Origin of the sequence: Rahnella sp. Larv3_ips, assembly GCF_003697865.1 — a bacterium.
Lineage (GTDB): Bacteria > Pseudomonadota > Gammaproteobacteria > Enterobacterales > Enterobacteriaceae > Rahnella > Rahnella rivi.
In genome coordinates this window covers 101,682-217,024 of the sequence record NZ_MJIB01000003.1, presented here as the reverse complement: position 1 = coordinate 217,024, position 115,343 = coordinate 101,682, and the positions used below count along the sequence as shown (strand labels likewise).

Below are 115,343 nucleotides of genomic sequence, written 5' to 3'. Positions count from 1 at the left end.
ACGGCTAAACCCACCCGCTGGCCCTGTTCGTCGAGCAGCACGTAATCCACCCCCCAGGTATCGATGCCAATACCATCGAGCGGGACGCCGGAAGAATCCAGACGGTTCAGTCCTTCCAGAATGTGCTTTTCAAGGTCATCCAGATCCCAGGTATCGTGGCCGTCAACGTGCTTCAGAGTGTTAGGAAAACGGTGAATTTCTGTCAGCGTCAGCGTTGCGGCTGAATCGGGATCCTGGCGGGTAAACGTGGCCAGCATTACACGGCCGCTGGAGGCACCGAGGTCAATAGCGGCAAGATGGTGAGTTCTCATAGCGGCCATTCCTTGTTGAATATGCTGGCCAGTGTAGGGGAGGTGGGGCGGGGGCACCTTCCGGTGATTGCCACGGGTTTTAACCGGATGGCAGCATTAAAAAGGTAGATGCGAGGCAGATCACAGTTCAGCCCAAAGACCTGCGGACGGCGGTGATGAAAACGGCAGGTAACGCGAACACAGCGATTGTGATCCTCGCCGCAGATCTGCATCACCACCGGGGGAATCTTGAAAAAATGACCGTTTATGCCGTTTTTAGCGCCGCGGTTTGAAGGTAAGACGGCGTGGCACAAGGTAGGGTGGGTTCCCCGAAGCACATGAATGTCTAAACCGGAGGCGATCAATGACGCTACTGAAGGGTGATGATTATTTTGCGGCACCTGAGCTGACGGTGACCGTTGAGCGACGTCTTCCGCAAAGTGTATTCCCGGAGCACTACCACGATTTTCACGAGATTATGCTGGTGGAAAGCGGCTCCGGCGTGCACATCTTTAATGATAATCCCTATACGCTGACGGCCGGCACCGTGTGTTTTGTGCGCGCAAGCGATCACCATTTGTTTGAAAACGTGGAGAATCTGCGGCTCACCAACGTCCTTTTCCGTTCGCCAAAAGCATTCCGTTTTATTCAGGACGTCGGCCATTTCCTGCCACAGGAGCATCATTATCAGGCGCAGATCCACTGGCAACTCAGCCCGCACGTGGTCGTGCAGGTGCTGGAGTGTATTGCGCAGCTGGAAGCGCTGCCGGACAGCATTGAAATGGAGCATATCGCCACACGTGAAAGCCTGTTCCTGCAGTTGCTGATCCTGCTTTATCAGGATTGTTTCCAGCCACAATTGCGAGACACCTCTGAAAACAAAGTCAATCAACTGTTGCAATGGCTCCAGTCACATTACAGTGAAGAAGTTAACTGGACTGAAGCCGCAGACCGTTTTTCTCTGGCGCTGCGCACCCTGCACCGGCAGATGAAGCATTACACCGGCCTGACGCCACAACGGTATCTCAACCGTCTACGTTTGCTGGAGGCGCGCCGTCGTTTACATCACAGCGATCAGAGCATTACCGATATCGCCTATGCCTGCGGGTTCAGTGACAGTAACCATTTTTCGACGCAGTTCCGTCGGGAATTTTCGGTGTCGCCAAAACTCATGCGTGACCAGTTACGTTAAGCGGCACCTCTCGCGGCCTCAGGAATTATCTGCCTGAGCCGCCTCGTTTATTTTGTGGTCAAACGGGTTGAGATTGCTGCTATGTCGCTGAAACTGAATAAAAATGATTTCTTTCTGACCGGAATGAATTCCGTCGTGGTGGCAGAGCGCCATCCTCAGGCGGATTTTCCCAGTCACGACCACGATTTTGACGAGCTGGTGATTGTCTGGCGCGGCAATGGTGTCCACATCTGGAACGATATCCCTTATCCCATCACCTGCGGCGATCTGTTTTATATCAACGCCAAAGACCGACACAGCTATGAATCCGTCAATATGCTGGCCCTGGATAACGTGTTGTATTGCCGCGAGCGTTTCGGGCTGGCGGCCGACTGGGCGCACCTGTTGCCCGGCGAAAGTGTCAGTCAGGAACAGCGTTACTGGCGGCTGAGTACGCTGGGCATGTCGGTGCTGCGCGATAAAGTCGATGAGCTGGCGAAAGAGTGCATGAAATCTGAGGCGCTGTCGGTGCAACTCAGTGAGGCTTTGCTTATGCAGCTGGCGCTGTTGCTGCTGCGTTTTCGTCATCAGCCCGACAGTGGCGTGCTGCCTGATGCCCATCAGCTGGATTTATTGCTGATGGCGCTGCGGGCAGGTATTTCAGCCCCTTTCCATCTGGAAACGTTTTGCCGTCAGCATCAGCTCAATCCCCGCGCTCTGCGCGCTTTGTTCAAGCAGCATACCGGCATGAGTGTGACCCATTACCTGCGCCAGTTGCGGATTTGCCGGGCGATGAGTTTGCTGCGTTATGGCAACATGGCGATAAGCGATGTGGCTGCGGAATGCGGCTTTGATGACAGTAATTACTTTTCGGTGGTGTTTAACCGCGCCTGTGGCGTTTCGCCGCGTGATTACCGGCAACGCTTTACCGGCCATGCAGTCAAATCGCCAGAAGGGGAATACGCCGAGGTAAACCGCCTCTGAGGGCAGGTGATAAGCATGTTAAAACAATAAATTAGGATGGCGTGCCGGTGAGGCGTTCAGGGTTTAATGGCGGGATGATCAGCAGAGGTTTGGCAGGTGTATCGTGCTATAGGATTATCTTTATGTTTCATTTTTTTCTGAAACTCTGAAAAGCATTCTGAGTCATGGAACAATACGAACTGAAATGAAAATCACCTCTCTCCAGACATTAATTAGAATAAAGCGATGATTTACTTTTCAATGGTCCTCTTTTATCTGCTGCGGATATGAATGGTTATGCATTAAAGATGAATGCCTGCCCAAAGGTGATAAATTTGAGTGGGCAGACAATCAAAGGGATAACATTAATAACAATAAGCGTATTGTTATTAATGTTACTTTCAGGCCATTTTCTCTTCACTCAACGTCTGCTGCTCTTCAGTTACTTCCCAGGCATAAAGTATTTTATTGCGGCCACTGTTTTTGGCGTTATACAGCGAGACATCAGCCTGACTGAGAGCATTATTAAAATCTCCCTCTTCCAGCGCGGCCAGCCCTGCGCTCACCGTGACATGCGTGGACACCTCGGCGTTAAACAGATGCGGAATATTCAGACCCAGCACTTTATTTTGGATCCGCTCGGCCATGCGGATGGCGTGTTCCTGTTTAACGTTAGACATCAGCACGAGAAACTCTTCCCCGCCGTAGCGGACGACCACATCGCGCGAACGCACGGCGTCGCGAATGGCTGCGGAGACCCTGACCAGCGCCTGATCGCCCATGCTGTGGCCGTAATTGTCGTTGTAAGCTTTAAAGTGATCGATATCGAGCAGCATCACATAATGACCCGAGGCCTGACTCAGCAGGCCCTCCAGCTTATTCTGTAACCCGCGGCGGTTGTACAGGCCGGTCAGTGGATCAAGCATACTGAGATCGCTGAATTTTTCCCTTTCGCTGTACAGGTTTGACAGCATCCGGCGGGTAAACTCATCGCTGCGCCGCAGCATCAGATGGTGCAGCCACAACCCAATCAGCGGCAGGGAGACGGAAAACATGATGCGGCCGATGTGCTGAAAATCATCTAAAAAGACCACGCACAGAGTGGAAGGTACCGCGTGGAGGCAAAAAGCGAGAAAATTATCAGACAGCGCAATGGCGCTGATAAAGAAAATACTGAGTAAACTCACCAGAAGGTAGTTTTTATCTAAATGCCCGACTTCTTCAAACCGCAAAGCAATTAACCACGCCCACAGTAATCCGATAATGACAGAGCACATATTCAAATGGGCAGAGTAATTTTTCTTTGTGAAAAAAGAAAATACTAAACCTGCACAGCAGAGTACAAAGATCAGAACCAGCGGGAAAGGAGTGGAAACCGCATTATCCGGCGGATCAACCATAGAAAATAGCGCAGTAGCACTATTTAAAAAAAAGAATAGCAACATAACCAGTCGATGTTTGCTTTTTAGCAACTCATCATAGGAATGAGATATCATCAAATTCACTCTATTTATTGTGTTTGTTGTCTGAATAGATAAAGAATCTTATCGCCCAATGCCGTTAATAAAATCCTTACAGGCAGGCCAATGGTTTTAATGCGTAATTATTAGATTTCTATGAATATATTTTTCATGCGTATTTTTAAGGCGTTAAAACTAGCACTTTTGTACGCAGGTGTCACCTCGCCAGGGGCGTGCGCAGCAAATAGATGGTAAATGAGAAAAAATCCTATATGATATTGGTTCTCATTATCATTGTTTGGAGCAGGGTTATGATAGCGGCGATTGTCATGGCATGTGGGATCTGGGCGGTTGTGTGGGTGCTGGGTAAACGTCTGACCAGCGGCTGGGGCGTTTTATTGCCTTGTGCACTGATGCCGTTGCTGGCGATGGCACATATGACGCTCGATCAGCTCCGCGTACTGGTCGTGGTCGCGATGCTGGTTACGCTGGTGATGCTTTTTCACCGGACATTGCGCCATTACATGTTGTTACCCTCATTTATGGCACTGGCGGGTGGTCTGGCCGCGGTGACGCTGAATTTTAGTCTATAGTCATAAGTGATTGTTATAAAAAAGGAACGAAAAGAGATGAAAAGCAGGAAACACAGTAAAGCCGCAGGGATTTTTTATTTTTTAAAAGCGAGAGAGTTAATGCAGGAAGGAAAAACCGGAGAACAGAATCATGTGGTGCGAAGAGAGGGACTTGAACCCTCACGTCCGTAAGAACACTAACACCTGAAGCTAGCGCGTCTACCAATTCCGCCACCTTCGCACAGATGAATTCTGCTTACTGCTTGATTTATATCACCGGTTTGGTGCGAAGGGAGGGACTCGAACCCTCACATCCGAAGGACACTAACACCTGAAGCTAGCGCGTCTACCAATTCCGCCACCATCGCGTACCGTGCCGTGCAATATAAATCTTGTGATTGTATTGGTGCGAAGGGAGGGACTCGAACCCTCACATCCAAAGGACACTAACACCTGAAGCTAGCGCGTCTACCAATTCCGCCACCATCGCGTTCCAATTGATTACTGTGGTGACGCATTCATCAGAATGTCATCAGCAAGTAACACAACCACGGGGGCGAATTCTAGAGATTTTCCCACAGCCGTCAACAGTTATTTCCCCCATTGTGGACGTTTGATGTAAAAAACAGCATATCCGCAGTGAATAGATGAAGAGGTAACATTATCGTCAGGTTAATTGATGTTTTATTCAGCAATACCTGAGGATAACGGCCTGTGAACTGAATGCCGCCCAGGCTATGAAAACAGTGAGATAAGCCAGTCCAGCAGCGCGCGGATCCTCGGTGCCAGAAAGCGTCCGGGCGGGTACATTATGTACAGCGGCATCGGCGGTGGCGGGTACTCCGGCAGCACCTCAATCAGCGTTCCCTGCGCCAGTTCCTGTGCAATGGCCAGTTTCGAAGCCTGAATCAGTCCAAACCCTGCTTTTGCCGCCGCCACGTAGGCATCGGCACCGCTGACGGTCAGGGTGGCGGGGAGCATAATTTTTTCGGTATTGCCGCCAACCCTGAACTCGAGATGCGTTTCTGCCCGCTGATGGGCAAAAAAATAGCCAACCGCCTGATGTGATTGCAGATCGGCCAGCGTCTGAGGTGTGCCGCGTAACGCGAGATAGGCCGGTGAAGCGCAGGTCAGTTGCACCAGATCGGTGAGATGACGCGATTGCAGATTGTCATCTTCCGACGGCCAGGCGCGCAGAACGCAGTCCACGCCCTGATCCAGCAGATTGATGGCATTATCGTTAGCGCTGAGGATCAGGTTGATCTGTGGATACCGTTGATAAAATTCACTCAGCGCCGGGATCACCCGTTCGCGTGCCAGCGAGTGCGGCATATCGATGCGCACAATGCCCGAGGGCTGATTTTTGTGATGGGCGAATAACGTATCGGTTTCTTCCAGAGCGGCCAGTAAATGCAGGCAGCGCTGATAATAAATTTTCCCTTCGTCGGTAATTTTCACCTGACGGGTGGTGCGTAAAAACAGCCGGACGCCGAGCCGCTGCTCCAGCCGTTTGAGCGTGGTGCTGACGGTGGCGCGGGGGATGTCGAGGTCTTCCGCCGCGCGGCTGAAACTTTCCAGCTCTGCAATACGGATGAAAATTTTCATAGCCTGAATCTGATCCATATCACTCCCGGCGATGGCTGGTGGCTTTCTATTGTTCGTGAATTCTGAACAGTGTTGCACGTTTACGCGGATTTATCTTTTCCGGCACAACAACCACACTTCATTTCGTCACTCCCCCATTCATGTCAGAAGGAAAGTCAGATGAAACAACGTCAGCTTGGAAAAAATGGCCCGCTGGTCTCCGCGCTCGGTTTAGGTTGCATGGGTATGAGCGATTTTTACACCACCGGTCAGGACGAAAAAGCGTCGCTGGCAACGCTTGAACGGGCGCTCGAACTCGGCGTGACCCTGTTAGATACCGCCGATATGTACGGGCCGCATACCAACGAGGAGTTGCTCGGCCGCTTTCTGAAAGGCCGTCGCGAGAACGTCTTTCTGGCCACCAAATTCGGCATTGTGCGTGATGCTTCCAATCCGCAGGCGCGCGGCACAAACGGCCATCCCGACTACGTGCGTCAATCCGTGGAAGGCAGCCTGAAACGTCTGGGAACCGATGTTATCGATCTCTATTATCAGCACCGCCCCGATCCTGCCGTGCCGGTAGAAGAGACGATAGGCGCGCTGGCGGATCTGGTGCGTGAGGGCAAGATCCGTTATATCGGCCTGAGCGAAGCGTCGGTGAGCATTCTGGAACGTGCGCACAGCGTTCATCCGATCACGGCGCTGCAAACGGAGTATTCGCTGTGGTCGCGGGATGTGGAGGCAGATATTTTACCAGCGTGTGAACGGCTGGGTATTGGATTTGTGCCGTACAGCCCGCTGGGGCGAGGTTTTCTGACCGGTCAAATCCGTTCTATTGACGATCTGGATGCAGACGATTACCGTCGCGACAGCCCGCGTTTTCAGGGGGAGAACTTCGCGAAGAATCTGCAACTGGCGGAGAGAATTGCTGAGCTGGCGCAGGAAAAAGGGGTAAAACCGTCGCAGCTGGCGCTGGCCTGGGTATTGTCGCGTGGCGACAACATGGTGCCGATCCCTGGCACCAAACATCGTCATTATCTTGAGGAAAACATCGCCGCGCTTGATGTCTCCCTGAGTGAAGCCGAAATCGCGGCGATCGAAGCAGTATTTCCTTTCCGCGCCGCAGCAGGCGAACGCTACAACGCAGAAATGATGCGCATCCTCAGTGTCTGACTGATTAACGTCTTTTCTTTTTCGAATCGCGCGGCGCACGGCCACGAACGGCTTTATACACTTTGAAGCGGCCGTTTTGGGCCAGCACTTCATGGCTGCCGAAAGCATCATCAAGCAGCGCGGCATAAGGCAGGAAGGCGTTAGCCACAATGCGCAGTTCGCCGCCGATATTCAGATGGCTGATTGCGCCACGGATCAGCTGCTCAGACGCATGCAGGCTGGTTTGCAGCCCTTCATGGAACGGCGGATTGGAAATGATCATATCGAAACGGCCATCAATGTCTGAATAGACGTTGCTGGCAATCACTTCGCCGTCCAGTCCGTTGGCGGCAAGCGTGGCGCGGCTGGCTTCGATAGCGGCTGCGCTCACATCGCTGAGCGTGATTTTCATCTTCGGCGAGTAAGTCGCCAGAACAGAGGCCAGAACGCCTGAACCGCAGGCGATATCCAGAACTTTGCCTTTCACCGGCTCTTCAAACGTGTTGATCAACAGCAGGCTTCCGCTGTCCAGACCTTCACGGCTGAATACGCCCGGCAGGGTTTTGATGGTCACTTCTTCGACCATGTATTCATCCCACCAGCCGTCAGCATCAAATTCAGGCTGTTTTTCCAGACGGCCATGATACAAACCACAGCGGCGGGCGCTGTCGATTTTGCTCAGTTCACACAGTCCTTCCAGCGTGGTTTCCGCGCTGCGCACGCCGCTGCGGTTTTCGCCGATGACAAACACGTCGATGCCAACCGGCATCTGCGACAGCAGATTAAACAGCTGGAATTTGGCTTCGAGTTTGCTCTTAGGCCAGTAATAAATCAGCACATCGCAAGGGGCGATAAGATCTGCGTCGGCGAGTAAACCGAACTGTACGTTGTCGCCCAGCGCTTTGCTGAGCATCTGCCCGTGGTGATACATATTGGTGTGGACGCGGACTTCTTCGGCGTCAATTTCAGCAGGCAGGCTGTCTTGTAAGTCGCCGGCGAACAGGACGCGGCGGCCTTCAAATTCTTCGCTATGGCGCAGTATGACTTCACTGGCCGGAGTTAATGCAGACATCAGGATAAGGCTCCTCAGGGTTTGGCCCGCGATTATATACTCTTCGTCCCTGATTGAGTAATCGAGCTTTATTGGCGCATGTTCCGTGTGTTTGCTAGCATAGCCGGGCTTTTCGCACTTCAACGGGCAGGGATCAGGCATGGCATCCAGAAGAGATACGTTGTTACAACAACTGGGGATCACCCAGTGGACGCTGCGTCGGCCTGCGGTTTTACAGGGCGAAGTCGCCGTCAGCCTGCCTGCAGACACCCAATTACTGATTGTCGCAGACGTTCCGCCGGCTGAAGATGATCCGCTGGTGTGCGATGTTCTGCGCAGCCTGGCGCTGACCGGACAGCAGGTTTACCGCCTGACGCCGGAACAGGTGACGATGTTACCTGAAGATACCCGCTGCAACGTCTGGCGACTGGGGGTAAACGAACCTCTGCCGCTCTCCGGTACGCAGTTATCCAGCCCGGCTCTGGCCGAGCTTTATCAAGATGCCGGCGCCAAACGCGCGCTGTGGCAGCAGATTTGTGAAAATGAACCCGATTTCTATCCTGACGCCCGCTGATCTTCCCCGCGCATTCCAGATCGAACAGGCCAGCCATGCTTTTCCGTGGACTGAAAATACGCTTGCCAGCAATCAGGGCGAGCGCTATCTGAACCTTAAAATCATGCAGGGTGAAGTGATGGCCGGTTTCGCCATCACTCAAATCGTCCTCGACGAAGCGACGCTGTTCAACATCGCCATCGATCCGGCTTTTCAGCGCCAGGGCTTAGGCCGCACGTTGCTGGAAGAGGTCATACAACAGCTTGAGCAGAAAGACGTTTTCACCCTCTGGCTGGAAGTGCGTGCTTCTAACGCCAAAGCCATTGCGCTGTATGAAAGCCTTGGCTTTAACGAACTCTCTATTCGCCGCAACTACTATCCTGCCGCCCAGGGGCGCGAAGATGCCATTATGATGGCGCTGCCGCTGGGATAGAGCACAAAAAAACCATTGATTGCCCATCCCGACTAAATCAGTGAAAATAGCCGGCTATAACTTTTATTACCGCTTTGCCTGACGTCTCCTTCTGACGTGATGTGAAATCCTATGCAGGGCGGACCAACCGCAGAAACGTGAAAAACATGTCTCCAAGTGAATACGCCCTTGAAGTGGCTAAGCGCCGCACATTTGCCATCATCTCTCACCCCGATGCCGGTAAAACCACCATTACTGAAAAAGTTCTGTTATTCGGAAACGCGATTCAGACAGCAGGTACGGTAAAAGGCCGTGGCTCGAACAATCACGCCAAATCCGACTGGATGGAAATGGAAAAACAACGTGGTATCTCCATCACCACGTCCGTGATGCAGTTTCCGTATAAAGAGTGTCTGGTTAACCTGCTCGACACCCCGGGGCACGAAGACTTCTCCGAAGATACTTACCGTACCCTGACCGCCGTCGACTGCTGTCTGATGGTGATCGACGCCGCAAAAGGCGTCGAGGATCGTACCCGTAAGCTGATGGAAGTTACCCGTCTGCGTGATACGCCGATCCTGACCTTCATGAACAAACTCGATCGTGATATCCGTGATCCGATGGAAGTCATGGACGAAGTGGAACGTGAGCTGAAAATCGCCTGTTCACCGATTACCTGGCCGATTGGCTGCGGTAAATTGTTCAAGGGCGTTTACCACCTCTACAAAGATGAAGTCTATCTGTACCAGACCGGTAAAGGTCACACCATTCAGGAAGTCCGCACGGTCAAAGGGTTGAATAACCCAGAGCTGGACGCCGCCGTCGGTGAAGAACTGGCGAAGCAATTGCGTGAAGAGCTGGAGCTGGTGCAGGGCGCATCGCATGAATTCGATCACGAAGCGTTTCTGACCGGTGAACTGACGCCGGTATTCTTCGGTACCGCGCTGGGTAACTTCGGCGTTGACCACATGCTTGACGGTCTGGTGGACTGGGCGCCTGCGCCAATGCCACGTAATACCGACGTGCGTGAAGTGAAAGCCGACGATGAAAAATTCACCGGTTTCGTGTTTAAAATTCAGGCCAATATGGATCCTAAACACCGCGACCGCGTGGCGTTTATGCGTGTGGTTTCCGGGCGGTACGAAAAAGGCATGAAACTGCGGCAGGTGCGTACTGGCAAAGACGTGGTGATCTCCGATGCGTTGACCTTCATGGCCGGTGACCGTTCGCATGTGGAAGAGGCCTACCCGGGTGACATCATCGGGCTGCACAACCACGGCACCATTCAGATAGGCGACACCTTTACTCAGGGTGAGAACATGAAGTTCACCGGCATTCCTAACTTTGCCCCTGAAATGTTCCGCCGTATCCGCCTGCGTGATCCGCTGAAACAGAAACAGCTGCTTAAAGGGCTGGTTCAGCTGTCAGAAGAAGGCGCTGTTCAGGTCTTCCGCCCTATTGCCAATAACGATTTGATCGTCGGTGCGGTAGGTGTTCTGCAGTTTGAAGTGGTCGTGGCGCGCCTGAAAAGCGAATACAACGTGGAAGCGATTTATGAATCGGTCAACGTGAGCACCGCCCGCTGGGTCGAATGTGACGACGTGAAGAAATTCGAAGAATTCAAGCGTAAGAACGAAACCAACCTGGCGCTCGATGGCGGTGATAACTTAGCTTATATTGCGCCTACTATGGTTAACCTGAATCTGGCTTCTGAGCGATATCCTGAAGTGAAATTCCGCAAAACCCGCGAGCATTAATTCCTGATTGCGTGGTTTACAACCTGAAGACGGCCATTGCGCCGTCTTTTTTTTGCCCTTTTTTGGCTGAGCGTCACATTTCCTTTCATTCCCGTTTGTGTATTTTTTCATCTTCCCACCCTGAATTCGCCCATAATTTCTTCGAAATCTTAAGACTTGTCTGCATTCGGCCCCGTAATTGGCGATCGCTCTACTCTTTTGGACATTCTTGACTATATTAAATGTGTGTTCACGAAACAGTGGCGTAAAGCACTGCTTAAAAGTGACGAAGCAGAGTGTTATATCGAAAGGCGATGAAAAGCCCGAATAAAACGACGTACTCTGCTACAAAGGAAGTAAATACAGCAGCAATACAATTTGTTAGAAGGCGTCACCAAAAATGTGGCGTACCGGGTCCAGGCTTAGGGCTCATAAACTGAAAGGAATAAATCGATGAAAAATTCTAAATTTGCCTATTCAATGATGGCCGTTGTTCTGGGTACCGCACTGATGAGCGGTAGCGCACTGGCTGCAAGCACCACTGATAGCGCAGGTGCAAAAATCGATAGCTCCATGAAGAAAGTTGATAACTACATGGGCGATAGCGCCATCACAGCAAAAGTGAAAAGTGCACTGGTGGATGATAAAGCCATCAAAAGCACCGACATCTCTGTTACCACCAATTCTGGTGTGGTTACGCTGAGCGGCTTTGTGGCTTCCCAGTCAGAAGCTGAACAAGCTGTTGCCGCAGCCACCAAAGTTGAAGGCGTGAAATCTGTCAGCGACAAATTGCACACTAAAGACAAAAGCGAACAAAGCGTGAAAGGTTACGCCGGTGACTCTGCTACCACGGCTTCAGTAAAAGCCAAACTGCTGGCAGACGACATCGTTCCTTCACGTAACGTCAAAGTAGAAACCACCGAAGGCGTTGTTCAGCTTTCCGGTTCAGTAAAAGACCAGGCACAGTCTGACCGTGCTGAAAGCGTTGCGAAAACCGTTGATGGCGTGAAAAGCGTTAAAAACGACCTGAAAGTTGCACCATAATTTTCGCGAAACGTGTGTCGTATGAAGCAGTAAACGGCGTCCGCTCACGGGCAGGGCGCCGGATTTGAATAACATATAATGATATACCGTACCTCCTGCCCATTGTCCGGCACTGAAGGCTTACGCAATAGCGATGTGAACATTTATTTGAAAAATAAGCGTTAGTTTTTGCTAACACTTCCATTTTTCCGACTATCTTTATTAGGTAAGTGATGATTTTTATCTCCGGTATTTGCCGGCTAATAAAGTGTCACCAAGACAAATGTTACACCGAGACTTCAGACCGGAAGTAGGAGTGTCACCTTTTTAAACTGGCAAAGTGAATATATAGGGTAAGGAGAAGCTTATGTTTCGTTGGGGCATTATTTTTCTGATCATCGCGTTGATCGCAGCAGCACTGGGTTTTGGTGGTTTGGCTGGTACAGCTGCCTGGGCTGCAAAAATCGTATTCGTAGTGGGTATCATTCTGTTCCTGATCAGCTTGTTTACCGGTCGTAAACGACTCTGACAATATAACGTTATGAAATCATAACGTTAACAGAAGTCCCTCGTAAGACACCGCATCGCCCTCTTATCTGAACACATTGCCTGACCGCAGTGTTTTCAGAAAAGGGGGCGATGTTTTTTATGTTATGACCCTTCTGATTTATGTGATCCGTTAACAGTAAGTAACGATTTTATCCTCACATCCTGGTAAGAAACTCACCGAAACTGATAAGACGAGGTATGCTCAGAAATGAAGCCTGCCCGTAAAGGCTAATTGTGTGAGGATAATGCGTTGGGATACAGAATACCTGTCACGCTGGGGAATATAGAACCGCTGGCATATAAACCCTACCGGCCGGGCAAGATAGCCCTGGTGTGCGAGGGGGGAGGGCAGAGAGGCATTTTTACCGCCGGTGTGCTGGATGAATTTCAGCGGGCGAATTTCAATCCCTTCGATTTGTACCTCGGAACCTCTGCCGGCGCGCAAAACCTTTCCGCCTTCGTGTGCGGACAACCGGGTTACGCCAGAAGAGTCATTACCCGCTACACCACCAGCCCTGACTTCTTCAATCCGCTGCGCTTTGTGCGCGGCGGGCATCTTATCGATCTCGACTGGCTGGTCGATGAAACCGCAAAAAACATGCCGCTGGCGATGGAAAGTGCGGAAAAGCTGCTGATCGATGGCCGCGAATTTCTGATGTGCGCCTGCCGCAGCGACGATTACACGGCCAGTTATTTTTCACCGACGCGTGAGAACTGGTTACCGGTGATCAAAGCCTCCAGCGCCATACCCGGTTTTTATCGTATGGGCGTGGATCTGGACGGCATCAGCTATCAGGACGGCGGCATCAGCGACGCTATTCCGGTGGAAGAAGCTTACCGTCGTGGGGCAGATACCATCGTGGTGATCCGCACGGTGCCTTCGGCGATGTTCTACACGCCGCAATGGATGAAGCGTATGGAGCAATGGCTGAGCGAAAGCAGCCTGCAACAACTGGTGCGCATGATGCAGCATCACGAAAACAGCTATCACCGTATTCAGCAGTTCATTGAAAACCCACCGGGCGACGTGCGGATTTTCGAAATCTTCCCGCCGAAACCGCTGGCCAGCCACGCGCTCGGCAGCCGTTTACCTGCTCTCAATCAGGATTATCATCTCGGGCGTCGCTGTGGCCGGTATTTCCTGTCGGCAGCCGCACACTGGCTGTTGCCGCGTGAAAATGAGCGGCCTTATCCGCAGATTATTCCGCGGGCGACACGGCCTCAGCGCGTGGTGGTGCCGGAGAATGAGCCAGAAAACGTGACGCCGCTGGCGGCGGCCGTCAGCACGGTCGAACAAATCGTGCTTGATCCCGCTGTGCTCACCGATATGGTGGCCGATGGTGGCGTCGTGCGTCCGGCGGCTTTTCAGGACAGTACGCCGGCAGAAATCCGCCCGCAAAGCGTCCCGTCTGAGATGCGGTCAGCGGACATTTATCCTGCCAGTGAAGGCGACAAGCTGTGAGTGTTCACTTCGTTGATACGCACTGCCATTTCGATTTCCCGCCGTTCAGCGGTGCTGAGGCTGAAAGCCTGCATCTGGCACAACAGAGTGGCGTGCGGGACATCATCGTGCCCGCCGTTACCGCCGATCGTTTCCACGGTATTCTCTCGCTGGCAAAAAAATTCCCTCAGCTTTATGCCGCGCTCGGTCTGCATCCTCTGTATATCGCGCAGCATACAGACGACGATCTGGCGTTGCTGGATACCCTGCTCAGCCAGCGCGATCCGCGCGTGGTGGCCGTCGGGGAAATCGGGCTGGATCTGTTTATGGAAACGCCGATGTTTGAGCAACAACAGCGTTTGCTGAAGGCGCAGTTCGCCCTGGCAAAGCGTGAGTCGCTGCCGGTGATCCTGCATTCACGGCGCAGTCACGATCAGCTGGCGGCCATGTTGCGGCAGGCAAAACTTCCGGCGACCGGTGTGGTACATGGTTTTGCAGGCAGCCTTTCTCAGGCGCAGGCGTTTATCAGACTGGGTTTCGCCATTGGCGTTGGCGGTACCATCAGCTATGCGCGTGCGCAGAAAACCCGTCAGGTGATGGCGCAGTTACCACTTTCCTCATTGTTGCTGGAAACGGATGCGCCGGATATGCCGTTGCAGGGTTTTCAGGGCCAGCCAAATCGCCCGGAACGCGCCGCCGCAGTGTTTGATGTGCTGTGTGAGTTACGCCCGGAACGCCCCGAAGATATCGCCGCCGCGCTGCTTGCGAATACCCGCCGGGTGTTTAATCTTCCTTCTGACTGATGTTCACGTTCATCGTTTTGTGATTTAAATAACATTAATTTCTCGTCAAATTCCCTATTAACATGCCGATCGTGATGTTTTGTAAGTTTTGTTTCCTCTTTAAATGTTATTATTATAACATCACCGGCAAGATTACCGGTCGGTGATCCCCGCGTGTCTGCCCGAACTCCGTTTGTCATGAATCGGGTATACACTCTTATATGGGCCGAATACTGAGCATAACGCCGGGTAAATGTGATTCAGATCTCATTTCACCAAGCAACGTTGCAAACGGTTTTCATTTTGTGTGAAATACTGCACACAGGAACCTGATGTGACGTGTTCAAATAGTCACAACGAATTGGCGTCTGCCAATCCAAGCGCGGTGAGAAGGATCTCAGTTGCCACGTAAGCCAGATACAGCGCTTACGCACGCTATCTTCAAGGAACCAAGTCCGCTCGCCAACCGTGCAGAATTCTTCTGCGGCGTTACCCGCCGAAAGGAATTCATGACTGTATGCTCAGTTCTGGCTGGTCGCTGGAATTGAAAATTGTTGGAGAGTTATATGACCGATTTAACCGCCGCAGCACAACGTGCGCTGAACCTGATGGATTTAACCACCCTGAACGAAGACGACACCGATGCAAAAGTGATCGCGCTTTGTCATCAGGCAAAAAGCCCGGCAGGTAACACCGCTGCTGTGTGCATTTACCCTCGTTTTATCCCGATTGCCCGTAAAACCCTGCGCGAGCAAGGTACGCCGGACATCCGTATCGCAACCGTGACCAACTTCCCGCACGGAAACGACGATCTTGAGATTGCGCTGGCCGAAACCCGTGCCGCTATCGCTTACGGCGCAGATGAAGTTGACGTGGTCTTCCCGTACCGCGCGCTGATGGCTGGTAATGAGCAGGTTGGTTTTGAAATGGTGAAACAGTGCAAAGAAGCCTGTGCCGCTGCCAATGTCCTGCTGAAAGTGATCATCGAAACCGGTGAACTGAAACAAGACGCGCTGATCCGTAAAGCGTCTGAAATCGCTATCAAAGCGGGTGCTGATTTCATCAAAACCTCTACCGGTAAAGTGCCGGAAAACGCCACGCTGCACAGCGCAGAGCTGATGATGACTGTGATCGCTGAAATGGGCGTCGGCAAAGACGTCGGTTTCAAACCTGCCGGTGGCGTTAAAACCGCTGAAGATGCCGCGCAGTATCTGGCGCTGGTCGATCGCCTGCTGGGCCGCGAATGGGCTGACTCACGTCATTTCCGTTTCGGTGCATCCAGCCTGCTGGCAAGCCTGCTGACCACTCTGGGTCACGCCGGTCAGAAAGCCACCAGCAGCTATTGATCACCGGGGCACCGCCCAGGCGGTGCGCATCTGTCGGGGCGTTGCCATGCAGCGCCCGCACAATCAGCGTCCAGATTCTGGCGTTCAGCTCAGGCAGGGGGATACCTTGTTTCTCGCACAAGAAATTATTCGTAAAAAACGTGATGGCCATCCTTTAAGTGACGAAGAAATTCGTTTCTTTGTGAACGGTATTCGCGACAGTCAGGTTTCAGAAGGTCAGATCGCCGCACTGGCAATGACTATTTATTTCAACGACATGACCATGAATGAGCGCGTGTCGCTGACCATGGCGATGCGTGATTCCGGTACCGTACTTAACTGGAAAAGCCTGAACCTGAACGGCCCGATCGTGGATAAACATTCCACCGGTGGCGTGGGTGACGTGACTTCCCTGATGCTCGGCCCGATGGTGGCGGCGTGCGGAGGTTATGTTCCGATGATTTCAGGCCGTGGCCTCGGTCATACCGGCGGCACGCTCGATAAACTCGAAGCCATTCCGGGTTTTGATATTTTCCCGGACGACAGCCGTTTTCGCAGCATTATTCAGGACGTTGGCGTAGCGATCATCGGCCAGACCAGCTCGCTGGCACCGGCGGATAAACGCTTCTATGCCACCCGTGATATCACCGCGACCGTTGATTCCATACCGCTTATCACCGCGTCAATCCTCGCCAAAAAACTGGCTGAAGGTCTGGACGCGCTGGTCATGGATGTCAAAGTGGGTTCCGGCGCATTTATGCCGACCTATCAGCTGTCCGAAGACTTGGCTCAGTCGATTGCCGATGTGGCGAACGGCGCAGGCTGCAAAACCACCGCGTTGCTGACGGACATGAACCAGGTGCTGGCCTCCAGCGCCGGTAACGCCGTTGAAGTGCGCGAAGCCGTGCGCTTCCTGACCGGTGAATACCGCAATCCGCGTCTGCTTGAAGTGACTATGGCGCTGTGCGTGGAAATGTTGCTGTCCGGCGGTCTGGCAAAAGATGACGCCGATGCCCGCAGCAAACTGCAGGCCGTGCTGGATAACGGCAAAGCGGCAGAGATTTTTGGTCGCATGATTGCGGCGCAAAAAGGACCGGCTGACTTTATTGAAAATTACGATCGCTATCTGCCGCAGGCAACGCTGAGCAAACCGGTTTACGCCGAGGGCAACGGGATTGTCAGCGCGATGGATACCCGTGCGCTGGGCATGGCCGTGGTGTCACTGGGTGGCGGTCGTCGCCGTGCCAGCGACCCTATCGATTACAGCGTAGGCCTGACGAATATGGCGCAGCTCGGCCAGCAGGTGGATACCCGCCAGCCACTGGCGATGATCCACGCCAACAGCGAAGCTGCCTGGCAGCAGGCTGCCGCAGAAGTGCGTGCCGCCATTGTTCTGAGCGACAGCGCGCCGGAAATTACGCCGGTGGTGTATCGCCGGATCGGCGGCAACGCTTGATTTCAGGCCACATCGCCCCCATTTAAGACTGATCAGGTACGCGGCAGTTCCGCGTGACCCAATGCGTAACCATTCGCAGGAGAGCAAAATGAAACGTACATTTATCATGGTGTTAGACTCATTCGGTATCGGTGCCAGTGAAGATGCCGAACGCTTTGGCGATACAGGCTCTGACACGCTGGGCCATATCGCGGCTGCCTGTGCGCGTGGTGAAGCGGACAAGGGTCGCAAAGGGCCGCTGCATCTGCCAAACCTGACCCGTCTGGGGCTGGCGAAAGCGGCTGAAGAATCTACCGGTAAAATTCCTGACGGCATGGACGGTGATTCCGAAATCACCGGTGCGTATGCCTACGCCAGCGAACTGTCTTCCGGTAAAGACACCCCGTCAGGCCACTGGGAAATCGCCGGTGTGCCTGTGTTGTTTGAATGGGGCTATTTCAGCGACACCACCAACAGCTTCCCGCAGGAACTGCTGGATAAACTGGTTGAGCGTGGCAATCTGCCGGGCTATCTCGGTAACTGCCACTCCTCCGGTACCGTTGTGCTGGATGATTTAGGTGAAGAGCACATGAAAACCGGCAAGCCGATTTTCTATACCTCCGCTGACTCCGTATTCCAGATCGCCTGCCACGAAGAAACCTTCGGGCTGGATCGTCTGTACGAACTGTGCGAAATCGCCCGTGAAGAGCTGACGGAAGGCGGCTACAACATTGGCCGCGTGATCGCCCGTCCGTTCATTGGCGATAAAGCCGGTAACTTCGAACGTACCGGTAACCGTCACGATCTGGCGGTTGAGCCACCGGCACCGACCATTCTGAAAAAACTGGTTGATGAGAAAGACGGCCATGTGGTGTCTGTCGGTAAAATCGCCGATATCTATGCGCAGGTCGGTATCACCAAAAAAGTGAAAGCCACCGGTCTGGACGCTCTGTTTGACGCCACCATCAATGAGATGAAAGAAGCGGGCGACAAAACCATCGTCTTCACTAACTTCGTGGATTTCGACTCCTCTTACGGCCACCGCCGTGATGTGCCGGGCTACGCCGCCGCACTGGAACTGTTCGACCGCCGTATGCCGGAACTGCTTGAGCTGGTGAAAGAAGATGACATCATTATCTTCACCGCTGACCACGGTTGTGACCCAACCTGGCGCGGTACGGATCATACCCGTGAGCACATTCCGGTGTTAATCTACGGCCCGAAAGTGAAACCGGGCTCATTAGGCCACCGTGAAACCTTCGCGGATATCGGTCAGACGGTCGCGAAATACTTCGATCTGTCACCGATGGACTACGGCAAATCCATGCTGTAAGACTTTGCAGACGCGGCCGGCACTGATGCCGGCCGCGTTTTTATGATGAATATGACACCTCGCTGAAAAGGAATAAGAAGATGGCAACTCCACACATTAATGCTGAAATGGGCGACTTCGCTGACGTAGTGCTGATGCCTGGGGATCCGCTGCGCGCCAAGCACATCGCGGAAACTTTCCTTCAGGACGTTAAGCAGGTGAACGACGTGCGTGGCATGTTGGGTTTCACCGGCACTTACAAAGGCCGTAAAATCTCCGTGATGGGCCACGGCATGGGCATTCCTTCCTGCTCTATTTATGCCAAAGAGCTGATCACGGAATTCGGCGTGAAGAAAATCATTCGCGTGGGTTCTTGTGGCGCAGTACGTGCCGACATCAAACTGCGTGACATCGTTATCGGCATGGGTGCCTGTACCGATTCCAAAGTGAACCGTATGCGTTTTAAAGACCATGACTACGCGGCTATCGCCGATTACGACATGGTGCGCAACGCCGCTGATGCTGCGAAAGCCAAAGGCATCAACGCACGCGTCGGTAACATCTTCTCCGCAGACCTGTTCTACACGCCAGACCCGCAAATGTTCGACGTGATGGAAAAATACGGCATTCTGGGTGTGGAAATGGAAGCCGCCGGTATCTACGGCGTGGCAGCAGAATTCGGTGCAAAAGCGCTGACCATCTGTACCGTTTCCGACCATATCCGTACGCACGAACAGACCACTGCCGCTGAACGTCAGACGACCTTCAACGACATGATCGAAATCGCGCTGGAATCTGTTCTGCTGGGCGATAAAGAATAAATACTGACCACCCTGCAGAAACAAAGACGGGCACCGAAAGGTGCCCGTTTTGCTATGCGCTTTAGGGTGATTTTTTGCATCTCTGACTTTATATCATCAGGATATATCGATTTATTTTCATTTTATATCTATGCTATTAGCTATGCATTTTTCTATTCATTACTGAGCTGCTCATGTCTGAACTTGTGGATTTACTGCGTCAGGGCAGTCTGACGGCGAAAGAGATCACAGAACGCCTGCACATCAATCAGTCAACGCTATCCAGACGGCTGACTAAAACACCTGAAATTGTCAAAATCGGGCAAAGCCGCTCGACCCGCTACATTCTGCCGCGTCCGCTGGATAACCAGTGGCGCTTCCCGTTGTACCAGATTAATGAGGCCGGGAATGCCGTGAATGCCGGCACCTTGTATTCAATCTGGCCGGGTGAAAGTTACGCGGTGGAGACGGTCAACGGTCAGTCGCTCACTTTTGATGGCCTGCCGTGGTTTATCACCGATATGCGGCCCCAGGGTTTTTTAGGCCGGGCGTGGGGGCGTGATATTAACGCCGCACTGCATTTTCCGGATGACATTAAAAAGTGGACCGAATCTCAGACGCTGGTGGCGCTGGCAAGAGCGGGCGATGAAACGGTCGGGAACTTTGTCATCGGAGAAACTGCTTATCAGAGATGGTTTCATAAACAGGACGATATTCCCGTTTCTTGTGAAGACAAAATTCAGGTCTATGAAAATCTGGCGCAGAGAAGTCTGGCCGGAGAGGAGGTCGGCTCATCTGCGGGTGGCGAGCAGCCTAAATTCAGCTGCTACGCAGAACATACCGATCGGGAAGCCTCCCGGGTTTTAGTAAAATTCTCCCCTGCACCAGCCAATGAAAATGCCCGCCGCTGGGGGGATTTGCTGCGTGCGGAAGCCCACGCATTACAGGTACTGCAAAACGTGGGGATCCCGGCAGCGACGGCCGAAATCTTTACCGGAAGACACGGCGAGGTCTTCCTTGAGGTTGAACGGTTTGACCGGATAGGTGCGCGCGGGCGCTGCGGGATGGTATCGCTTGAAGCCGTTTCGGCAGAATTTGGCGGCGGCAACAGCAACTGGTTTGCGACCGCACAGCAGTTACGCAGGAACAAGATTATTACCGCCCCGACGCTGGAGAAAATTGAGCAAATTTATGCCTTCGGCAAGCTGATTGCCAACAGCGATATGCATCAGGGAAATCTGTCATTTATCGATCCTGCCATTGACCCTTTAAAACAATCTCTTACGATATCGCCGGTGTATGACATGTTACCGATGGCTTTTGCGCCGACAAATGCTGGTGCGATGCGTCGTGAAGCCGCGCTATTAACGCTCGACCCTCTGGTGTCGAAAGCGAAGTGGTTGAATGCGCAGGCATGGGCACAGGAGTTCTGGCGGAAAGTGCAAAACGATGCCGCCATCAGTCTTGAGTTTCGTCAACTGGCCAGCGAAATGCTGGCGCAGGTGGAAGGGTTAACAGGGCCTGTTCAGCGGCTGGCCTGAATCACTTCGGTTTACTGCGTTTCAGACTGCGGTAAGCGGCCTGTGCGGCTTCTTTGGTTTGCGCTTCGGTCGCGGGTCTGGCCGGGGCCACCTCGGCGTCGGGTTCGGTGAGGTTCAGCGTCGGCGGCGGGCCGAACTCTTCGGGGGTTTCTTCTTCCGGTTCATCATCTTCTTTCACCGGTTTACTGGCCGTCAGCAGGAACGGAGACTGTTGCCAGCGCGAACGGCGGCCCTGCAACAGCGTGCGGGCGAGAATGATGCCGACACCCAGCGCGGCGAGCATCATCAGACGCAGCAGATTGGTGGTGTTATCCACCTGTTTGGACTCCGTCGCCAGTACGTGCGTATCCAGCGTGATGCGTAAAAAGCCGCTCGGCCCGTTCTTATCTTCTATCGGCACCACAATCTGATGATTGAAGTAGCTGCCCGCGCGTTTGCCATCCAGTGACAAGCGGTCGCGAACCGGTACCTGTTCACCGGCATGTGCCACCAGAGTGCCGTCGGATTCGTAAACGCTGGCGTCGAGAATGCGACTTTCATCGGTAAGCTGACTCAAAATAGTGGAAATCTGCGCGATATCCGCGCCATCATTGTCGCTGTCCATCAGCGGCGCGAGGGAAAACGCCACCTGTTTGGCCAGCGTTTGTGCCAGTTGCTCGACCTGCGTGGATCGGGCGAGCTGATGCCCGAGGCTGAAATAGGACGCGCCTTGCATAAGAATGACTAACAACGCCAGGCTAATCAATACGATAGCAGCGCGGTGCAGGCGAAATTTGAGTTTGGCCTTTGCCATTCCGTTTCCTTGCGTTTTTCGATGAGTTTAATGTTGCCAGAAGCGCTGGCGATAAGGTAGCTTGATGCGTCGTTTTATCGGCGGCATCTCTGCCTTTTTCTACCGTTTTAGTCACTTATTTTTTAATAATCTACCGGAGTAATCATGCCAAACAGTCTGACCTATTGCGATCTTCCTGCGGAGATCCACCAATGGCCGGGACTTCCCCTTTCATTGAGCGGTGATGAAGTGATGCCGCTGGATTACCGGGCGGGACATACCGGGTGGCTCCTCTACGGTAGAAAACTCGATAAAATCAGCATTACGCAGTTCCAGCGTCAGTTAGGCCGCGCCTTAGTGATTGTCAGCGCGTGGGCGGTGGAAGGTTATCAGGTGGTGCGCCTGGCCGGTTCACTTACCGCTGACGTGCAGAAACTGGCGGAATCCTTCGAATTTGATGTGACTCAGCTGGGCAAAGTACCTTACCTGCGCGTGCCGGGGCTGCTGGTCATGGACATGGATTCTACCGCGATAGAGATTGAATGCATCGACGAAATTGCCAAACTGGCGGGCGTCGGTGAGCAGGTGTCTGAAGTGACTGAACGCGCCATGCGCGGCGAGCTGGATTTCTCGGCCAGCCTGCGTCAGCGCGTCGCCACGCTCAGGGATGCAGATGCCAGCATTCTGCAACAGGTGCGTGACACGTTGCCGCTGATGCCGGGCCTGACGGTCATGGTGCAGCGTTTACAGGAAGCGGGCTGGCACGTAGCCATCGCGTCCGGCGGTTTTACCTATTACGCGGAATATCTGCGTGACCGCCTGAACCTGGTGGATGTGGCGGCGAACGAGCTGGAAATTCGTGACGGCAAGCTGACAGGCCGCGTGATTGGCCCGATTGTCGATGCGCAATATAAAGCCGACACTCTGCTGAAACTGGCCGAGAAACTGGAAATTCCTTACGAACAAACCATTGCCATTGGCGACGGGGCCAACGATCTGAAAATGATGGCCGTCGCGGGCATGGGGATTGCCTATCACGCTAAACCGAAAGTCTACGAACAGGCTGCAGTGTGCATCCGTCATGCGGATTTGCTTGGCGTGCTGTGTATTCTCAGCGGCAGTCAATCCTGAATACCCGTCATATTTCAGGATGCATGCGATCACTCACCCGAATCTTGCTCAGGTAAGCGCATCGGGATGAGTATTCATTATTTAATTGAAGAGGTCAGTTGTGGCAAAAGCAGCAAAACGTGCATTTGTGTGTAATGAATGTGGCGCAGATTATCCGCGCTGGCAAGGGCAGTGTAGTGCCTGTCAGGCCTGGAACAGCATTACTGAAATCCGTTTGGCGGCTTCTCCGACCGTGGCGCGCAATGAGCGCCTGACCGGCTACGCAGGCGATGCGGGCGTCAGCCGGGTGCAGAAACTTTCCGACATCAGCCTCGACGAACTTCCGCGTTTCAGCACCGGTTTTAAAGAGTTTGACCGCGTGCTGGGCGGCGGTGTGGTGCCGGGCAGTGCGATTCTGATTGGCGGTAACCCCGGCGCCGGTAAAAGTACGCTGTTGCTGCAAATTTTGTGTCACCTCAGCGAAAACATGAAAACCCTCTACGTTACCGGTGAGGAATCTCTGCAACAGGTGGCGATGCGCGCGCACCGCCTGGGTTTACCGACGGCGAATATGAACATGTTGTCGGAAACCAGCATCGAGCAGATTTGTGAAATTGCGGATGTCGAAAAGCCGAAGCTGATGGTGATCGACTCCATTCAGGTGATGCACATGGCGGATATCCAGTCGTCGCCCGGCACCGTGGCGCAGGTGCGTGAAACGGCGGCGTATCTGACCCGCTTTGCTAAAACGCGTGGGGTGGCGATCGTGATGGTGGGGCACGTAACCAAAGACGGCTCACTGGCTGGCCCGAAAGTGCTTGAGCACTGTATCGACTGTTCCGTGCTGCTCGACGGCGATGCGGATTCGCGTTTCCGTACCTTGCGCAGCCACAAAAACCGCTTCGGCGCGGTGAATGAGCTCGGGGTTTTTGCCATGACCGAACAGGGTTTGCGTGAAGTCAGTAACCCTTCGGCGATCTTCCTCAGCCGTGGCGATGAAATTACCTCCGGCAGCTCCGTTATGGTGCTGTGGGAAGGCACCCGGCCGCTGCTGGTGGAAGTGCAGGCGCTGGTCGATCATTCAATGATGGGCAATCCGCGTCGCGTGGCGGTAGGGCTGGAGCAGAACCGTCTGGCCATTTTGCTGGCCGTCCTGCATCGCCACGGCGGTTTGCAGATGGCCGATCAGGACGTTTTCGTGAACGTGGTCGGCGGGGTGAAAGTGACTGAAACCAGTGCCGATCTGGCGCTGCTGCTTTCGCTGGTGTCGAGCCTGCGCGATCGTCCTTTGCCGCATGATTTGGTGGTGTTTGGCGAAGTCGGCCTGGCGGGAGAAATTCGTCCGGTGCCGAGCGGCCAGGAACGCATTACCGAGGCGGCAAAGCACGGGTTCAAACGCGCTATTGTGCCGCATGCGAATGTGCCGAAAAAAGTGCCAGCCGGAATGCAGGTGTTTGGGGTCAAAAAACTGGCCGACGCGCTGGCGATCCTCGACGATTTGTAACGGTTTTTGAGTGTGAATCCTGTCCGGCTTTGTGCTATTTTTTGTTTAGTAAAAAAAACATAAGGACAGGGTATGTCTCAGTTCGATTATCTTAAAACCGCCATCAAGCAACAGGGACGCACCTTACAGCAGGTGGCCGAAGCGAGCGGGATGACCAAGGGTTATCTCAGCCAGCTATTGAATGCAAAGATAAAAAGCCCCAGCGCACAAAAGCTGGAGGCGCTGCACCGCTTCCTTGACCTTGAGTTTCCCCGTCGCGAAAAGAATATCGGCGTGGTGTTCGGCAAGTTTTATCCGCTGCACACCGGCCATATTTATCTGATCCAGCGAGCCTGTAGTCAGGTCGACGAACTGCACATCATCATGGGCTTTGATGAGCCGCGCGATCGCGAGCTGTTTGAGAACAGTTCGATGTCTCAGCAACCGACGGTCAGCGATCGGCTGCGCTGGTTGCTTCAGACCTTCAAGTATCAAAAAAACATTCATATTCATGCCTTTAATGAAGAGGGGATGGAGCCGTATCCGCATGGCTGGGATGTCTGGGGGCGCGGTATCAAGGAGTTCATGAGCCAGAAAGGCATCGAACCCAATACCATTTATTCCAGCGAAGAAGGGGATGCGCCGCAGTACCGTGAGCACCTCGGTATTGAAACGGTGCTGATCGACCCGAAACGTTCATTTATGAATATCAGTGGCCGCCAGATCCGTCAGGATCCGTTCCGCTACTGGGATTACATTCCGACGGAAGTGAAGCCGTTCTTCGTGCGCACCGTGGCAGTGCTGGGCGGTGAATCCAGCGGAAAATCTACGCTGGTCAATAAGTTAGCCAATATCTTCAATACCACCAGCGCCTGGGAATATGGCCGCGACTATGTTTTCTCCCACCTTGGCGGTGACGAGATGGCGCTGCAATATTCTGATTACGACAAAATCGCGCTCGGCCAGGCGCAGTACATCGATTTCGCGGTGAAATATGCCAACAAGGTCGCGTTTATTGATACCGATTTTCTGACCACGCAGGCGTTTTGTGTAAAGTACGAAGGCCGCGAACACCCGTTTGTGCAGGCGCTGATGGACGAATACAAATTCGATCTGGTGATCCTGCTGGAAAATAATACGCCGTGGGTCGCCGATGGCCTGCGCAGTCTGGGCAGCACGACAGACCGTATGTCTTTTCAAAATCTGCTTATCGATATGTTGAAACAAAACAATGTGGATTACGTTCACGTCGAATCGTCAGATTATGATCAGCGTTTTCTGGAATGTATTGAACTGGTACAGAACATGCTGGCGGCGGATACCAGCCGGTTAAATCAGCCTGCCGGTTCCTGAATCCTTCATCAGCCCTTGTCCTGAAAAATGAAAATGCCTGTTCTGCCGGACAGGCATTTTTTATGGCGCTTATTCCTATAAACATTCTTTTCATGAATGTTTTGGTTAATTTATATATTTTATAATTATCAATAAAGTCATTTAATTACAGCGGGTTATTTTTTTAATCATTCAATTTGTAACAGGGGCAAAGTAAATCCTGAGTGAATTCAAATGATTGAACGGAAATCATTTTTGCCCTCATTGAATACGCATTTTATGCGTAAGTCCCCTCCATGAATAAAAATACAGTGACGGCCGTTGAGTTTTATTTGTCCGATTATACTCATTCATTGTGCCTCTCATTCCGGCAGAGGCTTTTTAAGGTGATCCGAATGAATTTATCATTCAAGCCCTGGGGTATCGCAGTATTGTGCAGCGCAGGCGCGTTTGCGCTCGCCAGCGTGATGTTTATGCAAGGCTGGCTTCCGGTCAGCAGTCAGGCCGATACCACGGTTCCTGCGCCGTCTGCCCCTGTCGCACAACCCGTAACTGCTGCTGTTCCGGCCCCCGCTCCAGCGGCCTTTACTCAGGCCCAGCTTGACCAGTGGGTCGCCCCCGTGGCGCTTTATCCTGACAGCCTGCTTTCACAGGTTTTGATGGCCTCGACGTATCCCACCAACGTCATTCAGGCGGTGCAATGGTCACGCGACCATCCGCAAAGTCAGGGCGACGCCGCCGTCACTCAGGTGGCGAATGAACCTTGGGATCCGAGTGTGAAATCGCTGGTGGCGTTTCCGCAATTGCTGGCGCTGATGGGTGAAGATCCCGCATGGGTGCAAAACCTCGGTGACGCATTTCTGGCGCAACCGGCAGACGTGATGGACACCGTGCAGAAATTCCGTCAGGTGGCGCAAAAGAGCGGGGCGCTGAAAAGCACGCCGCAGCAGAAAGTCACGGTAAAACCCGCCGCATCAGCCAGCGGAACTACCGTGGTGAAAAGCGCACCGGCGCAGCAAACCATCATTATCGAATCTGCTGATCCGCAGGTGGTTTACGTGCCGAGCTACAACCCGAATGTGGTGTATGGCGCATGGCCGACACCGGCTTATCCGCCGGTCTATCTGCCGCCACCGCCGGGCCAGCAGTTCGTGAACGGTGTGGTTTCCGGGGTCGGATTCGGAGTGGGTGTGGCCGCGACCTATGCCATTTTCGGCAGCATCGACTGGGATGACGATCATCACGACGACCACCATGATGATCACCACGACGACGGCCACCATGGCGGTTCGCCGAATAATTACGTCAACGTTAACGTTAATAATTACAACCGCATATCCGGCAATAACAACAATGTGGTGAATCATCCGGGTTCACCAGCCACAGCGGGCTGGCAGCACAATGCCGCTTTCAACAATGGCGTGCCACATCGCACGGCAAACCTGAGCGGGGCCACGCAGAACCGGGCGCTGAATAATGCCGCACAACGTAATAATTACCGTGGTTTTGACGGCAATGCGGTGGGGCGTAACAACGGCGGCGTGCAAAATCAGCCGCTGGATCAACGTCGTCAGCAGGCGGCTTCGGTAATGAACAGCCGTCCGGGATTTTCGTCCGGGCAAACGCACGCATCACCCCGTTCGGTCCCGCCTGCAAGACAAGGTGTCGCCTCCGACAGCCATCACATTTCCGGCCGCCAGTTGCCGCAGCATAACTCGCCCTCTCATCCGTCGTTTTCCGGCCAACAGTCGCTGTCTCAGCGCAGCGGGAATCTGCGTCAGGGGGGCGATATGACGCGCAGTTCAGCCTTCAGCGGGAATTCCAGCCGCGGGCCGTCGTGGCAGCAACAACAGGTGCGCGGTGACAGAAGCCGTCACCAGATGCGTGACTCCCTGCCTGAGCGATCTGCCGGTGCGGAAGCCCATCATTTTCAGCGGCGCTAACTTTTGAGGAAAGGTAATGAAAATATGTAGCCGTCTTCTGATTTCTGCCGGTGCGCTGATGCTCCCTCTTTGCGTATTCGCTCAGCAATCTTTTCCGCAGCCGGAGCAGGCTGCAGAGGCACTGGTTGATGCCGTGAGCAGGCACGATGATGCCGCTCTGAAGCAACTTCTGGGTGATGACTGGCAGCGCTATCTGCCGCAAAAGGATGTCGATCCTGAAGAAGTCGCCCGATTCCTGCGCGACTGGAAAGTCAGCCATACGATGGTGAAACAGGGCGATGTGGCCCATCTGAACGTCGGCACGGAAAGCTGGCAGTTGCCGATACCGATAAAGCAAACGGCTCAGGGCTGGTCCTTCGATATGGTGGCCGGTGCGGCTGAAATTGCAACGCGGACCATCGGGCGCAACGAGCTTTCCACCCTTCAGGCCGTCGCGGCTTATGCCGATGCGCAGCACGCGTTCCAGCAGAGCGCCGGGCAGTATGCCCAACGGTTTATCAGCACGGACGGGCAGCACGATGGTTTGTACTGGCCGGTAAAAGAGGGCGAAGCACCCAGCCCGCTCGGCCCTGCCTTTGGCGGCGAACAGCCAGGGTCTGACTACCATGGTTATTATTTCCGTATTCTTACCGCGCAGGGTGCCAGCGCCAGCGGCGGAGCTTATAGTTATATCGATAATGGCAAGATGACGAAAGGTTTCGCGCTGATCGCCTGGCCGGTGAGTTACGGACATACCGGTATCACCAGTTTTATAATTAATCAGCAGGGCGAGGTGTATCAGCAGGATTTAGGGGCAGACACGGATGCCGCGGCGCGGGCGATAGTCGCGTTTGATCCGGATGCCCGATGGCAGAAGGTCGACGACGGAGAATAGCCGCCAGCGTTCGCAAATATGCGCCCAAATAAGAAAGCCGTCACAGAGGTGACGGCTTTGGGTATTTCAGAAGGGCCGTTTTAAAACGCGACGACCACTTTCCCCTGCATGTGTCCATCCAGCACTTTCGCATGCGCCGCTTCGATACTCTCAACGCTCAGCCCGTGAAGCGTATCGCTTAATGTGGTCTGCACTTTCCCTTCATCAACCAGTGCGGCGACCTGTTTCAGGATTTCGCCCTGCTGCGCGATATCCGGGGTGTTGAACATGCTGCGGGTGTACATCAGTTCCCAGTGCAGGGCGGCGCTTTTCAGCTTCAGCGTGTTCATGTCCAGCGGGTGTTCATTTTCGACGATGGTACAGATGTGGCCCATCGGCGCGATCAGATCGGAAATCGCCGCCCAGTGTCCGTCGGTATCGTTCAGGCAAAGAATGAAATCCACCTGTTTGATACCGTGTTTCGCCAGTTCACTTTTCAGATCTTTGTAATTCACGGTCAGATCCGCACCGCGATCCAGACACCATTTGGCCGATTCGGCACGCGAGGCGGTGGCAATGACTTTCACTTTGCTGCGCAGCGACGCGAACGGGATCGCCAGCGATCCGACACCGCCAGCACCACCGATGATCAGCAGCGTTTTGTCTTCGGAGGCATTCTGAATGTTCAGATGTTCGAACAGCGCTTCCCACGCGGTCAGCGCGGTCAGAGGCATGGCGGCGGCTTCGGCCCAGTTCAGGCTTTTCGGTTTGACGGAAACAATACGTGAGTCGATCAGCTGTTCAGTCGCGTTGCTGCCGGAGCGCGTGATGTCCCCGGCGTACCAGACTTCATCACCGACATTGATGTTTTTCACCGCGCTGCCGACGGCTTTCACAATGCCGCTGGCATCCCAGCCCAGCACTTTTGGCGCGTCCAGACCGCTTTTTTGCACGCCCTTATGCACTTTGGTATCGACCGGATTGATCGACACGGCTTTCACTTCCACCAGCAGGTCGTGATCTTTTGCGACGGGTTGCGGTAATTCGACGGCGATAAAACGGGCCGGATCCTGCGGGTTCACTGCGATTGCTTTTACGGACATCTGAATTTCTCCATTTATTGCTTCGGGTATACAGACAGTCTAGCCCTGATGCGGCAAGCTGATAAGATGGACAATAACTAACAACGTGTTCGTCTCAGGTGAACAATCATGTTTAAACAATTGCAGGATATGGCGCTGTTCGCGCTGGTGGCGGAATGCGGCAGTTTCACCCAGGCAGCCAAACGTGCCGGTTTGCCGAAATCCAGCGTCAGCCAGCGCATCAGCCAGCTGGAGAAATCCGTCGGCCTGCGGTTGCTTAACCGCACCACGCGCCAGCTGAATCTGACCTTCGCCGGGGAACGCTATCTGATCCACTGTCAGGAAATGATGCAGGCCAGCGAAAGGGCGGAACTGGCGATCCGCCGTTTGCGTGATAACCCGAGCGGGCGATTGCGCATCACCAGCCCGGCTGGTCTTGGCGCGACGTTGCTGGCGCGCATGAACGTCGAATTCCAGAAACGTTATCCGGATGTGTCGCTGGAAGTGTCGGTATCCGATGCCATGGTCGATCTGGTGCAGGAAGGGTTCGACATCGCGCTGCGCACCGGCAAACCGCAGGATTCCTCGCTGATTGGCCGTGAACTGGGACATTGTCCGCGCTATCTGCTGGCGTCTCCGGCGTACCTTGCCCGGCATCCGGCGCTGGAGTCACCGCAGCAACTGGCGGCGCATCATTGCATCGCACACCGCGCCTGGTCGGAATGGGTGCTGCATCGCGGCGATACCTATCACCGCTGGTTACTGCCCTCGGCACATACCACCGACAATTTGCTGTATGCGCGGGAGTGTGCGCTGGCTGGCGCAGGCATCACCCTGTTGCCGGCGTTTTTATGTCACAGCGAAGTGGCGGAAGGCACGCTGGTGCGCGTGCTGCCGGCGTGGGAAGCCGAAGGAAATGATTTGTATCTGGTCTATCCGGGGCGAAAACTGAATTCACCGGCGCTGGCCTGTTTTATTGAGTTCATGCTGGAAGAATACGGTTTTGCAGAGAGTTACAGTGAGGCGCTGGCGGGATAGGGGGCAGGGGATTGATGGCATAAAAAAAGGCCCGTTTCCGGGCCTCAGAGACATCAGTAAAAATATTACTTGATGATTTTCTTGTATTTGATGCGCTTCGGCTCTAAGGCTTCAGCACCCAACGTACGTTTTTTATATTCTTCGTATTCGGTGAAGTTACCTTCGAAGAATTCGACTTTACCTTCATCCTGATAATCGAGGATGTGGGTCGCGATACGGTCAAGGAACCAGCGGTCATGGGAAATGACCATGGCGCAGCCCGGGAACTCCAGCAAGGCGTTTTCCAGTGCGCGCAGGGTTTCAATGTCGAGATCGTTGGTCGGTTCATCGAGCAGCAACATGTTACCGCCAACCTGCAGCAGTTTCGCCAGATGCAGACGACCACGCTCACCGCCGGACAGTTCGCCGACGCGTTTGCCCTGATCAACACCTTTGAAGTTGAAGCGGCCCACGTAGGCACGGCTTGGCATTTCGGTGGTGCCGATACGCATGATGTCCTGACCGCCGGAGACTTCTTCCCACACGGTTTTGCTGTTGTCCATGGAATCACGGAACTGATCCACGGAGGCCAGTTTCACGGTATCGCCCAGCTCAATCGTGCCGCCGTTCGGTTGTTCCTGACCCGACATCATGCGGAACAGCGTGGATTTACCCGCGCCGTTCGGACCGATGATCCCGACGATCGCGCCTTTCGGCACGGTGAAGGACAAATCGTCGATCAGAACGCGATCGCCGTACGATTTGCTCAGGTTTTTCACTTCAACGACTTTATCGCCCAGGCGCGGACCCGGTGGAATAAACAGTTCGTTGGTTTCGTTACGTTTCTGGTATTCGGTGCTGTTCAGCTCTTCAAAGCGTGCCAGACGGGCCTTGCCCTTAGACTGACGGCCTTTCGTGCCCTGACGTACCCATTCCAGCTCTTTCTCGATAGATTTACGACGAGCGGCTTCAGAAGAGGCTTCCTGCGCCAGACGTTCATCTTTCTGTTCCAGCCAGCTGGAGTAGTTACCTTCCCACGGAATACCTTCACCGCGGTCAAGCTCCAGGATCCATCCGGCAACGTTATCGAGGAAGTAACGGTCATGCGTGATCGCCACAACGGTGCCTTCGAAGTCGTGCAGGAAGCGTTCCAGCCAGGCCACGGATTCTGCATCCAGGTGGTTGGTCGGTTCGTCGAGCAGCAGCATGTCTGGTTTTTCCAGAAGCAGGCGGCACAATGCCACACGGCGGCGTTCACCCCCGGACAGGGTAGCGACTTTCGCATCCCAGTCGGCCAGACGCAGCGCATCGGCGGCGCGTTCCAGCTGGCTGTTCAGGTTGTGGCCGTCATGCGCCTGAATGATCTCTTCCAGACGACCTTGTTCGGCAGCCAGTTTATCGAAATCAGCCTCCGGATCGGCGTACAGCGTGTACACCTCATCAAGGCGTTTTAACGCGCCAACGACTTCAGAAACGGCTTCTTCCACGGACTCACGCACGGTGTGTTCCATGTTCAGCTGCGGTTCCTGCGGCAGATAGCCGATTTTCAGGTCGGGTTGCGGGCGTGCTTCACCTTCGATGTCGGTATCGATACCGGCCATGATGCGCAGCAGCGTGGATTTACCTGAACCGTTCAGACCCAGAACACCGATTTTGGCGCCAGGGAAGAAACTCAGGGAGATGTTCTTAAGAATATGACGCTTCGGCGGAACAACTTTGCCGAGGCGATGCATGGAATATACGTATTGAGCCACGTTGTTTTGAGCCTCTTTCTCTGCGGGCCGTGCGTGTGTGCCGGATCAGAACAGGTTGATCCAACGGGCGCTGCGGCGAATTAAGCCAGCCCCACCTGACTGCGGCATGACTGATAAGGGTTCCGACCGGCAAGTTTAGCGTGTTTCAGTCGTGTTCCCAACCATCAGCTTCACAGTAAGACGAGAATGTTGCTGGCGCAGTGTCAGGCAGTCAGTATTTAACCGGCAGTCAGGGCGATTTCTCCGGATTCACTGGCGGGGCGCAGAGGGTGAGGGCGGCCAACAAACATACCGGAAGTCAGAATGTCCGTGAGTTTAACCACATGATAAATCGCCTGTTTGTTGTGTGTTTTGACCTTGCGCTTAATATTGCCTTTGTGCGATGCGACGGTTTTTTGTTTGATATTCAGATGCTGTGAAATGTTCAGCGTATCCAGCCCTGACATCCACATTTTCAGAATGCTGAACTCGGTGCGGCTCAGGCTGACCGGAGTGAGATCTAACGGCACCCCGATTTCTATCGCACGTGAGATTTGCAGGTTATGGGCGATAAGCTGATAGATAGTGGTCGTGCGGATGGATTTCGACACAATGATGACGTTGTGGCGGATCGGGACATAGTTCTGGTAATTCAGGTTATCTTTGGAAATAAACACAAAAAACAGCGTGCCGGGATGGGCGTTGATCACGGCTTTTAACGCCAGGCCCGCCTGCACATCCGACATAAAGCAGTCTTCATTTACAAAGATGATTTCAGGTGTCAGAGACTTGCAGGCAGTTTGCAGCTCAGTAATGTCCTTTAGCGAAAGAATGTCTTTCTGATGTTGTCCGTTGAGTTGCAAAAGTGACTGCAATGCCAGCTGTGTGTAAAAGCACTTATCTACAATGAGCGATGACATCGTGAGTTACCTATTTTTGGCTCCATGTGGTTCTGCTTGCGCAGAAAGAGCTCGTTTTTATGAAACTGCTGAGGATCTATCGGGTAGTGTCCTGAAAATCGCCGGTGAGCGGGGAAGCTGAAATGGCTGTGCGCCGGGAATACCCTTGGGCAGAGTAATAAGTCGGGGGCGGGTTGATGTAAATCAGTTGTACGGGCTTTGGGATGTTTTGTGTGAAATTTGAGACGAAATGAGCGCCGGTGAGGCTGAATTATTTGAATATGTTACTTTTATGACAAAAAAAACCGGGCTACAGAATATAGCCCGGCAGGTTGCATTAAGGTCAGACTTTTTTGCGGATGTAGCGGTTAACCAGCCATTTTTCGATTTCGACGATAATGAAGATCATCGCACCGACCACCAGCGTAATTCCCCAGAATTTCAGTGGCATTGGCACGGTGCCGAACAGGTTGTTCATCACCGGCAGGTAAATCAGCGCCAGCTGCAACACCAGTAATACGCCGGAGACAATCCACAGACCTTTGTTGACGAACACTTCGCGGGTCAGCGGGAAACGGTCCATGACGCGGCAGTTAAACATGTACACCCACTGCGCGGTGACCAGCGTTTGCAACAGCACGGTGCGGATAAGATCGCTGCTGTAGCCACGCGGCTGCATCCAGGCTTCGAGGATAAAGGCGCTGCAGGCGATCAGAATCCCCACGAACGCGATACGCCAGACAGAGTACAGGTCGAGAACGTGCTGACCCGGTGCGCGCGGTGCGCGACGCATCATGCCTTTCTCCGCAGGCTCGAAGGCCAGACCGAAAGAGAGCGTGGTCGAGGTGGCCATGTTCATCCATAAGATCTGCACCGGAGTGAGCGGAATGACCGCGCCGGCCAAAATCGCCAGGATGATCAGCAGCCCCTGCGCGAGGTTAGTCGGTAAAATAAACAGAATGGTTTTCTTGAGGTTGTCGTATACCCGACGTCCTTCTTTCACCGCACTGGCAATCGTCGCAAAGTTGTCATCGGTTAACACCATGTCAGCCGCTTCTTTGGTGACTTCTGTCCCTTTGATGCCCATCGCGATGCCGACGTCGGCTTGTTTCAGCGCGGGCGCATCGTTCACGCCATCGCCGGTCATGCCCACCACTTCACCGGTATCCTGTAACGCTTTTACCAGACGCAGCTTATGCTCAGGGCTGGTTCGGGCGAAAATATCGTACTGACTGGCGGCAATCGCCAGCTCGGTGTCATCCATGTGCTCCAGCTGGTAGCCGGTGATGGAGTCGCCGCTGTTACCGATGCCTAGCATTTTACCGATAGCCATCGCCGTTTCCTGGTGGTCACCGGTGATCATTTTCACGCGGATCCCGGCCTGCTGGCACTGAGCAATAGCATCAATCGCTTCGGGACGCGGTGGATCCATCATCCCGGCAATACCGGCGAAGATCAGACCGTCCTGCAAATCATCATGATCCAAATCGCCGTTGATCTCTGGCTCATCTTTAAACGCTGCTGCGACCATGCGCAGACCCTGACGGGCATAGCGCGCCATTTCTTCTTCCCAGTATGCGCGGCGGAAAGGCGTAATGCCGTTTTCAGTCAGCTCAAATTTAGCCAGCGAGAACAGAACATCCGGTGCGCCGGTCAGGAACAACTGCGTTTTGCCGTCAATGCGTTGTAGGGTAGACATGTATTTGTGTTTGGAATCGAACGGAATTTTATCCAGCGGCTCGACCTTGCCGGTGTTCAGATTCGATTTGGCTGCCAGCACTTTCAGGGCGCCGGACGTGGGTCCGCCGGTGATGCCCCAGTGGCCTTTATCGTCCTGCATCAGCTGGCTGTCGTTACACAGATCCACGGCGGTGATGAAGGTATTGAGCACCGGCGTGTTAATCACATCGACCTGTTTGTGCGTTTGCGCGTCAACGATGCGGCCTTTTGGCTGGTAGCTTTCGCCTTCGACGTTATAGACGCGGTCTGCCAGGATCACGGCCTTGACGGTCATTTCATTCATGGTGAGCGTGCCGGTTTTATCCGAGCAGATCACGGTCATGGAACCCAGGGTTTCGACAGTCGGCAGCTTACGGATAATGGCGTGATTACGCGCCATCGACTGAACGCCCAGGGAGAGAATAATCGAGATAATGGCCGGTAAACCTTCCGGCACCGAGGCGACAGCCAGGCTAATCAGCGACAACAGTAGCTCGCCGAGTGGCATATCACGCAGTATGAAAGCGAAGACGAACAGGAACGCCATCATCAGTAAAATCAGGGCGAAAATGCCTTTGCCCAGTTTGTCGATTTGCTGCAACAGCGGCGTACGCTGCGGCTTAATCGCCGACATCATCTGATTGATGTGGCCGAGTTCGGTGTCTTTACCGGTGGCATAAACCACACCGGACGCAGTACCGCCGCTGATCATCGTGCCGGAGAACAGCAGATTGTGGCGATCGCCAATCATCACTTCGCCATCGATCACATGGGCGTTTTTGGTCACAACGGTGGATTCACCGGTGAGGATCGCTTCTTCGACCTGCAGGTTATGGGCGCTGATAATGCGCAGGTCAGCCGGAATTTTGTCGCCGGGACGCAGCTGCACGATATCACCGGGCGCAAGCTGGTCGGCATTGATGGTTTGCACCTGTCCGTCGCGCAGCACGACGGCCTGGCTTGAGAGCATATTCTGAATACTTTTCAGCGACTTCTCTGCGCTGTTTTCCTGCAAAAAGCCAATCATCGCGTTGACTACTGCCACGCCGAGGATCACAAAGGTATCGACCCAGTGGCCCATTGCGCCGGTCACCACCGCAGCCGCCAGCAGGATATAAATCAGAACATCATTGAAGTGCGCCAGAAAACGCATCAGCGCGCTTTTGGTTTGTTTTTCAGGTAATGCATTCGGCCCGTATTCTTGCAGACGTTCGGTCGCATCCGGCTGGCTCAGACCATTTTCGCCGGTACCCAGACGTAACATGGCTTCTTTACCGCTCAGCTGATACCAGGTTTTGTTATCTGGCGGTGCTGAAGAAGAAGGGCTGGCATTCGTTTTTACTGCACTAGATGAATGGTTCATAATGTTTTCCGTAAGCGAGTAAAGTAGTGTCGCTGATTAATTAATTCACCGATGTAATGGCGGAGAATATTAAGACCGCTTTTACAATATGAGTGAGATGATAATTTAATCGTATTTAAGGTTTTTGATCTGAGTTAAGAAATACTTTGTTACGTTCACTTTTAATAATTTTTTTCATTAAAAACAATGAAATATAAATTTTAAGATTATCCGTATTAATGCATTTTCATTTAAAAATCGTTTAGGAATCAAATATCAATGTAAATTAGCGTAAATATATCTCAGCTTTGTTATGGGCTTATTATTTATGTGATAGTAAGGAAGCTATCTATTATCGTGAATAATCCTAAGAATATTGTTATTCACTCATTAATAATACGGGTATTACCTCGCGTGAAGTAAAGGTGTGAAGTAAAAACGTCCGGCCACGTCTGGTAACCGCGCACTGCTTGCACCACACTGTGTAAAGTTTGTGATGTCACGGCGGCATTACTTCAATTTTAAAAATGAATCGATTAGCGTAGGCGAGGTCTGAATAACGCATAACGGTTCCGGCAAGAATTTCAGAGCGTCTGCAGGGCAATTCCTGTGCAGTCTGCGCAGCAAGAAACACAACCCGCGAGGATAAAGGTAAGTATGGTCAAGGTGGACAGATGGCACTCGCTGGCAATGAGCATGTTGCTGGTGACGGTTTCGGGCGTGGCGAAAGCAGATTCCCTCGACGCACAGCGTCAGCATTACATGCAGATTAAACAGGCATGGGACAGCAACCAGATGGATGTCGTCAGTCAACTGATGCCAACGCTGGAAGATTATCCGCTTTATCCCTACCTCGAATACCGTCAGCTGACGCAGGATCTTGGCGAGGCGACGCCTGCCCAGATCAACGCTTTTGTGAAAGCGAACCCGACATTACCGCCTGCGCGCTCGTTGCCTTCTCGTTTCGTCAACGAGCTGGCGCGCCGTCAGGACTGGAACAGTCTGCTTTCTTTCAGCCCGCAGCCACCGAAGCCCGTCGCTGCCCGCTGTAACTACTATTATGCAAAATGGGCGACCGGCGATCAGAAAACGGCCTTCGACGGCGCCAAAGACATCTGGCTGACCGGCACTTCATTGCCGAACACCTGCGATAAACTGTTCAACGTGTGGCAGGGCGCCGGGAATCAAACCGCGCTGACCACATTGCAGCGTATCGGTCTGGCGATGAAAGCCGGGAATACCAACCTGGTTAACTTCCTGGCGAAACAGTTGCCACCGGATTATCAGACCATGCGCGATGCGCTGCTGGCGCTGCAAAACAATCCCAACACTATTGAAAGCTTTGCACGCAGCGTAGGACCGACCGATTTCACCCGTAACGCGACCAGCATTACGTTCGCCCGTATTGCGCGCGATGATTCAGAAAATGCGCGTTCGATGATCCCGGTGCTGGCACGGTTGCAGAAGATGAGCGACAGCGATCGTCTTGAACTGGAAGAGGCTGTCGCCTGGCGCTACATGGGCAGTGATGTCACCTCCGAACAGGCGGCATGGCGCGATAACGTGATTCTGCGCAGCCATTCCACCACGCTGGTGGAACGTCGCATCCGTATGGCGCTGGCCGCCGGCGACCGTCAGGGCTTAAGCCAGTGGCTGGAACGTTTGCCGCAGGACGCGCTGCAAGAAGACGAATGGCAGTACTGGCGTGCTTCAGTGATGATCGACAAAGGGCAGAAAACGCAGGGCGAGGCGATGCTGCGCACCTTGATGAAAGGGCGTGGTTTCTATCCGATGGCCGCGGCTCAGAAGCTGAATGTCGCGTATCCGATGCAGATTTCCGTGGCCGCAAGACCGGATGCCAGCATTGGCAAATTGCCGGAAGTGGCGCGCGTTCGCGAGCTGATGTACTGGCAGATGGATAATCTGGCGCGCACCGAGTGGAGCTATCTGGTGAGCAGCCGCAGTGAATCTCAGCAGTCGGCGCTGGCACGTTACGCTTTCGAGCAAAAATGGCCGGATCTGAGCGTGCAGGCGACGATCACCGGCAAGCTGTGGGATTATCTGGAAGAGCGATTCCCGCTGGCCTGGCCGGATGAATTCCGCCGTGCGACCAATGATAAAGGCATCACGCAAAGTTATGCGATGGCGATTGCCCGTCAGGAAAGTGCATGGAATCCTAAAGCCCGATCGCCGGTTGGCGCGGCGGGTCTGATGCAGGTCATGCCTGCCACCGCGCAGCACACGGTGGATATGTTCAGTTTGCAGGGTTACAGCAATCCGGCGCAGTTGCTGGATCCGCAGATGAATATCACCATCGGTACCAGCTATCTGGAATACGTCTATCAGATGTTTGGCCGCAACCGTATTCTTGCCAGCGCTGCTTACAACGCCGGGCCTTCGCGTGTGAATACCTGGCTTGGCAACAGTGCGGGCAGGGTCGATTCAGTCGCCTTTGTCGAAAGCATTCCGTTCTCTGAAACACGCCGATATGTTAAAAATGTGTTGGCATATGATGCGTTTTATCGCTATTTTTTACATCAACCCGCCAAAATATTGACGGATGCCGAATGGCAGAGGCGTTACTGATCGCCGGTTGTCTATGTTAAACTGCTGTACTAGTTCAATAGTATGGCAGCCAAACATGACTCAACGACCGCTCAATGACCCTGCTCTTTCCCAACAAGGCAATGAGGACTGGCAGTGCTTTCTGGCACTGCTACAGCAATCTTTTGCTGAAAATCTGCATCAGGATCTCTTGCAACTGCTGCTGACGCCCGACGAACGTGCGGCGCTCGGCACACGGGTGCGGATTATTCAGGAGCTGATGCGCGGGGAGATGAGCCAGCGGGAGCTGAAGAGTCAGTTAGGTGCGGGGATCGCCACGATTACGCGCGGTTCCAACGGACTGAAGAACGCGCCGGCACCGCTGAAGGCATGGCTGGGAGAGCAACTGTTGACGGAGGGATCTTCGGCAGACAAAACGGACGACTGATGCGTCCGTTTTGATCGTAAATTTAATGTGTCAGCGATCTTATCTGATAAACCGCATTATGGAAGGGCGCTAAGGCCAGTACCAGCGCCTGATGGTAAACACTGGTGCGGGTCAGTTTCCCTGCTGTAAACACGCCAATGGCACCGCCTTTGCGTTTCACTTCTGCGATACCCGTCAGTTTTTCCATCTCATCCCCCAGTTCACTGCCCTGGTTGATTCCCTGTAAAATGATTTCAGGTAACATCAGGCTGGCTGAGCGGGATTCACCGCGCTGGTGCATGTTCTCAATCACCATCCAGGCGAACGTCATATTGTCTTCGATACCGGCTTCCACGCCGACCCAGAAGTCAGCTTCCGGGCGAACCTGACGTGCGCCGATCACGCGATGACGCGCTCCGGTGCGGGTTTCATTGCTGCCGATGGGCTGATTGGGCACACCACTGTCGACGTCAACACCTTCGATGCGGAATGCCTCAGCGCCGAAAATATCTTCAAAAGCCATGGCGATAGCTTTGATCTTTGCCGGGTTAGTGGTTGCAGCGACAACATGGTACATAGAGTTTTAGCATCCTTTAGCAAATTTCACGCAGTATAACGGAAAACACTCATGTTACAGGTATATCTCGTCCGTCATGGCGAAACAGAATGGAACGCAGCGCGCCGTATTCAGGGGCAGTCAGACAGCCCGCTGACGGAAAAAGGTCTTTTTCAGGCCCGTCAGGTGGCGGAGCGTGTGCGCAATGAAGGCATCACTCACGTTATCACCAGTGATTTGGGGCGTACCCGTCACACCGCACAGATTATCGCTGATGCCTGTGGCTGTGAAGTGATCAACGAACCGCGCCTGCGGGAGTTGCATATGGGCGTACTCGAAGAGCGTATTCTCGATGGTCTGACGGAACAGGAAGAAATCTGGCGTAAGCAGATGGTGGACGGTTCGCCGGAAGGGCGTATTCCGCAAGGCGAAACCATGACCGAACTGGCAACCCGGATGCGCGCCGCGCTCGACAGCTGTCTGGATCTGCCTGCGGGCAGCAAGCCTCTGCTGGTCAGCCACGGCATTGCGCTGGGCAGTCTGATCAGTACGATCCTGGGGTTGCCTGCTTATGCTGAGCGTCGTCTGCGGTTGCGTAACTGCTCGCTGTCGCGAGTCGATCATCAGGAAAGCGCCTGGCTGGCGAGTGGCTGGATAGTGGAAACAGCGGGCGATATCTCACATCTGGATCAGCCCGCTTTGGACGAATTACAACGCTAACGCCAGAGGCGTTAGCGGCGGATTGGGATCAGGTAATCACATTCTATTTCGGTCGGCGTCGTACCCGGCGCCCGGCCGTTGGTGTAGAAGCGTTCGATGTCCTGTCCCTTTCTGCGCGTCAGTTTCAGGGTCGGCAGACAGGTGCTGTACAAGGTCAGAATGAATTCCTGCAAATGCTCAGGCGTGCCACTGTAGTGGAACATGGCATATTCCCCTTCCTGTAACACAATCGGCTGACCTTCAACGTTTTCCGGCAAATGATTCGGTTCCAGCGCCGTGGTGTACATGACTTCCTGCTCATCATCCTTTTCCTGACTTGGACGCGAATGGTGCAGACCGTAGAGGACTGGCGGCAGGGTTTTCGCTTCACCAATGTACTGGCGCCAGAAGTGACGGCGCATCTCGTTACGGTACGTGGTAATTTGCTCCAGCGTACAGGCGTAACTCTGCGTCATCCCAATCAGGTGTTGTTCCGGCAGTGAGATATACTCAGGCTGCGGCAGAATGAAAGCACCGAGACGGATCGGCGGACAAATGCCGAACGAATGCCAGTCTTCAGCACGGCGATACAGCGCAGGCGTCTGGGCAAACTGTTTTTTAAAGGCCCGGGTAAACGTTTGTTGAGAGTCAAAACGGTATTGCAGGGCGATATCTAAAATCGGGCGGCTGGTGAGACGAAGTGCGACGGCCGCTTTAGAGAGACGACGTGCGCGTATGTATGCGCCAATAGCGTTATTGGTGACATCTTTAAACATGCGCTGCAGGTGCCACTTGGAATAGCCAGCCTTGGCTGCGACATTGTCGAGTGACAAAGGCTGGTCTAAATGGGTTTCTAACCAGCTAAGAAGGTCACGAATGATTCCTGCTTGATCCATAGATCGTCCTCGTTGAGCTAAGATAAATGCACAGAATGATGGTCGGCATAATAGCAACTTTTTCGAGATAAGACTTCTTAAGAATTTTTTGGCTATCTGTGCTATTTGCGGGTGTTACAGAGTATTTCACTCTGAAAGTGTGAATAAACGCTTTCTGAATGGGGTTTCTATAGAAAACAACGTCATGCTTATGACGTGGAGTAACTTAATGAAAAAGTGTTGGATTTTTGTTTTTGGGATGTTTGTTTTTTGTTCTGGTGCTGCGCATGCAGAGCAGGTGGGGTCGGTGGATACGGTCTTTAAACTGTTCGGTCCGGATCACAAGATCGTGGTCGAGGCCTTTGATGATCCTGATATTAAAAATGTAACCTGTTATATCAGCCGTGCAAAAACCGGCGGTATTAAGGGCGGGCTTGGTCTGGCGGAAGATACTTCTGATGCTGCGATTTCCTGTCAGCAGGTCGGGCCGATCGAACTGAGTGACAAAATTAAACAAGCGAAAGACAAGGGGGAGGTTGTTTTTCAGAAACGGACATCACTGGTGTTTAAAAAGCTTCAGGTGGTTCGGTTCTACGATGAGAAACGCAACGCCCTTATTTATCTGAGCTATTCCGATAAAGTCGTTGATGGTTCGCCGAAAAATGCGCTGAGCGCCGTGCCGATCATTCCCTGGGGGCATCCGGCACCGTAAATCAGGGTGTTATCCTGCGATAGAAAAGGCCAGCTTTCGCTGGCCTTTTACGTTTGATACCTGTGGCAACAGAACGGTTGGCAACCTTCTGTATGCGGGCCGGGGATCAGTCTTCCAGATCACCGCAGAAACGGTAGCCTTCGCCGTGAATGGTGGCGATGATTTCTGGTGTGTCAGGCGTCGCTTCGAAATGCTTACGGATGCGACGGATAGTCACGTCCACCGTACGGTCATGAGGTTTCAGCTCACGGCCAGTCATTTTCTTCAGCAAATCTCCACGGGTTTGGATCTTGCCCGGGTTTTCACAGAAGTGCAGCATGGCGCGGAATTCACTGCGCGGTAATTTGTACTGCTCACCCTGAGGGCTGATCAGTGAACGGCTGTTGATGTCTAATTCCCAGCCATTAAATTTGTAGCTTTCTACCAGACGACGTTCTTCACCGGCAGTACCCAGGTTCATCGTGCGGGAAAGCAGGTTGCGAGCGCGGATGGTCAGCTCACGTGGGTTGAACGGCTTGGTGATGTAATCATCAGCGCCGATTTCAAGACCCAGAATTTTATCAACTTCATTGTCGCGGCCGGTCAGGAACATCAGTGCAACGCTGGCTTGTTCACGCAGTTCGCGTGCCAGCAGCAGGCCATTTTTGCCCGGCAAGTTGATGTCCATGATAACCAGATTGATGTCATTTTCGGACAGGATGTGGTGCATTTCTGCGCCATCATTGGCTTCATGTACCATGTAGCCTTCTGCTTCAAAAATGCTCTTTAACGTATTACGTGTCACTAACTCGTCTTCGACGATCAGAATATGTGGGGTCTGCATGATTGCTACCTAAGATTGCCAACAAATAGAAAATAGGAGTACAGAAGTCCTTGTTATCCCGATGAATTTCGACGGCTTACTGGCCATCTCACTCGTTACATGACTAAAGTACGTAAACGCGTTCTCGATGCAATTTCCATCAACGGCAACAACATCGCAAGCTCGGTCAGGGATTCCACTTTCTGCAGTTCCACGTGGTCCTAAAGCGGCGCATATCCTAACCCTATTAACAGCAATATAACAGCGAGTGCCGAAATTACCACCCAACAAAACTACGGTTTGTTGACATATATCAAGTTCAATTGTAGCACGGTAACAGAAACGTGAAAAACACTTATAAGAATGCACGCTTGAGTCACATTTCGTCCTTTATTGTACACGATTCAGCAATTCATTAAGTTGACCGAGATAAATGCAAAAAATGGATGAGTGAGTATTATATATCCTTATGAAAAATAATGATTTAAATTTTAATAAAGTTTGCTTAACCGCGCCAGCACCTTTTTTTACTGTCAGCTTCGGTTTTCCGATAAAATGGATGAATATATTCCGTCGGCTGTTAAGTTCTTGTGAATAATATAAGCATTGAATAAGGTCTGGCGCAGGGCAAAAATTCATCGCTGAACCACACCCGACATTATCTCTCCCACTCTTTGCGAAGGTACGACATGCAACTTCATTTTATTTTGGTTTCACCTGCGCGCCCTGAAAATGTCGGGGCGGCGGCACGAGCCATGAAAACCATGGGCTTCGCATCCTTGCGTATTGTCGACAGCGAAGCGCATCTGAAAACGGAAGCGGGCTGGGTGGCGCATGGTTCGCAGGAAATCCTGCAAAATGCCCTGCATTTCACCACGCTGGCGGAGGCACTGGCCGATATCGATTTTACGGTGGCGACCACTGCCCGCAGCCGTGCGCGCTTCCACTATTACTGCACGCCGCCGGAGTTGCTGACGCAGCTGGAAGAAAAAAGTCAGTGGGTGAACCATGCGGCGCTGGTGTTTGGGCGTGAAGATTCAGGCCTGACGAATGAAGAGCTTGAGCTCGCTGACATCCTCACGGGTGTGCCGATGGTGGCTGATTATCCGTCTCTGAATCTCGGGCAGGCGGTGATGGTTTTCTGTTACCAGCTGTCGTCACTCAACCAGGTTGCCGCTGCACGGGCGGAAAATGCCGAGGCAGGGCAGTTGTCTGCCTTGCGTTCGCGGGTGGGCCGATTACTGGAAAACGTCGGGGCTGAAGATGATCAAAAACTGGCCGACTGGGTGCATCAGCGCCTCGGACTTTTGCAGCAGCGGGATGCTGCAATGCTGCACACTTTGCTGCATGACATCGAAAAAAAGCTGAACCAATGATGTGAGGGGTTTATTCTTTACGGTAGTGCAATATTCCGGATAAACTGAATAACCCTGCTATTTGAACTGGAATTTACTTTACGTGCAGCGGATTGTTCATTTTGTTACGACCGTGACCGTCAGCGTAAAACCAGAAAAAATTTGACTTGTTGTGCCTTATGCTTTAGCTAATAGAGGCAGACAGCGTAAAAACTCTAAGACAGACAGAAGATAAAAATGCGAATCATCAGCCTGAACACAACAATTATTACCACCACCGATACCACAGGTAACGGGGCGGGCTGACGCGTACAGGAAAAAAGAAAAAAGCCCGCACCTAACCAGTGCGGGCTTTTTTTTTAACACTTTAAAACGACGAGCTTCAGGAGAGAATCAGAAATGCGAGTGTTGAAATTTGGCGGGACCTCGGTAGCAAACGCAGAACGCTTCTTGCGGGTTGCGGACATTATGGAAAGCAATGCGCGTCAGGGACAGGTCGCAACGGTATTATCTGCACCTGCCAAAATTACCAACTATCTGGTCGCCATGATTGAGCGAACTGTCGCAGGACAGGACATTCATACCATCATGAGTGATGCAGAAAGCATTTTCGGACAGCTGATCTCGGGTCTGGCGGATGCACAACCGGGCTTTGATCTGGCAAAAGTGAAAGCCTATGTGGATCAGGAATTCGCTCAGCTCAAACAGTTGCTGCACGGCATCACCCTGCTGGGCCAGTGCCCGGACAGCGTCAACGCCTCAATCATCTGTCGTGGCGAAAAACTCTCTATTGCCATCATGGAAGCCGTATTTATTGCCAAAGGCTTTGGCGTCACCGTGATCAACCCTGTTGAGAAGCTGCTCGCACAAGGCCATTACCTTGAATCCACCGTAGATATCAATGAATCCACCCGTCGCATTGCGGCAAGTGCCATTCCCGCTGACCACATTGTGCTGATGGCCGGTTTTACCGCCGGTAACGACAAAGGCGAACTGGTGGTGCTGGGGCGCAACGGTTCTGACTATTCCGCCGCTGTGCTGGCGGCGTGTTTACGCGCTGACTGCTGCGAAATCTGGACCGATGTTGACGGCGTCTATACCTGTGACCCGCGCATTGTTCCCGATGCCCGCCTGCTGAAATCGATGTCGTATCAGGAAGCGATGGAGCTGTCGTACTTTGGTGCGAAAGTGCTTCATCCGCGTACCATCCTGCCTATTGCTCAGTTCCAGATCCCTTGCCTCATCAAAAACACCACTAACCCGCAGGCGCCGGGCACCCTGATTGGCAGTGAAAGCCTTGGCGATAACACGCCGGTGAAAGGCATTACCAACCTGAACAACATGGCGATGATCAACGTGTCCGGGCCGGGTATGAAAGGGATGATCGGCATGGCGGCGCGCGTTTTTGCGGTGATGTCCCGTTCGGGTATTTCCGTTGTGCTGATCACTCAGTCTTCGTCTGAATACAGCATCAGTTTCTGTGTGCCGCAAAATGAGCTGGAACGCGCGCGCAAGGCGCTGGAAGACGAATTCTATCTGGAACTGAAAGACGGTCTGCTTGAGCCGCTCGACGTGATGGAAAAACTGGCGGTGATTTCCGTGGTCGGCGACGGCATGCGGACGCTGCGCGGGATCTCGGCGAAATTCTTCTCTGCGCTGGCGCGTGCCAACATCAATATTGTGGCGATTGCCCAGGGTTCTTCTGAGCGTTCAATTTCTGTTGTCGTCAATAACGATGATGCGACTACCGGCGTACGTGTCAGCCACCAGATGCTGTTTAACACCGATCAGGTGATCGAAGTGTTCCTGATCGGCGTCGGTGGTGTAGGCGGCGCGTTGATCGAACAGATCCGCCGTCAGCAGGCATGGCTGAAAACCAAACATATCGATCTGCGCGTTTGCGGTATCGCCAATTCCCGCGCGTTGCTGACCAACGTTCACGGCATCGCGCTCGACAGCTGGCAGCAGGAGCTGGCCGCGGCGAAAGAGCCGCTGAATCTGGGGCGCCTGATCCGTCTGGTCAAAGAATATCATCTGCTCAATCCGGTGATCGTCGACTGCACGTCCAGCCAGGAAGTGGCCGATCAGTATGCCGATTTCCTGACAGACGGTTTCCACGTTGTCACGCCGAACAAAAAAGCCAACACCTCATCGATGAATTACTACCACCAGTTGCGTAAAGCAGCAGATGGTTCGCGCCGTAAATTCCTGTACGACACCAACGTCGGTGCGGGTTTGCCGGTGATCGAAAACCTGCAAAACCTGCTGAACGCCGGTGACGAACTGCTGCGATTCTCCGGCATCCTTTCCGGTTCGTTATCGTTCATCTTCGGTAAACTGGATGAAGGCATGTCACTGTCTGCGGCGACCTTGCAGGCGAAGGAAATGGGCTATACCGAGCCGGATCCGCGTGATGATCTTTCCGGTATGGACGTTGCCCGTAAGTTGCTGATTCTGGCGCGTGAAGCCGGATACAAGCTGGAACTGACGGATATCGAGGTGGAATCTGTTTTACCGTCGTCCTTCAATGCAGAAGGCAACGTGAATGAATTTGTGGCGCGTCTGCCGGAACTGGATGCACAATTCGCCAAACGCGTGGCCGAGGCTACCGCAGAGGGCAAGGTACTGCGTTATGTCGGTGCTATCGAAGAGGGGCGTTGCAAAGTGAAAATCGATGCCGTCGATGGTAATGACCCGCTTTATAAAGTAAAAAATGGTGAGAATGCGCTGGCGTTTTATAGTCGCTATTATCAGCCGTTGCCGCTGGTTCTGCGTGGTTACGGTGCCGGTAATGATGTGACGGCAGCAGGTGTGTTTGCCGATCTTTTGCGAACGCTGTCATGGAAGTTAGGAGTTTAATATGGTTAAGGTGTATGCCCCGGCTTCAATTGGGAACGTCAGCGTCGGTTTCGACGTGCTGGGCGCGGCAGTTTCTCCGGTGGACGGTACGCTGCTCGGCGACTGTGTGTCGGTTGAAGCTGCCACAGAATTTAGCCTGAAGAGTGAAGGCAAGTTTGTCTCCAAACTGCCAGACCGCATGGAAGACAACATTGTCTATCAGTGCTGGCAGCGTTTCTGTCAGGAAATCGGCAAGGAAGTGCCGGTGGCGATGACGCTGGAAAAAAACATGCCGATCGGATCCGGTCTGGGTTCCAGCGCATGCTCGGTGGTTGCCGGTCTGATGGCGATGAATGAATTCTGCGGCAAGCCGTTGAGTGAAAACCAGATGCTGTCGCTAATGGGAGAGCTGGAAGGGCGTATTTCCGGCAGCGTACATTTTGACAACGTCGCGCCGTGCTATCTGGGCGGCATTCAACTGATGCTGGAAGAGCTGGATATCATCAGCCAGAACGTGCCGAGTTTTGACGACTGGCTGTGGGTGATGGCGTATCCGGGGATTAAAGTTTCAACGGCGGAAGCGCGGGCAATCTTACCGGCACAGTATCGCCGCCAGGATTGCATCAGCCATGGCCGCTATCTGGCGGGCTTTATTCACGCCTGCCATACCCAGCAACCCGCGCTGGCGGCGAAGCTGATGAAAGACGTGATTGCTGAACCGTATCGCACTCGTCTGCTGCCGGGCTTTGCGGAAGCACGCACCGCCGCAGAAGAAATCGGTGCGCTGGCCTGCGGGATTTCCGGTTCCGGCCCGACGCTGTTTGCAGTGTGTAACGACAGCGCCACGGCGAAACGCATGGCTGACTGGTTGCAGGCGCACTATCTGCAAAATGACGAAGGTTTTGTTCATATTTGTCGTCTTGATACCGCGGGCGCGCGGGTATTGGGATAACTCGAAAATTTACTGGGATAACAAATGAAACTGTACAACCTGAAGGATCACAACGAGCAGGTCAGCTTTGCTCAGGCCGTCAAACAAGGTTTAGGAAAACAGCAGGGTTTATTCTTCCCGCTGGATCTGCCTGAATTTGAACTGACCGAAATTGACCGCTTGCTGGAGCTGGATTTCGTCACCCGCAGCAGCCATATTCTTTCTGCTTTCATCGGCGATGAAATCCCTGAAGAAGCGTTACATCAGCGTGTGAAAAACGCGTTTGCCTTCCCGGCGCCGCTCGCCAAAGTGGAAGAAGACATCGCCTGCCTGGAGCTGTTCCACGGCCCGACGCTGGCGTTTAAAGATTTCGGCGGCCGCTTCATGGCGCAGATCCTGACTCAGGTGTCTGGCGACCAGCCGGTGACCATTCTGACCGCAACCTCCGGGGATACCGGTGCGGCAGTGGCGCATGCTTTCCACGGTATGAAAAATGTGCGCGTTGTTATTCTGTATCCGCGCGGCAAAATCAGCCCGCTGCAGGAAAAACTGTTCTGTACGCTCGGTGGCAATATTCATACCGTGGCGATTGATGGCGATTTCGATGCCTGTCAGGCGCTGGTCAAGCAGGCCTTTGATGATGAAGAGCTGAAACACGCGCTGAAGCTGAACTCGGCGAACTCTATCAACATCAGCCGTCTGCTGGCGCAGATTTGCTATTACTTCGAGGCCGTAGCCCAATTGCCGCAGGAAGCGCGCAATCAGCTGGTTGTGTCGGTACCAAGCGGTAACTTCGGCGATCTAACCGCCGGTTTGCTGGCGAAATCTCTGGGCCTGCCGATCAAACGCTTTATTGCGGCAACTAACGCCAACGACACGGTGCCACGTTTCCTGTCTAACGGGGAATGGGAACCGAAGAAAACCGTCGCGACGCTGTCGAATGCGATGGACGTCAGCCAGCCTAACAACTGGCCGCGTGTGGAAGAGTTGTACCGCCGCAAGATCTGGCAACTGAAAGATCTCGGTTTTGGTGCCGTCAGCGATGACACCACCGAAGACGCGATGCGCGAGCTGGCGGACCTCGGTTATATCTCTGAGCCGCACGCCGCAATTGCTTACCGCGTGCTGCGCGATCAGCTGCAACCGGGCGAGTTCGGCCTGTTTATCGGCACCGCGCACCCGGCGAAATTCAAAGAAAGCGTGGAATCGATTTTGGGTCAGGATATCGGCTTGCCGAAAGAACTGGCTGAACGCGCGGATTTACCGCTGCTGTCGCATAACCTGCCGGCTGATTTCAGCGAAATGCGTGCATTCCTGATGGCACTGCCTGAATAAAGACGGCGCGTCAGAAAGGCAAAAGCCCTCTTCAGGAGGGCTTTTTTATGTCTGTCATTCAGGGAAATCAGCGTTCAGGGCGGGTAAATACCAGCTCATTGCCCTGTGAACGTGATTCATCAAATGCGTAACCTTCCAGATTGAAATCCTGAAGCTGTTTCGGCTTATCCAGACGCTCTTTGATGATAAACCGGCTCATCAGACCGCGGGCTTTTTTGGCGTAGAAGCTGATGACTTTGTATTTGCCATTTTTTTCATCGAGGAAGACGGGCTTGATGATCTCGCCATCCAGAAGTTTAGGTTTCACCGCTTTGAAATATTCGTCGGAGGCCAGGTTCACCAGCACTTTGCTTTTCTGTTCGCTGAGCAACAGGTTCAGTTTCTCAGTCAGTAAATCGCCCCAGAAAGCGTAAAGATTCGTGCCCTGCGGATTTTCCAGGCGGATACCCATTTCCAGACGGTAGGGCATCATCAAATCCAGCGGACGCAGCAGGCCATACAAACCGGACAACATACGCAGATGTTTCTGGGCAAAATCGAAGTCTTTCTCGCTGAAATCTTCTGCCTGTAAGCCGGTATACACGTCCCCTTTGAAGGCAAGCAGCGCCTGACGCGCATTCTTCGGCGTGAAATCTGGCTGCCAGTCGTTGAACCTTTCCGCGTTCAGATGGGCCAGTTTGTCGCTGATCCCCATCAGGGAAGATATCTGCGCAGGGGACATTTTACGCGCCACGGTGATCAGCTCACTGGATTTATCCAGCAGTTCAGGCTGGGTGTAGCGCGTTGTCGCAAGCGGGCTTTCGTAATCGAGCGTTTTAGCAGGAGAAATAATGGTCAGCATAGTGCGTCCGTTTGGTCAGTGACGGTTCAGATTCAGGAATTTTTCGTTGCACTACTGTAGCAAAAAAGTCAGTGAAATAGCGCGCTGGTGAAAATAACAGCGATAGGAAAAATCAGTTTTGATGCGGATTTTTATCCCAGATACCCGGCTCAAGCTGGCCGCGCAGTTCAGGAAAATGGTTCGGATTAAACACGGGGATTTTCCCCATGCGCTGCTGACGTTCATAGTCTTTCACGACCTTGACGGCAATGCCTGACAGCAACAGGAGAGCGGTCAGATTGAGAAGGGCCATCAGAGCCATGAAGATATCCGCCAGTTTCCACAAGACCTGTAATTCCATCAGGCAGCCGCCGAATACCATCGCAATCACCAGTAAACGAAAAGCCAGTAATTTCCCGCCCCTTTCGCTGCGCACAAAGCCGAGATTATTTTCCGCATAGGCGTAATTTCCGCAGATGGAGGTGAAAGCAAACGTAAACACCAGTGCCGCCAGCACGACATTGCTCCAGCCCGGTATCGCAGGAGAAATGGCCTGATGGAGCAGGGCAATTCCGGACGGTGCACCGGGATTTGCGAGCGCACCGGAGGTCAGAATGATCAACGCCGTCGCGGTACAAATCACTACCGTATCGATAAATACGGCCAGCATCTGATTAAAACCCAGCGCCGCCGGATGACTTACCGAAGCCATTGCGGCGGCGTTAGGCGAGGATCCAACACCCGCTTCGCTGGCGAACACACCGCGCTGCATGCCCTGCGTGATGGCCTGTGTCATACCATACGCCAGCGCGCCGGAAGCCGCTTCCTGCAAACCAAAGGCGCTTTTGAACACCAGCGCCAGAACCTGCGGCAGTTTTTCCACATGATGACCAATGACCCAGACAGCCAGCAGCAAATAGCCGAGGGCGATGAAGGGCATGAGTTTGTTCGCCAGCCGCGTTATCGCGCTTATGCCGCCAAAAATCAGTATGGCCGTCAGTGCGGCCAGTACGAAGGAGGTGGTCAGCGCGGGCGTGTCTAAAAACCGGGAGGAGGCCTGTGCGATAGCATTGGCCTGCAAGGCGATAAAAATGAATCCGCAGGAAATGACGATCAAAATGGAAAACAGGATGCCCATCCAGCGCATACCCAGACCTTTCTCCATGTAATCCGCGGGGCCGCCACGGAAACGACCTTTGTTGCCGGGGCTCTTATAAATTTGCGCCAGCGTATTTTCTATCATCCCGGTGGCCATACTGAATACCGCAATCACCCACATCCAGAATATGGCACCGGGCCCGCCCAGCGTCAGCGCAATCGCCACGCCGGTCAGATTCCCCGTCCCCATTCTTGAGGACATGCTCAGGCAAAATACGCTCCATACGGACAAGCCCCGGGCGTCGGGATGACGTTTGAACGATGCGCGGGAAAAGAGATGGCGAAAGCGGCGGAACTGAATAAAGCCGAGGCGGAAGCTGAGATAAATACCGGTGCCTAACAACAGATAAATCAGGATCGAACTCCAGAGAACTGTATCGAAAAATTCCAGTAACTCATTCATGACTTATCCTTGTTTGATTTACCTTTCATCATTTTTATCCACTCCGTGCGTACGCCTCGCTGCGGGAGGGCTAACATACCTTTTTTACGTGACGGGGAATATATTCATTTTGGCTGATTTTGTGTGTTTTGGAAGGTGGGAAAATCCATGATGTTCGTAGCCGAGCATGCCGCGATAAGCGCCTTGCGCCTGGCTTTTTGCATGTTATCATCAGCCAAAGGCAAGGCATGAAAATGCCTATACGAAAACGTCCAAACGATGAGATATGCCAAAATGACCGATAAACTGACTTCCCTACGCCAAATGACTCAGGTTGTTGCTGACACCGGAGATATCGCGGCAATGAAGTTGTACCAGCCGCAGGATGCGACCACCAACCCGTCACTGATCCTCAGCGCTGCGCAAATTCCTGAATACCGTAAACTGATCGACGAAGCAATCGCCTGGGCACGTGACCAGAGCAGCGATCACGATCAGCAGATTACTGATGCCGCTGACAAACTGGCAGTAAACATCGGTCTGGAAATTCTGAAACTGGTCCCTGGCCGCATTTCAACTGAAGTTGATGCTCGTCTGTCTTACGACACTGACGCGAGCGTGGCTAAAGCTAAACGTCTGATCAAACTGTATAACGATGCGGGTATCACTAACGACCGTATCCTGATCAAACTGGCGTCTACCTGGCAGGGCATCCGCGCTGCAGAGAAACTGGAAAAAGAAGGCATCAACTGTAACCTGACGCTGCTGTTCTCCTTCGCTCAGGCTCGTGCTTGTGCAGAAGCGGGCGTCTTCCTGATTTCTCCATTCGTTGGCCGTATCCTCGACTGGTACAAAGCCAATGGCGACAAAAAAGAGTTCGCGCCGAATGAAGATCCGGGCGTTGTGTCTGTGACCGAAATCTACGAATACTACAAACAGCACGGCTACGAGACTGTCGTGATGGGCGCAAGCTTCCGTAACATCGGCGAAATCATCGAACTGGCTGGCTGTGACCGTCTGACCATCGCACCTGCACTGCTGAAAGAGCTGGCAGAAAGCGAAGGCCCGCTGGAGCGCAAACTGTCCTTCTCCGGTGAAACCAAACCACGTCCTGCGCCACTGACTGAAGCTCAGTTCTACTGGGACCACAACCAGGATCCAATGGCGATCGACAAACTGGCTGACGGCATCCGTAAGTTTGCAATCGACCAGGGTAAACTGGAAAAAATGATTTCTGACCTGCTGTAATCAGCACTCAGTTTCAGCAAAAAGCGGCTAATCAGCCGCTTTTTTTATGCCTGCGATAAAACCCTCGGCCGGTTACCGATATACTGAAGCCTGTGACAATGAAGAAAAATGCTGTGGAGAAATAGCATGGATAAATTACGAATTGGTCTGGTATCGGTATCAGATCGCGCGTCGGGCGGTATTTATCAGGATAAAGGCATTCCGGCACTGGAAGCGTGGCTGGAAAAAGCGCTGATCACGACCTATACGCTGGAAAAAAGATTAATCCCCGATGAGCAGCCGTTGATTGAACAGGCGATCAGTGAGCTGGTGGATGAATGCGGTTGTCATCTGGTGCTGACCACCGGCGGAACCGGCCCGGCGCGTCGCGACGTTACGCCAGACGCTACGCTGGCCGTGGCAGACCGTGAGATGCCGGGATTTGGTGAGCAGATGCGTCAGATCAGTCTGCACTTTGTGCCGACGGCGATTTTATCGCGCCAGGTGGGCGTGATCCGCAAACAGGCGCTGATCCTCAATTTACCCGGCCAGCCAAAATCGATTCAGGAAACGCTGGAAGGGCTGAAAGATGCAGAAGGGAAGGTGATTGTGTCCGGCATTTTTGCCAGCGTACCTTACTGCATCCAGTTGCTTGATGGCCCTTATGTGGAAACGCACGAGGCGGTTGTAGCAGCTTTTCGCCCGAAAAGTGCCCGTCGCGATACAAAAAACTGAATACCATCACTTTATGAAAATATGCTGACGTAAGATTCAGGCTCACTGGTGTGAAAATTATTTGCCGCTATAGTAATGATTACTTTACATGAGGCGGCAAAACCTTTTTCCCCTTCACACTCTGGTGTCACACGGACTCTTATGCAACACGCACAATCGCGCCGGCTGAACCGGCAGGATTTCAAAACGCTGTCCCTGGCTGCGCTGGGCGGCGCCCTCGAATTCTACGACTTCATCATTTTCGTCTTTTTCGCTGCGGTAATCGGCGATCTTTTCTTCCCTGCAGATATGCCCGACTGGCTGCGTCAGGTTCAGACCTTTGGCATTTTCGCCGCCGGTTATCTGGCACGTCCGCTGGGCGGCATTATCATGGCGCACTTCGGCGATTTAGTGGGCCGCAAGCGCATGTTCAGCCTGAGCATTTTACTGATGGCGCTGCCAACTCTGGCCATGGGGATGCTGCCAACCTATGCCTCAATCGGCATCGCTGCACCGTTATTGCTGTTGTTGATGCGTGTTCTGCAGGGCGCGGCGATTGGCGGAGAAGTGCCGGGTGCCTGGGTCTTTGTGGCAGAACACGTTCCGCGTAACCGTATTGGTTTTGCCTGCGGGACGCTGACCGCCGGGCTGACGGCGGGGATCCTGTTAGGTTCTCTGGTGGCAACCCTGCTTAACAGCGCAATGACGCCTGCGGCGATCAGCGACTTTGGCTGGCGAATTCCGTTCTTCCTCGGCGGTATTTTCGGCCTGTTTGCTATGTATCTGCGTCGCTGGTTGCAGGAGACGCCGATCTTCCTTGAGATGAAGGCGCAGAAAACACTGGCAGAAGATCTGCCGCTGAAATCCGTGGTAGTGAATCATAAAAAAGAGATCGTGGTATCGATGCTGATGACCTGGCTTTTGTCGGCGGGCATTGTGGTGATCATTCTGATGACGCCAACCTGGCTGCAAAAGCAATACGGCATTCCGGCTGCGCAGGCGTTACAGGCGAACAGTCTGGCGACCATCGCTTTGACGTTTGGGTGTATCGCGGCGGGCTGGATTGTTGACCGCTTTGGTGCCAGCAAAACCTTTATCGTGGGCAGCCTGTTCCTTGGCATCTGCAGCTGGTCCTTCTACCATTCTGTGGCCGCAGACCCGTCGATGCTCATGGGCATGTACGCGCTGGTAGGGTTCAGCGTCGGGATCGTTGGCGCGGTGCCTTATGTGCTGGTTCGCGCATTCCCGGCTGAAGTCCGTTTTACCGGTATTTCATTCTCGTACAATGTGGCTTACGCCATTTTTGGCGGGCTTACACCGATATTTGTCACGTTGATTATGCGCGTGACGCCGATGGCACCGGCGTATTACGTTCTGGCGTTATCGGCGATTGGCTTGCTGACAGGCATCTATTTAACCCGTGATCTCAACAGTGAGGACAAGACACCTGCCAGTTATGATCAGCGGGTGACATCCGGGCGTTAATGGCAACCGGGTCTTTCGACGGTAAAAACATCGGTCCTATATCGATATTACATCGGTACTACACCGGTACTATAAAAGCCAAAGGCCCCGCACAAGCGAGGCCTTTCTAGATCGTGCAGAGGGGAATTATGCCCCGGCGGTTACCGCATTCAGTGCGTGACCGTGAGGTTCGCCAATCGGCAAAATGGTACGACCGTATTGTTCGTTGAGTACTTCAGCCATGGCCAGATAGATTGCGCTGGCGCCGCAGAAAATGCCTTCGAAACCGGCAAAGTGCAGTACGGCGGTGTTGCCCGTCATGTTGCCGAAACACAACAATGCGAACAAAATCGTCAGGCTTGCGAAAACAACCTGCAAACCACGGTTGGCTTTCAGGGTGCCGAAAAACATGAATAAGGTGAAAACGCCCCACAGGCCAAGATACGCGCCGAGGAAACTTTCACTGCTGGCATCAGCCATGCCCATACGTGGCAGCATCAGAATGCCCACCAGGCTCAGCCAGAATGCGCCGTAAGAGGTGAACGCCGTCGTGCCAAAGGTGTTTCCCTTTTTGAATTCCATCATGCCGGCCAGAATCTGAATCAGACCGCCATAGAAAATACCCATGCTCACGATCACCGCCGTCAGCGGGAAGAAGCCTGCATTGTGTAAATTCAACAAGATAGTGGTCATACCGAAGCCCATTAACCCGAGCGGGCCTGGATTTGCCAACTTTTTGCTCTGCATAGATCCTCTGAATAAGAAATATTACGAATAGATAACTGGGGGATATCCGCTTGCGAAATGGGTAAAAACCCCACATATCTTCAGAAGCGCGCGGCATCATAAAGAGGTGGCGGCGGGCAAACATTGATCTGGCGTAACAGCAATCGAAGATTTTTTTTCACTTGTCCCCTTGATGCTGCGCTGCATGGCCCCATCTTATTCCCAACCGCAGTTGTTACCGTCGGGAAAGCCGCGATATCGGGCAGTTGAAATCGAACTATTGAAATCGAAAATATTGCCCGCATATACAGTAACAACATGATCGAATATGAATTTTAAGTGGAGACGTTTAAATGGGTAAAATTATTGGGATCGACCTGGGTACTACCAACTCTTGTGTAGCTATTATGGATGGCACTACTGCACGTGTGCTGGAGAATGCTGAAGGCGACCGCACCACTCCTTCCATCATCGCTTATGCGGCAGATGGCGAGACTCTGGTAGGTTCTCCGGCTAAACGTCAGGCTGTGACTAACCCACAGAACACCCTGTTTGCGATTAAGCGCCTGATTGGCCGTCGCTTCCAGGATGAAGAAGTTCAGCGTGACAAAGGCATCATGCCTTACCAGATCGTAGGCTCCGACAACGGTGACGCCTGGATCGACATCAAAGGCCAGAAAATTGCACCTCCGCAGATCTCTGCTGAAGTGCTGAAGAAAATGAAGAAAACCGCTGAAGATTATCTGGGTGAACCCGTTACTGAAGCTGTTATCACCGTACCTGCATACTTCAACGATGCACAGCGTCAGGCAACCAAAGATGCTGGCCGTATCGCAGGTCTGGAAGTAAAACGTATTATCAACGAACCTACCGCAGCGGCACTGGCTTATGGCCTGGATCGCGAAGTCGGTAACCGCACTATCGCGGTATACGACCTGGGTGGTGGTACTTTCGATATTTCCATCATCGAAATTGATGAAGTAGATGGCGAAAAAACCTTCGAAGTTCTGGCAACCAACGGTGACACTCACCTCGGTGGTGAAGACTTCGACAGCCGTCTGATCAACTACCTGGTTGAAGAGTTCAAGAAAGAACAAGGTATGGATCTGCGTAATGATCCGCTGGCGATGCAACGTCTGAAAGAAGCAGCTGAGAAAGCGAAGATTGAACTGTCTTCTGCTCAGCAAACTGACGTGAATCTGCCGTACATCACAGCAGATGCGACCGGTCCTAAGCACATGAACATCAAAGTGACCCGTGCAAAACTGGAATCTTTGGTTGAAGACCTGGTCAACCGTTGTATCGATCCGCTGAAAGTCGCGCTGAAAGACGCAGGTCTGTCAGTGTCTGACATTCAGGACGTGATCCTGGTCGGTGGTCAGACGCGTATGCCAATGGTTCAGAAGAAAGTGGCTGAATTCTTTGGTAAAGAACCACGTAAAGACGTGAACCCGGACGAAGCTGTTGCTATCGGTGCAGCGGTTCAGGGCGGTGTGTTGGCCGGTGATGTGAAAGACGTTCTGCTGCTGGACGTTACTCCGTTGTCACTGGGTATCGAAACCATGGGCAGCGTAATGACGCCGCTTATCACCAAAAACACCACCATCCCGACAAAACACAGCCAGGTGTTCTCTACTGCGGAAGACAACCAGTCTGCAGTGACCATCCATGTGTTGCAGGGTGAGCGTAAACGTTCAAGCGATAACAAATCTCTGGGTCAATTCAACCTGGACGGTATTCAGGCAGCGCCGCGCGGTCAGGCACAGATCGAAGTGACCTTCGACCTTGACGCCGACGGTATCCTGCACGTGTCTGCGAAAGACAAGACTACCGGCCGTGAGCAGAAGATCACCATCAAGGCATCTTCTGGTCTGACGGAAGAAGAAATCCAGAAAATGGTCAATGATGCCGAAGCGAATGCTGAGTCTGACCGTAAGTTCGAAGAACTGGTCCAGACCCGCAATCAGGCGGATCACCTGATCCACGGTACCCGTAAGCAATTGGAAGAAGCCGGCGATAAACTGCCAGCGGAAGACAAAACCGCCGTTGAAGAAGCCCTGCAAGCACTGGAAGTTTCTGCTAAAGGTGAAGACAAGGCTGACATCGAAGCGAAAATCCAGGCGCTGGTACAGGTTTCCGGTAAGCTGATGGAAATGGCTCAGCAGCAGGGTCAGGCTGAAGGCGGCGATAACAGCGCTCAGAAAGATGATGACGTTGTTGACGCTGAATTCGAAGAAGTCAAAGACAAGAAATAATCGCCCTTAAGCGGGCACAGTAAGAGTTCATTACTGAAAACCAGCACGGGCGTCGAGGAAACTCTGCGCCCGTGCACGCATGTTGAGGGTAGGTTAAAGCATGGCGAAGCAAGATTTTTATGAGATTTTAGGCGTATCCAAAACAGCGGATGAGCGTGAAATCAAAAAGGCCTACAAGCGCCTGGCGATGAAGCATCACCCTGACCGCAATCAGGGCGATAAAGCCTCTGAAACTAAATTTAAAGAAATTAAAGAAGCGTATGAAATTCTGACCGATGCGCAAAAGCGTGCGGCCTATGACCAGTACGGTCATGCAGCCTTTGAACAAGGTGGCATGGGCGGTGGTGGTGGCTACGGCGGTGGCGGCGGTGCAGATTTCAGCGACATCTTTGGTGACGTCTTTGGCGACATCTTTGGCGGCGGTCGCCGTCAGCGTGCAAGCCGGGGATCAGACCTGCGTTACAACATGGATCTGACTCTGGAAGAGGCCGTTCGTGGTGTCACCAAAGAAATCCGCATTCCTACGCTGGATGAATGTGACGTCTGCCACGGCAGCGGCGCGAAAGCGGGCAGCTCTCCGGCCACCTGTCCAACCTGCCATGGTGCGGGTCAGGTTCAGATGCGTCAGGGCTTCTTCACCGTGCAGCAGGCGTGTCCGACCTGTCAGGGGCGCGGTAAGGTCATCAAAGATCCTTGCAGCAAATGTCACGGTCATGGTCGCGTAGAGCGTTCGAAAACCTTGTCCGTGAAAATCCCTGCGGGTGTAGACACCGGCGACCGTATCCGTCTTGAAGGCGAAGGCGAAGCGGGCGAGCATGGTGCACCATCAGGCGATCTGTACGTTCAGGTTCAGGTTAAAGCGCACAAAATCTTTGAGCGTGAAGGCAACAACCTGTACTGCGAAGTGCCCATCAACTTCGCTATGGCTGCACTGGGTGGCGAAATCGAAGTCCCAACGCTCGATGGCCGCGTGAGCCTGAAGATTCCTGCTGAAACGCAAACGGGCAAGATGTTCCGTATGCGCGGACGCGGTGTGAAATCCGTGCGTGGCGGTGCTCAGGGCGATTTAATGTGCCGCGTTGTTGTTGAAACGCCGGTCAGCCTGAGCGACAAACAGAAGCAGTTGCTGCGTGATCTGGAAGAAAGCTTTGGTGGCGTCTCGGGCGAGAAAAACAGCCCGCGCTCTAAAAGCTTCCTGGACGGCGTGAAAAAGTTCTTCGATGATCTGACCCGCTAATCCCGCGCTGATTACAGCGACGGAAAGCCAGACAAAATCCCCGGCAGCGGTTGACGCTCCGGGGATTTTTTTATGGTTCAAAACAGGCAAAAGCCTGAAATCCAATGATTCGTAAAAACCGAGTTATACTGCAGAAATAATCGAATTTTTACGAAGTGAGTCTTTGCGTACAATTCGGTCATTCCATTGTGGCAATCCCTTTTGCGCCACGGTTTTTCTACAGGAGAGTCAGAATGTCGAATATTATTCGTCAGTTTTTACGGATGGAAGCCGCCGGAGGCGTGGTGCTGATCGTCGCGGCTATCGTGGCATTGATCATGGCAAACAGCCCGTGGCAGGGGGCTTATCAGGCATTTCTGGATATTCCCGTTACGCTACGTTTTTCAGAACTGCTGATCGACAAACCTCTTTTGCTCTGGATCAATGACGGCCTGATGGCGGTATTTTTCCTGATGATCGGGCTGGAAGTGAAGCGTGAGCTGTGCGAGGGCGCGCTGGCAAATCGTGAGCAGGCGTTATTCCCGGCAATTGCCGCCCTGGGCGGGATGATTGTGCCTGCGCTGATCTACTTACTGTTTAACGGTAGTGATGAGATCGCTCGTCAGGGATGGGCCATTCCTGCAGCCACCGATATTGCTTTTGCGCTTGGGGTGATGGCGCTGCTGGGTTCACGTGTACCGACAGGGCTGAAAGTATTTTTACTGGCACTGGCAATCATTGATGACCTCGGTGCGATCGTCATCATTGCACTGTTTTACAGCCATGATGTCTCTGTGCTGGCGCTGGGGCTGTCCGCGGTTTGCATCGGGGTGTTGGCATTCATGAACTGGCGGGGAGTGACCAGACTGACGCCTTACCTCGTTGTGGGCGCCGTGTTCTGGGTATGCGTACTGAAGTCTGGCGTACACGCCACCCTGGCAGGAGTGATCCTCGGGTTCCTGATCCCGCTGAACACCAAAGAGAATAAACCATCACCGGCGCGTCGCCTTGAGCATGGCATTCATCCTTATGTCGCCTGGTTTATTTTGCCTGTCTTTGCTTTTGCCAATGCGGGGATCTCATTGCAGGGCGTATCGGTATCCGGTGCTTTTTCCCTGTTGCCTTTGGGCATCGCTGCCGGATTACTGCTCGGTAAGCCGTTGGGTATCATCCTTTTCAGCGGTGTCGCCCTGAAGTTGGGCGTAACCCGTTTGCCGTCGGGAATTACGTTTAGCCAGATTGCTGCTGTGTCTGTGTTGTGCGGTATCGGTTTCACCATGTCGATTTTTATCGGCTCACTGGCCTTCGCTACACGTGACCCGGCACTGCTGACCTACGCGAAAATGGGCATCCTGATGGGGTCTGTGGCTTCGGCGGTATTAGGTTACTTACTGTTAAGCCGCTCTTTGCCAAAGAAAGCCCTCAAATAATGATGAAGGTGCAGCGCGTTTCAGGGCGCGTTGCGCTTTTATTTTTCAGGAACGGATAAAACATGCCTCATATTAACTACAACCATTTGTATTATTTTTGGCACGTCTGTAAATCAGGTTCTGTCGTCGGAGCCGCAGAGGCCCTGTATCTGACGCCGCAGACCATTACCGGGCAGATAAAATCCCTTGAGGAACGTTTAGGCGGCAAGCTTTTTAAACGTCAGGGGCGCGGTCTGGTGCCGTCTGAGCTGGGACAACTGGTTTATCGCTACGCTGATAAAATGTTCACGCTGAGCCAGGAAATGCTGGATATCGTGAATTATCGCAAAGAGTCGAGTTTGCTGTTTGACGTTGGGGTAGCGGATGCGCTGTCGAAACGGCTGGTCAGTCGCGTGCTGGAAGCCGCCGTACCGGCTAACGCGCAAATTCATCTGCGCTGCTTTGAATCCACCCACGAAATGCTGCTGGAACAACTGAGCCTGCATAAGCTGGATATGATCCTGTCGGACTGTCCGGTGGATTCGACGCAGCAGGAAGGGTTGTTTTCAGTCAAGCTGGGAGAAAGTCCAATCAGTTTCTATTGCTGCAATCCACCTGCGGGTTTTGATTTCCCTGCCTGCCTGGAGCAACGTTCTCTGCTGATCCCGGGACGTCGCTCAATGCTGGGGCGCAAGCTGCTCAACTGGTTTAACACGCAGGGTTTGAAAGTGAATATTTTGGGGGAGTTTGACGATGCTGCCCTGATGAAAGCTTTCGGCATGAACAATGACGCGATATTTGTTGCCCCAGCGATTTACTCTTCGACTGAGTTTCAGGATGAGAACATTGTTGAGGTGGGACGTGTCGAGGGGATTCTGGAAGAGTACTACGTGATTTTTGCCGAACGTATGATCCAGCATCCGTCGGTGCAAAGGATTTGCCACACGGATTTTTCAACACTGTTTGAGTAACAGTTCAGGCAAAACTCAACATTCAGGTATAAAAAAACCGGCGTTAGCCGGTTTTTTTATCAAGCATATCAGCGTAATGCAATTATTGCATTGCGTTGATTTGCGCAGTCAGGTTTGACTTATGACGCGCTGCTTTGTTCTTGTGGATCAGGCCTTTACAAGACTGACGATCCACAATTGGTTGCATTTCGTTAAATGCATTTTGTGCAGCAGCTTTATCGCCTGCTGCAATAGCCGTGTATACCTTCTTGATAAAGGTACGCATCATTGAACGGCGGCTCGCGTTATGCTTACGACGTTTTTCTGACTGTACGGCGCGTTTCTTAGCTGATTTGATATTAGCCAAGGCCAACTCCCAAATATTTTTCTATTGATGAACAATTCAAAGGCCGAGGAATATGCCTTTTCGGTCTTCTGTTGTCAACGGATTTGTGCAAATAAGCGTCGTTTTAAAGTGTGAACTTCAATCGTCGCTTGTTACGTTGTGATGGCGCAGGATTTTAACAGCTTCCGGCATCGGAATACAGTCTTTCGCGAGAAAAATCGACAGGAGAGTGTACAAACTGCCCACGGCGGCCATTAACGCTTTGTTTATGCGAAAAGTCACGCATTCCCTGCACGAAAAGAAAGATTTTCGTCGCCACACACTCATTTGAACCGCAATATCTGCGGTATGCAAGAGAGAATGGTGTGATCCTGCTAATCGCTGGTTAACCTTGGGGGCTGTACAAGGTATAATCCGCCGATTTCCATCTTTATGAGTCAGCATTGGATTTGAGCCAGCTATGGAGCTAATTCGCGGAATACACAATATTCGAGCACGCCATCATGGATGTGTGCTGACTATTGGCAATTTTGATGGTGTACACCGTGGTCATCAGGCCCTGATTGAACAGCTAAAGCTGGAAGGTCAACGTCTGGGGCTGCCGGTGATGGTCATGATATTTGAACCACAGCCGCTGGAACTGTTTGCAGGAGATAAAGCGCCTGCTCGTTTAACCAGCCTGCGTGACAAAGCCAAATATCTGGCTGAGTGCGGCGTGGATTATCTTTTATGTGTGCACTTTGAGCCTCGGTTCGCTGCGCACATGGCACAGGCGTTTGTCTCACAGCTGTTGGTCGAAAAGCTGGGCGTTAAATTCCTGACCGTTGGGGATGACTTCCGCTTTGGTGCCAGTCGTTTGGGCGATTTTGAACTGTTGCAGAAAGCCGGAAAAGAGTATGGCTTTGAAGTGATCAGTACCCAGACGTTCCGCGAAGGCGGTAACCGTATCAGCAGCACGGCAATCCGCGATGCGCTGCGTGACGATGACTTAGCACTGGCCGAAAATTTACTGGGCCATCCGTTCAGTATTTCAGGTCGCGTCGTCCACGGTGACAAATTGGGCCGCACGATTGGCTTCCCGACGGCTAACGTGCCGTTAAAACGCGTAGTTTCACCGGTTCGCGGCGTGTATGCCGTCGAAGTTCTTGGCCTGGGCCCGGAACCTTTGCCGGGCGTCGCCAATATTGGTATTCGTCCGACGGTCGGTGGCGTGCGCAAGCAGTTGGAAGTTCACCTGCTCGACACCACATTAGATTTATACGGGCGCCACATTGACGTGGTGCTTCGCGCAAAATTGCGCAATGAACAGCGTTTCTCCTCGCTTGATGCTTTAAAGCAACAAATTGCGAACGATGAGGTGACGGCCCGGGAATTCTTCGGGTTAAAGACACCACGCTAAACTTGTACTGACAGGCGTGTAACAAAGCCTGGAATCCAGCCGAAAACGGAACCGAGAATCTATGAGTGACTACAAGAACACCCTGAATTTGCCGGAAACAGGGTTCCCGATGCGTGGCGATCTGGCCAAGCGTGAACCTGACATGCTGAAAAATTGGTATGACCAGGATCTGTACGGGATTATTCGTGCTGCCAAGAAAGGCAAGAAAACCTTTATTTTGCATGACGGCCCTCCGTATGCGAACGGCAGCATTCATATTGGTCACTCAGTCAACAAAATTCTTAAAGACATGATCGTTAAGTCCAAAGGGCTGGCGGGCTTCGATGCGCCTTATGTACCGGGCTGGGACTGTCATGGTCTGCCAATCGAGCTGAAAGTCGAACAACTGATCGGTAAGCCGGGCGAGAAAGTGACCGCCGCGGAATTCCGTCAGGCGTGCCGTAAATATGCTGCAGAACAGGTTGAAGGTCAGAAGAAAGACTTCATCCGTCTGGGCGTGCTGGGCGACTGGGATCATCCGTACCTGACCATGGACTTCAACACTGAAGCCAACATTATCCGTGCGCTGGGCAAAATCATCGGTAACGGCCACCTGCACAAAGGGGCTAAGCCGGTTCACTGGTGTACAGATTGTGGTTCATCACTGGCTGAAGCCGAAGTGGAGTATTACGACAAAAGCTCCCCTTCTATTGATGTGATGTTCAATGCAACCGATGCGGCTGCGGTGGCGGCAAAATTCGGCGCGACGTCCTTTAACGGCCCGATTTCACTGGTTATCTGGACCACCACGCCGTGGACCATGCCAGCAAACCGTGCGATTTCACTGAACGCTGAATTCTCCTATCAGCTGGTGCAGATTGACGGGCAGTGCGTGATCCTGGCAACCGATCTGGTTGAAAGCGTCATGAAACGCGCAGGCGTTGCACAATGGACCGTACTGGGCGAGTGCAAAGGTGCCGATCTCGAATTGCTGCGCTTCAAACATCCGTTCCTTGGTTTCGACGTTCCGGCGATCCTCGGTGATCACGTGACCCTCGATGCCGGTACCGGCGCCGTGCACACTGCACCTGGCCATGGCCCGGATGACTTTGTTATCGGCCAGAAATACGGTCTGGAAGTGGCAAACCCGGTGGGGCCGAACGGTTGCTACCTGCCTGGCACATACCCGACGCTGGACGGTAAATTCGTCTTTAAAGCCAACGATCTGATTGTTGAGCTGCTGCGTGAAAAAGGCGCATTGCTGCACGTTGAGAAAATCACGCACAGCTATCCGTGCTGCTGGCGTCACAAAACACCGATCATCTTCCGCGCTACGCCACAATGGTTCATCAGCATGGATCAGAAAGGCCTGCGTCAGCAGTCTCTGGAAGAGATCAAAGGCGTGCAGTGGATCCCTGACTGGGGCCAGGCGCGCATCGAAAATATGGTCGCTAACCGTCCTGACTGGTGTATTTCCCGTCAGCGTACGTGGGGCGTCCCGATGTCTCTGTTCGTTCATAAAGACACCGAACAACTGCATCCGCGCAGCCTTGAGCTGATGGAAGAAGTCGCGAAACGTGTTGAAGTGGACGGCATTCAGGCGTGGTGGGATTTGAACCCGGAAGACATTCTGGGTGCTGACGCTGCTGATTACGTGAAGGTGCCGGATACGCTGGACGTCTGGTTTGACTCCGGTTCCACACACTCTTCCGTTGTGGATGTGCGTCCTGAGTTCAACGGTCACGAGCCTGATCTGTATCTGGAAGGTTCTGACCAGCATCGCGGCTGGTTCATGTCTTCACTGATGATTTCCACGGCGATGAAAGGCAAAGCGCCTTACAAGCAAGTGCTGACTCACGGCTTCACCGTCGATGGTCAGGGCCGTAAAATGTCTAAATCCATCGGCAACACCATTGCGCCTCAGGACGTGATGAATAAGCTGGGTGGCGACATTCTGCGTCTGTGGGTTGCGTCTACGGATTACACTGGCGAAATCGCCGTGTCCGATGAAATCCTCAAACGTGCTGCTGATTCTTACCGCCGTATCCGTAACACCGCGCGCTTCCTGCTGGCGAACCTTAACGGTTTCGATCCTGCGTTGCACAGCGTGGCTCCGGAAGAAATGGTCGTACTGGATCGCTGGGCCGTTGGCCGCGCGAAAGCCGCTCAGGAAGAGATCATTGCTGCATATGAAGCCTATGATTTCCATGGCGTTGTACAACGTCTGATGCAGTTCTGCTCGATCGAAATGGGTTCCTTCTACCTCGATATCATTAAAGATCGTCAGTACACCGCGAAAAGCGACAGCGTTGCCCGCCGCAGCTGCCAGACCGCGCTTTATCATATCTGTGAAGCACTGGTTCGCTGGATGGCACCGATCATGTCCTTCACTGCAGACGAGATCTGGGCTGAATTGCCAGGTAAACGTGAGAAGTTCGTCTTCACCGAAGAGTGGTACGACGGTCTGTTTGGCCTGATCGGTAACGAATCCATGAACGATGCGTTCTGGGATGAGTTGCTGAAAGTTCGTGGCGAAGTGAACAAAGTGATCGAACAGGCTCGTGCAGATAAACGTCTTGGTGGTTCTCTGGAAGCTGCTGTCACCTTGTACGCAGACGACGCGCTGGCCACTGACCTGCGTTCACTGGGCAATGAACTGCGTTTCGTCTTGCTGACCTCCGGTGCGAAAGTCGCTGCGCTGTCAGAAGCCGACGATTCCGCTCAGGCCAGCGAATTGCTTAAAGGCCTGAAGATCGGCCTGGCAAAAGCCGAAGGCGATAAATGCCCGCGCTGCTGGCATTTCACTACCGATATTGGGCAGAACGCGGAACACAGCGACATCTGCGGCCGTTGTGTTACTAACATTGCCGGCGACGGCGAAGAGCGTAAGTTTGCATAATGAGTAAACCTCTCAGTTCTACCGGACTCCGCTGGCTGTGGCTGGCGGTTCTCGTCGTTATCGTCGATCTCGGCAGTAAGTTTATGGTCATGGGGCATTTCCAGCTCGGTGAATCTCTGCCGCTGATCCCGTTCTTTAACCTGACCTACGCCCATAATCCGGGTGCAGCGTTCAGTTTCCTCGCGGATAAAGGCGGCTGGCAGCGCTGGTTCTTTACTGCCATCGCGTTGGTGATTGTGGTCGTCCTGCTGGTACTGATGTATCGCAGCAGCGCGAAACAGCGCATGAATAACATTGCGTTTGCGATGATTATTGGTGGCGCGCTGGGCAACATGTTTGACCGCATGGTGCACGGTTTCGTGATCGACTTTATTGATTTCTACGTGAATGACTGGCATTACCCGATCTTCAACCTGGCCGACAGCTTTATCTGCGTCGGTGCGGTGCTGGTCGTGCTGGAAGGTTTCCTCGCGAAACCCAACGAAGCGACGAAGAGCAAAGGATAAGAAGCATGTCTCAACAGGTGAAACACGACAGCGCCGTACTGGTGCATTTTACGTTAAAGCTGGAAGACGGCTCGACGGCAGAATCTACCCGCGCCAACGGGAAACCTGCGCTGTTTCGCCTCGGCGACGGCAGTTTGTCTGACGCGCTGGAGAATCAGCTTTCAGGGCTGAGTGTCGGGGATAAACATGCGTTTACCCTGTCACCTGAATCTGCATTCGGCACGAAAAGCCCGGATTTGGTTCAGTTCTTCTCGCGCCGTGACTTCCAGGAAACAGGGGTGCCGGATGTCGGCACCATCATGCTGTTCAGTGGTCGTGACGGTAACGAAATGCCGGGTGTGGTGCGCGAAGTGACAGAAGATTCAATCACTGTTGATTTCAACCATCCGCTGGCGGGACAGTACATTGATTTCGATATCGAAGTGCTGGAAATCGACCCGCAACTGGAGGAGAAACATGCAGATATTGCTGGCTAACCCGCGCGGATTTTGTGCGGGCGTTGATCGTGCCATCAGCATTGTGGAACGTGCGCTGGAATTATATGGCGCACCGATTTATGTCCGTCATGAAGTGGTGCACAACCGCTACGTGGTCGACAGCCTGCGTCAGCGTGGCGCGATTTTTATCGAGCAAATCAGTGAAGTGCCCGACGGTTCGATCCTGATTTTCTCCGCCCACGGCGTTTCGCAGGCGGTGCGTGCACAAGCAAAAGCCCGTGACCTGACCATGCTGTTTGACGCGACCTGTCCGCTGGTGACCAAAGTGCATATGGAAGTGGCACGCGCCAGCCGTAAAGGGACAGAAGCGATACTGATTGGTCACGCCGGTCATCCTGAAGTGGAAGGCACCATGGGCCAGTACAGCAATCCGAAAGGGGGCATGTACCTGGTTGAAGCGCCGGAAGATGTGTACAAATTGCAGGTAAAAGACGAAACCAACCTGTGCTTTATGACGCAAACTACGCTTTCTGTGGATGACACTTCGGCGATCATCGATGCCCTGCGCGATCGCTTTCCGAAAATCATCGGGCCGCGTAAAGACGATATTTGCTACGCAACGACTAACCGTCAGGAAGCCGTGCGAACGCTGGCCGATGGCGCGGATGTGGTGCTAGTGGTGGGGTCGAAAAATTCATCCAACTCCAACCGTCTGGCTGAACTGGCGCAGCGCGTTGGCGTGCCGTCCTATCTGATCGATTCTGCGGCAGATATTCAGGAAAGCTGGCTGAAAGACGCGAAAAGCATTGGTGTGACAGCAGGCGCATCAGCACCGGATATCCTGGTGCAGGATGTGATCAACAAACTTAAAACGTTTGGTGGTCTGGATGTGATTAACATCGAAGGGCGCGAAGAAAATATTGTTTTCGAAGTGCCAAAAGAACTGCGTGTTGATGTAAAACAGATCGACTGATTTTCACAGGTCCCTGCAACAATAAAAAAAACCGGCTCAATCGTGGCCGGTTTTTTATTTTCTGCGTCTGTATCAGCGCTGCTTAAGGCTTTTGCAGTTTGAACAGATTCTGCGGTGCGCCAACGGTTGAGGTTTGAACGTGCAACAATGCCCCTTCCAGCGCATGGGGTGCTTCAAGGGTTTTGCGCGCAGAAGTGATGTAAAGCTCAGTCATGTCCGGCCCGCCAAACGTACAGCAACTCGGTTGTGTCACCGGGACAGGGGCGGTGTCCAGAGTCAGCAATTCACCCTGATTGATTTGCTGGCGTAACAAGCAATGTGACCCCCAGCAGGCGGTGATCATCCAGCCATTTTGAGCCAGTGCGGAACCGTCGGGAGATTTATCGCCGGAAGAGAAGCAGGAGATTTTTTGCGGATTGATACGGCGTGCATTAGCAGAATAGAAGCGGTTTTTTCGGGTATCAGCGAACCAGACCTTGCCTTCATACCAGACCAGCGTATTAGTGATCCCGACGTTATCGAGCATCATTTCTGGCGCATCGGCTCCTGCTTCATAGCGATACCAGGCCCCGTTATTCTTTTCTTCTTTGAGGTCCAGAGTGCCAAACCACAGAGAACCATCCGGCGCGATTGCGGCTTCATTCGGGCGTGTACCTTCTGCACCGAAATAATCGCAGATTGTCTGACGGCTTTTCAGATCGTAATCGTAGAGATGAATGCCGTCGATCGAAACCAGTAAAAACAGATTACGTTTCTCCGTCAGCAGGACGGCACTGGTGATGCTCGGCAGATCGTGGATTTCAGTTTTTTTGGTTTCAGGCCAGTAGCGCAACACACGTTGAGCAAGAATATCGACCCATAACAACGATTGAGTGCGCTGGCACCAGACGGGGGTTTCACCCAATTCGGCTCGATAATCGCCAACGGCGGTCACGTCGGACCGGAATAATGCTGACATCGTAAAGCTCTCCTGAGGGATATGCTGTGGCAGCATTCAGTCTAGTCCTGCTTTGCGTGTAGTGGGTAGTAGAAAAGGTGTAAAAATAAAGGGCCGGCACGTCATTAAGACGTAAAGCCGGCCCGCAAATGAGTGCTTAAATGCTTAGAAATCGTATCTCAGACGGATCAGGTTCATATCACCGAGGTTATCGGTAGAGGACGTGAACACGTGTTCGTAATCAACACGGAAGCCGTAATCGAGCTGGAAGGAAACACCCAGACCGTTATCAATACGCTGATAATTACGGCCTGTGACATAGGTCAGACGGTCACCCATGAAGTAAGGCTGAATGGTTTTGACAGCCATCTGATTGATCGGGAAGGCATAACCCAGGAAGTATTCCAGACCGTAAGCGTCGCCTGCAAAGAAGCTATCTTCAGTTTTCACGCCAGTGGTCAGGAAGTCGTGGTAATAACCGCCGCCGAAGGATGCCGTCCAGTTACCGGGTTTCCAGCTCAGCGCTGTACCAACAATACTCTGGTTATAGTCTTTAGACGTGTTATCGCCCGGATTTCTCATTTCTGCGTCGGTGTAGTTGTACGCAGTACCCCAGGTCAGGTCTTTGGTGATGTGGTAATCCACACCGACAGAACCGCCGCCGTTACGTTTGTAACGCAGGCCATTTTTGCCGGTCAGCAGTTCGCTGTCTTCAAACAGGTAAGAAGCGTAAACATCGGCATCGCCGAATGTATTTTTATATTTCAGCATTTTACGGGAACGGTATGAACCATCGTAATCGCCGTTAACACCATTACCCGGTGCCTGGGCGAGCATATCGTAATCCCAGATATCGGTTTTCGCACCGACCACATCATAGTAAACGCTGTTTTGCTGACCAAAGGTCAACTGACCGTAGGTTTTGCTTTTCAGACCGGTGTAAAGCATACGACGGCTGGTGTTATGCGCGCCATCTGCGTGGTGATTATCCCAGCCGGTCAGGGCAGGAATGTTCACGCCCAGCTCGTAGTAGTTAATCCAGCTGATGTCATCAAACAGATAATAATCAGCAGAAAAACGGAAACGTGTGCCGCCATCAAAACCGTTGGTTTTGTAGTTTTTCACGCCGTTCTGGAACTGGAATTGTGGACGAATACTGCCGCCAACCTGGAAATTCAGGCGGCTGAGCGGATCGTTAGGCTGGGGATCTTGTTTGATCAGTGTGATTTCTGCGTGTGAAGCAAAAGAGGCTAAGCCGAATAACAGGCCTGCGGTCGCCACTTGCGTGACTTTGTTTAGTTTGAAGTTCATGTAAGTCCCTGAGCCAGTACTCTGTTTTGAAAAAACCAACAGAGAAACCGGCCTTGTGTGTTTTATAGTTTTTCCCCTTACTTATGACAGGCTGGTAAGGGTGAAGACGCGCCTCATACTTTCAGGCTGCTTTCATTTTAACCGCTCAAAAATCAACTTTCGGCGGTTAAGATTAGCTGGCTATTTATTATCATATTCATTGGTTTTATCAATATTATTTCGTGCCATATTATAAAATATTGATGTTTTAGATCTAAGAAATGGCGGTTTTGAGGAAATTATCTGCAAACTGCTTGGATACGGAGGAGGGTATGGCCGCGTTGAGGGGGATCCCGCTCCCCGGGTGATAACAAGGAGATCATCCGGAGGGGCAAGATCCTGTGGGGTACAAATGGAATTAGGATGCTAATGATATAATGACTTAGTGTGACAATATCGTAATGCGTATTATGAAGAATGTGCTTAAAAGGCAAGAACGGTATGTTGCTATTTGGTTTGAACACAAGAATAAATAATCCAATACCGGTCAGAGATAAATTAAATAATCAAGGAGGATAAATTAAATTATCGATAGTGTGATGTGTGTCTATCAATAAGATATCCCACTTATTAATGTTTTATATATTTTTATAATTATTATATATGCATGATTATTGATTTAAAAAATAGTATTGAATTAATGATGTCACTATTGAGTTTGAGCGTTTTTTTTGTTTTTAATGCTGTGGTACACGAAGTGTGAAAGGGATATTTTGTCCATTATAAAGGGAATAAATAAACTATTATGTCACTGCTTGAAAATGAACTCAGTACAGGGGTGAAAAAACAGCATGATCTTGCTTTTTCTGCCCTGACTATTATTGCGCATTACCACGGCGTTGCTGCTAATGGTGAAGATTTAAAGCATCAGTTCAGTGATGGAAATGGTGGGCTGACAACAACCCAATGGCTGTTAGCGGCAAAGTCTTTAGGGTTAAAGGCAAAATTAGTGCGTCAGGATATAAACCGGCTTCACTTAATCAGCTTACCGGCCGTGGTATGGAGAGAAGATGGTGAGCATTTTATTTTGGCGAAAATTGATAACAATAAATATCTGATTCAGGATCTTGAACTCGGCAGGCCGGTTGTACTGGATAAAGGTGATTTTGAGGCGCGTTACAGCGGCAGGCTTATTCTGGTGACGTCCAGAGCTTCTGTGCTTGGCAGCCTGGCCAAATTTGATTTCACCTGGTTTATTCCTGCCGTTATTAAGTACCGAAAAATTCTGCTGGAAGTACTTGCAGCATCGGCAGTCATTCAGTTTTTTGCCTTAATTACCCCTCTGTTTTTTCAGGTTGTGATGGATAAGGTGCTGGTGCACAGGAGTTTTAGCACACTCGATGTTGTGGCTGTGGCATTACTTATCGTGGTGTTATTCGACGTTATTTTGAGCGGTTTACGAACCTATATTTTCGCGCATACCACAAGCCGCATCGACGTTGAATTAGGGGCGCGTCTGTTTCGCCATCTGTTTGCGTTACCGCTGGCCTGGTTTGAAAAGAGACGCGTGGGTGACACCATCGCGCGCGTCAGAGAGCTGGAACAAATCCGCACTTTCCTCACCGGACAGGCGTTGACCTCGGTGATGGATCTCAGTTTTTCATTCATCTTCCTTATTGTGATGTGGTTTTACAGTGGCTGGCTAACCCTTGTGGTGATGGTTTCATTACCCTGTTATGCCTTTTGGTCTGCCACGATCAGCCCTGTTTTGAGGGCACGTCTCAACGACAAATTTGCCCGTAATGCCGACAGCCAGTCATTTTTGGTAGAGTCCGTCACCTCGGTCGGGACGATTAAATCGATGGCCGTTGAGCCTCAGATGACCCGTAACTGGGATCAGTTGCTGGCGGCGTACGTGCATTCCGGATTACGGGTTACCCGTCTGGCGACCATCGGCCAGCAAGGCGTTCAGTTGATCCAAAAATTAGTGATGGTGAGTACGCTGTGGCTGGGAGCTCAGCTGGTTATTGGCGGAGATTTAACGGTCGGTCAGTTAATTGCTTTTAATATGCTGGCAGGCCAGGTTGCGGCGCCGGTGATTCGTCTGGCGCAGTTATGGCAGGATTTTCAGCAGGTAGGGATCTCCGTGGCGCGTCTGGGAGATATTTTAAATACGCCGACGGAACGTTCCGGTAGCCGTTTAGCGCTGCCTGAAATTAAAGGAAAAATAGATTTTGAACAGGTGAATTTCCGCTACCGTCCAGATGGTTATGAGGTATTGCGCGATCTCACTTTGAGTATTCAGGCCAGTGAAGTTGTGGGGATCGTAGGCCGTTCCGGATCAGGTAAAAGTACACTCACCAAACTGGTTCAGCGCTTATATACCCCCGGGCGCGGCAGGGTGCTGGTCGATGGTAATGATTTAGCGCTGGCTGATCCGGCCTGGTTACGGCGTCAGATAGGCGTGGTATTGCAAGACAACGTACTGCTCAACCGTTCCGTTCGTGAAAATATCGGTTTAGCGGAACCCGGTATGTCTTTAGAAAGAATCATCCACGCCGCCAAACTCGCCGGTGCGCATGAATTTATTATGGCATTGGCCGAGGGCTATGACACGGTTGTCGGCGAACAGGGCGCGGGGCTATCTGGCGGCCAGCGGCAACGGGTTGCCATTGCGCGGGCATTGGTCGGAAACCCACGGATTTTAATATTGGATGAAGCCACCAGTGCTCTGGATTATGAATCTGAAAGGGCAATTATGCAGAATATGCAATTAATTTGCCGTGAACGCACGGTACTTATTATTGCTCATCGTCTTTCTACTGTTCGTTTTGCGCAAAGAATCATTGCAATGGACAAAGGTGAGATCGTCGAACAGGGCAGTCATGAAGAACTGTTGAAAATAGAAAATGGTTACTATCGTTACTTACATGAGCTTCAGTCATTATGAATATCTGGTTGCAGGCCTCGAAAGAACTTATCCGCAAATATTGTCATGTCTGGAAAGAAGTCTGGAAGGTTCGTGAAAAATTGGACCCGCCTAAACGGGAAGGCGATGAGCGAGTTTTTCTTCCCGCCACGCTGGAAATTACGGAGACACCAGTTTCAGTTGCGCCGAAATATATCGCCAGACTGATTATGTTGTTTACTGCCATTGCATTGATATGGGCCATATTTGGGCATATCGATATTGTTGCGGTGACGCAGGGGAAAACCATCGTCAGCGGGCGCAGCAAAAAAATTCAGCCATTGGAAACGTCCGTCATTAAAAACATTTATGTTAATGACGGCGATTATGTCCACGCGGGTCAGACGCTGATTGAGTTGAATGGCATCGGTTCTGACAGCGATTTCGAACAATCCCGTCATGCTTTGGAAGCGGTGCAGTTAACGAAATTGCGCTGTGATGCGTTAATCAAAGCGCTTCAACATGAGGGCGACATTCAGATTAACCGCGAAGAGGCGAAACAACTCGGTCTGAAAGAAACCGAAATCTTAGCCACACAGTTACTGGCGAAAAATCAATTTCAGTCGTGGTCCGCTGATAATGAAAGGTTGCAGGCGATTTTAAGCCAGCACAAATCTGAATTGCGGTCGAATGAAGATCAGGTCCATAAGCTGGAGCAGATCCGAAAAATTGAACTGCAGCGATCAAAAGATTATCAGGCTCTTCTGGAGAAAAAATACCTTTCACAGCATGAGTATTATGAACAGGACAGCAAAACAATCCAGAATGAGCAGGATCTCCGCAGCCTGAGAAATCAGACGCAGCAAATAAAAGAAAGCATTCATCAGGCTGAACAGGAAAAGCTATTAAACACCCAGACGTTTCAGCGAGACACGCTGGACGCACTGCGCCAGGCAAATGAGCAAATACCTCAGCTTCAGGGCCAGATGGAAAAAACCCGGCAGCGCCAGTCTTTGATGACATTAAAGGCTCCCGTCGACGGTACCGTTCAGCAGTTGGCATTTCATACGGTGGGTGGGGTGGCCTTAGAAGCGGAGGCGATCATGACGATTGTGCCACTTGATGACAAAATCGAGGTTGAAGCGATGGTGGCAAACAAAGACATTGGGTTTGTGAATGTTGGGCAGGATGTCATCATAAAAATCGAATCATTCCCTTATACTCGCTACGGCTATATCACCGGAAAAGTCACCAGCGTCAGTTTCGATGCGATTGAGCATGAGAAATTAGGGCTGGTATTCAATGCGAATGTCGCGCTCGATCAAAATTATCTGATGGTGGAAGGCAAGCGTATCAACCTGGTGGCGGGGATGAACGTCAGTGCGGAGATTAAAACCGGCAAGCGTCAGGTGATTGATTATCTGCTGAGTCCGCTACAAACTAAAGTTGATGAAAGTTTCAAAGAGCGTTGATATCCCCTGACCATTATGCACAAAAATGAATGGTTATGCGGGGAGTTGAACACAGGGGAATTAAGGCTGGTTTTCTGAAATAGTTCCAGTTTAGCTGGGTTGTTAACACAAAACCTCACTTTAAGTAACCTGAAATCAAATGGTTTTTACTGATATTAACCAGCCTGTATCATAATTTTCTAATTATGTGGCAATTTTGCTGGCTACCCTATAACAGGGTAGTTAACCTGATTCTGTTTCACGGCAGAACCCCTATAAAAAGAGAGTATTTATGAGTAACGCTGAAATTCGCATGGCCATTGTTGGCGCGGGCGGGCGTATGGGCCGGCAGCTGATTCAGGCCGTTTCCGACGCTGAAGGTGTGGTGCTGGGTGCCGCGCTGGAGCGTCCGGGATCATCCCTTATCGGTACTGATGCCGGTGAACTTGCAGGGATCGGCGCAGCGGGTATCAAGGTCAATGATGACCTGAATGCCGTGGCGGATGACTTCGATATTTTGATCGACTTTACCCGTCCCGAAGGCACACTGGTGCATCTGGAATTTTGCCAGAAGCACCATAAAGGCATGATTATCGGGACTACGGGCTTTGATGACGCGGGTAAGGGGGCAATTAAACAGGCTTCTGAGGTTATTCCGGTGGTTTTTGCGGCTAACTTCAGCGTAGGCGTGAATGTTGTCCTCAAACTTTTAGAAAAAGCCGCCAAAGTGATGGGCGACTATACCGACATTGAAATTGTTGAAGCACACCATCGCTATAAAGTGGATGCGCCATCAGGCACCGCACTGGCGATGGGTGAAGCGATAGCGGGCGCGCTGGGGCGAGATCTGAAAGAATGTGCGGTATATGCCCGTGAAGGCCACACCGGAGAGCGCGATCCTAAAAGTATTGGTTTTGCGACGATCCGGGCCGGAGATATCGTCGGTGAGCATACTGCGATGTTTGCAGATATTGGCGAGCGCGTAGAGATAACGCATAAGGCTTCCAGCCGTATGACTTTCGCAAATGGCGCTGTTCGTGCAGGGAAATGGCTTGCTTCGCATAAGTCTGGCCTTTATGACATGCGAGATGTGCTTGGATTGGATGATTTGTAGCAGATGATTTAGATGTGATGTGGTTGTATTGGTCATAATCTTTTGATAAAAGGGCAGTTCCTTGATTGCCCTTCTCTTTTTATTTAAAAATAAGCGTCCTGATTGAAATTTCACGATTAGTCGTCTTTTTTATATCTTTTGTGGCGGTTTCACCTGTCAGTCGCGCGTTTTTCGAACATCTCATTTCGTCCTCACCCGCACAAACCGATTTTCAGCACTATTTTCAGACATCCTCTTCCGCAAACGGTTACTATGTTTACTTAGCCTGTGGTTTTGTGGCTGTGACGGAGCCTTTTCACTGAGTTGTGCGAAAAATAGAGAAATATGGCGGCTTTTGGTAGACAAACCTCACTGCCATCATTAGAATGCGCGCAATTTGCCGAAAATTGGCTTCCCGAGCGATTTTTGCATTGATTTAGATCGGGTTATCTGAATTAATATGCAGATATTGTGATTTATTATTCTTGGAGGATGCTTTGATAAAGTCAGCGCTATTGGTTCTGGAAGACGGAACCCAATTCCACGGTCGGGCCATCGGGGCAGAAGGTTCGGCAGTGGGGGAAGTGGTCTTCAATACGTCGATGACCGGTTATCAAGAAATCCTCACTGATCCTTCCTATTCCCGCCAGATTGTCACTCTCACTTATCCCCATATCGGTAATGTCGGCACCAATGCCGCTGATGCAGAATCCTCCGCAGTACACGCTCAAGGCCTGGTCATTCGCGATTTACCTCTTATTGCCAGCAACTACCGCAGTGAAGAAAACCTTTCTGATTACCTCAAGCGCAACAACATCGTTGCCATCGCCGATATCGATACCCGCAAGCTGACCCGTCTGTTACGTGAAAAGGGCGCGCAGAACGGCTGCATCATCGCGGGGGATTCACCGGATGCTGAACTGGCACTGCAAAAAGCCAAAGCATTCCCGGGCCTGAAAGGCATGGATCTGGCGAAAGAAGTGACCACCGCGGAATCTTACAGCTGGCAACAAGGTAGCTGGACACTGGAAGGCGAACTGCCGGAAGCGAAAAAAGAAGAAGACCTGCCATTCCACGTGGTGGCTTACGATTACGGCGCCAAACGCAATATCCTGCGTATGCTGGTGGATCGCGGTTGTCGCCTGACGGTAGTACCGGCGCAAACGCCTGCTGCAGACGTGTTGAAAATGAATCCGGACGGTATTTTCCTGTCCAACGGCCCTGGCGACCCGGAGCCTTGCGACTACGCTATCGCCGCCATCAAAACCTTCCTGGAAACCGACATTCCGGTATTCGGCATCTGTCTCGGCCACCAGTTACTGGCACTGGCCAGCGGGGCGAAGACCGTGAAAATGAAGCTCGGCCACCACGGTGGTAACCATCCGGTGAAAGATCTCGATAAAGATATCGTGATGATCACGGCGCAGAACCACGGCTTTGCGGTGGATGAATCCGATCTGCCGGCCAACCTGCGCGTGACCCACAAATCACTGTTCGACCACACGGTGCAGGGCATTCATCGCACAGATAAAGCGGCATTCAGCTTCCAGGGTCACCCTGAAGCCAGCCCGGGCCCGCACGATGCGGCGCCATTGTTCGATCACTTCATCGAACTGATTAACGCTTTTCGCGCTTCTCACAACCACAACGCCAAATAACAGGAGCGAATAAAAAATGCCAAAACGTACAGACATAAAAAGCATCCTGATCCTCGGCGCCGGCCCGATTGTTATCGGCCAGGCTTGTGAATTCGACTATTCCGGTGCGCAGGCGTGTAAAGCGCTGCGTGAAGAGGGTTACCGCGTCATTCTGGTGAACTCTAACCCGGCCACCATCATGACTGACCCGGACATGGCGGATGCGACTTACATCGAGCCTATCACCTGGGAAGTGGTGCGTAAGATCATCGAAAAAGAGCGTCCGGACGCCGTGCTGCCAACCATGGGCGGTCAGACCGCACTGAACTGTGCGCTGGAACTGGAACGTCAGGGCGTGCTGGAAGAATTCGGCGTGACCATGATTGGCGCGACCGCAGATGCGATTGATAAAGCCGAAGACCGTCGCCGTTTCGACGTCGCGATGAAGAAAATCGGCCTCGACACGGCGCGTTCCGGTATCGCACACACCATGGAAGAAGCGCTGGCGGTTGCCGCCGATGTTGGCTTCCCGTGCATTATCCGTCCTTCCTTCACCATGGGCGGCACCGGTGGCGGTATCGCGTATAACCGTGAAGAGTTCGAAGAGATTTGCGAACGCGGTCTGGATCTTTCCCCAACCAAAGAGCTGCTGATTGATGAGTCGCTGATTGGCTGGAAAGAGTACGAGATGGAAGTGGTGCGTGATAAAAACGACAACTGCATCATCGTCTGTTCTATCGAAAACTTCGATGCGATGGGTATTCACACCGGCGACTCCATCACCGTGGCGCCAGCGCAAACCCTGACCGACAAAGAATACCAAATCATGCGTAACGCCTCGATGGCGGTACTGCGTGAAATCGGCGTCGAAACCGGGGGTTCCAACGTCCAGTTCTCGGTGAACCCGAAAAATGGCCGTCTGATTGTTATCGAAATGAACCCGCGTGTTTCCCGCTCTTCCGCGCTGGCCTCTAAAGCGACCGGTTTCCCGATTGCTAAAGTCGCTGCGAAACTGGCAGTGGGTTACACCCTCGATGAGCTGATGAACGACATCACCGGTGGCAAAACCCCGGCATCGTTCGAACCGTCTATCGACTACGTTGTGACTAAAATTCCTCGCTTCAACTTCGAGAAATTTGCCGGTGCAAATGACCGTCTGACCACGCAGATGAAATCTGTTGGCGAAGTGATGGCAATTGGCCGTACGCAGCAGGAATCCTTGCAAAAAGCGTTGCGCGGTCTGGAAGTGGGCGCGAGCGGTTTTGACCCGAAAGTGAACCTTGATGACCCTGAAGCGCTGACCAAAATCCGTCGCGAGCTGAAAGAAGCCGGTGCCGAGCGTATCTGGTACATCGCCGATGCTTTCCGTGCCGGGATGTCCGTTGACGGTATCTTCAACCTGACCAACGTGGATCGCTGGTTCTTGGTACAGATTGAAGAGCTGGTGAAACTGGAAAATGAAGTGGCTGAAGGCGGCTTCAACATTCTGACTCACGATTACCTGCGCATGCTCAAGCGCAAAGGCTTTGCGGACCTGCGTCTGGCAAAACTGGTCGGCGTTTCTGAAAGCGAAGTGCGCAAACTGCGTCATAAATACAATCTGCATCCGGTCTACAAACGTGTCGATACCTGTGCGGCGGAATTCTCCACCGATACCGCGTACATGTACTCCACGTATGAAGAAGAGTGTGAATCTAACCCGACCAATGACAAGCCGAAAATCATGGTACTGGGTGGCGGTCCAAACCGTATCGGTCAGGGTATTGAGTTCGACTACTGCTGCGTACATGCCTCACTGGCGCTGCGCGAAGACGGTTACGAAACCATTATGGTTAACTGTAACCCGGAAACTGTGTCTACCGACTACGACACTTCTGACCGTCTGTATTTCGAATCCGTCACTCTGGAAGATGTGCTGGAAATCGTGCGTATCGAACAGCCAAAAGGCGTGATTGTTCAGTACGGCGGCCAGACTCCGCTGAAACTGGCGCGAGAGCTGGAAGCTGCGGGTGTGCCCATTATTGGTACCAGCCCGGATGCAATTGACCGTGCAGAAGACCGCGAACGTTTCCAGCAGGCGGTTCACCGTCTGGGCCTGAAACAACCGGCAAACGCCACGGTTGCGACAATCGAACAAGCCGTCGAAAAAGCAGCCGGTATCGGTTATCCGCTGGTGGTGCGCCCGTCCTATGTACTGGGTGGCCGTGCGATGGAAATCGTCTACGATGAAATCGACCTGCGCCGTTACTTCCAGAACGCGGTCAGCGTCTCCAACGATGCGCCGGTGCTGCTGGATCGCTTCCTTGACGACGCCATCGAAGTGGACGTTGATGCCATCTGCGACGGTGAACGTGTGCTGATTGGCGGCATCATGGAGCACATCGAACAGGCGGGCGTTCACTCCGGTGACTCCGCATGTTCATTGCCGTGCTACACGCTGAGCCAGGAAATTCAGGACGTGATGCGTCAGCAGGTTGAGAAACTGGCCTTTGAGCTGAGCGTTCGCGGCCTGATGAACGTCCAGTTTGCGGTGAAGAACAACGAAGTCTACCTGATTGAAGTTAACCCGCGTGCTGCGCGTACCGTGCCGTTTGTCTCCAAAGCAACCGGTGTGGCGCTGGCAAAAGTGGCGGCGCGCGTGATGGCGGGGCAGACACTGGAGCAGCAGGGCATCACAGAAGAAGTGATCCCGCCTTACTACTCCGTGAAAGAAGTGGTGCTGCCGTTCAACAAATTCCCTGGCGTTGACCCGATTCTGGGGCCGGAAATGCGTTCCACCGGTGAAGTCATGGGCGTCGGTCGTACCTTCGCCGAAGCCTTTGCCAAAGCGCAGCTGGGCAGTAACTCCGGCATGAAGAAAGCCGGTCGCGCACTGTTGTCAGTCCGCGAAGGCGACAAAGGCCGCGTGGTGGATTTAGCCGCGAAACTGCTCAAACGCGGTTTCGAGCTGGATGCGACTCACGGTACCGCGGTGGTGCTGGGTGAAGCCGGGATTAACCCGCGTCTGGTCAACAAAGTGCATGAAGGCCGTCCACATATTCAGGACCGTATCAAGAACGGTGAATATGTGTATATCGTGAATACCACGGCGGGCCGCCAGGCGATTGAAGACTCCAAGCTTATCCGTCGCAGTGCGCTGCAATACAAAGTGCATTACGACACCACGCTGAACGGCGGTTTCGCCACGGCGATGGCGCTGTCTTCTGACCCGACGGAGCAGGTGATTTCAGTGCAGGAAATGCACGCGAAAATCAAAGGCTAATGGCATAATTGCTTAATGAAAGGCGCGGCGAAAGCTGCGCCTTTTCTTTTTATACGCTCAGCTTTTACCAGAAAGCCCAAAATTGCGTATGCTGAAGTAAAGCTAATAAGACAAGAGACCTGCATGATTTTAATAATTTACGCCCATCCTTATCCGCGCCATTCGCGGGCCAACCAGGGACTGCTCTCGGCCGTCAGCGATTTACCCAATGTTGAAGTGCGTTCGCTGTATGACCTTTACCCCGATTTCAATATCGATATCGCGGCCGAACAGAAGGCGGTTGAACGCGCCGATATGGTGGTATTCCAGCACCCGATCCAGTGGTACAGCCTGCCGCCACTGATGAAGCTGTGGCTGGACAAAGTGCTCGAGCACGGCTGGGCTTACGGCCATGACGGCAACGCGCTTAACGGTAAGCATTGCCTGTGGGCAGTGACGACCGGCGGTGATGAACACCATTTTGAGCTCGGCGATCACCCCAATTTCGACGTGCTGGCGCAGCCATTACAGGCGACGGCAGTTTATTGCGGCATGCACTGGCAGCCATATTTCGCCGTACATAACACCTTTATTTGCGATGAAGTTGCGCTGAAAGCTGCGGGTGAAGAATACCGTCGACGTCTGACCGCCTGCCTGAGCCTGAAAGAAGGCTGTGCGCCGGAGGTCGAAAATGGATAACCATAACCTGATGATTGAAGGGCTGATTTATCTCGGCTCCGCGGCGTTGTTTGTCCCGATTGCGGTACGTCTTGGTCTGGGCTCGGTGCTCGGTTATCTGATCGCCGGCTGCATTATCGGGCCGTGGGGACTGAAACTGGTTTCTGATGCTGAGTCGATTCTGACCTTTGCGGAAATCGGCGTAGTGCTGATGTTGTTCGTTATTGGCCTTGAGCTGGATCCTAAACGGCTTTGGACCATGCGCGCCTCGGTCTTTGGCGGCGGCAGCATCCAGATGGTCGGCTGCGGCGTGGTGCTCAGCGCATTCTGTTATTTCCTCGGCCTCGACTGGAAAATCGCCATGCTGATCGGCCTGACGCTGGCGCTTTCCTCAACGGCCATTGCCATGCAGGCAATGAGTGAACGCAGCCTGACGGCGTCACCGATTGGCCGCAGCGCCTTTGCGGTGTTGCTGTTCCAGGATATCGCCGCGATCCCGCTGGTGGCGATGATCCCGCTGCTGGCGAGTACCGGCGAAGCCACCACGCTGATGAGCTTTGGCCTGTCGGCGGCGAAGGTGGCCGGTGCGCTGGTGCTGGTGGTGTTGCTCGGACGTTATGTCACCCGCCCGTTACTGCATTTTGTTGCCCGCTCCGGTATGCGTGAAGTGTTCAGCGCCGTGGCGCTTTTTCTGGTGTTTGGTTTTGGCATTCTGCTGGAAATGGCGGGTATGTCGATGGCGATGGGCGCGTTTCTGGCGGGCGTATTGCTGGCGAGCTCTGAATATCGTCATGCGCTGGAAAGCGATATTCAGCCGTTCAAAGGCCTGCTTCTCGGGCTGTTCTTTATCGGCGTCGGCATGTCCATCGACTTCGGTACACTGGTTCATCAGCCGCTACTGATCGCCACCTTGCTGGTCGGTTTTATGGCGCTGAAAGCCGCTTTACTGTGGCTGGTCGCACCCTGGCTTGGCGTTCCGAAAAAGCAGCGCGGGTTATTCGCCATCCTTATCGGGCAGGGCAGTGAATTCGCGTTCGTGATTTTCAGCACAGCACAAATGGCCGGCGTGTTGCCGGTGGAATGGGCGAAGGCGCTGACGCTTGCTGTGGCCCTGTCGATGGCGGTCACGCCGCTGCTGCTGGTTCTCGCCGCGCGTATGGAACGCAATGCGCCGCAAGACGATCGTCCGCAAGATACGATTGATGATGAAAATGCGCAGGTGATTATCGCCGGTTTCGGGCGCTTTGGTCAGATTGCCGGTCGTTTATTGCTGGCGAATAACGTTCATACCGTGGTGTTGGATCACGACCCGGATCATATCGAAACGCTGCGTAAATTCGGCACCAAAGTGTTTTACGGGGATGCCACGCGGGTGGATTTGCTGGAATCTGCCGGTGCGGCGCAGGCCAAAGTGCTGATTAACGCTATCGATGATGTGGAAGCCAACCTGCAACTGACCGCGCTGGCAAAAGAGCATTTCCCTAATCTGAAGATTATTGCCCGCGCCCGCGACGTCGATCACTGGTATCAGCTGCGGCAGCTGGGTGTGGAAGCACCGGAGCGGGAATTGTTCGAAGGATCCCTGCGCGTTGGCCGGGAAGTGCTGGAAACGCTCGGGCTCGATGCGTATGAAGCCCGCGAGAAAGCCGATCTGTTCCGCCGCTACAACCTGAAAATGCTGGAAGCGACCATCGAGAATTACGAAGACACTGAGTTCCGTATCGCCAGTATGCAGCGCGCGAAAGACATGCTGAGCGCCGCGATTGAACAGGATCAGGAACGTCTTGCCTCTGAACAGCAACAAGGCTGGCGGGGAAGTATCGACGGTAAAGCACCGGAGAATGAAGTGATTGAAGCGAAGAGTTAAGCAAGGATGAAATCTGAAGCCGGTGCCTGAACAGCACCGGCTTTTTTTTGTGTTTCTGTCAGCTCAGCGCGACTTTGATACCTAAACCTATCAGTACGCCGCCCAGCAGTTTATCGATAATTTTTTGCGCTTTTGCCAGACCACGACGCACCGGAGCGCTTTGGATCAACATGGCCAGCGACGGCCACCAGACCAATGAAAGTCCGACAATGATCGAGGCATACCAGAGTTTTTCGCCAAGGCTGGAGTCTACCTGTAATACCTGGGTAAACATCGCCAGGAAAAACAGCGTTGCTTTAGGATTCAGCAGGTTGCACAGATATCCCTGTACAAAAGCGGTACGCAGTTTCACCTGCTGCGGCACCAGTCCGTCGAGATTCATTTTACTGTTGCTGCGCGAGAACAATGCCTGGATCCCCACCCAAATCAGATAAGCCGCCCCGACGTATTTCAGCAAGCCAAACAACCACGGCGTGGTGGTGATCACGACCGCCAGACCTGCGACGCAGTAAGACATATGTGTAATCACGCCACAAATGACGCCCAGCGAGGTCATCAGTGCCGCCGCGCGCGGATAGCGGGCCGCATTTTTGATCACCAGAAAGAAATCGGGGCCGGGAGAGAGCATGCCGAGGAAGGCGATACTGGCAATAAAAAGGGAGGTTTCAAGCATGAAAGTAACCGTCGTCAATGTTCAGGGCAAAATAAGGCCGCATGATACGTCAATCTTCACCTCGACGTATCACACTTATTGGCTTTTTTTACGGGCGGTAAAGGCTATGCAAGAACCTGTCGTTGAATACCCGCAGCGCGAAAGTCCACAGGCGCATTACCAGCGTGAAATCACCCGCCTGTGCATCGAATGTGCTCTGTTATTGTTACAGCACGGCGCTGAAAGTATGTTGGTGGAGCAGCTATCAGCCCGGCTCGGTATCGCGCTGGGCATGGATCGGGTGGAAAGTTCGATCTCCGCCAATGCCGTGGTGCTCAGTACGCTGTGCGGCGGATACTGCCTGACCTCAACGCGAAAAAATGTCGATCGCGGGATCAACATGCAGGTGGTCACCGAAGTGCAGCATACGGTGATCCTCGCCGAGCATAAGTTACTCGACAGCACGCTGGTGGCGAAGCGTCTGAGCCATATCAAGCCGCTGCGCTATCCCCGCCCGCTGATGATCCTGATGGTGGCGCTGTCGTGCGGTTGCTTCAGCAAACTGAACGGCGGTGGCTGGGATGCGTTCAGCATAACGTTTATCGCCAGCGGTGTGGCGATGGCGGTGCGCCAGACGCTGACCCTTCGCCATATGAATCCGCTGATTAACTTCTGCTGTACCGCCTTTGTGGCGACCTCGATTTCCGGCCTGCTTATGCGCCTTGATGCATTCCATCACACCTCGAACGTGGCGATGGCTGCCAGCGTTTTACTGCTGGTGCCGGGGTTTCCGCTGATCAACGCAGTGGCTGATATGTTTAAAGGCCATGTGAACACCGGACTGGCGCGCTGGGCAATGGCCAGTTTGCTGACGCTGGCAACCTGCATCGGGGTGGTCATGGCGATGGCGCTGTGGGAATTGCGGGGGTGGGCATGAGTCTGATCTTGGCACTCCTGCAGGATATGTTTCTGGCCGCAGTGCCGGCGCTGGGTTTTGCGATGGTCTTCAATGTCCCGCCGCGTGCGTTGCGCTATTGTGCGCTGCTCGGTGCCATCGGGCACGGCTCCCGTATGCTGATGATGCATGGCGGGATAAACATTGAGTGGGCTTCTTTGCTGGCGGCTATACTGATCGGCATCATTGGTATTCGCTGGTCGCGCTGGTTTCTCGCGCACCCTAAAGTTTTCACAGTAGCCGCCGTCATCCCCATGTTTCCGGGAATTTCTGCGTATACGGCGATGATTTCCATGGTGGAAATTTCGCACCTTGGTTACAGCGAAGTGCTGATGTCTACCATGGTCACCAATTTCCTGAAGGCCAGTTTTATCGTCGGGGCATTGTCGATTGGATTATCTTTGCCGGGGCTGTGGCTGTACCGCAAACGTCCCGGCGTGTAAGTCTGAGCGGCGCGCGTTTATATCTTTGTAAAGCGCGAGTCTCCCTATCGACGGCTGATGGGGCTTTCCGTATAGTGGCAGCTCTTTTTTCGGGTCACGGTTTTATTCCTTATCTACACAGGGCTTCACAATGATTATTAGCCTGATCGCCGCACTGGCGACCGATCGCGTTATTGGCATGGAAAACGCTATGCCTTGGCATTTACCCGGTGATCTGGCCTGGTTTAAGCGTAATACGCTCAATAAACCCGTCATCATGGGACGCAAAACGTTTGAGTCGATAGGACGCCCTTTGCCTGGCCGACTGAATATTGTCATCAGCTCTAAACCCGGCGAGCACGAAGGCGTGACCTGGGTGACGTCTGTTGATGCCGCACTGGCCGCTGCCGCCGGCGTGGAAGAAGTGATGGTCATGGGCGGTGGTCGTGTATATGAGCAATTCCTGCCTAAGGCGAACCGCTTATATCTGACCCACATTGACGCCGAAGTCGAAGGGGATACGCATTTCCCTGACTATGAGCCGGACGACTGGGAAAGTACGTTCAGCGAATTCCATGATGCGGATGAGCAGAACTCTCACGGCTATTGCTTTGAGATCCTTGATCGCCGCGCCTGATTGAGCCGCAGCAGTCAGCAAAAAGGCTCCTGAGAAGGTGCCTTTTGTCTTTCAGAAACAGGGAAAATATCTGCTCAGAGCGCCTTTGGCGCAACCGCCAGATCCTTTTCACTGCGCCGGTGAGAAGGCTCAGTGAAATAGGTTTTGTCTTCCCAGCGCAGCATGGTCATATCGCCGCCCCAGCAACAGCCGGTGTCCAGCGCATAAATACCTTCCGGCGCGCCTTTTCCTTCCAGCGAAGCCCAGTGGCCAAACGCAATGCTGAAACCCGCTTCCTGTAAAGGACCCGGAATATCAAACCAGGGTTTGAGCGGTTTCGGCGCGGTATCGGGCGTGTCTTTGCATATCATATCCAGCTGCCCGTTAGGGAAGCAGTAACGCATCCGGGTCAGCGCATTGGTGCTGAAACGCAGACGCGCAAGACCGGTCAGCTCGGGATGCCAGTTGTTGGGCATATCACCATACATCGCGTCGAGAAACAGCGGATAGGTGTCACTTCTCAGCACGGATTCCACTTCACGCGCGCACATCTGCGCGGTTTCCAGGTCCCACTGCGGCGTAATCCCCGCATGGGCCATCACCAGCTTCAGCTCTTCATCCACCTGCAGCACCGGCTGGCGTCGCAGCCAGTTGATCAGCTCATCTGCATCTTCAGCTTCAAGCAGCGGGGTGATGCGATCTTTTGGTTTGTTAAAGCTGATACCGGCGTAAACCGCTAACAGATGTAAGTCGTGGTTGCCGAGCACCATGCGGACTGCGTCGCCCAAACCACTGACAAAACGCAGCACCTCGAGCGAGGACGGGCCACGGGCAACTAAATCTCCGGTCAGCCAGAGACAATCATTTTGCGGATTAAAATCCACCTGCGCCAATAGCGCCTTGAGTTCATCGATGCAACCGTGAACATCACCAATAAGGTATGTCGACATAAAGGATTAATTTATCAGTGTAGGGATGGCGAGGCGGAAGACCGGAACCGGCACACGGAAGGATTCACCGTCTTGTGCGACCATTTCATAATGGCCTTCCATGGTACCGAGCGGCGTTTCGAGGATCGCACCGCTGGTGTAGTGAAATTCACTGCCGGGCAGGATCAGCGGCTGTTCGCCGATAACCCCTTCGCCCTGTACTTCGGTCTGGCGGCCGTTACTGTTGGTGATCAACCAGTAACGGCGCAGGAGTTGTACGTTAAAACGCCCAAGATTGCGGATGGTGATGGTGTAGGCGAAGACAAAACGCTCATCTTCCGGTATCGACTGTGACTCAATGTAGACACTTTGCACCTGAACACATACGCGGGGCGAATTAAGCATATCGCTACTCCTGGGGTTCTGTGGTTTTCGGTCGGGTTGATAACCAGTTAGCCAGTTTACAGAATTGTTCGACTGAAATGTTCTCAGCACGCATTGACAGATCCAGACCCAGCGCGCTCATTTGTTCTGGTGTGAACAAGTGGCCGAGGCTGTTACGAATCGTTTTACGGCGCTGGTTAAACGCATCTGTTGTCAGACGACTCAGAATGCGGATATCTGAAACCGGGTACGGGATCACGTCATGCGGAATCAAACGCACCACGGCGGAATCAACTTTCGGCGCTGGCGTGAAGGACTCCGGTGGAACTTCCAGAACCGGGATCACGTTACAGTAATACTGCGCCATGACCGTTAAACGACCATACGCTTTGCTGTTCGGCCCCGCAACCAGACGGTTGACCACTTCCTTTTGCAACATGAAGTGCATGTCTTTAATGGCGTTGGTATAGGTGAACAGGTGGAACATCAGTGGCGTAGAAATATTATAGGGCAGGTTGCCGAATACGCGCAGCGGCTGGCCGAGCTCTTCGGAAAGCTCGGCGAAATTGATTTTCATCGCATCAGACTGAATGACGCGCAATTTGCCCTGAAACTTAGGATTACTTTCCAGACGAGCCGCCAAATCGCGGTCAATTTCGATAACAGTCATGCTGTCCAGACGCGAGGCGACGGGCGCCGTCAGCGCTGCCAGGCCGGGCCCGATTTCGACCACCGCTTGTCCCGGCATCGGATGAATGGCCGACACAATGCTATCAATCACAAATTGATCGGTTAAAAAGTTTTGGCCGAAACGTTTACGGGCAAAGTGCCCCTGGTGGACTCTACTATTCATTGTTTTTATTTATCAGTGTGTTGTGGTTCAAAAGTATTGATTGCCATACGAATGGCGAGATTTATTGCTGTCCTGAAACTGCCTGCATCGGCGGTGCCGGTAGCGGCAAGTTCAAGCGCAGTACCGTGATCAACGGAAGTCCGGATAAAGGGCAGGCCAAGCGTGATATTCACAGCGCGACCGAATCCCTGATATTTTAGCACCGGAAGGCCCTGATCGTGATACATCGATAAAACAGCATCGGCGTGTTGCAGATATTTCGGCTGGAAAAGCGTATCTGCCGGCAGCGGACCCACCAGATTCATCCCCTGCTGACGCAGGTCATCCAGTGCAGGAATGATCGTATCGATCTCCTCATGGCCCATATGACCGCCTTCTCCGGCATGCGGATTCAGACCGCAGACGTAAATCTGGGGTTCAGCAATGCCAAATTTGGTTTTCAGATCATGATGCAGAATGGTGATCACTTCATGCAGACTTTGTCGGGTAATGGCACCCGGCACGGCCAGTAACGGTAAATGCGTTGTCGCCAGCGCGACGCGTAATTCTTCGGTCGCCAGCATCATCACTACACGTTCACAGTGGCTGCGGTCAGCGAAGAATTCGGTATGCCCGATAAAAGGAATTCCGGCATCGTTGATGATGCTCTTCTGTACCGGCCCGGTGATCAGTGCAGCGAATTCGCCGCTTATCGCACCGTCACAGGCTCTGGCCAGCGTTTCCACGACGTAAGCACTGTTCGCGACGTCCAGCTTGCCCGCCGTCACCGGCGTTGCGGTTTTTACCGGCAGAACCGTGAGTGTCCCTGGAGCCTGAGGCTGGGCCGGGCGGCCCTGCACGTAATCGCGTAACTGAATGTTCAGACCCAGCGTCGCGGCACGTTCAAGCAACAGGGCCGGATCGGCACACACCACTAACTCAACAGGCCATGCCTGCTGAGCCAGCGCCAGTACCAGATCCGGCCCAACCCCGGCGGGTTCGCCGGGGGTGATGACCACAGATTTTGTCATGGAAGTATTATTTACCATTACCATCCATAATTTTCACATAAGCTTCAGCACGTTGTTCCTGCATCCACGTCTGAGCTTCTTCCGCAAACTTACGGTTGAACAGCATGCGGTAAGCACGTTCTTTCTGAGCAGCATCGGTTTTATCGACCTGACGGGTATCGAGTAATTCGATCAGATGCCAGCCAAAGGAAGAGTGCACCGGTGCGCTCATCTGACCTTTTTTCAGGTTAATCAGTGCTTCACGGAACGCCGGATCGTACATGTCCGGAGAAGCCCAGCCTAAGTCCCCGCCCTGAAGCGCAGAACCCGGATCCTGAGAAATCTGTTTTGCTTCCTCAGCAAAGGTCGCTTTGCCGCTCTTAATGTCTGCAGCAACCTGTTCCAGTTTTGCTTTAGCCTGTGCATCCGTCATGACGACGGAAGGTTTCAGCAGGATGTGACGGGCATGAACTTCGGTGACAGAAACCGTTTTGTTATCGCCACGGATGTCGTTCACTTTCAGAATATGGAAGCCCACGCCTGAACGGATTGGGCCGATGATCTGACCTTTCTGCGCGGTGCTCAGCGCCTGAGCAAACAGCGAAGGCAACTCCTGCAATTTGCCCCAACCCATGTTGCCGCCTTTCAGCGCCTGTGAGTCAGCGGAATAGGTGATCGCCAGCTTACCGAAATCAGCGCCGTTATTCAGATCTGCAACAATTTTCTTCGCCTGCTCTTCAGCAGCATCGACCTGATCCTGCGTCGGGTTTTCCGGCAATGGCAACAGGATATGGCTGAGGTTGAATTCAGCACTGCCGCCATTTTGTGCCGCCACTTGCTTAGACAGCTGATCCACTTCCTGAGGCAGGATCGTCACGCGACGGCGAACTTCACCATTACGGACTTCACTGATCAGCATTTCTTTGCGGATCTGGGCGCGATAGGTGCTGAAGTTCAGACCGTCATAGGCCAGACGACTGCGCAGTTGATCGACGGTGATGTTGTTCTGCTGAGCAATACCGGCGATGGCTTTATCCACGTCCTGATCGGTCAGTGTGATGCCCATCTTCGACGCCATCTGGAGTTGGATCTGATCCATGATCAGACGGTCGAGGATCTGGTGGCGCAACGTTGCATCATCGGGCAACTGCTGTTTAGCCTGGGCTGCCTGCTGTTTAACAGACTGCATTAAGCCATCGACATCACTTTGTAACACGACGCCGTTGTTCACAACGGCGGCGACTTTATCAACTTCCTGAGGGGCTGCAAACGCAGTGCTGGCACAAAGCGTCACGCCGAGGAGAAGTGTTCTCCAGTTCTTCATACTTTTTCCATTTGTCTAATCCGCAAGCGCGGGTTTCAAGTTCACTGAGTTAATCGTGTCGTCTGGCTTAGAAAGCGCGTTGATAAGGCAGTATGCCACTGGCCAACATTTCTTTCGTTCCGAGAGTTTGATTACTTCCCAGGCCTCTAAGTTCAATGTTGAAACCAATCTTATTGTCATATTTACTTTCAGACTTAACGGAGTCGTAGTTGGTGATCTTGCGTTCGTAACCGACATTGATGGCCCAGCAGCAGGTGTTGTATTGCAGGCCGATCAACTGATCTGCAGGCTGCTGTGCTTTAGTGTCGTAATAGTAAGCACCGACAATCGCCCAGCGATCGGCGATTGGCCAGCTGGCGATACCACCGACCTGAGAAATCCCATCCTGATAACCCGGGTTTGTCACGCTAGGTAAGGTAGCCTGAATATATTCCGGGCTGGCGTAACGGTAGCTCAACTGAATCATTCTTTCTGAATCAGCTTTGTACTCGAGAACGGCATCGCCCACGGCCAGCGAATCCAGACGCGTGTCATACTGCACACCGCCACGAATACCCCAGAAGTTGTTGATTTTATAATAAGTGTCACCCGCCCAAACCAGGCTGCCGGTGTCATCATTTTTATCCAGTGCGCTGTTCTGGTCGCCCGTACGTGGCGGCTGGAAGTAGTAAATCTGACCGGCGGACGCATTAAAGCGCTCAACCAAACCATCATCATAAATACGGGTTGTTAAACCACTTGCGACCTGGTTGGCGGAGGCAATGCGGTCAAGGCCACTGTAGCTCTTATCGCGGAACAGGCCGGTATAGTCAGACTGCAGCAGCGTAGAGTCATAGGTGTTAATGGAGCTTTGATTACGGTAAGGGATGTACAGATACTGCACGCGCGGTTCAAGCGTTTGCGTGTAATCACTGTTCCAGTCCATCGTGCGGTCGAAGACCATTTTGCCGTCGCTTTTAAACTCAGGCATGACACGGTTTACCGACGAGCGCAGCTTGGTATTCGGATTGGCCTCGTAATAGTTATCCGAAATGTCCTGCTGATAGTGGGTCGCCATCAGCTTCACTTCGTTATCCAGGCTTCCCCAACCGTTACTGAGCGGCAGACTGATGGTTGGCTCAATATGCGTACGAATGGCTTCCGGGTTATCCGGGTTTACGCTGGTAAATTTGGCTGCCTGACCGTAAATGTGCAGATCGAACGGGCCAACGTCATTTTGGTAATAGTTGACATCAAGCTGTGGCTGAGCACGGTAGGCATTGGTATTTCCGTAATCGGAGAACACCTGGAACTGCTTGCTGGCCAGGGTGGCATTCCAGTTTTCGTTGAAATAACCGACGCTGAATTTTTGGGTAGCATAGCCATCTGTACTTGAACCGTATTTCGAATCGAAATCGGTGAAGTAGTAAGGATCGCTAACTTTGGTGTAATCGACATTGAAGCGCCACACCTGATCATACACACCCGAATGCACCCAATAGTACATCCAGCGCTTCGTCTTATCGCTGATGCGGTTTTCATCTGCGACATACTGGTCGTCAATTTTCTTGTCATTACCCAGGAAGTCAAACTCCATCAAACCTGCACCGGCAACGGTCAGATAACGGAATTCGTTCTGCAATTGCAGACCACGGGTACTCATGTAATTTGGCGTGATAGTGGCATCGTAGTTTGGTGCGATGTTCCAGTAATAAGGAACCGTGACACCAAAGCCATTGTTGCTGCTGTATTTCGCGTTCGGGATAAGGAAACCGGAACGGCGGCGGTCACCGATAGGCAACTGCATATACGGGCTATAGAACACCGGCACCGGGCCGATGTGGAAGCGGGCATTCCAGATTTCAGCCACTTCTTCCTGACGGTCCTGAATCACCTCAGAACCCACTACGCTCCAGCTGTTATCGCCGGGCAGACAGGTCGTGAAGGTGCCGTTGTCCATGATGGTGTAGCGGTTGTTATCACGCTGCTTCATCTTGTCGGCATCACCGCGGCCCTGACGGCCCACCATCTGGTAATCACCGTTCTCAACATCCGTATCTTTGGTGGTCAGGTTGGCGAAACCTTTCGGCCCGTTCAGCTTGATTTGGTTATCGTTATAACGCACGTTGCCGGTCGCCGTGGCGGTTCGGGTCGGTGTGGGCTGATTGGGATTGGCGATTTGGTTCAGCTGAACCTGATCGGCATCCAGCGTGCTGTTGCCCTGTACGACGTTAACGTTTCCGCTAAACAGCGCGTTATCAGGATAGTTACCGGTGGCTTTATCGGCATTGATGGTGACAGGCAGTGAGTTTGGGTCACCCTGTACCAGAGGTTTGTCATAGGTCGGAACGCCGAGCATACATTGTGCAGCAAGGTCGGCCATTGCGCCGTGACTGTACAATGCTGACCAGATTGTGGCGGCCAGCATTGTGGGTAAGCGTGTATTCAGACGTCTGTTTTTCATACGTAAAATGGTGTTCCGTCATCAGAGGCATCATGCCGGCAAACGGTCAGAGACTATCTCACTCATCATGGTTGCGCTAGTGTTAAATCCCACCTGTTACGTTGCCGCCGTTAGGCACAACGATAAATGCCGGTTATGATAAAGCAATTTTTAAGCGACGGCATGGCGAATTGAGGAGTATATGCAGTATTGGGGAAAACTGCTCGGACTTATCCTTGGCTATATGTCAGGGACGGGATTCTGGGGGATCGTATCAGGTCTGCTGATTGGACATATGTTTGACACGGCGCGCGCTGCAAAACGCCGGGGTTACTTTGCCGATCAACAGACGCGTCAAACCATCTTCTTCCGCACCACGTTTGAGGTGATGGGGAATCTGACTAAATCAAAAGGCAGGGTGACAGAGGCGGATATTCAGATCGCCAGCCTCTATATGGATCGTATGCAGTTGCATGGTGAGCAGCGTGAAGCCGCGCAGCGCGCCTTCCGCGACGGGAAAGAGGCAAACTATCCCCTGCGTGAGAAAATGCGTGAGTTACGCAGTGCGTGTTTTGGTCGTTTCGACCTGATACGGACTTTTCTGGAAATTCAAATCCAGGCTGCGTATGCCGACGGTTCATTGCATCCTAACGAACGCGAAGTGCTGTATGTGATTGCCGAAGGGCTTGGTATTTCACGGATGCAGTTCGATCAGTTCCTGCGCATGATGGAAGGCGGCCAGCAGTTTGGCGGCGGTCAGCAGGGCGGTCGTTCTTATGGCGGCGGTTATCAGCAGGCACCGCAGGGCCCGACCCTGGCCGACGCCTGCAAAGTGTTGGGCGTCAATGCGACTGATGATGCGACCACCATCAAACGCGCCTACCGCAAGCTGATGAGTGAGCACCATCCGGATAAACTGGTGGCAAAAGGCTTACCGCCGGAAATGATGCAGATGGCGAAAGAGAAAGCGCAGTCGATTCAGGCCGCGTATGACCTCATCAAACGAGAGAAAGGCTTTAAATAAGTCTGGTTGATGCAAAAGCAAAAGGCGCTGAATTCAGCGCCTTTTTTGTTTTAGCCGCCGCATTAAAAATCCGGCTCGCAATTAAACACCAGCGGCTCATCGGTGAGCGGATGGTAAAACGACAATTCCTGCGCATGCAGTTGCAGGCGATCCACGGCGGCCAGCGCGGCGGGGTGGGCGTAAAACTTATCCCCCAGAATCGGATGTCCGAGCGCCAGAAGATGCACGCGTAACTGATGTGAACGTCCGGTGATTGGCCGCAGCCGGACGCGGGTCGTGCCATCGTCATCCCACGACATCACTTCGTATTGCGTCAGCGCCTTTTTGCCCGTCTCATGACAAACCTTCTGCTTGGGCCGGTTCGGGTAATCGCAAATCAGCGGTAAATCGATAATGCCGTAATCTTCTTCCATCCGTCCCCAGACCCGCGCGATATACACTTTCTTGGTTTCGCGTTCGCGGAACTGGCGTTTGAGCTCGCGCTCGGCGTCTTTGGTCAGTGCCACTACAATCACGCCGCTGGTCGACATATCCAGACGATGTACGGATTCCGCCTCAGGAAATGCCTGCTGAATACGGGTCATCAGGCTGTCCTGATGTTCAGCTAACTTGCCCGGCACCGAAAGCAGACCGCTTGGCTTATTGACCACCATGATGTGTTCATCCTGAAAAATCACCTGCAACCAGGGGTCGGTCGGCGGATTATAGTTTTCCAGCGGCCGGGTGTTTGAAGGGACAGGCATGTTCGGTTGATGTTCGCTCATAGCGGTTTCAGTCTGTGTCGGGGTTAAAAGAGGGGTGCAGACCGGCTGCACCCCGTCGGGCTTACTGATGGCTGACCACCACCAGGCGGATCGCATCCAGACGCCAGCTGGCATCGTTCAGGTTCGCCAGCACTTGCTTACGGTTAGAGTCTACCGATTCCAGTTCGTCATCACGAATGTTCGGGTTCACTTCCTTGAGCGCTTTCAGTCGGGCGAGTTCCTGCGTCAGTTGCGCGTCGGCTTCTACCTTAGCTGCTTCAATCAGCGCACGCGCCTGTTCTGCAATCTGCGGTTCGGCCTGCTGCAACATGTTATGCACATCCTGCTGCACGGCGTTCACCAGTTTGCTGGAGTTATGACGATTGATAGCATTTAACTGACGGTTAAAGCTCTCGAACTCTACCTGCGCGGCCAGGTTGGTGCCTTTGCTGTCCATCAGCATGCGCACCGGCGTTGGCGGCAGGAAGCGGGTCAGCTGGAGATGCTTAGGCGCCTGACACTCGACAACGTAGATAAGCTCGGCCAGCATGGTGCCCACCGGCAGCGCTTTGTTTTTCAGGATAGACACCGCACAGCTGCCGGTATCGCCGGACAGTATCAGATCCAGACCGTTGCGCACGATCGGGTGTTCCCAGCTAATGAACTGCGCATCTTCACGCGACAGCGCCTGCTCACGATCGAAGGTCACGGTACAACCCTCTTCCGGCAGACCAGGGAAATCCGGTACCAGCATGTGATCGGACGGCGTCAGAACGATCAGGTTATCACTGCGATCTTCCTGATTAATCCCCACGATATCGAACAGATTGAGCGCGAAGTTAACCAGATTCACGTCGTTATCCTGCTCGCCGATCTCTTTTGCCAGCTGCTGCGCACGCTCGCCACCGTTGGAGTGCATCTCCAGCAGACGGTCGCGGCCATTTTCCAGCTTCTCTTTCAGCGCATCATGTTCCGCGCGGCATTCGAGAATAAAGTCGTCCAGACCTTCCTGTTCAGCCGGCGTTGCGAGGAACGCGATCAGCTGTTCATAGGCGCTGTCATAAATGGTGCGTCCGGTCGGGCAGGTGTGTTCGAACGCGTCCAGCCCCTCATGGAACCAGCGAACCAGCACCGACTGCGCGGTCTGTTCGAGGTAAGGCACCATAATGTCGATATTGTTTTGCTGGCCGATACGATCCAGACGGCCAATACGTTGTTCCAGCAGATCCGGGTTGAACGGCAGATCGAACATCACCATTTTGCTGGCGAACTGGAAGTTACGGCCTTCGGAGCCGATTTCAGAACACAGCAGAACCTGTGCACCATCTTCCTGCGAGGCAAAATACGCGGCAGCGCGGTCACGCTCGATGATAGATAAACCTTCGTGGAACACGGCGGCGCGGATCGCTTCACGTTCACGCAGTACCTGCTCCAGCTGTAATGCGGTGGCCGCTTTGGCGCAGATCACCAGCACTTTTTCGTCGCGGTTGGCGGTCAGATAACCGAGCAGCCATTCAACGCGCGGATCAAAGTTCCACCAGGTGGCGTTCTCGCCTTCGAATTCCTGATAAATCTGCTCCGGGTACAGCATGTCATGCGCGCGGGCTTCGGCGGATTTCTTCGCGCCCATAATGCCCGAGACTTTAATGGCGGTCTGATACTGCGTCGGCAGCGGCAGTTTCACCGCCTGCAGATGACGCTCAGGGAAACCTTTCACGCCGTGACGGGTGTTACGGAACAGCACGCGGCTGGTGCCGTGGCGGTCCATCAGCATGGAAACCAGCTGTTTGGCGGCGGCTTCATCACCTTTATTGGCGGCGGCCAGCAGGGCATCGGTATCGGCGTTGCCGACGCTTTCACCCAGCAACGCCAGGGCTTGTGGCGTCAGCGGCTCTTTATTCAGTAACAGCGTGACGGCATCTGCCACCGGCTGATACTGCTGTTGTTCTTCGATGAATTCTTCGTAATCGTGGAAACGATCCGGATCCAGCAGGCGCAGACGCGCAAAGTGGCTTTCCTGACCAAGTTGCTCAGGCGTAGCGGTCAGCAACAGAACGCTGGGGATTTGCTGAGAAAGTTGTTCGATAACCTGATATTCGCGGCTTGGCGCGTCTTCGCTCCACACCAGATGGTGCGCTTCATCGACCACCAGCATGTCCCACGCCGCATCAGACAACTGCTCGAGGCGGGATTTATTGCGGCGCACGAAATCGAGGGAGCAGATCACCAGCTGTTCAGTTTCAAACGGGTTGGTCGCCTCATGTACAGATTCGGCGTAGCGGTCATCATCAAACAGAGAGAAACGCAGGTTGAAGCGGCGCAGCATTTCCACCAGCCACTGGTGTTGCAGGGTTTCCGGCACCACAATCAGCACGCGTTCGGCGCGGCCTGACAGCAGTTGCTGATGAATGATCATGCCTGCTTCGATGGTTTTACCCAGACCCACTTCATCGGCCAGCAATACGCGCGGGGCATGACGCTGACCGACTTCATAAGCGATGTGCAACTGGTGCGGGATCAGGCTGGCGCGCATACCGCGCAGGCCGCCAAACTCCAGGCGGAACTGCTCGCGCTGATATTTACGGGCGCGAAAGCGCAGGGCGAAACGATCCATGCGATCGATCTGGCCGGCGAACAGGCGATCCTGCGGTTTGCTGAAGGTCAGCTTGCTGTCGAGCAGCACTTCACGCATGGCGACGCCGGTTTCTTCTGTATCAAGACGGATGCCGATGTAGGTCAACAGACCTTTGTCTTCAACGACCTCTTCGACCTGCAACTGCCAGCCTTCGTGGCAACTGATGGTATCACCGGGATTGAACATCACACGGGTGATCGGGGAATCATTTCGGGCATACAAACGGTTTTCACCGGTGGCGGGGAAAAGCAAAGTCACCATGCGTACATCCACTGCTACCACGGTTCCTAATCCTAATTCGCTTTCCGTATCGCTTATCCAGCGTTGACCCAATGTAAACGGCATAATCTCTCTCTGTGTTGTGTGTTCCAGATATGGCAACTGTGACGCCAACTGCGCAATGCTTGCTATGCCTCTGATGAAGCGTGGGCAATAGTCTTCTTTCCCCGCCCGAAGGGACGGAGTGATTCACTGTGTGAGGATGATTCAGAAATGGGAAAGGGCGCTATGGTAATGGAAGGTAAACGATTCGTCACCTGCGAATCACCGGGCGCGCATCAACTTTTGCTTAAAATAGCCCCATCTGACCCGTAATGAGTGTAGCAAAATCATCGTGAAGGAAAGGCAGAATGCCATCGGCCACCGGTTCAAGCTGGCGCTCAATGTAGTGGTCATAATCGACAGGTGACTGGCGGTTTTCCAGCGGTTCCGGCCCGGACGTGGTCATGACGTAGCTGATCCAACCGCCGTTCTGGTACTGCTTCGCACGGCCGTGCAGGGCGTTATATTCATCGGCAAGCCTTGCGGCGCGCACGTGGGGCGGCACATTTTTCTCATAATCGCTGAGTTTACGGCGCAGGCGTTTGCGATACACCAGTTTGTCATCGAACTCGCCCGCCAGCGTGCGCGCGACATAATCACGGACGTAATCCTGATAAGGCTGGCGGTGGAACACGCGCTGATACAGTTCCTGCTGGAACTCCTGCGCCAGTTTTGTCCAGTCGGTGCGCACGGTTTCCAGCCCTTTATAGACGATGTGCTCGCCATCGGCATCTTTCACCAGACCGGCATAACGTTTTTTACTGCCTGTCTCTGAGCCGCGAATGGTCGGCATCAGGAAGCGCTGGTAGTGCGTTTCGAACTCCAGCTCCAGCGCACTCTCCAGCCCATACACCTGCCCGATATGGTTTTTCCACCAGGCATTCACCTGTTCCACCAGATGGCGGCCAATGACGTTCGCGTCTTCCTGCGAATGGGCCTTGTTCAGCCAGACAAAGGTGGAATCGGTATCGCCGTAAATCACCTGATAGCCTTCGGCTTCAATCAGCTCGCGGGTCTGACGCATGATGTCGTGTCCGCGCAGGGTAATCGACGAGGCCAGACGCGGATCAAAGAACCGGCAGCCGCTTGACCCCAGCACGCCGTAAAAGGCGTTCATGATGATTTTCAGCGCCTGAGACAGCGGTTTGTTTTTTTGCTTTTTGGCTTCTTCCCGACCCATCCAGATTTGACGGACGATCTCCGGCAGGCAATGTTTTTCGCGCGAGAAGCGGGCGTTGCGGTAACCGGGAACCGAATGCTCATCGTCCGGTTGTTGCAGCCCGGCGACCAGCCCGACCGGGTCGATCAGGAAGGTGCGGATAATTGACGGATACAGACTTTTATAATCAAGCACCAGCACCGAATCATACAGGCCGGGCCGTGAATCCATCACAAATCCGCCAGGGCTCATTTCCCCTTCCAGTTCGCCCATGTTGGGTGCGACATAACCGGCGCGGTGCATACGCGGTAAATAAAGGTGAGTAAATGCCGCCACCGATCCCCCGCTGCGATCCACCGCCAGGCCGGTGACCGAGGCGCGCTCGAGCAGGAAGGGCATCAGTTCGGTTTTGGCGAAAATACGCGTCACCAGCTCGCAGTCTTTCAGGTTGTAGCGCGCCAGCATCGGCTTATCTTCACGAAAACGCTGCTCGATTTCGGCCAGCCGCTGATAGGGATTGTCGCTGGCCTTGCCTTCGCCCAGTAAACTTTGCGAGACGAACTCCAGGCTGAATGAATTGAAGTTCCAGAACGCCGATTTCAGTGCTTCTATGCCGTCAATAATCAGACGGCCCGCCGCAGCGGCAAAAAAGTGCCCCTGCTTAAAGCCGTGCTCGCGCCATTCCAGCTCCCCGCCGCCGCGCCCGAATTTTAGCGGGATTTTGTAGCGGTCAGCGTGTTTTTGTAAAACCCGCAGATCAAACTGCACCACGCTCCAGCCGATAATGGCGTCGGGATCGTAGGTTTCCAGCCACTCATTGAGTTTTTCCAGCAACTGCGGACGGCTGTCGACATAAACCAGATTGAAATCAAACTGCGCGTGCGGATCGCCATTGGGCGGCCCGAGCATATACACGTGGCGCTGCCCGCAGCCTTCCAGCCCGATGCAGTAAAGCTCGCCGTTACCGCTGGTTTCGATATCCAGGGAGCAGAGCTTCATGGGCGGGCGGTAGCCTTCGGCAGGCTTCATTTTGGTATCGAGCAGAAGATTTCCTGCTCCCGGTTTCCCGCTGAACCAGACGGGCGCGGTGATATACCGCTCCATCAGAAAGCGCTCCGGCGGGCGGATATCCGCCTCATAAACCTGAACGCCGCCTTCTTTCAGCAATTTCTCGATGCGCATCAGCTGACGGTGTTGCGGGCAATACAGGCCGAGAACCGGGCGGGAATGGAAATCCTGCATCGGTAATTCGCGCAAACTGACATTTTTTTCATCGGCCAGCAGGCGTTCTGCGGCGTGGCGCTGTTCCGCCGGAATAAACGCGACGGATTCCTGCAATGGCAGACGGATTTTCTGTGCGCCTTCGTCGGTTGCCAGCCACAGTTCCACCTCGGTGCCGCGCGGCGTGTCGCGCCAGTGGCGGGTCAGCACAAATCCCTGACGCGGCGGGGTATCAGTGGCAGCAGGAGCGGGACGAACAAAGGTGGAAGTAATAAGCGCCTCGAAACGGTACAGATGAAGATATCGGGATCCAATACAGAGTATGGTTATTTATACAGTCTTTGTCTATGGCTCAGGTTTCTGCCAAATACGCATACAATTACCCGGTTGACTGTGATAGTTCATGCACTGACAATTCAGCCGCTTAATGTATTTACTACAATGAGAAGGCAGAAAACTCACACTTGTCTCATTTATCTGCGCAATTGGCGCAGGCGAAACTGAATTCTGGGAATATATGGAAGCCTATCTACAACATCTGGTCGCTCAGTCGGTGGGCTTCGCGTTAATTATTGTCGCCGTGGTGGCTTTCTTCGAGTCGCTGGCGCTGGTGGGGCTGATCCTGCCGGGTACCGTCATGATGGCGACGCTCGGCACGCTGATTGGCAGTGGTCAGGTGGGATTATACGAAGCCTGGCTGGCCGCCGGTCTGGGGTGTTTCCTGGGAGACTGGGCCTCGTATTTCATTGGCCGTGGTTTCAAGGAGCCGCTGCATCGCTGGCGCTTCCTCAAACGTTACCAGTCATTACTGGATAAAACCGGTTATGCGCTGGATCGTCACAGTTTTGCCACGGTGATTTTAGGCCGTTTTATCGGTCCGACGCGTCCGCTGGTGCCGCTGGTCGCCGGTATGCTCAATCTGCCGCCGTATAAATTCGCCCCGCCAAATATTGTCGGCTGCATCACCTGGCCGCCGGTGTATTTCCTGCCGGGGATCCTGGCGGGTGTGGCGATCGACATTCCTGCCACTCACAACAGCGGCGTTTTCAAGTGGATGTTGTTTATCAGCGTGATGCTTATCTGGCTCAGTGCGTGGCTGGGGTGGCGCTGGTTCCGTGCCGGTAAAAGCTCACCTGACTTCATGAGCAAATGGCTGACGCTGCCAAGATTACGCATTGTCTGCATCCTGAGCGTGGTGGCGACGGTGGTCAGTCTGGTGATGCTCAGTAAGCAACCGATGATGCCGGTTTACGGCCATCTGCTGTGGAACGTCATTACGCGCTGATTTCAGGTTTACTTCCTGAAGCGTTGATTCCTAATACTCTGGCCTCCGGCGCACTGCCGTTTACCAGCGCCTGCGTCGGGCCATCGTAGAAAATCCTGCCATCGACAATCAGCAACGTGCGCGGCGCAATCCGCGCTGCGTCATCCAGATTATGCGACACCATCAGCAGCGTGAGATGACGTTGCCCGCAGACCTTATCCAGCAAACTCAGCATTTCACTGCGCAGGGCCGGATCGAGCGCCGAAAACGGCTCGTCGAGCAGTAAAATCGGCTGGCTGCGCAACAGGCAACGTGCCAGGGCGACACGCTGACGCTGACCGCCGGAAAGCTGCGACGGCAACCGCGCCAGACAATCACTCAACCCCACCTGCCGGGCGATCTCCTCCAGTTCCTGCTTTTGTTGTGCCGTCAGTTTCAGCCCCGGATGCAGCCCCAGCCCCATGTTCTGACGCACGGTCAGATGTGAGAACAGATTGTTTTCCTGAAACAGCATCGACACCGGGCGCTTAGCCGGTGGCGTTGCGCTGTGATCGGCGCCATTAAGCAGGATCTGCCCGCTGACCGGCGACAGAAAACCGGCGGTCAGGCTGAGCAGGGTACTTTTCCCCGCGCCGCTCGGGCCGAGGATGGCCACGCGCTCACCGGCGTCGATCTGCAAATCGAAGCGCATCGGCAGATGTTCGTACAAATACGTCAGTTTATTCAGCGTCAGCATGGCGACCCGGCAGTTTCTCAATCAGGGTGAATAACAGGAAGCATAACAACAGAAGTAACAGCGCCGTCACCGCACCGTCCTGGCTGCGATAGGCACCGATCTGCTGATACAGATAAAACGGCAGGGTGCGGAAATTCTCATTGCCGAACAAGGCGATCACGCCGAAATCTCCCAGCGACAGCACGCAGGCAAACGCCAGCGCCTGCGCAATAGGGCGTTTCAGCGCGCTGAGTTCCACCCAATGCAGGCGCTGCCAGCCGCGCATATCCAGCGAAAGGCACAGCGGGTTATAGCGTTCGGCGACGTCGCGCATCGGGTTATCCAGCACTTTTAATGCGTAAGGTACCGCCATCAGCGCATTGGTCATGATCACCAGAGGCCACGGCGATTGCGGCAACCCGGTAGTATCGCCGAGCAGCAGGAAAAAGCCGGTCGCCAGCACGATACCGGGCATCGCGAGGATCAGCATGCCGCTCAGATCCATCGCCTGCGCCCAGCCGTTTCGTTGACGTAAGCGCAGCTCGCGGCTGCTCCACAACAGCATCATGGTCAGCAAAACACACACGACTCCGCTGCCGAGCGCGATGCGCACTGAGGTCCATAATGCCTGCCAGAGCGCGGTTTGTTGCAGCACGCTGACCGCCGCGCGGTTGACACCATCAAACATCACGGCCAGCAGCGGCGGCAGGATCAGCAACAATGCCAGACCAATCAGTACGCCATCGGCGATACGGCGCAGCAGAGAATCATCGGGATTTCGCCAGCGCTGAGCATGCGTCTGCCCGACCGGCAATGCCTGACTGAGTTTCTGACTGAGCAACACCAGTGCCAGACAACAGAACAGCTGAACCAGCGCCAGCGTGGCAGCACGGCTTAAATCGTAGTCGTAGCTCAGCGCCTGATAAATGGCCAGCTCAATGGTGGTCGCCTGCGGGCCGCCGCCCAGTGAAAGCACGGTGGCGAAGCTGGCGAAACACAGCATGAAGATTAACGCAGCCGCGGGGAAAATCTGCCGGCGCAGGGCAGGCCATTCAACAAAACGGAATTGCTGCCAGGCGTTCATTCCGAGCTGCGCGGCCAACTGGCGCTGTTCCACGGCGATGTTTTCCAGAGCCTGCACTAACAGACGCGTCGCCAGCGGCAGATTGAAAAACACGTGCGCCAGCAAAATGCCCTGTAAACCATACGGTGAGAAACGGTAATCCACGCCCAGCCAGCCGCATATCTGTGCCAGCCAGCCCTGTCGCCCGTAGACGCTGAGAATGCCAAACACGGCGACCAGAACCGGCAGCACCAGCGTCATTGCGCACAAACGTAATAACAGCTGACGGCCGGGGAAACGGCGGCGAAACAGCGCACGCGCCAGTAAAATCGCGGGCAGCACGGAGCAGAGCGCCGAAAGCAGCGCCTGCCAGAAGGTAAAGCGGATCACGTGCCAGAGATAGGGATCCTGCCAGAGTGAGGTGCCGCTCATCTGCGGCGCATGACGCCACAGAGAACCTAACGCCAGTGCCGCCACCAGCAACATAGCCAGCGAGGCGACGGCACCCGGCCACAGCCAGCGCGGGATCAACGGCTGACGGCGTTCTGCCATGCCTGGATCCATTGCGAACGGTGGGTGGCAACATCCTGTGCGCTGTATTGCAGGAATTTGGCCGGTACGGTCAGTTGTTTAAAGGCGTCAGGCAGCGGCGTGTTAATCACCGGGTACATCCAGTTGCCGGATGGGATCACTTTCTGGAAATCTTCCGTCGTGACGAATTTCATGAACGCTTCAGCCAGTTTAGGTTGCTTGCTGTTCGCCAGCTGGCCCGCCACTTCAACCTGCATGTAATGGCCTTCGGTGAAATCCGCTGCCGCGTAATTGTCTTTCTTCTCTTCCACGATGTGGTACGCCGGAGAGGTGGTGTAGCTCAGCACCAGATCGCTTTCGCCTTTGAGGAATAACCCGTAGGCCTCGCTCCAGCCTTTGGTCACGGTGACGGTTTTCTTCGCCAGTTTTTCCCATGCCTCTGGCGCTTTATCACCATAGACTTTTTGCATCCACAGCATCAGGCCCAGACCCGGCGTACTGGTGCGCGGATCTTCATAAATCACTTTCCAGTTCTGATCGCTGTTGATCAGTTCATCGAGGCTTTTTGGCGGGTTCTTCAGTTTGTTTTTGTCATAGACGAACGCGAAATAGCCGTAATCGTAAGGCACGAAGGTAGTGTCATTCCAGCCGCCCGGCACGGTCAGTTTGGCGTCGGTTTTCGGTGCTTTGGTGAATAAACCGGTTTGCTCCGCGGCCTGCAACAGGTTGTTGTCCAGCCCGAGAACCACGTCCGCTTTGCTGTTCTTGCCTTCCATCCGCAGACGGTTCAGTAAAGACACGCCATCTTCCAGCGCAACGTATTTCAGCTCGCAGCCGCATTGCGCCTCAAAGGCTTTTTTGATCGCCGGGCCAGGGCCCCAGTCGGCAGAGAAAGAGTCGTAGGTGTAAACCGTCAGAACAGGTTTTGCAGCCAGGGCAGGTGCAGAAAGTAACAGCAGGCAGGACAATATTTTTTTCAACTTTGCGCTCCAAAAAAATGAAAGGGCAAAGGATTTTGAGTAAGCATCGCGCAGTCTCAAATCCCTCCGCCGGGATTAACCGGATCAGGTTCGACGGGTTTCAAATCTCAGCCTTTTAAACTTGCTGTGCGTGTGTTGATCGGGCTTCGTGCAGTGCTCGAAATGCTCACGTACTGTGTGTACGCTCTGCTTTCTGTGCGCTGGACTTCACCCGCTGAACACGCGCTCGCGGCGTTTAAAGATCGAGCTCATTCTTTATTAAAAAAGAACGCACTCGGGCACCCCGTTGAGAACGGATGTCATTCTAGAGATTAACGGCGCGATGCGATAGTCCGATTAACTGTCCGGTGGCGCAAACCAGGCGGATTTGAAGTCGAACCAGCCGAGGGTGTTCATGCGCACGCCGCGCATACTGCGCTGCCCCTGCAATACCAGCCAGTGGTGAAACAGCGGATGGATCTGATGGCTGACCGTTTGTTTCTGGCTCCAACTGGCGATGGATAAATTCCCCGCGTGCCACTGCGCGGCGTCCTGACTCATGTCTTCGCTAAAGCAATGTTTTGCCAGCGGTAATTCGTAGAAATGCGCGAACAGAGAAAACTCCAGCGGCAGGGTGAAGTTGGCGCTGCCGAGCCACACATCGCTGTTGGCGTCGCCGCGATGCCAGACCGCGTAATCCACCACCTGAATGATCAGTTCGATACCTTCCGCCGTCAGCAGCGGGCGCAGCGCATTGCAGATGGCGTGATGCTCGGAGTGCTCACCGTAGAACGTCAGCGTCACCTGCGTCAGATTTTGCGGTTTGGGCGGACGCGGCTGTGGCGCCTTATGGTGCCAGCGCGGCAGCAGGCCGTAAGCCGGGGACCAGTAGCGCTGAAAAATCGGCTCTGCATTACTGAGCAGTGCGATGGGGTTGAGTAAGTCGCACAGCCACCGGCGCGTTTCCTCTGACTGGCCGACCGGTGAACGCTGGTCAAATAACAGGAAATAGCAGCCTTCTTCGAGGCGGCTTTCCAGCTCGCTTTTGCCGGATTCATCCGCCTGTAGCTGAACACCGGAATGCACCAGTTCTTCACTCAGCTCCGGCAACACCCAGATATTCACTTCGTCGATCAGCGCCCGGAACCCGAAATAATCATCAAAGGCGCGGATACGCAGCTGCGTTTTCAGATTACGCACCACGGCGTAAGGGCCGGTGCCAACCGGATGACGGGCGAAATCGGGCAGTGATTGCCATTCCTGCGGCAAAATCATCGCGTGAACATTGCCGAACAACCATGGCAGCCAGCGGTCAGGCTCATTCAGATGGACATCAATGACATTCGGCGTGGGCGTGGTGACGGATTTCAGGTTGCTGAACAGCGGATGCGAGGTCAGGCGGGTAAAGGTGGCGATGATATCGGCCATCTCCAGCTCACGGCCATGATGAAAATGGATGGCAGGACGCAGATAGAAACGCCAGTGCAGCGGTGAAATTTCCTGCCAGTGATGGGCTAAATCACCTTCCACTTCCCCTTTTTCCTCATTTATGCGTGTCAGGCCGCTAAAGATTTGCCGGGCGATGTGCGTTTCTGAACGGCGCAGCATGGTGCCGGGCAGCAGGTTAAACAGCGGACGGTAGTAGAGCACCCGCAGGATATGTTTACCCTGTCGAAAGCTGCGTCCGAGCTGTGATAACAGCATCTGGCGCACCTGCGTTTTATCGCCGACCAGTTGCACCAGTTGATCAATATGATCCTGCTCCAGCAGTTCTTCGGCGCGCTGTTGCCGCAGTGCCAGCCCGGTATACAGAAAACGCAGCGTGGATCGTTTGCCGCGCCCGGCCTCGGCGTCCCACGTCAGCCAGCCCTGTTCCTGCATGGTGCTGAGCAGCGAGCGCATGTGCCTGCGTGAACAATTCAGGACTTCCGATAACGCCTGTAATGTCGTTTCGGTTTCTTCACCGTGGCAGCTTTGCCATAAACGGATGAACTGTTGTTGCAGTCGGGGCGAGGACATAAAAGAGGAACTCCGTGGGCGATCTTCATCAATTTATCTTTCCTCATATTACTCCGATACTGTTTCTCAACGAAAGCCTGTTGTGAACACCCGGAGGTCAGCATGAAACGCAGTCTGAACGCCCGTTTTTACCAGCGTTATTTTGAAGCCATAAAGAGGAACGCCTCTAAAAATCATGCAGACTGGCTGTCCTGGGTTCCGGTGCAATATCGTCTGGATATTCTGTCCCGTCTCACCCAGTGGGATATTGATTCCGTGGATGAAAAAGAATATCGCCAGCGTCTGTAATCTTTTCACGGCAGGTTTGATCCGAATTCGATTTTCTGAGTAATGGTGTAATTTCACCAGCCAGTGGGGCGACTCACTGGTTTTTTTATGCTCATTTTCCAGAACCGCCTGAAACTTCGCTACACTGTCTGTCTTGCTTTATCTGCTTTCATTTCTCAGGGACGACGTTATGTCAAAACCTCGTATTAATGCCATTTATGTCACCTTTCTGGTGGTTTCCTTACTGTGTGGTATTGCAGGCGCACTGCAGGCGCCGACGCTCAGTCTGTTTCTGACCAACGAAGTGAAAGTGCGGCCGCTGTGGGTCGGCTTCTTTTATACCGTCAATGCGATTGCCGGCATTGCGATTAGCTTTCTGCTGGCTAACCGCTCGGATAACAAAGGCGACCGGCGCAAGCTGTTGATTTTCTGCTGTCTGATGGCGCTCGGTAACAGCCTGGTGTTTGCTTTCAGCCGTGATTATCTGGTGCTGATCACCGTCGGCGTGCTGCTGGCGGCGATCGGGAATGCCTCGATGCCGCAGCTGTTTGCGCTGGCGCGTGAACATGCCGATCGCTCATCGAGCGAAGTGGTGATGTTCAGCTCGATGATGCGTGCGATGTTGTCTCTCGCCTGGGTACTCGGCCCGCCGCTCTCATTCATGCTGGCGCTCAATTATGGCTTCACCCCGATGTACCTGAGTGCCGCGGCGGTGTTTGTCGGCAGCATTCTGATGATCATTTTCTTCCTGCCTTCTGTGCCGCGCGTCGAGCAACCGGTGGACGAAAAAGTGGTGCCGGTCAGCGCGTGGCGCAACAGAGACGTACGGCTGCTGTTCTTTTCATCCCTGCTGATGTGGACCTGCAACATCATGTACGTCATTGATATGCCGCTTTATATCACCAGCGATCTGGGATTGCCGGAAGGGCTGGCAGGGTTGCTGATGGGAACGGCCGCCGGGCTGGAGATCCCGGCGATGTTGCTGGCCGGCTATCTGGTCAGGCGTACCGGCAAACGCAAGCTGATGCTGTATGCCGTGGCGAGCGGGGTGGTTTTCTATGCAGGACTGGTGGCGTTTCAGTTCAAAGCGGCGCTGATGATCCTGCAACTGTTCAACGCGATTTTCATCGGTATCGTGGCCGGGATCGGCATGCTCTATTTTCAGGATCTGATGCCGGGGCGCGCAGGTTCAGCGACCACGTTGTTCACCAACAGTATCTCGACCGGCGTCATTTGCGCGGGTTTGTTACAGGGTTTCATCGTGGAAAACTTCGGGCATTATCCGGTGTACTGGGCGGCGACGGTGCTCGCGGTTCTGGCGCTGGGGCTGATGTATAAAGTGAAGGATGTCTGAATCGTACTGATAAGAAAAAACCCGCGAATGTCGCGGGTTTTTTTATAGCGGCGAAACCGTCATCACTGCATAAAGGCAGGCTGATTCTTTTCGTAGCTGGAGATATTGGTTTCGTGTTGCAGCGTCAGGCCGATGCTGTCCAGACCGTTGATCATGCAATGACGGCGGAAACTGTCAATCACAAACGGGTAGCTTTTATCGCCCGCTTTCACGGTCTGCGCTTCCAGATCCACCACAAACGTGATGCCCTCGTTCGCTTCAACCAGCGCAAATAATTCGTCTATTTCTGCATCGCTCAGGGTAATCGGCAGCAGCTGATTGTTGAACGAGTTGCCATAAAAGATATCGGCAAAACTCGGCGCAATCACTGCGTGAAAACCGTAATCGGTCAATGCCCACGGCGCATGTTCGCGGGAAGAACCGCAGCCGAAGTTTTCGCGTGCCAGTAAAATACTCGCGCCTTTATAACGCGGTTTGTTCAGCACGAAATCAGGATTAGGTACCTGACCGGCATCGTCCAGAAAACGCCAGTCGTTGAACAGGTGCTGGCCGAAACCGGTACGCGTCACTTTTTGCAAAAACTGTTTTGGGATAATGGCATCGGTATCGACGTTTGCTGCATCCAGCGGAACCACCAGACCGATGTGTTGGGTAAATTTAGCCATGGTGTTTTCCTCAGTTCAAATCACGAATATCAGCGAAACGACCGGTCACCGCGGCAGCCGCAGCCATCGCCGGGCTGACCAGATGCGTGCGTCCGCCACGGCCCTGACGGCCTTCGAAGTTACGGTTGCTGGTGGACGCGCAACGCTCGCCCGGTTCCAGACGGTCGTTGTTCATCGCCAGACACATTGAGCAGCCTGGCAGACGCCATTCAAAGCCGGCTTCGATGAAGATCTTATCCAGACCTTCCTCTTCCGCCTGAGCTTTTACCGGGCCGGAGCCTGGCACTACAATCGCCTGTACGCCGGTGGCGACTTTGCGACCTTTGGCAACGGCGGCGGCGGCGCGTAAATCTTCAATACGCGAGTTGGTGCAGGAACCGATAAACACTTTGTCGATCGCGACGTCGGTCAGTTTAATGCCCGGTTGCAGATCCATATAGGCCAGTGCTTTTTCTGCGGAAGCGCGTTCAACCGGATCGGCGAAGGAAGAAGGATTTGGGATCACCTGATTAACGCCCATCACCTGACCCGGATTCGTGCCCCAGGTGACTTGCGGTGCGATGTCTGCGGCATCCAGCGTCACGATGCTGTCGAACTGAGCCGTTTCGTCGGTTTTCAGGGTTTTCCAGTATTCTACTGCGGCATCCCAGTTCTGGTTTTTCGGGGCAAACTGACGGCCTTTCAGATAGGCAAAAGTCGTTTCATCCGGTGCTACCAGACCGGCCTTAGCCCCCATCTCAATCGCCATGTTGCACAGGGTCATACGACCTTCCATGCTCAGCGCTTCAATGGCTTTACCGCAGAATTCCACCACATGGCCGGTACCGCCGGCGCTGCCGGTTTTGCCGATAATTGCCAGCACGATATCTTTTGCGGTGATACCGGCAGGCGCATCGCCGGTGACTTCGATTTTCATTGTTTTGGCGCGACCCTGTTTCAGGGTTTGCGTCGCCAGCACGTGTTCCACTTCGGATGTCCCGATACCGAACGCCAGTGAACCAAATGCGCCGTGGGTGGCGGTGTGTGAATCGCCGCACACGATGGTCATGCCCGGCAAGGTCATGCCTTGTTCAGGCCCAATGACGTGAACGATGCCCTGGAAAGGGTGGTTCAGGTCATACAACTGCACGCCGAATTCTGCGCAGTTCTTGATCAGTTCCTGCATCTGAATGCGCGCCATCTCGCCGCTCGCATTGATGTCTTTGGTTTGCGTGGACACGTTATGGTCCATGGTCGCGAAGGTTTTACCCGGCTGACGCACCGGACGCCCCATCGCACGCAGGCCGTCGAAAGCCTGCGGAGAGGTGACTTCATGCACCAGATGACGGTCGATGTACAACAGTGGCGTTTCGTTTGGCGCTTCGTAAACGACGTGCGCGTCATACAATTTTTGATACAGAGTCTTCGCCATGTTATGCCCCTTCTTTCACAAAGCGGGCAATAATGTCGCCCATTTCACTGGTGCCCAACGCCTGCTGACCGTTCGCCAAATCGCCGGTGCGGTGTCCCGCTTCCAGTGCTTTATTGACGGCCTGCTCGATAGCGTTAGCGGCATCATCCGCACCCAGGCTGTAACGCAGCAACAGCGCAGCAGACAGGATTTGTGCAATCGGGTTCGCGATGTTTTTACCGGCGATATCCGGCGCTGAACCGCCCGCTGGTTCGAATAAACCAAACGCCTGTTCGTTCATGCTGGCAGAAGGCAACATGCCCATTGAACCGGTGATCATCGCGCATTCGTCAGACAGGATGTCGCCGAACAGGTTGGAACACAGCAGTACGTCGAACTGTGACGGATCTTTAATCAGCTGCATGGTCGCGTTATCGATGTACATGTGGCTCAGGCTGACATCCGGGTAATCTTTAGCGATTTCGTTTACCACTTCGCGCCACATTATTGAGGTCTGCAACACGTTCGCTTTATCGATGGACGTCACTTTGCTGCGGCGTTTGCGCGCAGATTCAAAAGCGATACGGGCGATGCGTTCAATTTCAAAGCGGTAATACACTTCGGTATCAAAGGCTTTTTCGTGCATGCCCTGACCTTCGCGGCCTTTCGGCTGACCGAAGTAAATGCCACCGGTCAGTTCGCGGACGCACAGAATATCGAAGCCTTTGGCCGCGATGTCTGCACGCAGCGGGCAGAACTCTTCCAGCCCCTGATACAGACGGGCAGGGCGCAGGTTGCTGAACAGTTTGAAGTGCTTACGCAGCGGCAGTAATGCGCCGCGCTCAGGCTGATCGTTTGGCGGCAGATGTTCCCATTTTGGGCCACCGACCGAGCCGAACAGGATCGCATCCGCGTTTTCGCAACCGGCGACGGTGGCTTCCGGCAACGGGCTGCCGTGTTTGTCGATGGCTGCGCCACCCACATCGTATTCGCTGGTGGTGATGTTCAGACCAAAACGCTGACGTACTGCGTCCAGCACTTTGTATGCCTGGGCCATGACTTCCGGGCCAATTCCGTCTCCGGGTAAGACGGCAATATGATGGGACTTGCTCATGTTCACACCGTTTCCTGATTATTTTGAATGTTGTGTTGCTGACTTTCCTGCTGCAAACGTTGTTTTTCAATCTCAACTTGTTTGCTGCGCCAAATGTTATTCAGTACATGGACCATCGCTTTCGCGGAGGATTCGACGATGTCTGTTGCCAGACCGACACCGTGGAAGCGGCGGCCATTAAAGGAAACCACCACGTCAACCTGACCCAGCGCATCGCGGCCCTGGCCTTTCGCGCTCAGCTGATATTTCACCAGTTCGATCTGATAGCCGGTGATGCGGTTGATGGCCTGATACACGGCATCAACAGGGCCGTTGCCGGTCGCTGCTTCGGTGATGACCTCTTCGCCGCAGGCCAGATTGACTGATGCGGTCGCGGTAATGTTGGAACCGGACTGCACGCTGAAGTTATCCAGACGGTAAAATTCCGGCTCTTCCTGCTGCTTATTAATGAACACCAGTGCTTCTAAATCGTAGTCGAAAACCTGACCTTTTTTGTCTGCCAGCTTCAGGAACGCGGTATACAAATGATCCATATTGTAATCGGACTCTTTGTAGCCCATTTCTTCCATACGATGCTTCACGGCAGCACGGCCGGAGCGGGACGTCAGGTTCAGCTGAATCTGGTTCAGACCGATGGATTCCGGGGTCATGATTTCGTAGTTTTCGCGATTTTTCAGCACGCCATCCTGATGGATCCCTGAAGAGTGCGCGAAGGCGTTAGAACCGACAATCGCTTTGTTGCCAGGGATCGGCATGTTGGTGATCTGGCTGACAATCTGGCTGGTGCGGTAGATTTCTTTGTGATTGATATTGGTATGGACGTTCATGTAATCCGAACGGGTGCGGATCGCCATAATCACTTCTTCCAGCGCGGTATTCCCGGCGCGTTCGCCGATACCGTTCAGGGTGCCTTCAACCTGACGCGCACCGGCCTGGATTGCGGCGATGGAGTTACCGACCGCCATGCCCAGATCGTCGTGACAGTGAACGGAGATAATCGCTTTATCAATGTTAGGCACGCGTTCATACAGATTGGTGATGATGCCACCGAACTGAACAGGCGTGGTGTAACCGACGGTATCAGGGATGTTAATGGTGGTCGCACCGGCTTTGATGGCCGCTTCTACGACACGGCACAGGTTATCCAGCGGGGTACGGCCTGCGTCTTCGCAGGAGAATTCGACGTCATCAGTATAGTTACGGGCACGTTTCACGGAATGCGTTGCCATCTCCAGGACCTGATCAAACGAACGCTTCAGTTTGGACTCAATGTGCAGGGTAGATGTGGCCAGGAAGACGTGAATACGGAAGGCTTCGGCAACGCGCAACGCTTCAGCTGCGGCATCGATATCGCCGTCAACGCAGCGGGCCAGACCGCAAACACGGCTGTTTTTAATCTGGCGCGCGATAGTTTGTACAGACTCGAAATCGCCGGGAGAGGACACCGGGAAGCCGACTTCCATCACGTCAACGCCCATTCTCTCCAGCGCCATTGCAATCTGAATCTTCTCTTTAACACTCAGGCTGGCTTGTAACGCCTGTTCACCGTCACGCAGCGTGGTATCGAAAATAATGACTTGCTCGCTCATGGGTTGTTCCTTGTCTGTTTTATTATTCGCGCCCTGCGGGAGGTAAAAAAAAACCCGCGCATCGGCGCGGGTTTGTTGTCTGTGGAAGTTGAATCAGTTCTGATTTTCGCCCACTGGCTTACCGCGCAAATTTTCTGCGTTGAGTAGTAGGCCTAGGAGACGGGTAGTCATAAACATGTTTTCAGCTTCTCGTAATAGGTTTGTTAAACGGACGTCGTTTAAACAGTGCTTAAATTGATACGGGAATGCGCCAGGTATGTCAACCTTCAGTGTGTGGAAATACAGTGAAAATCCACAAATGAAACTGACTCTCATTTAGCATAAAACTCTGTTTGTAAGAATGTGTTTAGCTTAAAGAATTCATGGCGAACTCCGGCATTTAATTGCACAAAAAAATGTCTAAATATGGACAATTGACGAACCATGCCTGTAAAAAAGCAATGCAATACAAGGGATTGGAGATGATTTACTGCTGCTTAATTTATTATTCATTTTTTGCATGTTGTTCGTGCAAGTATTTTAATGTCTTATATCATCAGTTTTTTTAGAAGGAAATGAATTTTATATTTTGCTTTCTTATTATTTAAAGCCGTATTCGCGTATCTTTCTAAAAATAATAATATTAAATGGCACGCGCTCATTGTCAGCTATTTGTTAATTAGTCTGATGTCACTGTGCCGATTTTTTTAATCATATCAATTAAAGATAATCATTCTTCTGCGAGTCTGATGCTCTTTAGTGAGGATTGTTATGTCAGACATCATTACCGAAAACTCAGTAAAAACTGCTGAACCTGAAACACATCTTCGTAACGTCGATCTGAATTTGCTGACAGTTTTTGATGCCGTCATGCAATTACAAAATATTACCCGCGCTGCAAATATGCTGGGTATGTCTCAACCGGCCGTCAGTAATGCGGTGGCTCGTTTAAAAATCATGTTTAATGATGATTTGTTTGTCCGCTATGGCCGTGGCATTCAACCGACAATGCGTGCCCGCCAGCTTTTTGGCCCGGTGCGTCAGGCGTTGCAGCTGGTCATGAATGAATTACCCGGTGCCGGTTTTGACCCTACCGTCAGCATGCGCCAGTTCAACGTGGCGATTTGCAGCCCGCTGGATAAGCGCCTCACATCACAGGTTCTGCATGCAGTAGATACCTTAGCCAGCAGCGTCAGTATTAAATTACAAACTATTGTTAATGATAATATTGAACATCAGCTGCGCTACCAGAATATCGAGTTTATGATCAGCTATCGTAAATTCGAGCGTGCTGATTTCTGTAATGAGCCTTTATTTAATGATGAGCTGGTTTTAGTGGCTTCGCAAAATCATCCGCGAATCAGTCCATATATGTCAGATGAGAAATATCTGAGAGAAAAACACGCGGTGATGATGATTGATCGTTTCTACTCTTTCAGCGGACCTTATTATGATGATCCAGAGTTACAATCTTTAATTGCTTATCAGGGCACTGATCTTTACAGCGTAATGGAAGTGGTTTCAAAAACAGACATGGTAGCGCTGGTTCCTCGCTGGTTAGCGCAGGCCAACGCCGGAATACTGAATTTATCTGTCATTCCTTTACCCTGGATGAAAAATCAGCTGACCTGTTATTTGTCTTGGCATGAGTCCTCCAGCAAAGATCGCGGCAATATGTGGATGAAATCTTTATTGAGCCAGTGTGTTGCCACGGCCTGAACCCGTATAGAACATCATTTTTACTTCGGCGCGCGCTGAAGTAAAAATGGCTGATTATGATTTAATTTGAAGTGATTTATCCTGCGTAGTTTTTTTCTCCTCGTTAAGGCTATGCAGGTTTTTTTCCTCTCTCCGTTCACCCATCGCGGTTGCCAGCCGACATTTTCTCACCCGCTATAATTTCGTTTCGCCGCACAATATTTGCCGGTAGACTGCGTTAAATCTTTGTAACAGAGCAATACAGTCAGCCGCCCCGGTGCGCTGCGCTGGACGCCGGTATAGACGCTGAATGAATCCAACCTTAAATGACTACCATCTGATCACCCGTTTTCGCCAACAGGTGATGACGCGTGCCGACCAAACAGCCTTTCGCGAGTGGTCGCCAGCTGCGCACACTGCACTGACCTGGCGTCAGCTGGGTGAGAACGTGGATGCGTTATCTCATCTTCTGTTGCAGGAGCAGGCAGGGATTCAGGAGCGGATCGCCATCTGCGGCAATAATTCCATCGCATGGGCGACGGCGGATCTTGCGATTTTGCAGGTGCGCGCGGTCACGGTGCCGGTGTATGCCACCAATACGCCTGCGCAATCGG

The 115,343-nt window shown here is 53.1% G+C and carries 96 protein-coding genes, 3 tRNA genes, 1 riboswitch and 1 other annotated feature (2 of these 101 cut by a window edge); of the genes, 60 read left to right on the top strand and 39 right to left on the bottom strand.

What is annotated here, in order from left to right; genetic code table 11:
• Positions 1-311 carry the beginning of a rhamnulokinase gene (gene rhaB, locus ED901_RS00990; RefSeq protein ID WP_122094270.1) on the bottom strand. Its footprint begins 1,174 nt before the window's first position, so the window shows 311 of its 1,485 coding nt (coding positions 1-311); the start codon lies at positions 309-311; the stop codon falls past the left edge of the window.
• Positions 312-654: 343 nt separating this feature from the next.
• Between rhaB and rhaS the strand changes: the two genes are divergently transcribed.
• Positions 655-1,482: an HTH-type transcriptional activator RhaS gene (rhaS, locus tag ED901_RS00985; protein ID WP_056776633.1), complete on the top strand. Its 828-nt coding sequence runs from the start codon at positions 655-657 to the stop codon at positions 1,480-1,482.
• 81 nt (positions 1,483-1,563) lie between these two features.
• Positions 1,564-2,445: an HTH-type transcriptional activator RhaR gene (gene rhaR / locus ED901_RS00980; protein WP_122094598.1), complete on the top strand. Its 882-nt coding sequence runs from the start codon at positions 1,564-1,566 to the stop codon at positions 2,443-2,445.
• Positions 2,446-2,825: 380 nt separating this feature from the next.
• Here rhaR and ED901_RS00975 read toward each other — a convergent pair whose 3' ends face one another.
• Positions 2,826-3,920, bottom strand: coding sequence for a diguanylate cyclase (locus ED901_RS00975; protein ID WP_122094268.1), 1,095 nt, complete (start codon positions 3,918-3,920; stop codon positions 2,826-2,828).
• 275 nt (positions 3,921-4,195) lie between these two features.
• Between ED901_RS00975 and ED901_RS00970 the strand changes: the two genes are divergently transcribed.
• The gene (locus ED901_RS00970; RefSeq protein WP_056777204.1) at positions 4,196-4,477 is read left to right on the top strand and encodes a DUF1435 domain-containing protein; all 282 of its coding nucleotides are present in this window, start codon (positions 4,196-4,198) and stop codon (positions 4,475-4,477) included.
• A gap of 36 nt (positions 4,478-4,513) precedes the next feature.
• Positions 4,514-4,648 (top strand): hypothetical protein, encoded by a 135-nt coding sequence (locus ED901_RS25545; protein ID WP_256370236.1) that lies wholly within the window; start codon positions 4,514-4,516, stop codon positions 4,646-4,648.
• On the opposite strand, the gene ED901_RS00965 is transcribed toward ED901_RS25545, so the two are convergent.
• The 4 genes from ED901_RS00965 to ED901_RS00950 form a co-directional block, all read right to left on the bottom strand.
• A tRNA-Leu gene (locus tag ED901_RS00965) sits at positions 4,611-4,697 on the bottom strand. The two genes, ED901_RS25545 and ED901_RS00965, sit on opposite strands and share 38 nt — an antisense overlap.
• 41 nt (positions 4,698-4,738) lie before the next feature.
• Positions 4,739-4,824, bottom strand: a tRNA-Leu gene (locus ED901_RS00960).
• 36 nt (positions 4,825-4,860) lie between these two features.
• Positions 4,861-4,946 (bottom strand) — tRNA-Leu (locus ED901_RS00955).
• A 245-nt stretch (positions 4,947-5,191) separates the two neighbouring features.
• Positions 5,192-6,079: a LysR family transcriptional regulator gene (locus ED901_RS00950; RefSeq protein ID WP_122094266.1), complete on the bottom strand. Its 888-nt coding sequence runs from the start codon at positions 6,077-6,079 to the stop codon at positions 5,192-5,194.
• Between the two features lie 141 nt (positions 6,080-6,220).
• Here ED901_RS00950 and ED901_RS00945 point away from each other — a divergent pair, with 141 nt between their 5' ends.
• Positions 6,221-7,213, top strand: coding sequence for an aldo/keto reductase (locus ED901_RS00945; RefSeq protein WP_122094264.1), 993 nt, complete (start codon positions 6,221-6,223; stop codon positions 7,211-7,213).
• 4 nt (positions 7,214-7,217) lie between these two features.
• Here ED901_RS00945 and rsmC read toward each other — a convergent pair whose 3' ends face one another.
• A complete protein-coding gene (rsmC, locus tag ED901_RS00940; RefSeq protein WP_056776643.1) occupies positions 7,218-8,264 on the bottom strand; it encodes a 16S rRNA (guanine(1207)-N(2))-methyltransferase RsmC in 1,047 nt (348 codons plus the stop codon).
• 139 nt (positions 8,265-8,403) lie between these two features.
• Here rsmC and ED901_RS00935 point away from each other — a divergent pair, with 139 nt between their 5' ends.
• The 12 genes from ED901_RS00935 to yjjJ all read left to right on the top strand — a co-directional run bounded on the left by ED901_RS00935 (position 8,404) and on the right by yjjJ (position 21,152).
• Entirely contained in the window at positions 8,404-8,817 is a 414-nt protein-coding gene (locus ED901_RS00935; RefSeq protein WP_122094262.1) for a DNA polymerase III subunit psi, read from the top strand.
• Positions 8,786-9,229: a ribosomal protein S18-alanine N-acetyltransferase gene (gene rimI / locus ED901_RS00930; RefSeq protein WP_122094260.1), complete on the top strand. Its 444-nt coding sequence runs from the start codon at positions 8,786-8,788 to the stop codon at positions 9,227-9,229. Before ED901_RS00935 ends, rimI begins: the two co-directional genes overlap by 32 nt.
• 146 nt (positions 9,230-9,375) lie before the next feature.
• Positions 9,376-10,965, top strand: a complete 1,590-nt coding sequence (prfC, locus tag ED901_RS00925) for a peptide chain release factor 3 (protein WP_056776651.1) — start codon at positions 9,376-9,378, stop codon at positions 10,963-10,965.
• A 432-nt stretch (positions 10,966-11,397) separates the two neighbouring features.
• Positions 11,398-11,988: a molecular chaperone OsmY gene (osmY, locus tag ED901_RS00920; protein WP_056776654.1), complete on the top strand. Its 591-nt coding sequence runs from the start codon at positions 11,398-11,400 to the stop codon at positions 11,986-11,988.
• A 346-nt stretch (positions 11,989-12,334) separates the two neighbouring features.
• Positions 12,335-12,496 carry a DUF1328 domain-containing protein gene (locus tag ED901_RS00915; protein WP_101075078.1) on the top strand — a complete coding sequence of 54 codons (162 nt, stop codon included), beginning with the start codon at positions 12,335-12,337 and terminating at the stop codon, positions 12,494-12,496.
• 270 nt (positions 12,497-12,766) lie between these two features.
• Complete coding sequence (locus ED901_RS00910; protein WP_238485212.1) at positions 12,767-13,978, top strand: patatin family protein; 1,212 nt, start codon at positions 12,767-12,769, stop codon at positions 13,976-13,978.
• On the top strand, positions 13,975-14,760 hold the full coding sequence (locus ED901_RS00905) for a TatD family hydrolase (protein WP_122094256.1): 786 nt from the start codon (positions 13,975-13,977) through the stop codon (positions 14,758-14,760). The genes ED901_RS00910 and ED901_RS00905 overlap by 4 nt, the downstream gene beginning before the upstream one ends.
• A gap of 545 nt (positions 14,761-15,305) precedes the next feature.
• The gene (gene deoC, locus ED901_RS00900) at positions 15,306-16,085 is read left to right on the top strand and encodes a deoxyribose-phosphate aldolase (RefSeq protein ID WP_122094254.1); all 780 of its coding nucleotides are present in this window, start codon (positions 15,306-15,308) and stop codon (positions 16,083-16,085) included.
• Between the two features lie 46 nt (positions 16,086-16,131).
• A complete protein-coding gene (gene deoA / locus ED901_RS00895; protein ID WP_205965057.1) occupies positions 16,132-17,520 on the top strand; it encodes a thymidine phosphorylase in 1,389 nt (462 codons plus the stop codon).
• Between the two features lie 88 nt (positions 17,521-17,608).
• On the top strand, positions 17,609-18,832 hold the full coding sequence (gene deoB / locus ED901_RS00890; RefSeq protein WP_122094252.1) for a phosphopentomutase: 1,224 nt from the start codon (positions 17,609-17,611) through the stop codon (positions 18,830-18,832).
• A gap of 80 nt (positions 18,833-18,912) precedes the next feature.
• The gene (gene deoD, locus ED901_RS00885; RefSeq protein WP_013577098.1) at positions 18,913-19,632 is read left to right on the top strand and encodes a purine-nucleoside phosphorylase; all 720 of its coding nucleotides are present in this window, start codon (positions 18,913-18,915) and stop codon (positions 19,630-19,632) included.
• A gap of 173 nt (positions 19,633-19,805) precedes the next feature.
• On the top strand, positions 19,806-21,152 hold the full coding sequence (gene yjjJ, locus ED901_RS00880) for a type II toxin-antitoxin system HipA family toxin YjjJ (protein ID WP_122094250.1): 1,347 nt from the start codon (positions 19,806-19,808) through the stop codon (positions 21,150-21,152).
• 1 nt (position 21,153) lies between these two features.
• Here the strand turns inward: yjjJ and ED901_RS00875 are convergent, their stop codons facing one another.
• On the bottom strand, positions 21,154-21,945 hold the full coding sequence (locus ED901_RS00875) for a YtjB family periplasmic protein (protein ID WP_056776675.1): 792 nt from the start codon (positions 21,943-21,945) through the stop codon (positions 21,154-21,156).
• Positions 21,946-22,089: 144 nt separating this feature from the next.
• On the opposite strand from ED901_RS00875, the gene serB reads away from it, so the two are divergent.
• The 5 genes from serB to ED901_RS00850 all read left to right on the top strand — a co-directional run bounded on the left by serB (position 22,090) and on the right by ED901_RS00850 (position 28,666).
• A complete protein-coding gene (gene serB / locus ED901_RS00870) occupies positions 22,090-23,055 on the top strand; it encodes a phosphoserine phosphatase (RefSeq protein ID WP_122094248.1) in 966 nt (321 codons plus the stop codon).
• Positions 23,056-23,155: 100 nt separating this feature from the next.
• A complete protein-coding gene (gene radA, locus ED901_RS00865; protein WP_056776681.1) occupies positions 23,156-24,538 on the top strand; it encodes a DNA repair protein RadA in 1,383 nt (460 codons plus the stop codon).
• Positions 24,539-24,610: 72 nt separating this feature from the next.
• A complete protein-coding gene (gene nadR / locus ED901_RS00860; protein WP_056776684.1) occupies positions 24,611-25,870 on the top strand; it encodes a multifunctional transcriptional regulator/nicotinamide-nucleotide adenylyltransferase/ribosylnicotinamide kinase NadR in 1,260 nt (419 codons plus the stop codon).
• 374 nt (positions 25,871-26,244) lie between these two features.
• Entirely contained in the window at positions 26,245-27,792 is a 1,548-nt protein-coding gene (locus ED901_RS00855; RefSeq protein ID WP_122094246.1) for a DUF3300 domain-containing protein, read from the top strand.
• Positions 27,793-27,808: 16 nt separating this feature from the next.
• Entirely contained in the window at positions 27,809-28,666 is an 858-nt protein-coding gene (locus ED901_RS00850) for a DUF2950 domain-containing protein (protein WP_122094244.1), read from the top strand.
• Positions 28,667-28,746: 80 nt separating this feature from the next.
• On the opposite strand, the gene ED901_RS00845 is transcribed toward ED901_RS00850, so the two are convergent.
• Complete coding sequence (locus ED901_RS00845; RefSeq protein ID WP_122094242.1) at positions 28,747-29,748, bottom strand: zinc-binding alcohol dehydrogenase family protein; 1,002 nt, start codon at positions 29,746-29,748, stop codon at positions 28,747-28,749.
• Positions 29,749-29,856: 108 nt separating this feature from the next.
• Here ED901_RS00845 and ED901_RS00840 point away from each other — a divergent pair, with 108 nt between their 5' ends.
• A complete protein-coding gene (locus ED901_RS00840) occupies positions 29,857-30,765 on the top strand; it encodes a LysR family transcriptional regulator (protein ID WP_122094240.1) in 909 nt (302 codons plus the stop codon).
• A gap of 65 nt (positions 30,766-30,830) precedes the next feature.
• On the opposite strand, the gene ettA is transcribed toward ED901_RS00840, so the two are convergent.
• The 3 genes from ettA to ED901_RS00825 form a co-directional block, all read right to left on the bottom strand.
• Positions 30,831-32,498: an energy-dependent translational throttle protein EttA gene (ettA, locus tag ED901_RS00835; protein WP_122094238.1), complete on the bottom strand. Its 1,668-nt coding sequence runs from the start codon at positions 32,496-32,498 to the stop codon at positions 30,831-30,833.
• Positions 32,499-32,716: 218 nt separating this feature from the next.
• Positions 32,717-33,397 (bottom strand): transcriptional regulator RcsA, encoded by a 681-nt coding sequence (gene rcsA, locus ED901_RS00830; RefSeq protein WP_056776706.1) that lies wholly within the window; start codon positions 33,395-33,397, stop codon positions 32,717-32,719.
• A 322-nt stretch (positions 33,398-33,719) separates the two neighbouring features.
• Positions 33,720-36,458 (bottom strand): cation-transporting P-type ATPase, encoded by a 2,739-nt coding sequence (locus tag ED901_RS00825; protein ID WP_122094236.1) that lies wholly within the window; start codon positions 36,456-36,458, stop codon positions 33,720-33,722.
• Between the two features lie 636 nt (positions 36,459-37,094).
• On the opposite strand from ED901_RS00825, the gene sltY reads away from it, so the two are divergent.
• On the top strand, positions 37,095-39,023 hold the full coding sequence (sltY, locus tag ED901_RS00820; protein WP_056776714.1) for a murein transglycosylase: 1,929 nt from the start codon (positions 37,095-37,097) through the stop codon (positions 39,021-39,023).
• Positions 39,024-39,078: 55 nt separating this feature from the next.
• A complete protein-coding gene (gene trpR, locus ED901_RS00815; RefSeq protein ID WP_056776717.1) occupies positions 39,079-39,429 on the top strand; it encodes a trp operon repressor in 351 nt (116 codons plus the stop codon).
• Between the two features lie 22 nt (positions 39,430-39,451).
• Here the strand turns inward: trpR and yjjX are convergent, their stop codons facing one another.
• Positions 39,452-39,985: an inosine/xanthosine triphosphatase gene (gene yjjX, locus ED901_RS00810; protein ID WP_056776720.1), complete on the bottom strand. Its 534-nt coding sequence runs from the start codon at positions 39,983-39,985 to the stop codon at positions 39,452-39,454.
• 51 nt (positions 39,986-40,036) lie between these two features.
• Here yjjX and gpmB point away from each other — a divergent pair, with 51 nt between their 5' ends.
• Entirely contained in the window at positions 40,037-40,684 is a 648-nt protein-coding gene (gene gpmB, locus ED901_RS00805) for a 2,3-diphosphoglycerate-dependent phosphoglycerate mutase GpmB (protein ID WP_056776725.1), read from the top strand.
• An 11-nt stretch (positions 40,685-40,695) separates the two neighbouring features.
• Here gpmB and robA read toward each other — a convergent pair whose 3' ends face one another.
• On the bottom strand, positions 40,696-41,559 hold the full coding sequence (gene robA, locus ED901_RS00800) for an MDR efflux pump AcrAB transcriptional activator RobA (RefSeq protein WP_056776728.1): 864 nt from the start codon (positions 41,557-41,559) through the stop codon (positions 40,696-40,698).
• A 208-nt stretch (positions 41,560-41,767) separates the two neighbouring features.
• On the opposite strand from robA, the gene creA reads away from it, so the two are divergent.
• The gene (creA, locus tag ED901_RS00795) at positions 41,768-42,250 is read left to right on the top strand and encodes a protein CreA (RefSeq protein ID WP_056776733.1); all 483 of its coding nucleotides are present in this window, start codon (positions 41,768-41,770) and stop codon (positions 42,248-42,250) included.
• 106 nt (positions 42,251-42,356) lie between these two features.
• Here the strand turns inward: creA and arcA are convergent, their stop codons facing one another.
• Positions 42,357-43,073, bottom strand: coding sequence for a two-component system response regulator ArcA (arcA, locus tag ED901_RS00790; RefSeq protein ID WP_056776736.1), 717 nt, complete (start codon positions 43,071-43,073; stop codon positions 42,357-42,359).
• A 668-nt stretch (positions 43,074-43,741) separates the two neighbouring features.
• On the opposite strand from arcA, the gene ED901_RS00785 reads away from it, so the two are divergent.
• The 5 genes from ED901_RS00785 (at position 43,742) to thrC (ending at position 49,511) form a co-directional block, all read left to right on the top strand.
• Positions 43,742-44,428: a tRNA/rRNA methyltransferase gene (locus ED901_RS00785; RefSeq protein ID WP_122094234.1), complete on the top strand. Its 687-nt coding sequence runs from the start codon at positions 43,742-43,744 to the stop codon at positions 44,426-44,428.
• A gap of 216 nt (positions 44,429-44,644) precedes the next feature.
• Positions 44,645-44,713, top strand: coding sequence for a thr operon leader peptide (gene thrL, locus ED901_RS00780; protein WP_071823645.1), 69 nt, complete (start codon positions 44,645-44,647; stop codon positions 44,711-44,713).
• Positions 44,652-44,768 (top strand) — a sequence feature (Thr leader region). Its footprint overlaps the gene before it by 62 nt.
• A gap of 38 nt (positions 44,769-44,806) precedes the next feature.
• Complete coding sequence (thrA, locus tag ED901_RS00775) at positions 44,807-47,266, top strand: bifunctional aspartate kinase/homoserine dehydrogenase I (RefSeq protein WP_122094232.1); 2,460 nt, start codon at positions 44,807-44,809, stop codon at positions 47,264-47,266.
• 1 nt (position 47,267) lies between these two features.
• Positions 47,268-48,197: a homoserine kinase gene (thrB, locus tag ED901_RS00770; protein ID WP_056776750.1), complete on the top strand. Its 930-nt coding sequence runs from the start codon at positions 47,268-47,270 to the stop codon at positions 48,195-48,197.
• 24 nt (positions 48,198-48,221) lie between these two features.
• Positions 48,222-49,511, top strand: a complete 1,290-nt coding sequence (thrC, locus tag ED901_RS00765) for a threonine synthase (RefSeq protein ID WP_122094230.1) — start codon at positions 48,222-48,224, stop codon at positions 49,509-49,511.
• 67 nt (positions 49,512-49,578) lie between these two features.
• Here the strand turns inward: thrC and yaaA are convergent, their stop codons facing one another.
• Together yaaA and ED901_RS00755 are read right to left on the bottom strand one after the other, a co-directional pair.
• Positions 49,579-50,352, bottom strand: coding sequence for a peroxide stress protein YaaA (gene yaaA, locus ED901_RS00760; RefSeq protein WP_056776757.1), 774 nt, complete (start codon positions 50,350-50,352; stop codon positions 49,579-49,581).
• A gap of 112 nt (positions 50,353-50,464) precedes the next feature.
• Positions 50,465-51,892, bottom strand: coding sequence for a sodium:alanine symporter family protein (locus ED901_RS00755; protein ID WP_122094228.1), 1,428 nt, complete (start codon positions 51,890-51,892; stop codon positions 50,465-50,467).
• 273 nt (positions 51,893-52,165) lie between these two features.
• Between ED901_RS00755 and tal the strand changes: the two genes are divergently transcribed.
• The 3 genes from tal to ED901_RS00740 all read left to right on the top strand — a co-directional run bounded on the left by tal (position 52,166) and on the right by ED901_RS00740 (position 55,297).
• Positions 52,166-53,119, top strand: a complete 954-nt coding sequence (gene tal, locus ED901_RS00750; protein ID WP_056777212.1) for a transaldolase — start codon at positions 52,166-52,168, stop codon at positions 53,117-53,119.
• Positions 53,120-53,245: 126 nt separating this feature from the next.
• Positions 53,246-53,833 (top strand): molybdopterin adenylyltransferase, encoded by a 588-nt coding sequence (gene mog / locus ED901_RS00745; protein ID WP_056776763.1) that lies wholly within the window; start codon positions 53,246-53,248, stop codon positions 53,831-53,833.
• 141 nt (positions 53,834-53,974) lie between these two features.
• Complete coding sequence (locus ED901_RS00740; protein WP_122094226.1) at positions 53,975-55,297, top strand: MFS transporter; 1,323 nt, start codon at positions 53,975-53,977, stop codon at positions 55,295-55,297.
• Between the two features lie 126 nt (positions 55,298-55,423).
• On the opposite strand, the gene satP is transcribed toward ED901_RS00740, so the two are convergent.
• Positions 55,424-56,023 (bottom strand): acetate uptake transporter, encoded by a 600-nt coding sequence (satP, locus tag ED901_RS00735; protein WP_122094224.1) that lies wholly within the window; start codon positions 56,021-56,023, stop codon positions 55,424-55,426.
• 332 nt (positions 56,024-56,355) lie between these two features.
• On the opposite strand from satP, the gene dnaK reads away from it, so the two are divergent.
• The 4 genes from dnaK (at position 56,356) to nhaR (ending at position 61,853) form a co-directional block, all read left to right on the top strand.
• Entirely contained in the window at positions 56,356-58,257 is a 1,902-nt protein-coding gene (gene dnaK, locus ED901_RS00730; RefSeq protein ID WP_056776772.1) for a molecular chaperone DnaK, read from the top strand.
• Between the two features lie 100 nt (positions 58,258-58,357).
• Positions 58,358-59,494: a molecular chaperone DnaJ gene (gene dnaJ / locus ED901_RS00725; RefSeq protein ID WP_056776775.1), complete on the top strand. Its 1,137-nt coding sequence runs from the start codon at positions 58,358-58,360 to the stop codon at positions 59,492-59,494.
• A 233-nt stretch (positions 59,495-59,727) separates the two neighbouring features.
• Positions 59,728-60,903, top strand: coding sequence for a Na+/H+ antiporter NhaA (gene nhaA, locus ED901_RS00720; protein WP_122094222.1), 1,176 nt, complete (start codon positions 59,728-59,730; stop codon positions 60,901-60,903).
• 62 nt (positions 60,904-60,965) lie between these two features.
• Positions 60,966-61,853, top strand: coding sequence for a transcriptional activator NhaR (nhaR, locus tag ED901_RS00715; RefSeq protein WP_056776782.1), 888 nt, complete (start codon positions 60,966-60,968; stop codon positions 61,851-61,853).
• A gap of 82 nt (positions 61,854-61,935) precedes the next feature.
• Here the strand turns inward: nhaR and rpsT are convergent, their stop codons facing one another.
• Positions 61,936-62,199, bottom strand: a complete 264-nt coding sequence (rpsT, locus tag ED901_RS00710; protein WP_056776784.1) for a 30S ribosomal protein S20 — start codon at positions 62,197-62,199, stop codon at positions 61,936-61,938.
• A 439-nt stretch (positions 62,200-62,638) separates the two neighbouring features.
• Here rpsT and ribF point away from each other — a divergent pair, with 439 nt between their 5' ends.
• The 5 genes from ribF (at position 62,639) to ispH (ending at position 68,371) form a co-directional block, all read left to right on the top strand.
• On the top strand, positions 62,639-63,577 hold the full coding sequence (gene ribF, locus ED901_RS00700; protein ID WP_056776787.1) for a bifunctional riboflavin kinase/FAD synthetase: 939 nt from the start codon (positions 62,639-62,641) through the stop codon (positions 63,575-63,577).
• Between the two features lie 61 nt (positions 63,578-63,638).
• On the top strand, positions 63,639-66,455 hold the full coding sequence (gene ileS / locus ED901_RS00695) for an isoleucine--tRNA ligase (RefSeq protein ID WP_122094220.1): 2,817 nt from the start codon (positions 63,639-63,641) through the stop codon (positions 66,453-66,455).
• Positions 66,455-66,961 carry a signal peptidase II gene (lspA, locus tag ED901_RS00690; protein WP_056776793.1) on the top strand — a complete coding sequence of 169 codons (507 nt, stop codon included), beginning with the start codon at positions 66,455-66,457 and terminating at the stop codon, positions 66,959-66,961. Before ileS ends, lspA begins: the two co-directional genes overlap by 1 nt.
• 5 nt (positions 66,962-66,966) lie before the next feature.
• Entirely contained in the window at positions 66,967-67,437 is a 471-nt protein-coding gene (gene fkpB / locus ED901_RS00685; protein WP_056776797.1) for an FKBP-type peptidyl-prolyl cis-trans isomerase, read from the top strand.
• Entirely contained in the window at positions 67,418-68,371 is a 954-nt protein-coding gene (gene ispH, locus ED901_RS00680; protein ID WP_056776801.1) for a 4-hydroxy-3-methylbut-2-enyl diphosphate reductase, read from the top strand. Before fkpB ends, ispH begins: the two co-directional genes overlap by 20 nt.
• Before the next feature lie 82 nt (positions 68,372-68,453).
• Here the strand turns inward: ispH and ED901_RS00675 are convergent, their stop codons facing one another.
• A complete protein-coding gene (locus tag ED901_RS00675; protein WP_122094217.1) occupies positions 68,454-69,329 on the bottom strand; it encodes an SMP-30/gluconolactonase/LRE family protein in 876 nt (291 codons plus the stop codon).
• A gap of 144 nt (positions 69,330-69,473) precedes the next feature.
• A complete protein-coding gene (locus ED901_RS00670; RefSeq protein ID WP_056776810.1) occupies positions 69,474-70,619 on the bottom strand; it encodes a porin in 1,146 nt (381 codons plus the stop codon).
• A gap of 784 nt (positions 70,620-71,403) precedes the next feature.
• On the opposite strand from ED901_RS00670, the gene ED901_RS00665 reads away from it, so the two are divergent.
• The 7 genes from ED901_RS00665 (at position 71,404) to kefC (ending at position 83,473) form a co-directional block, all read left to right on the top strand.
• Positions 71,404-73,548, top strand: coding sequence for a type I secretion system permease/ATPase (locus ED901_RS00665; RefSeq protein WP_056776813.1), 2,145 nt, complete (start codon positions 71,404-71,406; stop codon positions 73,546-73,548).
• The gene (locus tag ED901_RS00660) at positions 73,545-74,978 is read left to right on the top strand and encodes an HlyD family type I secretion periplasmic adaptor subunit (RefSeq protein ID WP_122094215.1); all 1,434 of its coding nucleotides are present in this window, start codon (positions 73,545-73,547) and stop codon (positions 74,976-74,978) included. The genes ED901_RS00665 and ED901_RS00660 overlap by 4 nt, the downstream gene beginning before the upstream one ends.
• Before the next feature lie 271 nt (positions 74,979-75,249).
• Positions 75,250-76,071: a 4-hydroxy-tetrahydrodipicolinate reductase gene (gene dapB / locus ED901_RS00655; protein ID WP_056776816.1), complete on the top strand. Its 822-nt coding sequence runs from the start codon at positions 75,250-75,252 to the stop codon at positions 76,069-76,071.
• Positions 76,072-76,547: 476 nt separating this feature from the next.
• A complete protein-coding gene (carA, locus tag ED901_RS00650; RefSeq protein ID WP_122094213.1) occupies positions 76,548-77,708 on the top strand; it encodes a glutamine-hydrolyzing carbamoyl-phosphate synthase small subunit in 1,161 nt (386 codons plus the stop codon).
• A 16-nt stretch (positions 77,709-77,724) separates the two neighbouring features.
• Positions 77,725-80,949, top strand: coding sequence for a carbamoyl-phosphate synthase large subunit (gene carB, locus ED901_RS00645; RefSeq protein ID WP_122094211.1), 3,225 nt, complete (start codon positions 77,725-77,727; stop codon positions 80,947-80,949).
• Between the two features lie 123 nt (positions 80,950-81,072).
• Positions 81,073-81,627, top strand: coding sequence for a glutathione-regulated potassium-efflux system oxidoreductase KefF (gene kefF / locus ED901_RS00640; RefSeq protein WP_056776827.1), 555 nt, complete (start codon positions 81,073-81,075; stop codon positions 81,625-81,627).
• Positions 81,620-83,473, top strand: a complete 1,854-nt coding sequence (kefC, locus tag ED901_RS00635) for a glutathione-regulated potassium-efflux system protein KefC (protein WP_056776830.1) — start codon at positions 81,620-81,622, stop codon at positions 83,471-83,473. The genes kefF and kefC overlap by 8 nt, the downstream gene beginning before the upstream one ends.
• Positions 83,474-83,531: 58 nt before the next feature.
• Here kefC and ED901_RS00630 read toward each other — a convergent pair whose 3' ends face one another.
• Positions 83,532-84,146: a LysE family translocator gene (locus ED901_RS00630; protein ID WP_056776833.1), complete on the bottom strand. Its 615-nt coding sequence runs from the start codon at positions 84,144-84,146 to the stop codon at positions 83,532-83,534.
• Positions 84,147-84,252: 106 nt separating this feature from the next.
• Here ED901_RS00630 and ED901_RS00625 point away from each other — a divergent pair, with 106 nt between their 5' ends.
• The 3 genes from ED901_RS00625 to folA all read left to right on the top strand — a co-directional run bounded on the left by ED901_RS00625 (position 84,253) and on the right by folA (position 86,139).
• Positions 84,253-85,062 (top strand): threonine/serine exporter ThrE family protein, encoded by an 810-nt coding sequence (locus tag ED901_RS00625; protein ID WP_122094594.1) that lies wholly within the window; start codon positions 84,253-84,255, stop codon positions 85,060-85,062.
• A complete protein-coding gene (locus ED901_RS00620) occupies positions 85,059-85,523 on the top strand; it encodes a threonine/serine exporter (protein ID WP_162997794.1) in 465 nt (154 codons plus the stop codon). Before ED901_RS00625 ends, ED901_RS00620 begins: the two co-directional genes overlap by 4 nt.
• A 130-nt stretch (positions 85,524-85,653) precedes the next feature.
• Positions 85,654-86,139, top strand: a complete 486-nt coding sequence (folA, locus tag ED901_RS00615; protein WP_056776841.1) for a type 3 dihydrofolate reductase — start codon at positions 85,654-85,656, stop codon at positions 86,137-86,139.
• A 74-nt stretch (positions 86,140-86,213) separates the two neighbouring features.
• Here the strand turns inward: folA and apaH are convergent, their stop codons facing one another.
• From apaH to lptD, 6 genes are all read right to left on the bottom strand, one after another.
• On the bottom strand, positions 86,214-87,068 hold the full coding sequence (gene apaH, locus ED901_RS00610; RefSeq protein WP_122094207.1) for a bis(5'-nucleosyl)-tetraphosphatase (symmetrical) ApaH: 855 nt from the start codon (positions 87,066-87,068) through the stop codon (positions 86,214-86,216).
• A gap of 6 nt (positions 87,069-87,074) precedes the next feature.
• Positions 87,075-87,452, bottom strand: coding sequence for a Co2+/Mg2+ efflux protein ApaG (gene apaG / locus ED901_RS00605; RefSeq protein WP_056776850.1), 378 nt, complete (start codon positions 87,450-87,452; stop codon positions 87,075-87,077).
• A 4-nt stretch (positions 87,453-87,456) separates the two neighbouring features.
• Positions 87,457-88,284: a 16S rRNA (adenine(1518)-N(6)/adenine(1519)-N(6))-dimethyltransferase RsmA gene (rsmA, locus tag ED901_RS00600; RefSeq protein WP_056776854.1), complete on the bottom strand. Its 828-nt coding sequence runs from the start codon at positions 88,282-88,284 to the stop codon at positions 87,457-87,459.
• A gap of 5 nt (positions 88,285-88,289) precedes the next feature.
• Positions 88,290-89,312 (bottom strand): 4-hydroxythreonine-4-phosphate dehydrogenase PdxA, encoded by a 1,023-nt coding sequence (gene pdxA, locus ED901_RS00595; protein WP_122094592.1) that lies wholly within the window; start codon positions 89,310-89,312, stop codon positions 88,290-88,292.
• Entirely contained in the window at positions 89,302-90,597 is a 1,296-nt protein-coding gene (gene surA / locus ED901_RS00590; RefSeq protein WP_056776857.1) for a peptidylprolyl isomerase SurA, read from the bottom strand. The genes pdxA and surA overlap by 11 nt, the downstream gene beginning before the upstream one ends.
• Positions 90,598-90,664: 67 nt before the next feature.
• Positions 90,665-93,040 carry an LPS assembly protein LptD gene (lptD, locus tag ED901_RS00585; RefSeq protein ID WP_122094205.1) on the bottom strand — a complete coding sequence of 792 codons (2,376 nt, stop codon included), beginning with the start codon at positions 93,038-93,040 and terminating at the stop codon, positions 90,665-90,667.
• Positions 93,041-93,221: 181 nt separating this feature from the next.
• Between lptD and djlA the strand changes: the two genes are divergently transcribed.
• A complete protein-coding gene (gene djlA / locus ED901_RS00580; protein ID WP_122094203.1) occupies positions 93,222-94,043 on the top strand; it encodes a co-chaperone DjlA in 822 nt (273 codons plus the stop codon).
• A 62-nt stretch (positions 94,044-94,105) separates the two neighbouring features.
• On the opposite strand, the gene rluA is transcribed toward djlA, so the two are convergent.
• From rluA to ED901_RS00565, 3 genes are all read right to left on the bottom strand, one after another.
• Positions 94,106-94,807 carry a bifunctional tRNA pseudouridine(32) synthase/23S rRNA pseudouridine(746) synthase RluA gene (gene rluA, locus ED901_RS00575; protein ID WP_056776867.1) on the bottom strand — a complete coding sequence of 234 codons (702 nt, stop codon included), beginning with the start codon at positions 94,805-94,807 and terminating at the stop codon, positions 94,106-94,108.
• A gap of 61 nt (positions 94,808-94,868) precedes the next feature.
• Positions 94,869-97,766: an RNA polymerase-associated protein RapA gene (rapA, locus tag ED901_RS00570; RefSeq protein WP_122094201.1), complete on the bottom strand. Its 2,898-nt coding sequence runs from the start codon at positions 97,764-97,766 to the stop codon at positions 94,869-94,871.
• A 223-nt stretch (positions 97,767-97,989) separates the two neighbouring features.
• Positions 97,990-100,395, bottom strand: a complete 2,406-nt coding sequence (locus tag ED901_RS00565) for a DNA polymerase II (RefSeq protein ID WP_256370243.1) — start codon at positions 100,393-100,395, stop codon at positions 97,990-97,992.
• A gap of 244 nt (positions 100,396-100,639) precedes the next feature.
• On the opposite strand from ED901_RS00565, the gene ED901_RS00560 reads away from it, so the two are divergent.
• Positions 100,640-101,407, top strand: a complete 768-nt coding sequence (locus ED901_RS00560) for a DedA family protein (protein WP_056776877.1) — start codon at positions 100,640-100,642, stop codon at positions 101,405-101,407.
• Here the strand turns inward: ED901_RS00560 and thiQ are convergent.
• The 4 genes from thiQ to sgrR all read right to left on the bottom strand — a co-directional run bounded on the left by thiQ (position 101,397) and on the right by sgrR (position 106,673).
• On the bottom strand, positions 101,397-102,122 hold the full coding sequence (thiQ, locus tag ED901_RS00555; RefSeq protein ID WP_122094197.1) for a thiamine ABC transporter ATP-binding protein ThiQ: 726 nt from the start codon (positions 102,120-102,122) through the stop codon (positions 101,397-101,399). The two genes, ED901_RS00560 and thiQ, sit on opposite strands and share 11 nt — an antisense overlap.
• Complete coding sequence (thiP, locus tag ED901_RS00550; RefSeq protein ID WP_122094195.1) at positions 102,106-103,716, bottom strand: thiamine/thiamine pyrophosphate ABC transporter permease ThiP; 1,611 nt, start codon at positions 103,714-103,716, stop codon at positions 102,106-102,108. Before thiP ends, thiQ begins: the two co-directional genes overlap by 17 nt.
• Complete coding sequence (gene thiB, locus ED901_RS00545) at positions 103,692-104,675, bottom strand: thiamine ABC transporter substrate binding subunit (RefSeq protein ID WP_122094193.1); 984 nt, start codon at positions 104,673-104,675, stop codon at positions 103,692-103,694. The genes thiP and thiB overlap by 25 nt, the downstream gene beginning before the upstream one ends.
• A 43-nt stretch (positions 104,676-104,718) precedes the next feature.
• Positions 104,719-104,971, bottom strand: a riboswitch (TPP riboswitch).
• A 40-nt stretch (positions 104,972-105,011) separates the two neighbouring features.
• Complete coding sequence (sgrR, locus tag ED901_RS00540) at positions 105,012-106,673, bottom strand: HTH-type transcriptional regulator SgrR (protein ID WP_122094191.1); 1,662 nt, start codon at positions 106,671-106,673, stop codon at positions 105,012-105,014.
• A gap of 102 nt (positions 106,674-106,775) precedes the next feature.
• Between sgrR and sgrT the strand changes: the two genes are divergently transcribed.
• A complete protein-coding gene (gene sgrT, locus ED901_RS00535; protein ID WP_056776895.1) occupies positions 106,776-106,961 on the top strand; it encodes a glucose uptake inhibitor SgrT in 186 nt (61 codons plus the stop codon).
• A 169-nt stretch (positions 106,962-107,130) separates the two neighbouring features.
• Positions 107,131-108,294, top strand: coding sequence for an MFS transporter (locus ED901_RS00530; protein WP_056776898.1), 1,164 nt, complete (start codon positions 107,131-107,133; stop codon positions 108,292-108,294).
• A 62-nt stretch (positions 108,295-108,356) separates the two neighbouring features.
• Here the strand turns inward: ED901_RS00530 and leuD are convergent, their stop codons facing one another.
• The 4 genes from leuD to leuA are packed head-to-tail and all read right to left on the bottom strand — an operon-like array spanning position 108,357 to position 113,052.
• Positions 108,357-108,959, bottom strand: a complete 603-nt coding sequence (gene leuD / locus ED901_RS00525) for a 3-isopropylmalate dehydratase small subunit (RefSeq protein WP_056776901.1) — start codon at positions 108,957-108,959, stop codon at positions 108,357-108,359.
• A gap of 10 nt (positions 108,960-108,969) precedes the next feature.
• Positions 108,970-110,370 (bottom strand): 3-isopropylmalate dehydratase large subunit, encoded by a 1,401-nt coding sequence (gene leuC / locus ED901_RS00520; protein WP_122094189.1) that lies wholly within the window; start codon positions 110,368-110,370, stop codon positions 108,970-108,972.
• 1 nt (position 110,371) lies between these two features.
• Entirely contained in the window at positions 110,372-111,463 is a 1,092-nt protein-coding gene (leuB, locus tag ED901_RS00515) for a 3-isopropylmalate dehydrogenase (RefSeq protein ID WP_056776907.1), read from the bottom strand.
• 2 nt (positions 111,464-111,465) lie between these two features.
• Positions 111,466-113,052, bottom strand: a complete 1,587-nt coding sequence (leuA, locus tag ED901_RS00510; RefSeq protein WP_056776911.1) for a 2-isopropylmalate synthase — start codon at positions 113,050-113,052, stop codon at positions 111,466-111,468.
• A gap of 750 nt (positions 113,053-113,802) precedes the next feature.
• Between leuA and leuO the strand changes: the two genes are divergently transcribed.
• The gene (gene leuO, locus ED901_RS00500) at positions 113,803-114,750 is read left to right on the top strand and encodes a transcriptional regulator LeuO (protein ID WP_122094185.1); all 948 of its coding nucleotides are present in this window, start codon (positions 113,803-113,805) and stop codon (positions 114,748-114,750) included.
• A 289-nt stretch (positions 114,751-115,039) separates the two neighbouring features.
• On the top strand, positions 115,040-115,343 hold the start of the coding sequence (locus ED901_RS00495) for a long-chain fatty acid--CoA ligase (protein ID WP_056776919.1). It continues 1,493 nt past the right edge of the window; the window shows 304 of its 1,797 coding nt (coding positions 1-304); it begins with the start codon at positions 115,040-115,042; its stop codon lies beyond the right edge, outside the window.

Bases quoted from the DNA above. Each gene is read 5' to 3' on its own strand.
- rsmA (WP_056776854.1), bottom strand. From the start codon at position 88,284: ATGAATAGTAGAGTCCACCAGGGGCACTTTGCCCGTAAACGTTTCGGC.
- ED901_RS00850 (WP_122094244.1), top strand. From the start codon at position 27,809: ATGAAAATATGTAGCCGTCTTCTGATTTCTGCCGGTGCGCTGATGCTC.
- yaaA (WP_056776757.1), bottom strand. From the start codon at position 50,352: ATGCTGACCATTATTTCTCCTGCTAAAACGCTCGATTACGAAAGCCCG.
- satP (WP_122094224.1), bottom strand. From the start codon at position 56,023: ATGCAGAGCAAAAAGTTGGCAAATCCAGGCCCGCTCGGGTTAATGGGC.
- ribF (WP_056776787.1), top strand. From the start codon at position 62,639: ATGGAGCTAATTCGCGGAATACACAATATTCGAGCACGCCATCATGGA.
- carB (WP_122094211.1), top strand. From the start codon at position 77,725: ATGCCAAAACGTACAGACATAAAAAGCATCCTGATCCTCGGCGCCGGC.
- ED901_RS25545 (WP_256370236.1), top strand. From the start codon at position 4,514: ATGAAAAGCAGGAAACACAGTAAAGCCGCAGGGATTTTTTATTTTTTA.
- rcsA (WP_056776706.1), bottom strand. From the start codon at position 33,397: ATGTCATCGCTCATTGTAGATAAGTGCTTTTACACACAGCTGGCATTG.
- rsmC (WP_056776643.1), bottom strand. From the start codon at position 8,264: ATGTCTGCATTAACTCCGGCCAGTGAAGTCATACTGCGCCATAGCGAA.
- rhaR (WP_122094598.1), top strand. From the start codon at position 1,564: ATGTCGCTGAAACTGAATAAAAATGATTTCTTTCTGACCGGAATGAAT.
- sltY (WP_056776714.1), top strand. From the start codon at position 37,095: ATGGTCAAGGTGGACAGATGGCACTCGCTGGCAATGAGCATGTTGCTG.
- ED901_RS00620 (WP_162997794.1), top strand. From the start codon at position 85,059: ATGAGTCTGATCTTGGCACTCCTGCAGGATATGTTTCTGGCCGCAGTG.
- ED901_RS00855 (WP_122094246.1), top strand. From the start codon at position 26,245: ATGAATTTATCATTCAAGCCCTGGGGTATCGCAGTATTGTGCAGCGCA.
- folA (WP_056776841.1), top strand. From the start codon at position 85,654: ATGATTATTAGCCTGATCGCCGCACTGGCGACCGATCGCGTTATTGGC.
- ED901_RS00875 (WP_056776675.1), bottom strand. From the start codon at position 21,945: ATGGCAAAGGCCAAACTCAAATTTCGCCTGCACCGCGCTGCTATCGTA.
- ED901_RS00950 (WP_122094266.1), bottom strand. From the start codon at position 6,079: ATGGATCAGATTCAGGCTATGAAAATTTTCATCCGTATTGCAGAGCTG.
- ED901_RS00740 (WP_122094226.1), top strand. From the start codon at position 53,975: ATGCAACACGCACAATCGCGCCGGCTGAACCGGCAGGATTTCAAAACG.
- creA (WP_056776733.1), top strand. From the start codon at position 41,768: ATGAAAAAGTGTTGGATTTTTGTTTTTGGGATGTTTGTTTTTTGTTCT.
- sgrR (WP_122094191.1), bottom strand. From the start codon at position 106,673: ATGTCCTCGCCCCGACTGCAACAACAGTTCATCCGTTTATGGCAAAGC.
- nhaR (WP_056776782.1), top strand. From the start codon at position 60,966: ATGCCTCATATTAACTACAACCATTTGTATTATTTTTGGCACGTCTGT.
- ED901_RS00975 (WP_122094268.1), bottom strand. From the start codon at position 3,920: ATGATATCTCATTCCTATGATGAGTTGCTAAAAAGCAAACATCGACTG.
- dnaJ (WP_056776775.1), top strand. From the start codon at position 58,358: ATGGCGAAGCAAGATTTTTATGAGATTTTAGGCGTATCCAAAACAGCG.
- mog (WP_056776763.1), top strand. From the start codon at position 53,246: ATGGATAAATTACGAATTGGTCTGGTATCGGTATCAGATCGCGCGTCG.
- ED901_RS00945 (WP_122094264.1), top strand. From the start codon at position 6,221: ATGAAACAACGTCAGCTTGGAAAAAATGGCCCGCTGGTCTCCGCGCTC.
- rluA (WP_056776867.1), bottom strand. From the start codon at position 94,807: ATGAGCGAACATCAACCGAACATGCCTGTCCCTTCAAACACCCGGCCG.
- gpmB (WP_056776725.1), top strand. From the start codon at position 40,037: ATGTTACAGGTATATCTCGTCCGTCATGGCGAAACAGAATGGAACGCA.
- ED901_RS00755 (WP_122094228.1), bottom strand. From the start codon at position 51,892: ATGAATGAGTTACTGGAATTTTTCGATACAGTTCTCTGGAGTTCGATC.
- osmY (WP_056776654.1), top strand. From the start codon at position 11,398: ATGAAAAATTCTAAATTTGCCTATTCAATGATGGCCGTTGTTCTGGGT.
- ED901_RS00845 (WP_122094242.1), bottom strand. From the start codon at position 29,748: ATGTCCGTAAAAGCAATCGCAGTGAACCCGCAGGATCCGGCCCGTTTT.
- nhaA (WP_122094222.1), top strand. From the start codon at position 59,728: ATGTCGAATATTATTCGTCAGTTTTTACGGATGGAAGCCGCCGGAGGC.
- ED901_RS00660 (WP_122094215.1), top strand. From the start codon at position 73,545: ATGAATATCTGGTTGCAGGCCTCGAAAGAACTTATCCGCAAATATTGT.
- kefC (WP_056776830.1), top strand. From the start codon at position 81,620: ATGGATAACCATAACCTGATGATTGAAGGGCTGATTTATCTCGGCTCC.
- deoD (WP_013577098.1), top strand. From the start codon at position 18,913: ATGGCAACTCCACACATTAATGCTGAAATGGGCGACTTCGCTGACGTA.
- leuC (WP_122094189.1), bottom strand. From the start codon at position 110,370: ATGGCGAAGACTCTGTATCAAAAATTGTATGACGCGCACGTCGTTTAC.
- ED901_RS00530 (WP_056776898.1), top strand. From the start codon at position 107,131: ATGTCAAAACCTCGTATTAATGCCATTTATGTCACCTTTCTGGTGGTT.
- lspA (WP_056776793.1), top strand. From the start codon at position 66,455: ATGAGTAAACCTCTCAGTTCTACCGGACTCCGCTGGCTGTGGCTGGCG.
- djlA (WP_122094203.1), top strand. From the start codon at position 93,222: ATGCAGTATTGGGGAAAACTGCTCGGACTTATCCTTGGCTATATGTCA.
- ED901_RS00970 (WP_056777204.1), top strand. From the start codon at position 4,196: ATGATAGCGGCGATTGTCATGGCATGTGGGATCTGGGCGGTTGTGTGG.
- kefF (WP_056776827.1), top strand. From the start codon at position 81,073: ATGATTTTAATAATTTACGCCCATCCTTATCCGCGCCATTCGCGGGCC.
- surA (WP_056776857.1), bottom strand. From the start codon at position 90,597: ATGAAGAACTGGAGAACACTTCTCCTCGGCGTGACGCTTTGTGCCAGC.
- apaH (WP_122094207.1), bottom strand. From the start codon at position 87,068: ATGTCGACATACCTTATTGGTGATGTTCACGGTTGCATCGATGAACTC.
- ED901_RS00675 (WP_122094217.1), bottom strand. From the start codon at position 69,329: ATGTCAGCATTATTCCGGTCCGACGTGACCGCCGTTGGCGATTATCGA.
- thrC (WP_122094230.1), top strand. From the start codon at position 48,222: ATGAAACTGTACAACCTGAAGGATCACAACGAGCAGGTCAGCTTTGCT.
- ED901_RS00630 (WP_056776833.1), bottom strand. From the start codon at position 84,146: ATGCTTGAAACCTCCCTTTTTATTGCCAGTATCGCCTTCCTCGGCATG.
- ED901_RS00665 (WP_056776813.1), top strand. From the start codon at position 71,404: ATGTCACTGCTTGAAAATGAACTCAGTACAGGGGTGAAAAAACAGCAT.
- dapB (WP_056776816.1), top strand. From the start codon at position 75,250: ATGAGTAACGCTGAAATTCGCATGGCCATTGTTGGCGCGGGCGGGCGT.
- rapA (WP_122094201.1), bottom strand. From the start codon at position 97,766: ATGCCGTTTACATTGGGTCAACGCTGGATAAGCGATACGGAAAGCGAA.
- thrB (WP_056776750.1), top strand. From the start codon at position 47,268: ATGGTTAAGGTGTATGCCCCGGCTTCAATTGGGAACGTCAGCGTCGGT.
- tal (WP_056777212.1), top strand. From the start codon at position 52,166: ATGACCGATAAACTGACTTCCCTACGCCAAATGACTCAGGTTGTTGCT.
- dnaK (WP_056776772.1), top strand. From the start codon at position 56,356: ATGGGTAAAATTATTGGGATCGACCTGGGTACTACCAACTCTTGTGTA.
- thrA (WP_122094232.1), top strand. From the start codon at position 44,807: ATGCGAGTGTTGAAATTTGGCGGGACCTCGGTAGCAAACGCAGAACGC.
- thiP (WP_122094195.1), bottom strand. From the start codon at position 103,716: ATGGCAGAACGCCGTCAGCCGTTGATCCCGCGCTGGCTGTGGCCGGGT.
- apaG (WP_056776850.1), bottom strand. From the start codon at position 87,452: ATGCTTAATTCGCCCCGCGTATGTGTTCAGGTGCAAAGTGTCTACATT.
- deoC (WP_122094254.1), top strand. From the start codon at position 15,306: ATGACCGATTTAACCGCCGCAGCACAACGTGCGCTGAACCTGATGGAT.
- lptD (WP_122094205.1), bottom strand. From the start codon at position 93,040: ATGAAAAACAGACGTCTGAATACACGCTTACCCACAATGCTGGCCGCC.
- prfC (WP_056776651.1), top strand. From the start codon at position 9,376: ATGTCTCCAAGTGAATACGCCCTTGAAGTGGCTAAGCGCCGCACATTT.
- leuD (WP_056776901.1), bottom strand. From the start codon at position 108,959: ATGGCTAAATTTACCCAACACATCGGTCTGGTGGTTCCGCTGGATGCA.
- ED901_RS00840 (WP_122094240.1), top strand. From the start codon at position 29,857: ATGTTTAAACAATTGCAGGATATGGCGCTGTTCGCGCTGGTGGCGGAA.
- ED901_RS00935 (WP_122094262.1), top strand. From the start codon at position 8,404: ATGGCATCCAGAAGAGATACGTTGTTACAACAACTGGGGATCACCCAG.
- ED901_RS00625 (WP_122094594.1), top strand. From the start codon at position 84,253: ATGCAAGAACCTGTCGTTGAATACCCGCAGCGCGAAAGTCCACAGGCG.
- thiQ (WP_122094197.1), bottom strand. From the start codon at position 102,122: ATGCTGACGCTGAATAAACTGACGTATTTGTACGAACATCTGCCGATG.
- trpR (WP_056776717.1), top strand. From the start codon at position 39,079: ATGACTCAACGACCGCTCAATGACCCTGCTCTTTCCCAACAAGGCAAT.
- leuA (WP_056776911.1), bottom strand. From the start codon at position 113,052: ATGAGCGAGCAAGTCATTATTTTCGATACCACGCTGCGTGACGGTGAA.
- ED901_RS00915 (WP_101075078.1), top strand. From the start codon at position 12,335: ATGTTTCGTTGGGGCATTATTTTTCTGATCATCGCGTTGATCGCAGCA.
- ED901_RS00560 (WP_056776877.1), top strand. From the start codon at position 100,640: ATGGAAGCCTATCTACAACATCTGGTCGCTCAGTCGGTGGGCTTCGCG.
- ispH (WP_056776801.1), top strand. From the start codon at position 67,418: ATGCAGATATTGCTGGCTAACCCGCGCGGATTTTGTGCGGGCGTTGAT.
- rhaS (WP_056776633.1), top strand. From the start codon at position 655: ATGACGCTACTGAAGGGTGATGATTATTTTGCGGCACCTGAGCTGACG.
- robA (WP_056776728.1), bottom strand. From the start codon at position 41,559: ATGGATCAAGCAGGAATCATTCGTGACCTTCTTAGCTGGTTAGAAACC.
- fkpB (WP_056776797.1), top strand. From the start codon at position 66,967: ATGTCTCAACAGGTGAAACACGACAGCGCCGTACTGGTGCATTTTACG.
- pdxA (WP_122094592.1), bottom strand. From the start codon at position 89,312: ATGGTAAATAATACTTCCATGACAAAATCTGTGGTCATCACCCCCGGC.
- nadR (WP_056776684.1), top strand. From the start codon at position 24,611: ATGTCTCAGTTCGATTATCTTAAAACCGCCATCAAGCAACAGGGACGC.
- rimI (WP_122094260.1), top strand. From the start codon at position 8,786: ATGAACCCGATTTCTATCCTGACGCCCGCTGATCTTCCCCGCGCATTC.
- ED901_RS00670 (WP_056776810.1), bottom strand. From the start codon at position 70,619: ATGAACTTCAAACTAAACAAAGTCACGCAAGTGGCGACCGCAGGCCTG.
- ED901_RS00825 (WP_122094236.1), bottom strand. From the start codon at position 36,458: ATGAACCATTCATCTAGTGCAGTAAAAACGAATGCCAGCCCTTCTTCT.
- ED901_RS00785 (WP_122094234.1), top strand. From the start codon at position 43,742: ATGCAACTTCATTTTATTTTGGTTTCACCTGCGCGCCCTGAAAATGTC.
- yjjJ (WP_122094250.1), top strand. From the start codon at position 19,806: ATGTCTGAACTTGTGGATTTACTGCGTCAGGGCAGTCTGACGGCGAAA.
- yjjX (WP_056776720.1), bottom strand. From the start codon at position 39,985: ATGTACCATGTTGTCGCTGCAACCACTAACCCGGCAAAGATCAAAGCT.
- serB (WP_122094248.1), top strand. From the start codon at position 22,090: ATGCCAAACAGTCTGACCTATTGCGATCTTCCTGCGGAGATCCACCAA.
- arcA (WP_056776736.1), bottom strand. From the start codon at position 43,073: ATGCAGACCCCACATATTCTGATCGTCGAAGACGAGTTAGTGACACGT.
- leuO (WP_122094185.1), top strand. From the start codon at position 113,803: ATGTCAGACATCATTACCGAAAACTCAGTAAAAACTGCTGAACCTGAA.
- leuB (WP_056776907.1), bottom strand. From the start codon at position 111,463: ATGAGCAAGTCCCATCATATTGCCGTCTTACCCGGAGACGGAATTGGC.
- ileS (WP_122094220.1), top strand. From the start codon at position 63,639: ATGAGTGACTACAAGAACACCCTGAATTTGCCGGAAACAGGGTTCCCG.
- deoB (WP_122094252.1), top strand. From the start codon at position 17,609: ATGAAACGTACATTTATCATGGTGTTAGACTCATTCGGTATCGGTGCC.
- sgrT (WP_056776895.1), top strand. From the start codon at position 106,776: ATGAAACGCAGTCTGAACGCCCGTTTTTACCAGCGTTATTTTGAAGCC.
- deoA (WP_205965057.1), top strand. From the start codon at position 16,132: ATGCAGCGCCCGCACAATCAGCGTCCAGATTCTGGCGTTCAGCTCAGG.